Origin of the sequence: Cohnella sp. GbtcB17 (genome assembly GCF_019091135.1) — a bacterium.
Classification (GTDB): Bacteria; Bacillota; Bacilli; order Paenibacillales; family Paenibacillaceae; genus Cohnella.
The window spans coordinates 57,672-159,802 of sequence record NZ_JAGXJW010000010.1 but is presented as its reverse complement, the minus strand read 5'-3'; the positions used below and the strand labels follow the sequence as shown (position 1 = coordinate 159,802).

At 60.4% G+C, this 102,131-nt stretch carries 91 protein-coding genes, 3 pseudogenes and 3 riboswitches (1 of these 97 only partly in view); of the genes and pseudogenes, 69 read left to right on the top strand and 25 right to left on the bottom strand.

What is annotated here, in order from left to right; genetic code table 11:
* Positions 1 to 255, top strand: a pseudogene (gene purT / locus KVT38_RS07885) (phosphoribosylglycinamide formyltransferase 2); the annotation flags it as partial.
* A 90-nt stretch (positions 256 to 345) separates the two neighbouring features.
* On the opposite strand, the gene KVT38_RS07880 reads toward purT, so the two are convergent.
* From KVT38_RS07880 to KVT38_RS07865, 4 genes are read right to left on the bottom strand one after another with little or no spacing between them, the layout of a single operon-like run.
* Positions 346 to 1,503: a GerAB/ArcD/ProY family transporter gene (locus tag KVT38_RS07880; protein WP_217593136.1), complete on the bottom strand. Its 1,158-nt coding sequence runs from the start codon at positions 1,501 to 1,503 to the stop codon at positions 346 to 348.
* A 22-nt stretch (positions 1,504 to 1,525) separates the two neighbouring features.
* On the bottom strand, positions 1,526 to 1,741 hold the full coding sequence (locus KVT38_RS07875) for a hypothetical protein (RefSeq protein ID WP_217593135.1): 216 nt from the start codon (positions 1,739 to 1,741) through the stop codon (positions 1,526 to 1,528).
* On the bottom strand, positions 1,738 to 2,928 hold the full coding sequence (locus KVT38_RS07870; protein WP_217593134.1) for a Ger(x)C family spore germination protein: 1,191 nt from the start codon (positions 2,926 to 2,928) through the stop codon (positions 1,738 to 1,740). The genes KVT38_RS07875 and KVT38_RS07870 overlap by 4 nt, the downstream gene beginning before the upstream one ends.
* Positions 2,921 to 4,483 carry a spore germination protein gene (locus KVT38_RS07865; protein WP_217593133.1) on the bottom strand — a complete coding sequence of 521 codons (1,563 nt, stop codon included), beginning with the start codon at positions 4,481 to 4,483 and terminating at the stop codon, positions 2,921 to 2,923. The genes KVT38_RS07870 and KVT38_RS07865 overlap by 8 nt, the downstream gene beginning before the upstream one ends.
* Before the next feature lie 153 nt (positions 4,484 to 4,636).
* Between KVT38_RS07865 and KVT38_RS07860 the strand changes: the two genes are divergently transcribed.
* Positions 4,637 to 4,978, top strand: coding sequence for a winged helix-turn-helix transcriptional regulator (locus KVT38_RS07860; RefSeq protein ID WP_217593132.1), 342 nt, complete (start codon positions 4,637 to 4,639; stop codon positions 4,976 to 4,978).
* Between the two features lie 251 nt (positions 4,979 to 5,229).
* Complete coding sequence (locus KVT38_RS07855) at positions 5,230 to 5,889, top strand: YfbR-like 5'-deoxynucleotidase (RefSeq protein ID WP_217593131.1); 660 nt, start codon at positions 5,230 to 5,232, stop codon at positions 5,887 to 5,889.
* Positions 5,890 to 6,000: 111 nt separating this feature from the next.
* On the opposite strand, the gene KVT38_RS07850 is transcribed toward KVT38_RS07855, so the two are convergent.
* Positions 6,001 to 6,912: a DUF4097 family beta strand repeat-containing protein gene (locus KVT38_RS07850; RefSeq protein ID WP_217593130.1), complete on the bottom strand. Its 912-nt coding sequence runs from the start codon at positions 6,910 to 6,912 to the stop codon at positions 6,001 to 6,003.
* Entirely contained in the window at positions 6,912 to 7,241 is a 330-nt protein-coding gene (locus KVT38_RS07845; RefSeq protein ID WP_217593129.1) for an HAAS domain-containing protein, read from the bottom strand. Before KVT38_RS07845 ends, KVT38_RS07850 begins: the two co-directional genes overlap by 1 nt.
* A 344-nt stretch (positions 7,242 to 7,585) precedes the next feature.
* Here KVT38_RS07845 and KVT38_RS07840 point away from each other — a divergent pair, with 344 nt between their 5' ends.
* From KVT38_RS07840 to cyoD, 5 genes are all read left to right on the top strand, one after another.
* Positions 7,586 to 7,825 (top strand): hypothetical protein, encoded by a 240-nt coding sequence (locus KVT38_RS07840; protein ID WP_090116116.1) that lies wholly within the window; start codon positions 7,586 to 7,588, stop codon positions 7,823 to 7,825.
* Positions 7,826 to 8,088: 263 nt separating this feature from the next.
* Positions 8,089 to 9,087, top strand: a complete 999-nt coding sequence (gene cyoA, locus KVT38_RS07835) for a ubiquinol oxidase subunit II (protein ID WP_217593128.1) — start codon at positions 8,089 to 8,091, stop codon at positions 9,085 to 9,087.
* 13 nt (positions 9,088 to 9,100) lie between these two features.
* Entirely contained in the window at positions 9,101 to 11,059 is a 1,959-nt protein-coding gene (locus KVT38_RS07830; RefSeq protein ID WP_217593127.1) for a cbb3-type cytochrome c oxidase subunit I, read from the top strand.
* Positions 11,059 to 11,679: a cytochrome o ubiquinol oxidase subunit III gene (cyoC, locus tag KVT38_RS07825; RefSeq protein ID WP_217593126.1), complete on the top strand. Its 621-nt coding sequence runs from the start codon at positions 11,059 to 11,061 to the stop codon at positions 11,677 to 11,679. Before KVT38_RS07830 ends, cyoC begins: the two co-directional genes overlap by 1 nt.
* Position 11,680: 1 nt before the next feature.
* A complete protein-coding gene (gene cyoD, locus KVT38_RS07820; RefSeq protein WP_217593125.1) occupies positions 11,681 to 12,022 on the top strand; it encodes a cytochrome o ubiquinol oxidase subunit IV in 342 nt (113 codons plus the stop codon).
* A gap of 343 nt (positions 12,023 to 12,365) precedes the next feature.
* On the opposite strand, the gene KVT38_RS07815 is transcribed toward cyoD, so the two are convergent.
* Positions 12,366 to 13,259 (bottom strand): cation diffusion facilitator family transporter, encoded by an 894-nt coding sequence (locus KVT38_RS07815; protein WP_254639067.1) that lies wholly within the window; start codon positions 13,257 to 13,259, stop codon positions 12,366 to 12,368.
* Positions 13,260 to 13,747: 488 nt separating this feature from the next.
* On the opposite strand from KVT38_RS07815, the gene KVT38_RS07810 reads away from it, so the two are divergent.
* The 4 genes and pseudogenes from KVT38_RS07810 to KVT38_RS07795 all read left to right on the top strand — a co-directional run bounded on the left by KVT38_RS07810 (position 13,748) and on the right by KVT38_RS07795 (position 19,223).
* Positions 13,748 to 15,202: a circularly permuted type 2 ATP-grasp protein gene (locus KVT38_RS07810; RefSeq protein ID WP_217593123.1), complete on the top strand. Its 1,455-nt coding sequence runs from the start codon at positions 13,748 to 13,750 to the stop codon at positions 15,200 to 15,202.
* Between the two features lie 22 nt (positions 15,203 to 15,224).
* Positions 15,225 to 16,178: an alpha-E domain-containing protein gene (locus KVT38_RS07805; protein WP_217593122.1), complete on the top strand. Its 954-nt coding sequence runs from the start codon at positions 15,225 to 15,227 to the stop codon at positions 16,176 to 16,178.
* A complete protein-coding gene (locus KVT38_RS07800) occupies positions 16,175 to 17,041 on the top strand; it encodes a transglutaminase family protein (protein WP_217593121.1) in 867 nt (288 codons plus the stop codon). Before KVT38_RS07805 ends, KVT38_RS07800 begins: the two co-directional genes overlap by 4 nt.
* A gap of 544 nt (positions 17,042 to 17,585) precedes the next feature.
* Positions 17,586 to 17,685: riboswitch (purine riboswitch) on the top strand.
* A gap of 48 nt (positions 17,686 to 17,733) precedes the next feature.
* Positions 17,734 to 19,223, top strand: a pseudogene (locus tag KVT38_RS07795) (NAD(P)/FAD-dependent oxidoreductase).
* A 216-nt stretch (positions 19,224 to 19,439) separates the two neighbouring features.
* On the opposite strand, the gene KVT38_RS07790 reads toward KVT38_RS07795, so the two are convergent.
* The gene (locus KVT38_RS07790; protein WP_217593120.1) at positions 19,440 to 20,507 is read right to left on the bottom strand and encodes a YeiH family protein; all 1,068 of its coding nucleotides are present in this window, start codon (positions 20,505 to 20,507) and stop codon (positions 19,440 to 19,442) included.
* Between the two features lie 135 nt (positions 20,508 to 20,642).
* Here KVT38_RS07790 and KVT38_RS07785 point away from each other — a divergent pair, with 135 nt between their 5' ends.
* Entirely contained in the window at positions 20,643 to 21,575 is a 933-nt protein-coding gene (locus tag KVT38_RS07785; RefSeq protein WP_254639066.1) for a LysR family transcriptional regulator, read from the top strand.
* A gap of 70 nt (positions 21,576 to 21,645) precedes the next feature.
* Here the strand turns inward: KVT38_RS07785 and KVT38_RS07780 are convergent, their stop codons facing one another.
* The gene (locus KVT38_RS07780; RefSeq protein WP_217593119.1) at positions 21,646 to 22,287 is read right to left on the bottom strand and encodes a DsbA family oxidoreductase; all 642 of its coding nucleotides are present in this window, start codon (positions 22,285 to 22,287) and stop codon (positions 21,646 to 21,648) included.
* 151 nt (positions 22,288 to 22,438) lie between these two features.
* On the opposite strand from KVT38_RS07780, the gene KVT38_RS07775 reads away from it, so the two are divergent.
* From KVT38_RS07775 to trxA, 3 genes are all read left to right on the top strand, one after another.
* The gene (locus tag KVT38_RS07775) at positions 22,439 to 23,269 is read left to right on the top strand and encodes an aldo/keto reductase (RefSeq protein ID WP_217593118.1); all 831 of its coding nucleotides are present in this window, start codon (positions 22,439 to 22,441) and stop codon (positions 23,267 to 23,269) included.
* Positions 23,270 to 23,402: 133 nt separating this feature from the next.
* Complete coding sequence (locus tag KVT38_RS07770; RefSeq protein ID WP_217593117.1) at positions 23,403 to 23,828, top strand: RrF2 family transcriptional regulator; 426 nt, start codon at positions 23,403 to 23,405, stop codon at positions 23,826 to 23,828.
* 147 nt (positions 23,829 to 23,975) lie between these two features.
* Complete coding sequence (gene trxA, locus KVT38_RS07765; protein WP_090116128.1) at positions 23,976 to 24,287, top strand: thioredoxin; 312 nt, start codon at positions 23,976 to 23,978, stop codon at positions 24,285 to 24,287.
* A gap of 402 nt (positions 24,288 to 24,689) precedes the next feature.
* On the opposite strand, the gene KVT38_RS07760 is transcribed toward trxA, so the two are convergent.
* Positions 24,690 to 25,385: a hypothetical protein gene (locus KVT38_RS07760; RefSeq protein WP_217593116.1), complete on the bottom strand. Its 696-nt coding sequence runs from the start codon at positions 25,383 to 25,385 to the stop codon at positions 24,690 to 24,692.
* Between the two features lie 270 nt (positions 25,386 to 25,655).
* Here KVT38_RS07760 and KVT38_RS07755 point away from each other — a divergent pair, with 270 nt between their 5' ends.
* From KVT38_RS07755 to KVT38_RS07740, 4 genes are all read left to right on the top strand, one after another.
* Complete coding sequence (locus KVT38_RS07755; RefSeq protein WP_217593115.1) at positions 25,656 to 25,961, top strand: hypothetical protein; 306 nt, start codon at positions 25,656 to 25,658, stop codon at positions 25,959 to 25,961.
* Between the two features lie 63 nt (positions 25,962 to 26,024).
* Complete coding sequence (locus KVT38_RS07750; RefSeq protein WP_217593114.1) at positions 26,025 to 26,738, top strand: response regulator transcription factor; 714 nt, start codon at positions 26,025 to 26,027, stop codon at positions 26,736 to 26,738.
* Complete coding sequence (locus KVT38_RS07745; protein WP_217593113.1) at positions 26,735 to 27,841, top strand: sensor histidine kinase; 1,107 nt, start codon at positions 26,735 to 26,737, stop codon at positions 27,839 to 27,841. Before KVT38_RS07750 ends, KVT38_RS07745 begins: the two co-directional genes overlap by 4 nt.
* The gene (locus tag KVT38_RS07740; protein ID WP_217593112.1) at positions 27,828 to 29,099 is read left to right on the top strand and encodes a molybdopterin-dependent oxidoreductase; all 1,272 of its coding nucleotides are present in this window, start codon (positions 27,828 to 27,830) and stop codon (positions 29,097 to 29,099) included. The genes KVT38_RS07745 and KVT38_RS07740 overlap by 14 nt, the downstream gene beginning before the upstream one ends.
* 27 nt (positions 29,100 to 29,126) lie before the next feature.
* On the opposite strand, the gene KVT38_RS07735 is transcribed toward KVT38_RS07740, so the two are convergent.
* From KVT38_RS07735 to KVT38_RS07720, 4 genes are all read right to left on the bottom strand, one after another.
* A complete protein-coding gene (locus KVT38_RS07735) occupies positions 29,127 to 30,536 on the bottom strand; it encodes an ABC transporter substrate-binding protein (RefSeq protein ID WP_217593111.1) in 1,410 nt (469 codons plus the stop codon).
* A complete protein-coding gene (locus tag KVT38_RS07730) occupies positions 30,533 to 32,080 on the bottom strand; it encodes an extracellular solute-binding protein (protein WP_217593110.1) in 1,548 nt (515 codons plus the stop codon). The genes KVT38_RS07735 and KVT38_RS07730 overlap by 4 nt, the downstream gene beginning before the upstream one ends.
* Positions 32,077 to 32,703, bottom strand: coding sequence for an RNA polymerase sigma factor (locus KVT38_RS07725; RefSeq protein WP_254639065.1), 627 nt, complete (start codon positions 32,701 to 32,703; stop codon positions 32,077 to 32,079). The genes KVT38_RS07730 and KVT38_RS07725 overlap by 4 nt, the downstream gene beginning before the upstream one ends.
* Before the next feature lie 259 nt (positions 32,704 to 32,962).
* Positions 32,963 to 33,106 carry a hypothetical protein gene (locus KVT38_RS07720; RefSeq protein WP_217593109.1) on the bottom strand — a complete coding sequence of 48 codons (144 nt, stop codon included), beginning with the start codon at positions 33,104 to 33,106 and terminating at the stop codon, positions 32,963 to 32,965.
* A 110-nt stretch (positions 33,107 to 33,216) separates the two neighbouring features.
* Between KVT38_RS07720 and KVT38_RS07715 the strand changes: the two genes are divergently transcribed.
* Positions 33,217 to 34,194 carry a DUF6612 family protein gene (locus KVT38_RS07715; RefSeq protein WP_217593108.1) on the top strand — a complete coding sequence of 326 codons (978 nt, stop codon included), beginning with the start codon at positions 33,217 to 33,219 and terminating at the stop codon, positions 34,192 to 34,194.
* Positions 34,195 to 34,349: 155 nt separating this feature from the next.
* Positions 34,350 to 35,450: a redox-regulated ATPase YchF gene (gene ychF, locus KVT38_RS07710; protein ID WP_217593107.1), complete on the top strand. Its 1,101-nt coding sequence runs from the start codon at positions 34,350 to 34,352 to the stop codon at positions 35,448 to 35,450.
* Positions 35,451 to 35,897: 447 nt separating this feature from the next.
* Here ychF and KVT38_RS07705 read toward each other — a convergent pair whose 3' ends face one another.
* Positions 35,898 to 36,326 (bottom strand): MarR family winged helix-turn-helix transcriptional regulator, encoded by a 429-nt coding sequence (locus KVT38_RS07705; RefSeq protein WP_217593106.1) that lies wholly within the window; start codon positions 36,324 to 36,326, stop codon positions 35,898 to 35,900.
* A gap of 157 nt (positions 36,327 to 36,483) precedes the next feature.
* On the opposite strand from KVT38_RS07705, the gene KVT38_RS07700 reads away from it, so the two are divergent.
* The 4 genes from KVT38_RS07700 (at position 36,484) to KVT38_RS07685 (ending at position 41,232) form a co-directional block, all read left to right on the top strand.
* A complete protein-coding gene (locus KVT38_RS07700; RefSeq protein ID WP_090116139.1) occupies positions 36,484 to 36,939 on the top strand; it encodes a CBS domain-containing protein in 456 nt (151 codons plus the stop codon).
* A 49-nt stretch (positions 36,940 to 36,988) separates the two neighbouring features.
* Complete coding sequence (locus tag KVT38_RS07695) at positions 36,989 to 38,230, top strand: MFS transporter (protein WP_217593105.1); 1,242 nt, start codon at positions 36,989 to 36,991, stop codon at positions 38,228 to 38,230.
* A gap of 183 nt (positions 38,231 to 38,413) precedes the next feature.
* Entirely contained in the window at positions 38,414 to 39,256 is an 843-nt protein-coding gene (locus KVT38_RS07690; RefSeq protein WP_217593104.1) for a stalk domain-containing protein, read from the top strand.
* Between the two features lie 203 nt (positions 39,257 to 39,459).
* Positions 39,460 to 41,232 (top strand): ABC transporter ATP-binding protein, encoded by a 1,773-nt coding sequence (locus KVT38_RS07685; protein WP_217593103.1) that lies wholly within the window; start codon positions 39,460 to 39,462, stop codon positions 41,230 to 41,232.
* A gap of 736 nt (positions 41,233 to 41,968) precedes the next feature.
* On the opposite strand, the gene KVT38_RS07680 is transcribed toward KVT38_RS07685, so the two are convergent.
* From KVT38_RS07680 to KVT38_RS07670, 3 genes and pseudogenes are all read right to left on the bottom strand, one after another.
* On the bottom strand, positions 41,969 to 42,472 hold the full coding sequence (locus KVT38_RS07680; protein WP_217593102.1) for a DinB family protein: 504 nt from the start codon (positions 42,470 to 42,472) through the stop codon (positions 41,969 to 41,971).
* 78 nt (positions 42,473 to 42,550) lie between these two features.
* Positions 42,551 to 43,531: a helix-turn-helix transcriptional regulator gene (locus KVT38_RS07675; protein ID WP_217593101.1), complete on the bottom strand. Its 981-nt coding sequence runs from the start codon at positions 43,529 to 43,531 to the stop codon at positions 42,551 to 42,553.
* Positions 43,532 to 43,800: 269 nt separating this feature from the next.
* Positions 43,801 to 44,679 (bottom strand): annotated as a pseudogene (locus KVT38_RS07670) (LysR family transcriptional regulator); the annotation flags it as partial.
* A 129-nt stretch (positions 44,680 to 44,808) separates the two neighbouring features.
* Between KVT38_RS07670 and KVT38_RS07665 the strand changes: the two are divergent.
* The 3 genes from KVT38_RS07665 (at position 44,809) to KVT38_RS07655 (ending at position 47,465) form a co-directional block, all read left to right on the top strand.
* On the top strand, positions 44,809 to 45,690 hold the full coding sequence (locus tag KVT38_RS07665) for a DMT family transporter (RefSeq protein ID WP_217593099.1): 882 nt from the start codon (positions 44,809 to 44,811) through the stop codon (positions 45,688 to 45,690).
* A 77-nt stretch (positions 45,691 to 45,767) separates the two neighbouring features.
* Positions 45,768 to 46,850 carry a peptide chain release factor 1 gene (gene prfA / locus KVT38_RS07660; protein ID WP_217593098.1) on the top strand — a complete coding sequence of 361 codons (1,083 nt, stop codon included), beginning with the start codon at positions 45,768 to 45,770 and terminating at the stop codon, positions 46,848 to 46,850.
* A gap of 150 nt (positions 46,851 to 47,000) precedes the next feature.
* A complete protein-coding gene (locus tag KVT38_RS07655; RefSeq protein WP_217593097.1) occupies positions 47,001 to 47,465 on the top strand; it encodes a hypothetical protein in 465 nt (154 codons plus the stop codon).
* A gap of 74 nt (positions 47,466 to 47,539) precedes the next feature.
* On the opposite strand, the gene KVT38_RS07650 is transcribed toward KVT38_RS07655, so the two are convergent.
* Positions 47,540 to 48,409, bottom strand: a complete 870-nt coding sequence (locus KVT38_RS07650; protein WP_217593096.1) for a helix-turn-helix transcriptional regulator — start codon at positions 48,407 to 48,409, stop codon at positions 47,540 to 47,542.
* A 155-nt stretch (positions 48,410 to 48,564) separates the two neighbouring features.
* Between KVT38_RS07650 and KVT38_RS07645 the strand changes: the two genes are divergently transcribed.
* From KVT38_RS07645 to KVT38_RS07620, 6 genes are all read left to right on the top strand, one after another.
* Positions 48,565 to 49,968 (top strand): MFS transporter, encoded by a 1,404-nt coding sequence (locus tag KVT38_RS07645; RefSeq protein ID WP_217593095.1) that lies wholly within the window; start codon positions 48,565 to 48,567, stop codon positions 49,966 to 49,968.
* 203 nt (positions 49,969 to 50,171) lie between these two features.
* The gene (gene prmC, locus KVT38_RS07640; protein WP_217593094.1) at positions 50,172 to 51,083 is read left to right on the top strand and encodes a peptide chain release factor N(5)-glutamine methyltransferase; all 912 of its coding nucleotides are present in this window, start codon (positions 50,172 to 50,174) and stop codon (positions 51,081 to 51,083) included.
* 114 nt (positions 51,084 to 51,197) lie between these two features.
* On the top strand, positions 51,198 to 51,926 hold the full coding sequence (locus KVT38_RS07635) for a stage II sporulation protein R (protein WP_217593093.1): 729 nt from the start codon (positions 51,198 to 51,200) through the stop codon (positions 51,924 to 51,926).
* 48 nt (positions 51,927 to 51,974) lie between these two features.
* Positions 51,975 to 53,132, top strand: coding sequence for an L-threonylcarbamoyladenylate synthase (locus tag KVT38_RS07630; protein ID WP_217593092.1), 1,158 nt, complete (start codon positions 51,975 to 51,977; stop codon positions 53,130 to 53,132).
* Positions 53,133 to 53,368: 236 nt separating this feature from the next.
* A complete protein-coding gene (locus KVT38_RS07625) occupies positions 53,369 to 53,926 on the top strand; it encodes a manganese efflux pump MntP (RefSeq protein ID WP_217593091.1) in 558 nt (185 codons plus the stop codon).
* A 53-nt stretch (positions 53,927 to 53,979) separates the two neighbouring features.
* Positions 53,980 to 54,564, top strand: a complete 585-nt coding sequence (locus KVT38_RS07620) for a low molecular weight protein arginine phosphatase (protein WP_306795296.1) — start codon at positions 53,980 to 53,982, stop codon at positions 54,562 to 54,564.
* Between the two features lie 71 nt (positions 54,565 to 54,635).
* Here KVT38_RS07620 and KVT38_RS07615 read toward each other — a convergent pair whose 3' ends face one another.
* On the bottom strand, positions 54,636 to 55,523 hold the full coding sequence (locus KVT38_RS07615) for an Rpn family recombination-promoting nuclease/putative transposase (protein ID WP_217593090.1): 888 nt from the start codon (positions 55,521 to 55,523) through the stop codon (positions 54,636 to 54,638).
* A 135-nt stretch (positions 55,524 to 55,658) separates the two neighbouring features.
* Complete coding sequence (locus tag KVT38_RS07610) at positions 55,659 to 56,273, bottom strand: SLOG family protein (protein ID WP_217593089.1); 615 nt, start codon at positions 56,271 to 56,273, stop codon at positions 55,659 to 55,661.
* A gap of 102 nt (positions 56,274 to 56,375) precedes the next feature.
* Positions 56,376 to 56,457: riboswitch (ZMP/ZTP riboswitch) on the top strand.
* Between the two features lie 89 nt (positions 56,458 to 56,546).
* On the opposite strand from KVT38_RS07610, the gene rpiB reads away from it, so the two are divergent.
* From rpiB to KVT38_RS07565, 9 genes are all read left to right on the top strand, one after another.
* On the top strand, positions 56,547 to 57,005 hold the full coding sequence (gene rpiB, locus KVT38_RS07605; protein ID WP_217593088.1) for a ribose 5-phosphate isomerase B: 459 nt from the start codon (positions 56,547 to 56,549) through the stop codon (positions 57,003 to 57,005).
* 25 nt (positions 57,006 to 57,030) lie between these two features.
* The gene (locus KVT38_RS07600) at positions 57,031 to 57,624 is read left to right on the top strand and encodes a TIGR01440 family protein (protein ID WP_217593087.1); all 594 of its coding nucleotides are present in this window, start codon (positions 57,031 to 57,033) and stop codon (positions 57,622 to 57,624) included.
* A 153-nt stretch (positions 57,625 to 57,777) separates the two neighbouring features.
* Positions 57,778 to 59,028, top strand: coding sequence for a serine hydroxymethyltransferase (locus tag KVT38_RS07595; RefSeq protein ID WP_217593086.1), 1,251 nt, complete (start codon positions 57,778 to 57,780; stop codon positions 59,026 to 59,028).
* Positions 59,029 to 59,136: 108 nt separating this feature from the next.
* A riboswitch (cyclic di-AMP (ydaO/yuaA leader) is annotated at positions 59,137 to 59,282 on the top strand.
* 165 nt (positions 59,283 to 59,447) lie between these two features.
* A complete protein-coding gene (locus KVT38_RS07590; protein ID WP_483298164.1) occupies positions 59,448 to 60,521 on the top strand; it encodes a KamA family radical SAM protein in 1,074 nt (357 codons plus the stop codon).
* A gap of 183 nt (positions 60,522 to 60,704) precedes the next feature.
* Positions 60,705 to 61,373: a PspA/IM30 family protein gene (locus tag KVT38_RS07585; RefSeq protein ID WP_217593084.1), complete on the top strand. Its 669-nt coding sequence runs from the start codon at positions 60,705 to 60,707 to the stop codon at positions 61,371 to 61,373.
* A gap of 166 nt (positions 61,374 to 61,539) precedes the next feature.
* A complete protein-coding gene (locus tag KVT38_RS07580; protein ID WP_217593083.1) occupies positions 61,540 to 61,944 on the top strand; it encodes a DUF350 domain-containing protein in 405 nt (134 codons plus the stop codon).
* 24 nt (positions 61,945 to 61,968) lie between these two features.
* Positions 61,969 to 62,484, top strand: a complete 516-nt coding sequence (locus KVT38_RS07575; protein ID WP_217593082.1) for a DUF4178 domain-containing protein — start codon at positions 61,969 to 61,971, stop codon at positions 62,482 to 62,484.
* Positions 62,481 to 63,260: a DUF4247 domain-containing protein gene (locus tag KVT38_RS07570; RefSeq protein ID WP_217593081.1), complete on the top strand. Its 780-nt coding sequence runs from the start codon at positions 62,481 to 62,483 to the stop codon at positions 63,258 to 63,260. The genes KVT38_RS07575 and KVT38_RS07570 overlap by 4 nt, the downstream gene beginning before the upstream one ends.
* 349 nt (positions 63,261 to 63,609) lie before the next feature.
* Complete coding sequence (locus KVT38_RS07565; RefSeq protein ID WP_217593080.1) at positions 63,610 to 64,407, top strand: winged helix-turn-helix domain-containing protein; 798 nt, start codon at positions 63,610 to 63,612, stop codon at positions 64,405 to 64,407.
* Positions 64,408 to 64,872: 465 nt separating this feature from the next.
* Here KVT38_RS07565 and KVT38_RS07560 read toward each other — a convergent pair whose 3' ends face one another.
* The 4 genes from KVT38_RS07560 to KVT38_RS07545 form a co-directional block, all read right to left on the bottom strand.
* Entirely contained in the window at positions 64,873 to 65,910 is a 1,038-nt protein-coding gene (locus tag KVT38_RS07560) for an oxidoreductase (RefSeq protein ID WP_217593144.1), read from the bottom strand.
* 108 nt (positions 65,911 to 66,018) lie between these two features.
* On the bottom strand, positions 66,019 to 67,344 hold the full coding sequence (locus tag KVT38_RS07555; RefSeq protein ID WP_217593079.1) for an MFS transporter: 1,326 nt from the start codon (positions 67,342 to 67,344) through the stop codon (positions 66,019 to 66,021).
* Between the two features lie 133 nt (positions 67,345 to 67,477).
* A complete protein-coding gene (locus KVT38_RS07550) occupies positions 67,478 to 67,789 on the bottom strand; it encodes an LSm family protein (RefSeq protein ID WP_217593078.1) in 312 nt (103 codons plus the stop codon).
* 65 nt (positions 67,790 to 67,854) lie between these two features.
* Complete coding sequence (locus tag KVT38_RS07545; protein WP_217593077.1) at positions 67,855 to 68,538, bottom strand: S-layer homology domain-containing protein; 684 nt, start codon at positions 68,536 to 68,538, stop codon at positions 67,855 to 67,857.
* A gap of 175 nt (positions 68,539 to 68,713) precedes the next feature.
* Between KVT38_RS07545 and upp the strand changes: the two genes are divergently transcribed.
* From upp to KVT38_RS07420, 25 genes are all read left to right on the top strand, one after another.
* Complete coding sequence (gene upp, locus KVT38_RS07540; RefSeq protein ID WP_217593076.1) at positions 68,714 to 69,343, top strand: uracil phosphoribosyltransferase; 630 nt, start codon at positions 68,714 to 68,716, stop codon at positions 69,341 to 69,343.
* Positions 69,344 to 69,375: 32 nt separating this feature from the next.
* Positions 69,376 to 70,515 carry a non-hydrolyzing UDP-N-acetylglucosamine 2-epimerase gene (gene wecB, locus KVT38_RS07535; RefSeq protein WP_368859064.1) on the top strand — a complete coding sequence of 380 codons (1,140 nt, stop codon included), beginning with the start codon at positions 69,376 to 69,378 and terminating at the stop codon, positions 70,513 to 70,515.
* Between the two features lie 359 nt (positions 70,516 to 70,874).
* Positions 70,875 to 71,126, top strand: a complete 252-nt coding sequence (locus tag KVT38_RS07530; RefSeq protein WP_217593075.1) for an AtpZ/AtpI family protein — start codon at positions 70,875 to 70,877, stop codon at positions 71,124 to 71,126.
* Positions 71,123 to 71,533 carry an ATP synthase subunit I gene (locus tag KVT38_RS07525; protein WP_217593074.1) on the top strand — a complete coding sequence of 137 codons (411 nt, stop codon included), beginning with the start codon at positions 71,123 to 71,125 and terminating at the stop codon, positions 71,531 to 71,533. Before KVT38_RS07530 ends, KVT38_RS07525 begins: the two co-directional genes overlap by 4 nt.
* A gap of 1 nt (position 71,534) precedes the next feature.
* Positions 71,535 to 72,293: a F0F1 ATP synthase subunit A gene (atpB, locus tag KVT38_RS07520; protein ID WP_217593073.1), complete on the top strand. Its 759-nt coding sequence runs from the start codon at positions 71,535 to 71,537 to the stop codon at positions 72,291 to 72,293.
* Positions 72,294 to 72,327: 34 nt separating this feature from the next.
* The gene (atpE, locus tag KVT38_RS07515; protein ID WP_217593072.1) at positions 72,328 to 72,549 is read left to right on the top strand and encodes a F0F1 ATP synthase subunit C; all 222 of its coding nucleotides are present in this window, start codon (positions 72,328 to 72,330) and stop codon (positions 72,547 to 72,549) included.
* A 119-nt stretch (positions 72,550 to 72,668) separates the two neighbouring features.
* Positions 72,669 to 73,154: a F0F1 ATP synthase subunit B gene (gene atpF, locus KVT38_RS07510; RefSeq protein WP_217593142.1), complete on the top strand. Its 486-nt coding sequence runs from the start codon at positions 72,669 to 72,671 to the stop codon at positions 73,152 to 73,154.
* On the top strand, positions 73,151 to 73,696 hold the full coding sequence (locus KVT38_RS07505; RefSeq protein ID WP_217593071.1) for a F0F1 ATP synthase subunit delta: 546 nt from the start codon (positions 73,151 to 73,153) through the stop codon (positions 73,694 to 73,696). The genes atpF and KVT38_RS07505 overlap by 4 nt, the downstream gene beginning before the upstream one ends.
* A 43-nt stretch (positions 73,697 to 73,739) precedes the next feature.
* The gene (atpA, locus tag KVT38_RS07500) at positions 73,740 to 75,254 is read left to right on the top strand and encodes a F0F1 ATP synthase subunit alpha (protein WP_217593070.1); all 1,515 of its coding nucleotides are present in this window, start codon (positions 73,740 to 73,742) and stop codon (positions 75,252 to 75,254) included.
* 92 nt (positions 75,255 to 75,346) lie between these two features.
* Entirely contained in the window at positions 75,347 to 76,222 is an 876-nt protein-coding gene (gene atpG / locus KVT38_RS07495) for an ATP synthase F1 subunit gamma (protein WP_217593069.1), read from the top strand.
* Positions 76,223 to 76,299: 77 nt separating this feature from the next.
* Positions 76,300 to 77,706, top strand: coding sequence for a F0F1 ATP synthase subunit beta (gene atpD / locus KVT38_RS07490; protein WP_217593068.1), 1,407 nt, complete (start codon positions 76,300 to 76,302; stop codon positions 77,704 to 77,706).
* Positions 77,707 to 77,730: 24 nt separating this feature from the next.
* Entirely contained in the window at positions 77,731 to 78,132 is a 402-nt protein-coding gene (locus tag KVT38_RS07485) for a F0F1 ATP synthase subunit epsilon (RefSeq protein WP_217593067.1), read from the top strand.
* Between the two features lie 135 nt (positions 78,133 to 78,267).
* Positions 78,268 to 79,278, top strand: coding sequence for a YpdA family putative bacillithiol disulfide reductase (locus tag KVT38_RS07480; protein WP_217593066.1), 1,011 nt, complete (start codon positions 78,268 to 78,270; stop codon positions 79,276 to 79,278).
* Between the two features lie 97 nt (positions 79,279 to 79,375).
* Complete coding sequence (locus KVT38_RS07475) at positions 79,376 to 79,837, top strand: Dps family protein (RefSeq protein WP_217593065.1); 462 nt, start codon at positions 79,376 to 79,378, stop codon at positions 79,835 to 79,837.
* A 237-nt stretch (positions 79,838 to 80,074) separates the two neighbouring features.
* Positions 80,075 to 84,277 carry a cadherin-like beta sandwich domain-containing protein gene (locus tag KVT38_RS07470; protein ID WP_217593064.1) on the top strand — a complete coding sequence of 1,401 codons (4,203 nt, stop codon included), beginning with the start codon at positions 80,075 to 80,077 and terminating at the stop codon, positions 84,275 to 84,277.
* Between the two features lie 234 nt (positions 84,278 to 84,511).
* Positions 84,512 to 92,101, top strand: a complete 7,590-nt coding sequence (locus KVT38_RS07465) for a cadherin-like beta sandwich domain-containing protein (protein WP_217593063.1) — start codon at positions 84,512 to 84,514, stop codon at positions 92,099 to 92,101.
* A 461-nt stretch (positions 92,102 to 92,562) separates the two neighbouring features.
* On the top strand, positions 92,563 to 94,728 hold the full coding sequence (locus tag KVT38_RS07460) for a S8 family serine peptidase (protein WP_217593062.1): 2,166 nt from the start codon (positions 92,563 to 92,565) through the stop codon (positions 94,726 to 94,728).
* 41 nt (positions 94,729 to 94,769) lie between these two features.
* Positions 94,770 to 95,021 (top strand): DUF1146 family protein, encoded by a 252-nt coding sequence (locus KVT38_RS07455; protein WP_217593061.1) that lies wholly within the window; start codon positions 94,770 to 94,772, stop codon positions 95,019 to 95,021.
* 229 nt (positions 95,022 to 95,250) lie between these two features.
* Positions 95,251 to 96,654, top strand: coding sequence for a UDP-N-acetylglucosamine 1-carboxyvinyltransferase (gene murA, locus KVT38_RS07450; protein WP_217593060.1), 1,404 nt, complete (start codon positions 95,251 to 95,253; stop codon positions 96,652 to 96,654).
* Between the two features lie 174 nt (positions 96,655 to 96,828).
* The gene (spoIID, locus tag KVT38_RS07445; RefSeq protein WP_217593059.1) at positions 96,829 to 98,232 is read left to right on the top strand and encodes a stage II sporulation protein D; all 1,404 of its coding nucleotides are present in this window, start codon (positions 96,829 to 96,831) and stop codon (positions 98,230 to 98,232) included.
* A gap of 164 nt (positions 98,233 to 98,396) precedes the next feature.
* The gene (locus KVT38_RS07440; protein WP_217593058.1) at positions 98,397 to 99,137 is read left to right on the top strand and encodes a M23 family metallopeptidase; all 741 of its coding nucleotides are present in this window, start codon (positions 98,397 to 98,399) and stop codon (positions 99,135 to 99,137) included.
* 163 nt (positions 99,138 to 99,300) lie between these two features.
* Positions 99,301 to 100,443: an HD-GYP domain-containing protein gene (locus KVT38_RS07435; RefSeq protein WP_217593057.1), complete on the top strand. Its 1,143-nt coding sequence runs from the start codon at positions 99,301 to 99,303 to the stop codon at positions 100,441 to 100,443.
* A 220-nt stretch (positions 100,444 to 100,663) separates the two neighbouring features.
* A complete protein-coding gene (gene spoIIID, locus KVT38_RS07430) occupies positions 100,664 to 100,951 on the top strand; it encodes a sporulation transcriptional regulator SpoIIID (protein ID WP_090116189.1) in 288 nt (95 codons plus the stop codon).
* Between the two features lie 92 nt (positions 100,952 to 101,043).
* Positions 101,044 to 102,039 carry a rod shape-determining protein MreB gene (gene mreB / locus KVT38_RS07425; RefSeq protein ID WP_217593056.1) on the top strand — a complete coding sequence of 332 codons (996 nt, stop codon included), beginning with the start codon at positions 101,044 to 101,046 and terminating at the stop codon, positions 102,037 to 102,039.
* Positions 102,040 to 102,069: 30 nt separating this feature from the next.
* Positions 102,070 to 102,131 carry the beginning of a flagellar hook-basal body protein gene (locus tag KVT38_RS07420; RefSeq protein WP_217593055.1) on the top strand. 805 nt of this gene lie beyond the right edge of the window, so 62 of the gene's 867 nt are visible here — the first part of the coding sequence; it begins with the start codon at positions 102,070 to 102,072; its stop codon lies off the right edge, out of view.

Below are 102,131 nucleotides of genomic sequence, written 5' to 3'. Positions count from 1 at the left end.
CCGATCCCCGAGATCAAGCTGGCTTCGCCGGGCGCGAGCCGTCCGCTCAAGGCGCTGGAGGCTTGGGACGACTATCGCCTAGATGGCGTCGCGGAGGCGCTCGCCCTGCCGGACACGCAAGTGCGCGTCTTCGGCAAGCCGGTGACCAAGCCCGGCCGCCGCATGGCCGTGGCGCTGGCCGCCGCGGATACCGTGCTCGAGGCGCGCTCGCGGGCGACCGAGGCGCTGGGCAAATTAAAGCTCGACCGAGCTTGACGCGCTCGATCCGCCTAACCCACTCGCCTTGCACCGCCGACATAAAAGCCCCAGCCAAGCCGCAAGCATGCGGCCGGCTCGGGCTTTTTTTCACCCGTCGGCATTCCGGCTCGGCCCACTCTTCTCGCCTCGTCCTCCGCGTGTCCCGCTTCCCTCCGCATGTCCCGTCCCGAGCAGCCCTCTAAGTTTGGCGACCGTCCAATAAATCGTCGGCGTCAAAAAAACGAGCCAAGCGAAGATTTGAAACGACGGCATCATCGGCAATTTCTCGAATTCCGCGGGGAAGCGGGAGAACTGATAGGCGCAGGCGAAAACGAAAGCGGTCAAAGCGAAGGTGAGCGGCCGATGGGATCGGGTGCCAGCCCACCGCTTGACGATACGGCTTGCAATGAACAGCAGGACGGCCGTCTTAATGAGCAGGGTGGCGGACCAGATGCCGATCAGCAGCGGGTCGAGGTTTTCCAGGACTTCCCCGAAGGAGATGAAGCGGACCGCCTCGAGCAGCGGATAAGACATGTTGGCCGCGAGCCTCGGGCCGAACAGAAGCAGGCAGGAGAGCCAATAGGCGACCAATACGGCGACGATCAGCGTTTGCAGGGATGCAAGCTTGCGAAGAGGCTTCCGATCGACTTCGAAATAGGGCGCGAGCAGAAAGATCAGGGACAGATCGTTCAGCCAGCTGATGGCGAAAAACGTCGACGCGGCCAGCTTGGAGGCCGACCAGTGCGTAAACAGCGCGACGATCATGCTGTACTTCATTTTGAACAGCAGCACGAAAAGGACGGGCAGCATCGTCGCAAACACAGAGAGAAAGAAGCCGTCGCTGAGCAGCGCGATCGAGCGGATGCCGGAGCGGGCGGCCAGCGCCGCGCACAGCAGAAAGCATCCCAGCATGACGGGCGTCGGCGTCCCTTCCAGATATACCGAGATGAACAGGTCCGAATAGGCCGTCGCGCACAGCGTGGCTATCGTCAGGCAATAGAGCAACAGGAGCGCGGAAAAGAAGAAGTGAGGCCAGCGGCCGACAACGCTTCGGCCGTATTCGGTCCACTCCCGCCCTTTGAACGCTTGAGCGATGCGGATGGAGCAGAAGGCGAAGGCAAGGCTGGCGAAACCGCCGATAGGTATAGCGATCCAGCCTAGGTATCCGCCGAGCGCGTACATCGGGCTTAGCATGAAGACGATGGGCGCAGCGATCAGATGAAGCGCGTATATCCGCCATAGATGAACGAACTTCAGGGGTTTCATGCTTCGGTCGACTCCCAACTCCTCAATTAAAATGCAAGAGCGCGTCCGCCCAGCCGAACAATCCTCGAATGATCCAAGCCGGCAGCGGAAGCCATTCGGCGAATGCGGCAAATCCCGCGTAGCCAATGCTGAGCAGCCAGGCGGCCATCGTCGTTAAGCGTACCCGCCTGTCCTCCGAGCGAAGCCGGTAGAGCTGGAACGCCGCGATCCCCGCCATAATCAGCCATGCCGCCTTCATTTGGATTGATCCTCCAGAATCGTCCACATTGGTTTATGCTCCCCATTCAAATGGGTCACGCGAATGTTCGTCTTCACCTTGAATCGAACCTCCTTGCCGTATACCTGCGCCCACTTGTTTTTCAAACTCGCCCACAGGCGGGGATATCGCCATTCCAGCCGCGCGCCAAGCTCCATAATATCCGCGCCGGCCGATTGAGACTTTTCAAGCGCGCTTTGCAGACTCGCTGCGATGGCTTCGTTCATCTGACGTTCCAGCCGGTGCAGGGCGGCCGGATCGGATATGTCCTCGCCGCTCAATGCGGATTCGAGCGTAGCCTCTGCGCTGAGTTGAACCGTACAGACGATATCGCCGGCCGAAGAGACGACGGGAGACACCTTGCTTTTTAGACGGTTCAGCCTATAATCGAACTTCTCTTTACCTGTGAGCATGTCGTACATCGGCGCCGCGAGATTGCCCTCCGCCCAACTGACGGCTTTAGCTTCATCCATGTCCAACCGGCCTGTCATGCGCATATTCTGAATCATTGCCGTACCTGCGATCCCGGTCCAGGGGCTGACCTTATTGTTTTCGCTGATGAGCGGTCTTCGCCCGGTCCTAAGGAGCGGAACGGTCGTGCCGACGCCGGCGGCGCTGTCGACGGCCAGGTCCTTGATCGTCGCTTGACCGACGAACTTGCGGTTGCCGAACTTGCGCAGCACTTCGGCCGGGGCTCTCTCGTCGACGGGTGTCAGCTCCATGACTTCTTTGGCAGGGCCTTCGGACACGTACACGTAAGCCCGAAACGGAAAAAAGGGATTGCGAGAGGCCCATTCCAGCACGTCCTGCAGGCCCCTTTGCGCGGCGAAGTCCGCGCTGACGACGACGGCGCGGGTTTGTCCCCAGGTAAGCTTGCGACTCAGGTCGCTCTGAATCTTGTCGAGCGCGTCCGGTATCGTATGGCCGGACGCGGTATGGGAGGTGTACGACTTGCCCTGTTGAGGAGCCGTGTCGCTATTGCCGATCGAGCCCATCCGGTTGGGCAGCGGCGATCCTATGCTCAGCACGATCTCGCCCGGTCGTTCGCCCAAGTCGATGTAGGCGCTCGTGATGAAGATGCGGTCGTTCAGCTCGATTTTGGACCAACAGCCCGAGAGCGGCATGGCGAGCAGAACGGAGACGAGCAGGGCGAGCCGGCGCCTACTCATGGCCAGGCAGCCTTTCGGAGGCATCCAGGTGGCGATACGCTTCGGGGCGAAGCCTCATCCGCGTCCAGTTGATGCGGATGAACGTGTCCTTCCAATCCCGCACGGACAGCGGCGCGACGGGGTGCATATACGGCACGCCGAACGAGGAAAGCGACACCAGATGCCAGAAGAGGAGAAACAACCCCGTGACGAGTCCGGCCATGCCGAGCAGTCCGCCGAGCAGCAGCAGCGGAAACCGGAGCAGGCGGAACGCGAGACCCAGCTCGAAGTGCGGGATGACGAAGGAGGCGATGCCCGTAATCGACACGACGATGACGGTCGGGGCGGACACGATGCCGGCCTGCACGGTGGCTTGTCCGATGACGATCGCGCCGATGATCGATACGGTCTGCCCGAGTGGTCTCGGAATTCGGATACCGGCCTCCCGGAGCCCCTCGAAGATCAGCTCCATGATAAGCACCTCGGCCAGCGCGGGGAACGGGATGTTTTCTCTGGCGGCCGTAATCGTCTGCAGCAGGTTCGCGGGCACGATCTCCGGATGGAAGGTCGTGACCGCCACGTACACCGAAGGGACGAGAAAGGACATCGCGACGAAAAACAAGCGGATCCACCGAATCCAGGTCGATGCCATAAAGTTTTGGTAGTAATCCTCCGCCGACTGCATGAGCGAAAAAAAGGTGACGGGCACGATTATCGATTGCGGCGTGCCGTCGATCATCATGCCGATCCGTCCCTCCATCAGCGCGGCGGCAAGCGTATCGGGGCGCTCCGAGTACTGAACCGTCGGAAAGGGGGAAAAAGGCATATCCTGCATCTGTTCTGCGATATAGCTGGCGCCTAGCGCGCTGCTCATGTCCGTGGCGGCTAGCTTCCCCTTTACCTCGCGCAGCACGTCCCCGTTGCACACCCCTTCGATGTAAACGAGGAAACTGTCCGTTTTGGTGAACCGTCCGAACGTATATTTCTCTACTTTAAAATCGGGATGCTTCAGCTTATGGCGAACGAGCGCGAGATTGGTGCGCACGTTTTCCACGAACGCTTCCTGGGGCCCGACGATGACCGTCTCGTGCTGGGATTCCGAAACGGAACGGTCATTGTATTGCGTAACGGGAAAAAGGCAAATTCCTTTTTTTCCGGCCTCGATGAACAGCGCCGCCTGCCCTTCCAGCAGCGCCGCGACGGCCTCGTCCTCACCGCGGCAGCGGGCAGTCTGGACGGAGACGAGCGCGCCGCCGACCAAACCGTCCAGCAGCGCCTCGGCCGCGAGGTCGGACTGCTCCCGAAGCGGCCGGATCAGATGCGCGAACAGCGTGTTCTTGTCGACGATCGTCTCGAAGTACACGAGCGTGCAAGCTACGCCGCCTGCGGAGAGCGGCTGGCATACCAGATCCTCGGAACGCTCGAACGCCTTAAGGAGGGCGGACAGCGGATCTCCCGAAGCGGGGCGCGAACCGCCCTGCGCGGCCAATCGCCCGCCAAAGCCGCCCTCCGCAGGTTGGGGGGCGCGTCTTTGAAGCGAATGACGGAGCCAAGCTCTTATCAGACGTTTGAGCATGCGGGTATCGCCTCCTCCTTGTCCGCAGTCGCTGACAATAGTATGCAACGAACCCAATCTTCGCATCCGCCGGCTTTTTCAGAATTTGTTCAGTAACAAGTGATATAAAAAGAATATGTAAACGGCCGAGCACCGTAACAAGGAGGCACCTTTATGTTGCAAACTATTAAATTTGAAGCGAACGAAACGGCAACCAACCCCGTCGGCACGGCGATGAGCGTTATCGGAGGCAAGTGGAAGGGCGTCATTCTCTATCAGCTTATTCAACAGGAAGCGCGGTTCAATCAGCTGCGCCGGATGATTCCCGGCATTACGCAGCGCATGCTGGTGCTGCAGCTTCGCGATCTGGAGCGCGAGGGCCTCGTGCAGCGCGTCGTCTACCAGGAGACGCCGCCCAAGATCGGCTATCGGCTTACCGACTACGGCCGCACGTTAGTGCCCGTCATCTTGTTGCTGAAGGAATGGGGCGAGAGCCACCAATCCGCTACGCATTGACCGATGAAGCGCGTCCGTCGTCCCGTTGACGGGAGGACGCCTCATAATCGTATAAGCCTGCCGCGATATGCGCCGACGCATCGCGGTTTTTTTGTTTTTCTGCCGCTCCCTGCGCGCTCGTTCATAAACGAGCCGGCGTTTTAATACGCCGGTAATTCTGGCTTTACAATGTCAAGCTACAATAGAGCTGCGGCCCGACGTCATTTTACGCAAAAACCGGACAATCCCGATCAAAAAAAGGAGAGCCCGCCATGGGAATTCACGCCTACTTCAGATCGCTGGACGTGCTCGACCGGATCATTCGCTGCCCGGGCAAATTCAAATTCGAGGAACACAGCGTCGCCGCGCACTCCTGGAAGGTCGTTCAGTATGCGAAGACCTTCGCGGATATCGAGGAGCAGCAGGGCGCGGTCATCGATTGGAAAAAGCTGTACCGGATCACGAGCAGCCATGATTACGGAGAAATTTTTATCGGAGACATTAAAACGCCCGTCAAGCATTCCTCCATGCAGCTGCGCACGCTGCTGCAGCGCGTCGAGGAGGGCATGATCCATAATTTTATCGAGGAGCATATTCCGCGCGAGTTCAAGGCGATCTTTCAGGAGCAGCTGCGCGAAGGGAAGGATCAGTCGATCGAAGGGCTGATTCTGGAGGCGGCCGACAAGCTCGACCAGGTGTACGAGGCGTTCTCCGAGCTGCAGCGGGGCAACACGGAACAGGAATTCGTGTCGATGTACCGGTATGCGCTCCTTAAGATTCGCAGCATACCGCTCAAGTGCGTGGACTACTTCTTCGACTGCATCTTGCCCGACCTCGTGAGCGAGGAGTCGATGTCGCCGATCGATATCCGCAAGATTACCGAAGAAGCGCTGGCTTCCGCGCCGTCGCCGTCGCAACCGTATCCGGCATGAAGAAGCGATGAGGGTGGCGGAAGGACCCCATAAGCTTGCGCATCATTCGCAAAAAAAAGCTGCTCTTCTCGTCACTGTAGCGACGGAGAGCAGCTTATTTTCATTTGTGCGTTATTCGGCGGTTTGCACCCGGATGCTGCCGCTGTCCGTACGCACCTTGATCGTGTCGTTCGTGCTGCCGGGCGAGTCCGGCGAATGGATCGAGCCCGAGTCCGAGCGAAGATCGTAGCGACCGGCGAAGGCCGCGGGCACTTCGACGCGAACGCTGCCGGAGTCGGTGGAGACGTCGGCGGAGGACGTGTCCGTCTTGGACAGCCGGACGCTGCCGGAATCGGTCTTGATCGAAGCCGACCCGGTCAAGGAGGCGATCCGGACCGAACCGGAGGCGGACGAGGTCGTCGTGTCGGCCGTCACGCCGTCCGCTTGAATGCTGCCCGAGTCGGTCTTCACCTTCAACTGCTCCGCCTGAACGGCGCTGAGCTTCACCGAACCGGAGTCGGCCTTGAGCTCGACCATGCCCGCATCGATGTTGGACGCCCGCAGCGAGCCGGAGTCCGAGCGGATCTCGACCTTCTGCGCTTGAGGGCCATCCACGGTCACGGAACCCGAATCCGACTTGACCGTAACTTCGTCCAGCTTGCCGGAACCGCTCAGCGCGACGACGATCGTCTGCTTGTGGCTCGCGAAGTCGAAGTCCATGTTAAACCATCTTCCCTTCGCATCCAGATCGAGCTTGAGTTTGCCGTCCTGCACGGTCACGTCGGACAGCCTATCGATGACCTCTTTCTCTTCTTTGCCGTTCAGCGTGACCGTGTTGCTGCCGTCCGCGCTCTCGACGAAGCGGACGTCCAGACTTTTTGCATCTCCGTCTATCTCCAGTGTCCGAAGTTCTCCTTCATCGAACGTCCAGGTTTGCGAGTGCGCCGTCAGCGGATCGGAAAAATGGAATTTGTAATAGGCCGCGCCGCCCAAGCCGATGAGGATAAGTCCGATTGCGATCGTTACCCAGGATACTTTTCTCATTATAAAGCCCTTCCTTTCCGAATGCGGCCGGACCAAGCCAGTGCGCCGGCCGTCCAGCGAATGCCTGCCTTGAAAGCGGCGACCGTACCGAGCGCGGCGAGCATGCCAAGGCCCGTCGCCGCCAAGCTGGCGAACAAGGTTGCCGGGTATCGTTCTCCGCTGAGCGCCCAGTCCAGCAGGACCGCCGCCGGAGCGGCGATAAGCGCGATATTGGCCGCGGCCAGGGCGGACATTACGGCCCAAAGCGCGAGCGCGAGCGGAATGGCGAAGATGCCGAGCAGCGAGAGCAGCGCGCCCGCCGCCGGGTTAGCCGATCTGTTTTCGTTCAATTTCGTTCCCCATTTCTAAGCGGTAAGCGGCCTGCATAATTCCAAGCCTGCCGCTTCATTATAAATTGAAGTGGGGCGCCGGGGAACAGACGCCGGTTGGAAGGCGGCTCCGTCCGAAGTCCAGGAAGAGACGGGAAGCGGACCGCCAGCACGAATGGGTTCGTTTGGAAGCCTTTTCGGCCGGGTAAAGGGAAGGGCAAGCGTGAAGCGGCAGCTTGAAAGTTGAATCGAAGCCGTCCTGCGCAGGAGAAAATTTAAAATAGGCGGTTTTTGACTATATTTTGTCACAATTTTGTGATAGAATGTTCACAGATAGCGTTTCCAGTGAAGGGAGCTGTTCACGAATGAGAAAAGACATGACGATCGCGTTAAAATGGACGGCGGCGGTTATTATTGCATTCGGCGTCATTTGCAGCGCATTGAATATGAACGAATTTAACGACGGCAACCTTGGATTGATGATCGGCATCGGCTTCCTCGTAGGCGGCCTGCAGATTCTGCTGTTCGGCGTCGCCGCGCCGCTGATGATGAAGAAGTCGGATCTTGAGCCGGAAGGCCTCGACAAGGTCGAAGACCTCGCCTGATTGGCGCCGCCGGAAGCGCCCGATTCGCCAAAGACTGCCTGCGCAGAGAGACTTCTCCGCGCGAGGCAGTTTTTTTGTTGCATTTGTTTGAACAAAGGTCGAATTGGTGAACAATTTATTGCTAAATATCAAACAAACATTGACGCATTTGTTAACAGCAGCGCCGTGGCCGCCGGATTTTGATATGTTAATGACATAGCGCGGAGCTCTGACGAGAGCAGCCGCAGGCCCGGCGCCAAGCCGCAATCAAGGAGTGTGAGCAAATGAAGTACAAAGGGTGGTTCCTGCGGGCGGCAGCCTTCCTGCCGCTGGCGCTGATGACGTTCCTGCTGTCGGGCTGCGCCGACGTCGTCGTCCTTGATCCCAAGGGGGAGATCGGCAAGCATCAGCTTGATCTCATCTATATTACGACGGGGCTATGCCTCATTATTATCGTGCCCGTCCTTATTCTGACGTTCTGGATCGCCTGGAAGTACCGGGCGAAGAGCAAAAAGAAGGAAGCTTACCAGCCGGAATGGGATCACAGCACGAAGCTTGAGACCATCTGGTGGGGCATCCCGATCCTGATCATCCTGCTGATCGCGATCGTCACCGTGCAATACAGCTACAAGCTGGAGCCGTCCAAGGCGATCGCTTCGGACAACAAGCCGATCACGATCCAGGTCGTGGCGCTGGATTGGAAGTGGCTCTTCCTTTATCCGGAGCAAGGCATCGCTACGGTCAACTACGTGCAGTTCCCGGAGAAGGTTCCAGTTCAATTCCAACTGACGGCCGACGCGCCGATGAACTCGTTCTGGATCCCGCAGCTCGGCGGACAGATCTATACGATGTCGGGCATGGCGATGAAGCTGCATCTGATCGCGGACGAGCCGGGCGATTACTTCGGTACGGGCGCGAACTTCAGCGGCGAATACTTCGGCAAGATGACCTTCAACGCGAAGGCGACGTCGCAAGCCGACTTCGACAAGTGGGTGCAGGACGTCAAGCAGTCGTACCCGGCGATGAGCCAGGACGGCTACAACGAGCTCGCGCAGCCGGAGACTTCGCTGGTGCGTTCGTTCTCCGCCTTCCCGAACGGCCTGTTCGACAATATCGTCAACAAGTATGTCGTGGACGGCTCGGGCCATCATCACGGCGGAGGCGAAGCGGCTCCGCTCAAAGACAGTGCGGCCGCAAGCGGCCAGGCTGCGAACGGCGAGCCGGACATGAGCGGCATGGATATGTCCGACACGGACGTTAGCGGCGCCGCGCATCAACATTAAGGAGGGGACCCGATTGAAGATTACCAAGCTATCCGATTTCTTCGTGACGGGGGACCCGCTCATCTACGGCGCCGACGTCGCGATCGGACTGACGATGGTCGCCATCGTCGTCGCGCTCACCGCGTTCAAGCGCTGGGGTTGGCTGTGGCGCGAATGGCTGACGACCGTCGATCACAAGCGGATCGGCATCATGTACGTCATCGCCTCGCTACTCATGCTGTTCCGCGGGGGCGTCGACGCCTTGCTCATGCGGACGCAGCTGGCGCTGCCAGACAGCATGGAGTTTCTGAAGCCCGATCACTATAACGATATTTTCACCACGCACGGCGTCATCATGATTCTGTTCATGGCAATGCCACTCATGTTCGGCCTGTTTAACCTGACCGTGCCGCTACAGATCGGCGCACGCGACGTCGCGTTTCCGCTGCTGAACTCCCTCAGCTTCTGGCTGTTTTTTATGGGCGCGATGCTGTTCAACGTCTCGTTCGTCATCGGCGGCTCGCCGGAGGCCGGATGGCTGGCTTATCCGCCGCTCTCCGAGAAGATGTTCAGTCCGGGCGTCGGTCAGGACTTCTATATCTGGGGCATTCAGATCTCGGGTATCGGCTCGCTGATGACCGGCATCAACTTTATCGTCACGATTCTGAAGATGCGCGCGCCGGGCATGAAGCTCATGAAGATGCCGATGTTCACCTGGTCGGTCCTCTCGAGCTGTCTGACGATCATCCTGGCGTTCCCGATTCTGACGGTGACGCTGGCGCTCCTTTTCATCGACCGTTACTTCGGCGCCCACTTCTTCACGCTCGACATGGGCGGCAATCCGATGATGTATATCAACCTCATCTGGATGTGGGGGCACCCTGAAGTTTACATCGTCGTGCTGCCGGCATTCGGCATATTCTCCGAGATCGTGGCCACCTTCTCCAAGAAGCGGCTGTTCGGCTACGGCTCGATGGTGTTCGCGCTGATGAGCATCAGCATCTTCTCGTTCTTCACCTGGGCTCACCACTTCTTCACGATGGGCTCCGGTGCCAACGTCAACGCGTTTTTCGCCGTCACCACGATGATCATCGCGATACCGACGGGGGTCAAGGTGTTCAACTGGCTGTTTACGATGTACAAGGGGAAAATTACGTTCGAGCTGCCGATGCTCTGGACGATGGCCTTCATTCCTTGCTTCGTCGTAGGCGGTATGACCGGCGTCATGCTGTCGGTCGCGCCGGCCGACTTCCAGTTCCACAACAGCTACTTCCTGATTGCGCACTTCCACCAGGTGCTCATCGGGGGCGTCGTGTTCGGCTACTTCGCGGGTCTGTATTATTGGTGGCCGAAGGTGTTCGGCTTCAAGCTGAACGACAAGCTTGGAAAATGGGCGTTCTGGCTGTGGAACATCGGCTTCTACGTTTGCTTCATGCCGCAGTACGTGCTCGGCCTCATGGGCATGACGCGCCGCGTCAGCTCGTACAGCTGGGACACCGGCTGGTGGAGCTGGAACTTCGTCTCCACGATCGGCGGCTTCCTCATGGGGATCGGCTTCCTGTTCCAGGTATGGCAGATTCTGCACAGCATCAAGTTCATGGAGCGCGTCAAGGGCGATCCGTGGGGCGGACGCACGCTCGAATGGTCGATTCCTTCGCCGGCGCCGTTCTACAACTTCGCGATCACGCCGAAGGTCGAAGGCAGAGACGACTGGTGGCGCCGCAAAGAGCTGGCCGCCAAGGGCGTTCAGGATCCGCCGCCGAAGTACGAGCCGATTCACATGCCGAAGAACTCTGGCACGCCGATCGTCATGTCGCTCTTCTGGTTCATCCTCGGCTTCGGGTTCGTCTTCGACTGGCTGTGGCTGATCGTGCCGGGCGCGATCGGCATCGCGGCTACGATGCTGTATCACTCGTTTAACTACGACACGGATTATTACGTAACGGTCGACGAGATTAAGAAGACCGAAGCGAAAGCGGGGAGGGTTGTCTAATGGCGAATGTCGCGGCTAATCATTCATCGCACGACCACGATCACGGCCATGACGGCCATCACGACCTCGAAGCGCTTCGGACGATGGGCTTCTGGATTTTCATCATTACCGACTGTATTATCTTCGGCACGCTGTTCGCGACGTATGCCGTGCTCATGAACAACACGGCGGGCGGTCCGACCGGCGCCGAGCTGTTCGAGATGCCGGGCGTCATCGCCGAGACGTTTATCCTGCTGACCAGCAGCTTCACCAGCGGTCTGGCCGTGTTGTCCATGAACCGGGGCGACAAGAAGGGCCTGATCGGCTGGCTGATCGTCACCGCGCTGCTGGGCGCATCGTTTATCACGCTCGAAGTGACCGAGTTCCTCAAGATGATCGACGAGGGCGCCAAGATCTCGACCAGCGCCTTCCTGTCCGCCTTCTATACGCTTGTCGGCACGCACGGCATCCACGTCTCCATCGGCCTCATCTGGATGGTCGCGCTCATGCTGCAAGTGGCGAAGCGCGGCATTACGCCGGTGACCAAGCGCAAGATCGGCAACATCAGCTTGTACTCACACTTTCTCGACGTCCGCTGCATCTTCCGCTTCACCATCGTGTACATGATGGGGGTGAGGTAAGATGGCGCAGCATCATGACACGCACGCTTCGCACGGCGCCGACGCGCACGAGTCTCACGGCTCGCTCAAATCCTACGTGCTCGGCTTCGTTCTGTCGCTCATTCTGACGGCGATCCCGCTGATCCTCGTGCTGAACGACATCGTAACCGGCAACGCCGCCGACGTCGTCCTGCTCGTGACGGCCGTCCTGCAGTTCGTCGTGCAGCTGTTCTTCTTCATGCACTTGAAGGAAGAGAAAAAGCCGCGCTACAACCTGATGACGCTGCTGCTCGGTCTCGTCATCGTCCTGACGATCGTCGCCGGCTCCATCTGGATCATGAAGTACAATATGGTGGCACATTGATTTTTCCGCGGAATATGCGGTGTGTTGAATGAAACGAGAGAGCAGCCCGACGGGCTGCTCTCTTTTTTGAATTGATCAGAAAGGGGGAGCGTGCTGTAAGCGAGAAATGCGCGGTTGCAACAGCGCCGCGGGCGGCGGAGCGTGCTGCAAGCGAGAAAAGCACGGTTGCAGGAGCAGGCCGCTGCTGTAAGCGAGAAAAGCAACGTTACAGGGGCGCCGTGGGCGGCGGAGCGTGCTGCAAGCGGGAAAAGCGCGGTTGCAGGAGCGGGGCCCGACCGTCAGGGTGGCCTGATGCCCAATGTGCCTTCTACAGGAACGTACTTTTTCGCTCATAAGCCTCTTCTTATTCGCCTTCGTTCCACGGGTTCATATGCACGAGCACCTCGACGACGTCGGGGTCGCTGTCCATGATGCAGCGCTTGAGCGCCCGACCGATGTCGTGGCCTTGCTGGATTGTATAGTGACTCGGTATGCCGACGCGAACGTCGACGATGATGTAGTGGCCGTGCTCGCGGGCGCGAACTCGGTCGATGCGCTTGATCTCGGGCTCGCCGGCGATCAGCTTCTCGTACTGCGCGAGCTTGACTGGCGATACGTTGCGCTCCATCAGGATGTCGATGGCGTCGGTGCCCATCTCGTAGGCCAGCTTAAGCACGAGCAGCGATACGACGATGCCCGCTACGGGGTCGCCGTAGGCGGCCCAGGACCAGTCGAGACGCTCGCCGATATAAGCGAGACCGATCCCGATTACCGCGGCTAACGAGGCATAAACATCGGCCAGATGATCGTAGGCGGTGGCGAGCACGCTCTTGCTGTTGACGGCCCGGCCGACCCGGATCGTGTATAGGTACAGAGCTTGTTTCCAGACGAGCGATACGACGGCGGCGGCGAGCGGCAGCAGGCTCTCGCTCGCCGGCGGCTCGCGGAGCGTCAGGACCGCATGATAACCGATCCAGAGCGCGGCGATCGCCAGGATGATGGCGACGAGCGCGGAGGCGACGACTTCGGCTTTGCCGTGGCCGTAAGGGTGCTCGTCGTCCGCCGGCTTCTTGGACACCATGGACGAGGTCAGCGCGGCTATGGTGGCGATGATGTCTCCGGCGTTGTGAATGCCGTCGGCCACGAGCACCGGACTCGCGAAGAGCAGGCCGACGACGATCTTTAGAATGGTGAGCGCGATGTTGCTGACAAGGCTGATCCAGATGGACCGCAGCCCTGCGTTTGCTTTAGAGGTCAAAGGTGGTGGCTCCTTTTGCCAATCATTGTTCCGATATTCTATCATAGCGCCGAGCGGGATGCCTAATTCGGAAAATGAAGCTGATATCGGAGGGGAGCGAGCGAATCCGATGAGAAAAAGAAAGAGCCGCAGCTGCGCGCAGTAGGTGAGATCTTCGACTGGCAGTCTTTTTAAATATGTTCGTGTCAGGTTTGCGTTATATGAAACGAATAAGTGCATATATTGTTCGGGTTTTGATTCGTGAGTTTGCACTTTGAGTCCCTTTAGTTGTATAAAATCCCCTCATTTATGACGTTTTGAGATATATACGCGTCATATTATTCGTTAAAATTGTTTCTTTTATGTAAAAAATATTGACATGTCATACGCGCGGGCATATGATTCTTGTAACAATGGTTGCCGACAGGCAGCACGCCTATCGCCGGACCCCGCCCGAAGGGAGGAATGGCTCTTCTCCTCCGCGTTCCGCGCGGAGAGGAGCCGCAGTCATGGAATTATGGAACGCGATCACCTCGCTGTCGCCTCCGGCCTCCAAGTTTTACGACGAGATGTTCGAAGGAACGCAGGTCAGGGCCCATTACGAAAAAGTTCAAGCCATTCTCTCGCGCCTCAGCATCGACGAGCGTGCGGCCAGGCAGCGACAGATGAACCGCCGGCTGCTGGAGGAGGGCATCACCTTCACCTTGTCGCAGCCCGGCCAGTCCGAGGCGCTGGAGCGCACGATTCCGTTCGATCTCGTGCCCCGCATCATTCCGGGCGCCGAGTGGGAGACGATCGAGCGCGGCGTCTCGCAGCGCGTGCGCGCGCTGAACGCGTTCGTCAAGGACGTCTACCACGAGCAGCATATTTTCCAGGACGGACTGATTCCCAGGCGCATGGTGCTCGGCAACCGCTACTTCAGAGGCGAGATGATGCGTCTGTCCGTGCCGGGCGGCGCTTACGTAACGGCTTCGGGCATCGACCTGATCCGCGACGAGAAGGGCGATTACTTCGTGCTGGAGGACAATTTACGCTCGCCTTCGGGGTTCTCTTACATTTTCAAGGGCCGATCGATTATGACCCACGACTTCCCGGAGCTGTACTTCTCGCACGCCGTCCGCGGCATCGACCGTACGCTCGACGCCTTCCGGTCCTCCCTGCGGGCCATGGCCCAGACCGACAAGAGCGATCCCGTCATCGCGCTGCTGACGCCAGGCAGCTTCAACTCGGCGTATTTCGAGCATGCGTTTCTGGCGCAGCAGATGGGCACCGAGCTGGTGGAAGGGCGCGACCTCGTGTGCGAGGACCACAAGATTTATATCCGCAGCTCGCGCCGCAAGAGACGGGTGGACGTCCTGTACCGGCGAATTGACGACGACTTTCTAGACCCGCTCGCCTTCCGGCCGGATTCGATGCTCGGCGTCGCCGGCTTGATGAACGCTTACCGCTTCGGCAACATCGCGATCGCGAACGCGCCTGGCACGGGCGTGGCCGACGACAAGGCGATCTATACCTTCGTGCCGGACATGATTCGCTATTATCTGAACGAGACGCCGATCCTTTCCAACGTACCAACGTACCTCATGAGTCGCCCTGAGGAAAGGGAATACGTGCTGCAGCGGCTGGACGAGATGGTCGTCAAGGAGACGTCGCTGTCGGGCGGCTACGGCATGCTGATCGGTCCCTCGTCCACCGAGGGAGAGCGCGCGGCGTTCGCGCAGAAGATTATAGCCGATCCCGACAACTATATCGCGCAGCCGACGATCAAGCTGTCCACCGCGCCGGTCTGCGTGGACGGACGCCTCGTATCGCGGCATATCGATCTTCGCGTATTCGCGCTCATGAACGGCCAGCGCGTGCATGTGCTGCCCGGCGGGCTTACCCGTGTCGCCATGAAGGAAGGTTCGCTGGTCGTCAATTCGTCCCAGGGGGGCGGCTGCAAGGATACTTGGGTATTAGCTTGATCGTTGACGAGGAGGGAACGCTATGCTGGACCGCATCGCGGAATCGTTGTTCTGGATCGGACGCTATACGGAGAGGGCGGAAAACCACGCGCGGCTCATCGACGTGTACTACCATCTCCGGGAGGATGAGCAGGGGCCGGATGAGCAGGTGTGGCGCCGAATCGTAGGCGCGATCGGAGATATCTCGGCTTACGAGGAAAAGCACGCCGCCTACGGAGAGCGCGACGTCATCCACTTCCTGACGCTGGACGCGACGCAAGCCAACTCGCTCGTCGTCTGCGTCGCCCAGGCGCGGGACAACCTGAGGAAGATTCGGGATCGGCTCCCGTCCGAGCTGTGGAATCTGTTGAACGGCTTCTACCTGTGGCTGAAAAGCTGCGATACGGCCGAGGTGTTGGGCGATTCGCCTCACCGGTTCTACCAGCGCATCAAGGAGGGCCTGGCGGCGTTCCAGGGGACGGCGGTGTCGATCGCGCTGCGCGACGACGCGTACAGCATGATGGAGAGCGGCAGGCACCTGGAACGCTCCGAAAATATCGTTCGGCTGCTTCAATCCGTCCTGAGGTATACCGCCGAGACGGGAAGCTCCTCCTACGCCTACCTGATGGCCGTGCTCAAGTCGGTCGGCGGATACGAAGCCTTCCGCAGGCTGGGCATCGAGGAGCTGAGCATGGAGGAGGTGGCGGCGTTTCTGCTGGCGCAAGAGCAGTTCCCGCGCTCGGTCCACTATGCGCTCGCGAGCTTCTCGGATCACCTCAAGACGCTCCGGGCCGGCGCGAGCCGTTCGGGCTCCGGTCTGGACCGGATCGTCCGGACCGCCGACAAGGCGCGCTCCGAGCTGGGCTGGCTCGAGCGTCCGGACATTAACGCCGAATCGCTGGACGCCGTTCTGCAGCAGCTGCTCGCTACGAACAGGCAGCTCGGAGAAGCGATGGCGAAGGTGTTTTTTTCCCCCGGACGGGAGGTCACGGCATGAAGTTGGACATTACCCACGTCACGACCTACCGGTACGGCTCGCCGGTGACGGACAGTGTCAATGAGCTGCGTCTCGCCCCTCGGACCGACGAGCGCCAGGCCTGCTACCAGCACCGCCTGATCATCGAGCCCAACGTCTCGTTGATGTCGTACGAGGATTACTTCGGCAATCGCGTGCACGCCTTCACGGCCAACCATCCGCACCGGGAGCTCGTCATCACCTCCCAGTCGACGGTCGTTACCCGCGATTCGGAGATGAAGCGCAAGCCCGAGACCGAGCCGTCCGAGTCTTGGGCGCGTCTGCGAACTGACTCATTCCGCGATGCCAACGCGGAGTACCTGCTGCCGACGCCGTTCGCAACCTTTCATCCGACGGTCGCCGGCTATGCGAAGGACGCGTCATGCGAAGCCGGGAAGGTCGGCGTGTTCGACTTCGTCCAGTGCGCGTCTGCCCGCATCTTCGGCGACTTCGATTACAAGCCGCTGTCGACGGCGGTCCACACGACGGCGGACGAGATGATCGCGATAGGCTCGGGCGTCTGCCAGGACTTCGCGCATCTGCTGCTCGCGATCTGCCGCATGCGGGGCGTGCCCGCGCGGTACGTGAGCGGGTATCACTTCGTCGGCGACCTCCAGGGGCGCAATGCGGACTTCGAGCAGGCATCCCACGCTTGGGTCGAGGTGTACGTGCCCGGCATGGGCTGGCAGGGCTTCGACCCGACCAACAACGGACTCGTCGACTGGCGGTACGTCAAGCTGGCGCACGGCCGCGACTACCTGGACATCGTGCCGGTCAAAGGCGTGTACCGGGGCACCGGCGAGCAGACGCTGACGGTGAGCGTGGACGTGCAGTTGGCGGGATAGCGCGGACGAAGTCTTGTATGTGAGGAAACGGCAAGTTTGAGATGAGCGGATTGAGCATGACGAAGCGAAAAGTTGTCCGGAAGTCGCGGGAGTTGCGGCGGAGGGGCAGCTTTTTTGCTGCGAGAGTGGATCGCTTGTTGAATAGCAGGGGATGGAGCCGGGGGCGGGCTGTGGGGTCGGATCGCCTGTAGGATAGCAGGCGATGGAGCCGGGGGCGGGTTGTGGGGTCGGATCGCCTGCTGGATAGCAGGGGATGGAGCCGGGGGCGGGCTGTGGGGTCGGATCGCTTGCTGAATAGCAGGGGATGAGGCGAATAGCCATTGTTTTGATTTTTAATGTTCGGTTTTGGTTGCGTTTTAAATATAGATTATTATAAAATAACATAAAAAATCGCTTTTTAACGTACAATACGGGAGATTCCGATTGACATGTACGCCTAGGGTGAGTAAACTAACTGACGGGGTGCGGGAACGCTCTAGCGGCTAAACGGCTGCAGCTCCGCTCGCCCGATCCGCAAGACAACGCAAATACCTAACCGCCAACAGGCATCCACAATACGCGCATTCGTATATCTCCGGCGATAAGGGCCGGTGGTCTCTACCGGGAACCGTGAATTCCCGACTACGAAGGAGCGGAGGCAACTCCGTATCTTTTGGCGGTCGGGAATTTTTCATTTTCGGGAGGCGGAAAAAATGACGAACATCTATGACGTCATCGTCGTCGGCGCAGGACCGGCGGGTATATTCGCGTGCTACGAGCTCTATCGCAAGTCCCCGCATCTCAAGGTGCTGCTGCTGGATAAAGGCCACGAGATCCATCGCCGCCGCTGCCCCATTCTCGAGGAGAAGATCCAGCTCTGCCCTCCGCCCGCCGGGAAAAAAGAATTCGCCGGCTGCCTGCCGGCCTGCTCGATCACGGCGGGCTTCGGCGGCGCGGGCGCGTACAGCGACGGCAAATTCAACATTACGACCGAGTTCGGGGGGGGCTGACGGATTATTTGCCGGCGTCGCAGGTGCTCGGCCTCATCAAGTACGTAGACGAAGTCAACCTCGCGCACGGCGCGACGCATACGATCACCGATCCGACGACGGACGTCGTCAAGAGCATCGAACAGCGCGCTTATGCCGCGGGACTCAAGCTGCTGCGCGCGCAGGTTAGGCATCTCGGCACCGAGCAGAATCTGGAGATTCTCAAGTCGATCGCAGTTTATTTGTCTGACAAAATCGAGATGCGATTCAAGACGGAGGTTGCGGACCTGATCACCGTGAAGGAGGGCGGGGGACACCGGGTGACGGGCGTCTCCCTCAAAGGCGGCGAAGAGCTGGCGGCGGACACGGTCGTGATCGCTCCGGGTCGGGACGGATCCGCCTGGCTGACGGAGGTGCTGAAGAAGCGGCGCATCAAGATGCATAGCAACCAGGTCGATGTCGGCGTACGCGTCGAGACATCGGACGTGGTCATGCGCGAGATCAACGAGCATCTGTATGAGGGGAAATTCGTATACAACACCTCGGTGGGCACGCGCGTCCGCACGTTCTGCAGCAATCCATCGGGTCACGTCGTCGTCGAAAACCACAGCGGCGTCATGGCCGCCAACGGCCACGCCTATAAGGATCCCGCCCTGGGCTCGTCCAATACGAACTTCGCGCTGCTCGTTTCGCACAAGTTCACCGAACCGTTCGACAAGCCGAACGAATACGCGCGCGAGATTTGCGAGCGGGCGAACGATCTGTCCGGCGGCGGCGTCATCGTGCAGAAGTACGGAGACATTTTGCGGGGGCGTCGCTCGACGGCTGCGCGGATCAAGGAGGGCTTCCTGGAGCCGACGCTGAAGGAGGCCGTGCCGGGAGATTTGGGCCTCGTGCTGCCTTACAACACGATGAAAAGCCTGATCGAGATGGTAGAGGCGCTGGATAAGGTCACGCCGGGTCTCGCGTCCGAGCACACCTTGTTCTACGGCGTCGAGGCGAAGTTCTACTCCGCGCGTCCGCAGCTGACGGACCGGCTCGAGACCGAGATATCCGGCTTGTACTGCGGCGGCGACGGCGCGGGCATCACGCGTGGGCTCGCGCAAGCCGGCGCGGCAGGGGTGTGGATCGCACGGGCGGTCGCACAACGACTGGGCGGCAAACGAGGTGCGGCTGTCGGACCGGCATTAGAGGGTATTGGGGCTGAAGTGTGAACGACGATCGATAGTTGGCGGGATGCGCGGTCGAGGGCGGCTGAAGTATGAACGACGATCGATAGTTGGTGGGATGTGCTGCCGAGAGCGGTTGAAGTATGAACGACGATCGATAGTTGAATTGGTGTGCTGCCGAGAATAGCTGAAGTGTGAACGACGATCGACAGTTGGCGGGATGTGCGGCTGAAAGCTGCTGCCGGTGGGTCCGGCTATCCCTTAAAGCAGGGTCAGGAGTGTCAAGCCCGACAGGAGCGCGGATACGATCAGCAGGACGGCGATCGGGCGCACGGCGTGCCGGAGCGCGAGAACATTCACGTTAAGACCCATGCCGGCCATCGCGATCGTCAGCAGGATGGTCGTCAGCGTCGAAATGCCGGCCATTGCACGGGGAGGAAGCGGCCATCCGGCTGCTGCCAGGCCCGAACCGAGCAGGCTCATGACCAGGAAGCCAATTAAAAACCAGGGGAACGAAGCTGCGGCGCCCGCCGCAGCTTCTTTTTCGCTCGCCGGCTGACGCCGGGCGAGGCGGCTGTTGCGCCAGTGAAGCGCCAGGCAGAGCGGCACCAGCAGAAACACGCGGGCGAGCTTCGCCAGCATGCCGCTCTCGAGCGCGTCGGGGCCGCCTGCCGATGCGGCCATGGCGACATGTGCGATCTCGTGCAGCGTCAAGCCGGTCCACAGGCCGTAGGCAGGCCCGCTCAGCGGCAGGACGTCCGCCAACAGCATTGAGGCGATCGCAGCCGCCGTGCCAACGATCGCGATCAATCCCGCTGCGGTTGCGGTGCGATCTTCCCTGGCCGCGACCAGCGGCGACACGGCGGCGATCGCGGCCGCGCCGCAAATGCCCGTGCCTACGGCCAGGAGCAGCGTCAATTGCCGGTCGGCCTTCAGCACGCGGCCCAGCGCGAGCCCGGCTGCCATCGAGAAGGCCAGCGTGCCGACGCTTCTCGTCAGGAGCGGCAAGCCTTGTTGAAGCACGGCGTCCAGCGGCAGCTTCAAGCCGAACAAAACAATCGCTGCGCGGAGCACCTTGGTCGTGCCGAAGCGTACGCCGGGCGCCCATGCCTGCGAATAGCCGAACAGCCGGCGAAAAGCGACCGCTGCCAGCAGCGTGCAGGCCATCGGGCCGAACAGGCCGAGGCCGGGGATGCGCGCGAGCTGCCAGCCGAGCAGAGCCAACGCCGCAGCGAGAGCAAGGCCAGGCGCGTATCCGGCAAAACGCGTCATGCGCGTGCGCAAGAGGTGCCCGGGCCGCTGTAATGGTCGTATTGGAGCGATGTTCATGCGAGTCATCTCCTCATCGTCTCTCGTCTCTTGCTCGAACTGTTTTTGTTAGTGCAAGCATAGCTCGCTTTATTCTATAAGTGAAATGAATTATTCTTATTCTAAGAATAAGTAATTACTTATGGAAAGCGGAGGATGAATCGCTTGGATATTGCGCTGCAGGTATTCGTCGTCGCTGCCGAGTTGAGGAATTTTTCCCGCGCGGCCGAGCGTCTCCACATGACCCAGCCCGCCGTTAGCCAGCACATCCGCGCGCTCGAGACCGCGCTGGGCGCCCGCCTGCTGGATCGCAGCAGCAAATCGGTCTCGCTAACGCGCGCGGGCGAGATCGTGCTCGGGCACGCTAGGGAGATCGGCATGCTGTACGAGCGGATGCAGGAGATGGTCGACGAGCTCTCGGGCAGCGTACGCGGCCCGCTGGCGATCGGCGCCAGCTATACGTTCGGCGAGTATGTGCTGCCCCGTATATTGGGCGATTTGATGCGGGTCTATCCCGACATCAAGCCGTCCATTGCGATTGCGAACACGGCGGAGATCGCGGAGCGTCTGCGTAGGCGGGAGCTCGACGTCTGCGTCGTCGAAGGCGAAGAGATCGGGCCTGGTCTTGAGAGCAGGCGGATCGCGGGAGATGAGATGGTGCTGGTCGCGGGAGCTGATCATGAGTTGGCGGGGCGGGCTGCAGTAGAGGCGGGAAGGCTGCAAGAGGAAGTCTGGCTCGTAAGAGAGCGGGGCTCGGGGACGCGGGCGGCGACCGAGCAGATGTTCGAGGCGTGGGGCATTCGCCCGCCACAAATGATGGAGCTGGGCAGTACGCAGTTGGTCAAGGAAATGGCGGAGGCTGGGCTCGGCGTGACGCTGCAGTCTCGCTGGTCGCTGCGCAAGGAGCTGGAGAGCGGCGCGCTGAAGACGATTCCGGCGCCGGGCTTGCCTTTTAAAAGAAGCTTCTACGTCCTGCTGCGGAAGGGAGAAGTGCGGACGCGCACGCTGGAGGCTTTTCTGGCGCAGTTGGAGGAGACGACGCGGCGGCTAATGGAGCGGAACGGGATCGACGCGCGAGACCTCGGCTGATCGGCGGATCGGATGGGCGTTAAGGGGCCCTTGGCCGCCGCTTGCTTCGGTCTCGCGCGAACGGCGCGACTTATTTCCCGCTCTGCTCCGCGATTTTCCCGAACGCCTTGACGAATTCGGCGGCCGGATAGGCGCCGGACAAGCCGTACTTGCCGTTCAGCACAAAGAAGGGAACGCCCGAGATGCCCATGGCAGAGGCGCGTTCCAGATCCTCTTGGACCTCCTCGGCGCCGCGTCCTTCGTCCAGCGCGGTCTCAAGCGGGAAGGTCTCGAGGCCCAGATCCGCCGCGATCTCGAGCAGCACTTCGCGCTTCGCGATATCTCTGCCGTATTCGAAGTAAGCCATCATCACGGCGTCGATCCACGCTTCCTGCCGGTCTGCGGGCAAGATCGCGGTCAGGCGATGCGCCAGCACCGTATTCGGCATCCGCGTCACCCGGTCGAACCGGAACGGCACGCCGACTGCCGCGCCGGCGTCGGTGACGCGCTGCAGCATCTCCTCGATGCGGTGCTCGCCGCCCATCTTGTGCGCCATCGAAGCGCGGAAGGGCAGCCCTTCGGGAGGCAGCGAATGATCCAGAAGAAAGGCATGATAGCTGACCGTGACGTCCTCTCCGGACTCTGCGACCCACTGTTCGATCGCGTCGGTCACGTTCTTTTTGCCGATTCTGCACCACGGGCAGACCATGTCTGAGTAAATGTCGATATGCATGAGCGTAAGCTCCTCGTCTCTATGATGTTGGGCGGGCGCAAGGCTTCGCCGACACTTTGAGTATGCCAGATCGAACGGTCGCGATCAACGTGCGGCTCTTGCTCATCCATGGTAACATGGCTTAAGATCGGCGCGAAAAGGAGTGACGGAAATGGGCTGGACGAAGGCATCGGCCGTGGAGCTGCTGAACGGCGAACGGATGCCCCGGCTGGGGCTGGGCGTATGGCGGGCCAAGTCGGGCACGGAGACGGAAAACGCGGTAAAGGCCGCGCTGGGGGCGGGGTACCGCGCGATCGATACCGCGTCGCTGTACGGCAACGAAGCGGACGTAGGCCGGGCGATCCGCGATTCGGGCATCGCGAGGGACAAGCTGTTCGTCACGTCCAAGGTATGGAACGACGAGCAGGGCTACGACGAGACGCTGCGCGCCTTTTACAGGAGCAAGGATCGGCTCGGGATCGGCGCGGTCGATCTTTATCTGGTGCATTGGCCCGTTCCCGGCAAATACAAGGATACGTACAGGGCGCTGGAGCGGTTGTACGATGAAGGCGAAGTGCGCGCCATCGGCGTCAGCAACTTCAAGATCCATCATCTCGAGGATCTGATGGGCGTCTGCCGGATCAAGCCGATGGTCAACCAGGTGGTGCTGCACCCGCTGTTGACGCAGAAGCCCTTGCTTGCCTTTCTGCGGCGCGAAGGCATTCAGCCGGAGGCGTGGCGACCGCTCATGCAAGGACGGCTGGACCTCCCGCTGCTCGCCGAGCTGGCGGGCAAGTACGGCAAGACACCGGCGCAAATCGTCATTCGCTGGCATCTGCAGCAGGAGATCGTCGTCATTCCCAAATCGGTGCAGACGCGCCGGATCGAGGAGAACGCTGACGTGTTCGACTTCGCGCTGACCGATGAAGATATGGCTCGGATCGACGGACTGAACGAGGATCGCCGCTTCGGCATGGATCCGGATCTGGTCGGCGGCGCTTGAAGGCGAACAACGCCCGGAATAGGGCGAGTGCGCGGGCGGCATGCTAAGCCTTAATCGTATTGCCGTGCCCCTTGACAGCTTCAACTGTAACTGTTAATATTACAGTAACCCGCCGGGAAAGGGGGCGCCGCATTTGAACAGCGAATTTATTATCGCCGTGCACAGTCTGGTCCTGCTCGCGCACAAGCCGGACGGCATGGCGTCGAGCGAAGAGATCGCGGCCAACGTCTGCACGCATCCGGCGAGGGTGCGGAAGGTGCTCGGTTTCTTGCGTAAAAGCGGCTATGTAACGACGCGCGAAGGCTCGGGCGGCGGTTACAGGCTCTGCATCGACCCTTCGGACATGACGCTGGCGGATATTTACCGCACGATGGCGGCCGGCGCGATCAAGCCGAACTGGTGCAGCGGCAATCCGGACATGGACTGCATGGTCGGCTCCAATATGCAGGAAGTAATGAACGACGTGTTCTGCGGCGCCGAGAGGCAGCTCGAGAACTACTTCCAGGGCATCACGATCGGCCAGATGCTGTCGCGCATCAAGGCGTGTCAGAAGACGTAGCCGGGGGTAAGGTTCGTTGTGCGCTCCGCGCGCGGGGAAGGCAGCAGTCGCAGGATGGAGCGGACCGGAGCGATCGCGCTTCGCCGTCCGATCATCATATAGGAACGATATACCCTTTTCATTAAACCTTTGAAGGAGTGGATTACGATGGCCGTAGTCGTAACGAAAGACAACTTTAACGAGACCGTCAGCGAAGGCGTGTCTCTGCTTGATTTCTGGGCGCCGTGGTGCGGACCTTGCAAAATGCAGCTCCCGATCGTCGAAGAGCTGTCGTCCGAGCTTCAAGGCACGGCGACGATCGCCAAGGTGAACGTCGACGAGCAGCCTGAGCTGGCTTCCCAATTCGGCGTCATGAGCATCCCGACCCTGATCCTGTTCAAGGACGGCCAACCGGTCGACAAGCTGGTCGGTCTGCAAAGCAAGGATTCCCTGAAGGCCAAGATTCAAAACCAGCTCTAATCGAGCTGCTGCACGAACAAGCACCGCGTCCGAGGACGCGGTGCTTTGTTTTTTACCGAATCAGACAGAAAATCGACGATAGGCGGGAAGGCAAGCGGATGGGTGCAAAATAGGAACTGCGGGCAGCCGTTGCATGCAAGTCTCACAGAGGTCACGGTGAACGGGCGCCGGGTATCGGACTCGGGGGACGCTATTTCGTAAAAATCGGTCCGGATGGCGAGCGTTGCGGACTGACGGGACGTTATTTACTCGGATCAAGGCTAAACAAAGCCAGCAAACCCGCAATAACGGCCCCTGGGTCCGCGGACGGGCTGCAAATAGGGATTGGAGCAACAATAACGGCTCCTCAGTCCGTCAACTTGCCCGGCGCATGAGTTAGAAGGGCCGGAGCTGCACGGATGATCAAATCGTCCACTGCGCATGCGTCAGGGCGACGAGCCGCCAATCGCTGCCGTCTTGCACGAACGTCAGGATCAAGCTTTCCCAATCCATGCCGTCCGCGGAATCGTCGAAGCCCGGGAAGTGGAACTCCACGAAGGACGAGCCGGGGTACTTATCCTGTCCGTTGTAAACGGTGTTGCCTTGGCCGACAAGCTTGTTCGCGGAGATCGACGGGGCGGTATCGAAGTCCTTGTCGTACACGAACTTGTCGAAGTAATCGCGGAACGACAGCTCGATCGGGTCGCCGCTGCCGTCTGCGGTGCCCCATTTGATCTTGTCCTGGCTCTTGAAGGAAGGCAGGGCGTCCGGCTTGAAAATTTGATCTGCTTCCGTCATCGCGGCGTAAGGAGAGAAGCGCAGGCCGAGCTTCGGGTCGATCCACGAGGAGAGCCGCTTCAAGTCGCGATCTCGGAGCGCCTCCACGACGTCCTTGGCCGCGGCGGACAGCGCCTTTTGGGAATCGGTCGGCGCGGCTGAGACGGTGGAAGGGGCTGTCGCCGAGGCGCTCTCCGGCGGTGTCGAGTCGGTATGGGTAGCGACTGCAGTGACGGTAGCCGGCGGCGTTGCGGCGTTGCGATCTTCGTTGCCGCCGCCGCATCCGGCTAGCAGCGCAACCGCGAGCAGCGCGGCCAAGTATGGGAGCATCCTGGGTTTCATGATGTAACAACCTCCTAGAAGAGTGGCGGAATTTAGCTCTTTTTTAACTTTCGAAAAGGTTAGACGCAAAATGTCGCCGGATGTTCCGGTGCGCCGAAAAGGATTCTGAGAAATGGCGCGCGCGCAAGCAGGCACATCCAGGGAGGTTGGCGGCTTGACCGTCGTAAGACTTCTGTAATTATCTTTTAATGGTTTATTCGAAAATCGGTTAGCGGTTCGTTAGTCCTGGACGGTACCTTGAGACTATAACGTGTCAGGGAGGGATTTATCGTGAAACCATCGGGGCTGCGAAAATCGGGAAAGGCGTTCGGCCTGCTGCTGTCGGCCGTCGCGCTGTCGGCCGCTTTGGCGGGATGCGGAACGGACAAGGCGAACGACAATCCGCCTATGCCGTCGGCGAGCATGAAGGACGGCGGCACGATGTCGCCGGAGGCGAGCATGAAGGACGGCGGCACGATGTCGCCGGAGGCGAGCATGAAGGACGGCGGCACGATGTCGCCGGAGGCAAGCATGAAGGACGGCGGCATGATGTCGCCGGAGGCAAGCATGAAGAACGGGGACATGGGAGAGAAGTAAGCGCAACAATTGAACCGCCCGGCTGTGCTATAATTTGGGTATTCGGATGAAGGGGAGATCGGGATGGCTGCAACGGTGCTGGTCGCGGACGATGAGCGGGATATTACCGACGTCTGCCGAAGATACCTGGAGCGCGAAGGGTTCGAGGTGCTCGTCGCGGACGACGGCGATCAGGCGCTGCGCCTCTGGCGATCGGAGCGTCCCGACCTGCACGTGCTCGATCTGATGATGCCGGGCGTATCGGGCTGGGACGTCTGCACCGCCGTTCGCGACGAAGAGGACGTGCCGATCATCATGCTGACCGCCAGAGGCGAGGAGAGCGATCGGCTGCTCGGCTTGACGCTTGGCGCGGACGACTACCTGACCAGGCCGTTCAGCCCTCGGGAGTTTGATGACTGCGTTCGCAATATTTTGCGCAGGGCTGCGTCTTCCGCCACACCCGCAGACAAGCCGGCGCAGCCGGAAGCGGGCCTTCATTTCGAAGGCCTTTCCCTTTATCCGGCCCAGCGTAAGGTGAAAGCGGGCGGTCGGGACGTGGAGCTCACGGCCACCGAGTTCGATCTTCTGGAATGGTTCGCGCGCCATCCGGGCCAGGTTTTTTCGAGAAGCCAGCTGCTGAGCCGGGTGTGGGACATCGCCTTCGAAGGCGATTCGACCACGGTCACCGTGCACATGCGCAGGCTGAGGGAGAAGATCGAGCCGAACCCGTCCAAGCCGACATGGCTCAAAACGGTTTGGGGCATCGGCTACCGGTTCGAAGGACAGCCCGCCGAATGAGAGGCCGGACGGTAAGGCTGCGCACCTATCTTCTTTTATCCAATGCCGTCAGTTTGATCGTTATTTTGGCCGTCTTGTTCTATTGCTATAGCCGCATGCTGCTCAGCGCGCCGACGTTCGTCTGGCTGGGCGGCGCCACGCTGCTGGCCGGCGGCTTGTCGTTCGTCCTTCACTTCGTGCTGGTCATGCCGCTTGCCCGCGCGGCGAACCGGATCGGCGAGGCGTCCGGCAAGATCGCTTCGGGAGAGCTCGGCACGGAGGTGCCTATCGTGGGACCCGCCGAGTTCCGACTGTTGGCGGAGCGATTCAACGCGATGAGCCGTCAGCTTAAGACCAGCTTTGAAAATGTGACGAGGTCCGAGTCCTCGCGCAGGGAGCTCGTGGCGAACGTCGCGCACGACCTGCGCACGCCGCTCGCGCTGCTGCAGTCTCACTCCGAGGCGCTGCTGGACGGGGTCGTCGAGGACGAGACCGCGCGCGGCGATTACCTGCAAGTGATCCGCAAGGAATCGATACGGCTCGGGCGCCTGGTTCAGGATCTGTTCGACCTGTCGAAGCTGGATGCCGGCGCGGATCCTTTCGAGCCTCGGCCGGCGGCGCTTGAAGACGTGCTGATCGACACGTTAAACGTATACAGGCCGAAGCTGGAGGAGAAAAATCTGGAGGTTGTCGTCAAGCTTCCCGAACCGTCCCCGGTCGTGTGGGGCGTCGAAAGCGAGCTGCGCCGGATCGCGGCTAACCTGCTCGACAACGCGATTCGGCATTCTCCGAACGGAGGATGCATCGAATGGCGGGCTGCGATTGAGGACGGCGGCATGGTGTCGATCTCGCTCAGGGATGAAGGGGACGGCGTGCCGGAGGGCGAGCGGGAACGGATTTTCGAGCGGTTTTACCGGTCGGATCGGAGCAGGCGGCGAGAGGGAGGCGGCGCCGGCCTCGGGCTCTCGATCGCCAAGTCGCTGATGGAGCGGCACGGCGGCGAGATCGGCGTGACGCCGGTGGGAGAGGGAGGAAGCGAATTCCGGTTTACGCTGAGGTTGGCCGCCGTCGGAAGCGGCGCGGCTGTCGGACGGAGGAGGGACGCAGAAGATGAAGGATCGTAAACGGGCGGGCTTCGGCAAGCAGCTGGCGGAGCTGCACCGCTGGAATGCATGGCTGGTCGTCGCGCTGGCGGTCAGCGGGTTGCTCTTGTCCTGGGGCGCGGCGAGAGGATGGCTTGGCGAAGGGCGCGTGTGGATCAAGCAATTGCACATCTACATCGGTCTCATTACCGGCATCGTGCTCGTTCTGTATGCGCCGCTGCTCAAGCGGCATCTCAAGCAGCTCCGGGGCAGACCGGGACAGCGAGGCAATCTGGCGTTCGTCGTCTTCCTGCTGCTCGGCTGGCTGGCGTCGGGCATCGTGCTATGGCAGCTCCGCCATCTGCCGCCGCGCTGGGCGACAAACGCGCTCGTCGTTCACGATCTGCTGACGTGGGTGGGCTTGCCGTATGCCGCTTATCATTCGATCACCCGGATGCGTTGGGCCAAAAAGCCGCAGCGGCGAGCCGTTCGCACGGACGATGGCGCGGGAACCGCAGGCGGAACGAGCGCGCATCGCCCGTCCCCCGGCGGACTGCATCCGGCCGCGAGTCCACAGCCCTGGATGACGCGCCGGCAGTTCATTCGGAGCGCCGTCGGCGTGGCGCTGGCCGCCGCGGTGCTGCCGTCCTTTTTCCGCTGGATGGGCAGCAGTCTGAGTCTGAACTCCGGCACGGGCAACATCGCCGCGGACGAGACGGACGCGAACCGCATGCTCCCGGCGCCCCAGCCGCTGCCGGACTCGGCCAACGTCATCGGCGGCGGCGCCAAGGGCAGCTTCCGCCTTTATACGGTGACACCGCTCCCGCACTTCGACTCGGACAGCTGGCGCTTTACGATCGACGGTCTGGTCGACAAGCCCGCGACTTGGACGTGGGAGCAGTTTCTGGCGATCAAGCGCAAGGTGCAGGTTAGCGACTTCCACTGCGTCACCGGCTGGTCGGTGTACGGCAACACGTGGGAAGGCATCCCGCTCGCGCAGCTGCTGGATGCCGCGGGCGTGCGGACGAACGCGCAGTTCGTGAAGTTCTACTCTGGAGACGGCGTATACACCGACGCGTTGTCCCTTGAGCAAGCGCGGATGAAGGACGTCCTGGTCGCCGTGCTCCACGACGGCAAGCCGATCCACCGCGACTACGGCGGTCCGGTCCGTCTGATCGTGCCGGGCATGTACGCGTACAAGTCGGTCAAATGGCTGGACCGGATCGAACTGATCGACCGCCCTCACATCGGATACTGGGAGGAGCGGGGCTACGACAACGACGCATGGGTGAAGGCCTGACGGCCCTCACCCTGTTCGTTTCCCGCTTTATTCGGTTGTGCTTGCCTTGTTTGCTTCGTTCGCGCCGTCGGCTTGAACCTCCGACTGCACTTTTTTCATGAGCGTCTCCGCTTCGGATTGAATCGCCTTGTAGGCCGCGTCTTCCGTTTCCTTTCCGTCGACAATGCTTCGGATATGCCCGTTCACCGATTCGGCGAACGATTCGTCGAAGCTGCCGGGACCTTGCGGCTCGCCGAAGTAGTAGCGATCAATCGAATTGGTCGGACGGAGTGCGTAAAAAGGTTTGTAATCCGGGTCCTGCTTCCACTCGGGATAATCAGTCAAAACGGACAGATCCATGCCGCCGACCATGCCGCCGATCGCGGCCTTCGCCTTGCCGACCGACGCGGACATGAAGTAGGAGAGCACTTCCCAAGCCTCCTCGGCATGCGATGCGGCGGCGGGAATGGCGAATATCTCGTACATCTGCACTTCTCCACCGACGGCGGGATCGGAGCTGCGGGCGGGCACCGTGACCACGCCCCAGTCGAACTTCGGCTTGCCCGATTTCAGATTCGCCATCAGGTTGTCGTCGTCGATCGTGATCGCGGCTTTGCCTTGCTTGAACAGGTCGACAGCCTCCATCGCCGCTTGATCGATGTACGATTTGCCGTCGGTCTCCCGGGCTTGCGGCCAGGAGGGGACGAACGTGCCGCGTTTATAAGCGGCGGCGACCTGCTTGAACAGGCGTTCCCATGCCGGCGAGTCGAAGGTGACCGCGCCCGTCTTGGCATTCGCATAAGTCAGCCCTTCGGTGCCGGCGATGCGCTGCAGCAGGTCGAACGGACCGCGGAGCCAAGGGATATGCAGTCCGACCTCGTCTTTTTGCAGGCGCTTGTCCTGCATGACGCGATCGGCCAGCGCGATCGTCTGCTCCCAGTTCATGCCGTCCGTCGGGTAGGGAATGCCAAGCCTGTCGAACATGTCTTTGTTGTAATACATTGCGCTGGCGTGGAAGCCCGGACCGATTCCGTAGAGCGGACCGCCGTCCTCGCCGCGAAGGAAGTCCAGCGCGCCGGGCGTCACGCCGTCGGTCAGCTTTGTTTTCTTCTGCGCGGACCATTCCTCCAGGTTCCGGAGCTTGTCCGCCTTGCGCAGCAGCCGGTAGTCGGGAATGCTCAGGATAAGCAAGTCGGGCTTCTCCTTGTCCATAAAGGCGGCCATCGTCTTGTCGTCGTAAACTTTGTAGTCGTTCTCCGGCTGCATCGGCACGAAGCGGACGTCCCAGTCGGGGAAGCGGGCTTCGATAAAATCCCTGAATTTCATGTCGTACATAGAGGTCTGGCAGCAGGCGACGGTCAGCGTCCGGGGACCGTCCGAAATTTGCCCCCCGTTCGTGCATCCTGACGCGACCGTGAGCAGCAGGACGAGCGCCATCAGCGCGATGAGCCGCCTCATCGCCTCGCCTCCGACTTCGCCTGCGCGTCGCGAATCGTTTGCTCGGCTTTGGCTTGCAGCGCCTTGAGGAGCTCCGGCACGTCAAGAGCGCCATCCGGCAAGCTCTGCGTCCTGTCGTTGGATTCGGTCCAGATGGCGCTCGCGACACGCTGGTAGGACGGATCGGCGTTGCGCACGGCGGCGTCGATCACGCGCGACGGATCGACTGCCGCTCGGTAGAACACGGCGGAGCGGCTGTCGGCTGCCGCCGCGTCCGCCGCCACCGTCGGCAAGACGTCTCCATGCGGGAACCGGATCAGCCGGTTGGCTTGGGACGGACTCATGATGTACTTCAGCAGCTCCCAGGCGGCATCCGCGTGAGGAGCTTTTTCGGGAATGGCGAACACGAACGGAATCTCGAAAGCGCCGTCGGTTCCGCGCGACCCTTCGTCCGTCGGCGGAGACAAGACGCCCCAATCGTCCTCGCCAAGTCCCATTTGGGAGCCGGCCTGAGAGATATTGCGGAGGTACGAGCTTGAGGCATACGTCAACGCCGAGCGGCCGTTCAGGAACGGATCGTGCGCGTAAAGATCCTTCATCTCGACGTTGCCTTCCCACTTGAGCGGGGGCTCGTTGCTGATCCAGCCTTCCCCGTGGCCCTCGGCCAGCTTGGTCCAGATGGCCGTCCAGGCCGGTGTGTCTATCGTCGCGGCGCCCAGTTCGGCATCGGCGAAGCGCAGTCCCTGACTGGTGCCGATCGAATAGGCTTCGGCCCAGATCGCGGAGTTATAGCCGAAGCTGAGACCGTACACCGGCTTCCCGTTTTTTTTGAGCCCCTGGAACCGCGCGGCGGCGTTCATGACTTCGTCCCATGTCATGCCGTCCGTCGGCTCGGGAACGCCGTTTTCCCGGAACAGCTTGCGGTTGTAATACAGCGCGTAGCCCGTAAATTCGGGGGCGAACCCGTACAGCCCGCCGCCGCCGGCTTCGCGTACGGTTTGCTTGACGGCCGTCTGCCAACTGTCGTCGGTGATCCCGTCCCGCTTCATCCACGCGTCCAGCGGCTTCAGCAGCCCTGCGTCAGTCAGCTCGGGCAAGTAGGCGAGCGGAATCTGCACGAGATCGGCCGGACTGTTTTCCAACTGCTTCTTGAAGGTATCGATGCCGGGCGTCAAGCTGTATAGATTGGCGTTCTTGCCCGGGTATTCCGAATATTCGAATCTGACCGAGGGATGCCGGATAATAAAAGGCTGTCCGTACAAAGACATGAAGCCGCTGCTGTCCCAATACATAATGTTCAGCGTCGTCGTCTCGTTCTCGCTGATCACCGGCTTCGCCGCTTCTTCGTGCGTCAAGAGCTCGGCCAGTTCGCCCCGGAAGACTACCGCTCCTGCGATCAGCAGTGCGACGACGGATGCCGCCGCTGCCTGTCTTCTGCGCCTGGCTCGTCGTTCGAGCATTTTGATGCGCTCCTTCACTTTTTTGATCGTCGGGGTGCCGAAGCCGCCGGAGCCGAGCGGCAGGTCCGACAGCGTGCGTTCCCAGCGGTCGCGATCGTCCGTCATGCTCGTCCGCTCCCTTCTTCGTCGTCTTCTTGCCCTCGCTCGAATCTCTTGTTCATGGCGGCCCTCGCTCTGTGAATGCGCGATTTGACCGTTCCCTCCGACACCTGGAGCAGCTCGGCGATCTCGGCCATGCTCAGGCCGTGGTGCGCCTGAAGCAGCAGGCTCTCCCGCAGCTTGCGCGGCAGCGCCATAACCGTTCGCCAGATCTCCCGCTGCCGATACGAGCCGAGCCATTCGTTCTCGGCCGACATCTGCGACTCGCGCGTCGGCAGAACAACCGGCAGGCGAATGCGGCGATACCAGGCCGACTTGAAGTAATCCAGCGCCGTATTGCGCGTAATCTTCAACAGCCAGGCGCGGGCGCCCGATTCACCGCGAAGCGTGTGCAGGCTTTGATATGCCTTGATAAATACGTCCTGCGCGATATCTTCGGCCGTCTCCCGCTTGCCGGTCATAAAAAAGGCGTAGTTCCATACGTCCCTGCCGTAGGTGAGCATGAGCTCCTCCAGAACGGCATCGCGGTCGATGCCTTCGGTCATATGCTTCAAATAGTCGTGATTCAACGCGTCCACCTCTTCTCCGTCGACGGCCGCAGCCGCTGCGGAGCCCCTGTACATTCTCATTTTCATAGTAGCCTTCCGGCGCCGTCCGGGGAAGACCGCTTCGCATTCTCCTTTGCCCGATGATCGTGCGGCCGGCACATCTAAGGAACGAGCGATGGCGGTAAAAGTTCCCTGCTCGCTTCATTGATTTTATTGCGTGTTCGATCGTTGTGGGCGAAGGCGGGGGTATGGTAGGGTAGAGAGACTTGTACGGGTACGGCAAAAAGAGCGGCATGGAAGCCGCTCCGCGGAGATTGCTATCGAAAAGAACCGCGCCGGGTCAGTCGGTCTTTTTCTTTTTCTGCGGCGTCGGGGCGACGGACTTCGTATTCTCCAACGTGTCGTTGACGAACGCCATATCCTGATTTTTGGCCGCCATCGCCGTCGTTCCTTTATAATTGCCTTTGCGGCTTTCGTTTTCCATGCGAATCCTCCTTAGGCTCTTATGCGCGTAGGCGAAGGATTGGCTGCCGGCACCGGCCGCAACGCCTCGCGCTGCATAGCTTAACCGAATTGAAGGGGCTGTTATCCATCATGTCACGCACATCCAAGGGACGTACGTTTTTCGTTTTTATGGTCGTGTTCGCGGCGGCGCTCGTGCTGACGGCGTGCCGGGGCGAAGCGCCTGCGGAGCCGGTCGCGGCTTCGTCTTCGGCCGCGGAGCCGTCGGAGGCTGCGGGAGCGACGCCTTCCGGCTCGGCTGGTGCCGGCGACGCCGCCGCATTGATCGAGCAAGCCGAAGCGGCCATGGCGGGCGTCGGACGTTACGCCTTTACGCTGCATCTCGTCCAGAAGCTGAGCGGCGGGGCCGCGGCCGATTCGGTATTCGAGGTGACCAACGCCGGCAAGGTCGAGCGTTCGCCGCTCAAGCTCGATCAGACGGTCGACAGCGTTCAGGACGGGGAAAAGTCCTCGCTGCGAGCGATCCTCGTGCCGGGCGCCTACTACGTGTACGATCCGTCCTTCGAAGAATGGGGCAAGCTGTCGGACGAGCAGGCAGCGGATATCGCGCGGACGCTGTCCGATTATCAGATCGACCCGGCGGCGGCATTGTCTTCTGCCGCTTCGCTCGGCGCCGAACTTTCGCTCGCCGGCGAGGCGGGGCGGGACGTGGTCCGCTACGAAGGAAAAGGGCCCGAGGCGCTTACGTTTCTGAAGCACATCCTGGAAGGCACGCTCGACCTCGGCAGCCTGGACGAAGCGGCGCGGGAGAGCATCGCGCTGAAGTCGCTGTCCGCCAGCTTTACGCTGGACGCGGCGACGCATTTGCCGCTCGCCTACCGCGTTCAGTCCGAGATGACGATCGAATACGAGCCAGGCGCGCCGTCCGAGCTGAACCAACTGTTCGAAGGCACTTATACCAAGCATGATGCGACCGAGGCCATCGTCGTTCCGCAGGCTGCGCTTGCGGCGCCGGAGCTCGATCCGCCGATCGACGATCCGGAAGCGACGGAGGGGGATCTTGGGACATTAGACGATCTGGGCGAGCTGGAAGGAATGGACTCGTATTGAGGAGGGTTCGGAACATCAGCTTGGAAGGCTGAGGTTGCCGGTTAGGTGGACGCAGGTCCCGGCCTTCCGTTATAATGTCTGAAGTATAATTGAACCGTGAACGGCCGTCCGGCGCTACTCCGCGAGGGCCGCGCGAAGTCAGGAGTGTTTAGCGAATGCCACTGTCCTGTGGTATCGTCGGCCTGCCCAACGTCGGCAAGTCGACTTTATTCAATGCCATCACCCAAGCGGGTGCCGAGATGGCCAACTATCCGTTCTGCACGATCGACCCGAACGTCGGCGTCGTCGAAGTGCCGGACGAGCGTCTGCAGAAGCTCGCCGATATCGTCACGCCCAACCGGATCGTGCCGACCGCCTTTGAATTTGTCGACATCGCAGGCCTGGTTAAGGGCGCGAGCCGCGGCGAAGGCCTAGGCAACAAGTTCCTGGCCAACATCCGCGAAGTCGACGCCATCGTGCACGTCGTGCGCTGCTTCGTCGACGAGAATATCACTCACGTATCGGGCAAGATCGATCCGATCAACGATATCGAGGTCATCAACCTGGAGCTGATTCTGGCGGACATCGATTCGGTCGAGAAGCGCATGGAGCGCTCCCGCAAGAACATGAAGGGCGGAGACAAGAAGTACGCCCAAGAGGTCGAAGTGCTGGAGCGCATCCACGCCGCACTGCTCGAAGAGAAGCCCGTCCGCAGCGTCGAGCTGTCGGACGAAGAGCGCCTGCTCGTGCGCGACCTGCATCTGCTCACGATCAAGCCGGTGCTGTACGCGGCCAACGTGAGCGAGAGCGAGGCGGCGAACGCCGACGGCAACGAGTACGTGCAGCGCGTCCGCGAATTCGCGGCGGCCGAAGGCTCCGAGGTCGTGCCGATCAGCGCGCGCGTCGAATCCGAGATCGCCGAGCTCGAGGGCGAGGACCGGGAGATGTTCCTCGAGGAGCTCGGACTGAGCGAATCCGGGCTTGACCGCTTGATCCGTGCAGCCTACAAGCTGCTCGGCCTTTACACGTACTTCACGGCCGGCGTGCAGGAAGTGCGCGCCTGGACGATCCGCAAGGGGACGAAGGCGCCGCAGGCCGCCGCCGTCATCCACACCGACTTCGAGCGCGGCTTCATCCGGGCCGAGGTCGTGTCGTACGAAGACCTGGTGAGCGCAGGCTCCATGAACGCGGCCAAGGAGAAGGGCCAGCTTCGCCTCGAAGGCAAGGAGTACGTCGTCGCCGACGGCGACGTCATGCATTTCCGGTTTAACGTATAAGCGAGCTGCGCCGCTAAGCGCAAGGAAAAGCCCGGGCGGGATGCCCGGGCTTTTTGCGTTGAGTTATGCGATGCCGCCGCACAACTCCGCTCCGGAGCCGCCTGAGCCCACGAGTTATGCGATCCCACCGCACAACTCGGCTCCGCAGCGGGCCAAGCCCGCGAGTTATGCGATGCCGCCGCACAACTCGGCTCCGCAGCCGACGGTGCCCGCGAGTTATGCGATCCCGTCGCACAAATCCGCCCCGCAAGCGGCCAAGTCCGCGAGTTATGCGATCCCGCCGCACAATTCGATCCCGAAGCCGATTAAGTCCGCGAGTTATGCGATCCCGTCGCACAATTCCGCCCCGCACACTTTCACAAACTAACCATCCTCTTCCCCGCGAAACCTCCTACACAAGGCGGCCGCCCAATAACTTGGGAAGCTTTTGAATACAATAAGAGCAGACTAATCGTCCAGGTAGGTTCGATTAAACTTGGCGAGCAGCTCGCCGAAGCGGGTCCGCTCGTCCTCGGTCCAGTCCTTCAGCAGCTCGTCGATCCGTTCGGTGCGCTGCGCCCGCGTTTCCAACAGCATGCGGCGCCCTTCGTCGGTAAGTCGGTAAAAGTAGGCCCTGCCGTCTTCCGGATCGGGCATTTTGTAGACGTAGCCTTTTTGCTCGAGCGCGGACGTCTGCCTGCTGACGGTGGAGATGTCGAGGCGGAACTCCTCCGCGAGCGCCTTGACGCCGGCGGAGCCGTGCGACTCGATCTGGCCGAGCAGCAAATAGGCGGAGCGATCGAGCGATCCGAACTTGCGGCTGGTCGAGATGGAAGTGAGACGGCGAATCAGAAGGGCGATCTCGAGCTCGATGCTGGTATTCGTTTCGTAACTCACGGACTCACCACCTTGCTGCTTTTCTGTTCCCCATCGTACCACATGCCGCACGCATTTCAAGCATCGGAAGCGGCATGGGGATTGACTTTTCGCAAAGTAGTTGTATAATACACTTAAATGTTTAGTTTGGCAATACAACTAAATGGAGGGGCTGCGCATGCTGGCTCAAGACATTATGATCAAGCAGGTGTACAAGGTCAAAGAAAGCGACACCGTGCGCCGCGTAATTGAACGGTTCATCGAGCACGGGATCAGCGGGCTGCCGGTCGTCAACGATCGCAACGAGATCGTCGGATACGTCAGTGACGGCGATGTCATGCGGTACATCGGCAAGCACGAGGACCGGTACGTCGACTTTTTTTATGCTTCCATCCTGATTCAAGGGGATAACGAGCAGTTCGAGGAACGTGCGCGCAGGCTGCTGGACCTGAACGTCATGTCGATCGCCAAGACGAAGGTGGTCAAGGCCATGTGGGATGACGAGGTCGAGAATATCGCGGCTATGCTGGGCAAAAAACAAATCAAAAAGGTGCCAGTAGAACGGGACGGCGTGCTCGTCGGCATCATCAGCCGCGGCAATGTCGTTCGCCATGCGTTTGAAAATCTGCTTTAACATAAATCGCCGCCGCATCCACACTTCCTATCAAAGGAGCTAACGCATTATGTCATCCACAACCAACGCTGCTCCTGCGTCGCCGCTCGCGCCGGAGGGCAGCTTGCTCAAGCAGCCGCGCGCCGTATGGGCGGTCGGCTTTGCGTGCGTCATCGCGTTCATGGGCAACGGTCTGGTCGATCCGATCCTGCCCGCCATCGCCAAACAACTGGAAGCCTCGCCAAGCGAAGTTTCCTTGCTTTTCACCAGCTACAATGCGGTCATGGCCGTCATGATGCTCATCACCGGCGTCATTCAGTCCCGTCTCGGGATGAAAGGAACGCTGCTCGCGGGCATCGTGATTATCGCCGTATTCGCCGCCCTGGGAGGCGCTTCGGACGGGATCTGGGCGCTGATCGGTTTGCGCGGCGGCTGGGGTCTTGGCAACTCGCTGTTCGTCGCGACCTCGCTGACGGCGATCGTCTCGCTCTCGACGGGCAGCGTCGCCCGTGCGATCATCCTGTACGAGGCCGCGATCGGTCTCGGCATCTCGGTCGGACCGCTCATCGGCGGCGAGCTCGGATCGATCTCGTGGCGGGGCCCGTTCTTCGGGGTGGCCGTGCTGATGGTCATCGCCTTTATCTCGCTGGCATTCACGATGCCTAAAGCGAAGAAGCCGGCCGTATCGGCCGGACGCCCCAAGGCGTCGCTCGCCGATCCGTTCCGCGCGTTAAAACACCGTTCGCTCCTCGTCTTCGGCCTCGGCGCATGCCTGTACAACTTCGGCTTCTTCACCTTGCTGGCTTATGCGCCGCTCGTGCTGGATCACTACTTCGGCTATGACGCGCATGGCCTGGGCTACATTTTCCTCGGCTGGGGCGTTCTGCTTGCCATTACCTCCGTGTTCATGGCGCCGGTGCTTCAGCGCAAATTCGGCACGCTCAAGTCGATGTATGCCATGCTGACCTTGTTCGGCCTCGTGCTGTTCGCGATGGGCGTCTGGACGACGACCGAGTGGGTCGTCGTAGGCGCCATCGTATTCGCCGGCGCGCTGCTGGGCAACAACAACACGCTCATCACCACTGCGGTCATGAACGCGGCGCCTGTCGAGCGTCCGACCGCTTCCGCGGCCTACAGCTTCCTGCGGTTCATCGGCGGCGCCATCGCGCCATACTTCGCCGGCAAGCTCGCCGAATGGTACAACCCGCACGTGCCGTTCGTCGTGGGCGGCGCTTTTGTGCTGGCAGCCGTCGTCGTCATCCTGCTGAACCAACGTCACCTGCTGCACGTCGACAAAGTGGGCGCGCACTGATCTGTCGTCGACCGCGGCCGTTCCCCTGCTCTCGGGAGACGGCCGTTTTTACGTCCGTGCAACCTTTGGGATCGAGAGCTCGTCTTGGGGAATATGCGGAATTTTGCATAACATGCCTTTATCGCAAGCGCGAACGGAGCAGCTTAGTGTCAAGGCAACGCAACCTAGAGAGGAGCATCACACATGAATCTTAAAAAGAAATCCGTTATTCTGCTGACCGCCGCCGGCATTCTCGGCGCTTCTGCGGTCGCCGGCGCCGCAGGTCTCACCCAGAAGGTCAGCGGCCTCCTGCGCGGCGATATCCACGTATCCGTCAATGGAGCGGCCTACGGCTCGATCCAGCCTGTTTACATCGACGGCAAAGCCTACGTGCCGCTGCGCGACACCGCAGGCGCTCTCGGCTACGATATCACCTGGAATCAGCAAGCCAGACAGTTCGACTTGACGCCAAAGAAAGAGGAGCAGGCGCCCGTGGACGCTTATCTCGTGAATACCGGCGTCGTGACCGACGTGCAGACGGCTGGCGGACTGACGAGCTTGAACGTTATGGGCAAGGGCTCTGCCGGCACATTCGACTGGATCGTCGCCAAGGTAGACAAGGACACGGTCATCGTGGACGAGTCCGGCGCGGTCAAGACGGTCGCCGACCTTAAAGCCGGTTCGCGCGTTGCTGTCGAATACGGCCCGATGGTCGCGCTCAGCTTCCCGGCCCAATCGCATGCGGCCAAGGTGACGCTGCTCGGCGAGCGGCTGATCAAGGAGGATAAAGTCGGCGCCGTCAACAAGACGGACAGCGGCTGGCAGATTCAGCTCGGGTCGGGCACGGGCGATGCAGCCATCTCCAATCTGGTGCTGAACGTTGGCGCGGATACGCTGATCGTGACGTCGATGGGCGAGCCGGTCAAAGCCGAGGATATCAAGATAGGCGACAAGTTGCGTGCATACTACGGTCCGGCGACGACGCGCAGCATTCCGCCGCAGAGCGCGGCGGATACGATCGTCGTGCTGCCGGCGAACGCGCAATAACGCGAGCGGGGTTCGGAGTAGTAATTTTAGCAGCATCGTTTGATAGTATAGGCAGAACGGAGCGGTCCCGAGAGGGGCCGTTCTTTTTTATAAGGACGGGCATGTCTTCGCGTCGGCCGGGCGGATGTGAGGCGGCGCCGATCTTGCTATAATCGAGCTAACAGGCATTTATCACGGACCTCATCGGAAAGAAGCTAAGCCATATGCGAAGACTAAGCGAAAATCATCAGGCAGGCGCAAAACTGTCGGACGTCAAGCTGTCCCGGGTCTTGCTATTGTTCAGGCCGTACGTCGGCCAATTGACATTTATATTACTGCTTTCTCTTGCGGCGACCCTTGCAGGGCTGGCTGCTCCGCTTGCGACCAAAGAGCTCGTCGACCAGGCGATTCCGAAGAAGGATGCAGGTCTTCTGCTGCTGTTCGCAGGTCTGATGGCTGCGAGTCCGCTCGCCAAGGGCGTCTTGAACGTCTGGCAGACGCACCTGAACAACAAGGTCGGACAGAGCGTCATGCGGGATCTGAACGACCGGCTGTTCCGCAATTTGCAGCGGCAGTCGATGTCGTTCTTCACCAGGTCGCGGACGGGAGAGATCGTCCAGCGCATCTCGGGCGATGTGCAGGCCGTGCAGGGCGCCATCACGGGCACGATCGTCAACGCGATCACGCAGGCCGTCACCCTCGTCGCGACTGTGGTCATTCTGCTTCGGCTCGATTGGAGGCTGGCGCTCGTCTCGATGGTCGTCATCCCGGTGCTGCTGCTGCCCGCCAGACGGATCGGAGCGTTGCGCAAGTCGCTTCGGCTGCGCGTACAAACGCTGCGAGGCGAGATGTCCTCGCATCTGTCGGAGACGTTCGGCGTGTCGGGCGCGCTGCTGACCCGTATCTACGGGCGGGAGGAAGCCCAGGTCCGCAAGTTCGGCGAGATGAACGACACGGTGAAAAGCATGGAGCTGCGGCTCGGCCTCATCGGGAGATGGTACGGGATGGCGGCGGGCGTATCCAATCCGGTGGCGACTGCGATCGTTTATTTGTACGGCGGCTGGCTCGTGATTCACGGCGGTTTGTCCATCGGTTCGGTCATCGCGTTCGCCGCGTTGACCGGCCGTATGTACGAGCCGGTGTCCGGCTTGCTCGGCATGCATCTTGACTTGTCCGCCGCGATGGGGATCTTTCAGCGCATCTTCGAATATCTCGATCTGAAGCCCGAGGTCGAGGACGCGCCGGATGCCCGGCCGCTTCAGCCAGGGAGCGGGCTGGTCGAGTTCGAAGGCGTCTCGTTCGGGTATGCTGCGGGCGGAGCGGCTGTACTGAGGGAGATTAACTTGACTGCGCGGCCGGGACAGTTGCTCGCGCTGGTCGGGCCGAGCGGTGCCGGCAAAACGACGCTGGCGGGCCTGGTCGGCCGGCTGTACGACCCGACACGGGGGACCGTGCGTATCGACGGGGAGGACATTCGCGGCGTGACAACGGCTTCGCTGCGCGAGCAGATCGGCTATGTGACGCAGGAGCCGTTTTTATTTTACGGCACGATCGCAGACAATCTTCGGTTTGCCAAAGAAGACGCCACGATGGCGGAAATGGAAGCCGCGTGCCGGCAGGCCTACATTCATGACGTGATCGCGGGACTGCCGCAGGGCTACGATACGAAGGTAGGGGAGCGGGGACATCGTCTGTCGGGCGGCGAACGCCAGCGGATCGCGATCGCGCGGGCCATTTTGAAAAATCCGCGGATTCTTGTACTCGACGAGGCGACCTCGCATCTGGACTCGCGTTCCGAGGCATACGTGCAGGAGGCGCTCGACAGCCTGATGGCCGGCCGCACGACGATCGCGATCGCGCCCCGCCTGTCCACCGTCCGCGCCGCCGACGCCATCGCGGTGATGGACCGGGGGCGCATTGTCGAATTGGGCACCCATGAGGAGCTGCTCTCGCGGGACGGTCTGTACGCCAAGCTGTACCGCACGCAGTTCGCGTAGACGCCGGCCGGCGCGGGGGAGTAGTTTGTAACACTGCACAGGGGGGCGGCAGCGAAGAGAATCAGGGGAAGGCATCACAGGGCGGCAGAGTTAGTGCCCGTATGCGCTTATCGGCGCCTTATCGAGCGAGTTGGTGGCAGAGTTAGTGCCCGTATGCGCTTATCGGTGCCTTATCGAGCGAGTTGGCGGTGGAGTTAGTGCCCGTGTGCACTTATCGGCGCCTTATCGAGCGAGTTGGCGGTGGAGTTAGTGCCCGTATGCGCTTATCGGCGCCTTATCGAGCGAGTTGGTGGCAGAGTTAGTGCCTGAATGCGCTTATCGGCGCCTATTGGAGCGGGTTGGCGGTGGAGATAGTGCCCATATGCGCTTATCGGCGCCTTTTCGAGCGTGTTGGTGACGGAGTTAGTGCCTGAATGCGCTTATCGGCGCCTATTGGAGCGGGTTGGCGGTGGAGATAGTGCCCATATGCGCTTATCGGCGCCTTTTCGAGCGTGTTGGTGACGGAGTTAGTGCCTGAATGCGCTTATCGGAGCCTTTCAGAGCGCCTTCGAAGTTGATAGGGATGATATAGCCGGATGCGAGGTTAATGAGGCTGAGTAAGCCGGAACAACCGGCTAACGGAGCCGGGTAAGAAGTTGGCGAGGCCGAGATAGCCGGAAAAATCGGTTAACGGAGCCGGGTGCGGGGGGGAGAGAAAGGAGATAGCCGGAAAAACCGGCTATCTCGCCCTGCCGCATCAGACGACCGGCGGCTCCATGCCCATGGCGGCCCATTCCTCGCGCGCCGGTCCGTATACGCCCGGCACCGACAATCCCGCCTGGCGCATCAGCACGGTCATCTGGCCCCGGTGATGCACCTCATGCTGGATGACGGCGCGCAGCGTCAGGCCGTTCGGCCACTGCTCGCCGTACATATCGCTCATCGCTGCCAGTTCGGCGTCCGTCCATTGGCCGCGCACGGCGTCGGCGACCTCGCGCGCGGTCCGCGCATAGGCGGCCGCGATCTCCGCAGCCGCTGCCGGCACGACATGCTCGTCGCCGGGCGCGGGCAGCGAGAGTCCCGTGCGGACCAGCATCTCTTGCGGGCTGCAGGTCAAATGCCAGGCGAGCCGCCCGAGCGTTCGGAAGCCTTCGGCCACGCTTTGGGACAGCGATGCGTCGGTCAGCGTTTCCAGCAGCCGACGCGTGCGTGCGGATTCGTTTTCCCACTCCTGAATGAAGCTCTCGATACTCATGAACATAAGGATCATCCTCCCTGGGATCAAAGACTGCGAGCTGTCCGTGCGGACGGCCGCGCTGTACGTTGCCAGCCCAGCATATCAGCGGACCACTGACAACTGCGTGTCAGCGGCCGGATAAAGCCGCAGCACTTCCTCGGCGCGTTCGCGAACGGCGGCGGCCAATTCGGGCGGCGATACGACGTAAGCGCTCGTGCCGAAGCCCAGCAGCCACAGGTGCAGCCAAGGCTCGTCCGGCTGCGTCGCGCGCACGAGCAGGGAGCCGTCGGGCAGATCTTCCATGACCTGCGCGCTGTCGAGCGATCCGAAATAATCCTCCGCCCGCGTCCGCGCGATCGGCGCGAACCGAACGACGATCTCCGTGACGCGGGCGCATGCCTCGTTCGGCATGCTGCTCCATGTGAGCGGCCTCGCCTCGGGCTCCTCCCGGCGTTCGAACGACTCGTCGGTCCGCGTCAGATCCCTGACGCGCGACAGCCGAAACAACCGGAAGTCCTCCCGGATCAGACAGTATCCGTACACATACCAGACAAGCCCCTTGAGTACCAAACGTACCGGCTCGCAGCGGCGTTCGGATCGCTCGCCGGACATGCCCGTGTAGGCGAAACGTACGATGCGCCGGTCTCTGATCGCTTCCCGGAGCAGAGCGACCTTCGCCTTGTCCCGCGAGCCGCCGCCCCAGGGATTGATGTCGATGACCATCTGCTCCGAAGCGTTCGGCAAACCATGCTCCGTCCCGGACAGCATCGCGCCGACTTTGTCCAGCAGCCTGCCGATCTCCCGCTCCTCCATCGTCGGGCTGATACCCTTCAATGCGATGACCATCGCCTGCAGCTCCTCGAGCGTGAGGAACTGGCGCTCCAGCCGATATCGCTCCATAATCTCATACCCGCCGCCTTCGCCCGCGTACGAAACGATAGGAATGCCCGCCTGGCAGAGCGTCTCCATGTCGCGGTAAACGGTCCGAAGCGATACTTCGAACCGGTCGGCCAGCTCCTTGGCTCCGATCCGGCGCTTGCCGAGCATGAGCATCGTGATGGCCAACAGCCGATCCAGCTTCATGCGGTGATCTCTCCTTTGCGTTTGCCGCGGCGTGCAGCCTTGGTTTGTCCGGCTCCCTGCGTTTGTCCGAGCTCCTGCATCCAGTCTCGATCCGCGTCGCCATCCGAAGCCCGCTCACGTCCCCCTGCCGGCGCTTCGTCGGCGTTCCTTCCCGCGCTGCTATCAGCCGTCGACGTCGGCAGTTTCTCTTTGCTCCAGCCTGCCGCGCTACCCGGGTCCTCGTCTGCCGGTCCGCCTTCACCCCGGCCCGCCGAATCGCCAGACCCTTCGCTCGCCGCATCGTCCGCGGCCTCCCGCGCATCCGCCAGCTCATCCAAAAACAACGAGAGCGGTCTGCTCACGTAAGCGTCCTTGCGGATGACGAAGTAAGTGCGGATCCGATTGTACGGCTTCGGCAGCGAATGCACGCGCAGCAAGCCCTCCTCCGCTGCCTTGGCGACGACGCTGAGCGGGAGCAGCGAAATGCCGAGCCCGGCCGACACGCCGCCGACGATCGCCTCCAGCGTGCCGAACTCCATGATTCGCGGCTGCGACCAGGCGCGATCCCTGGTCCAGCGCTCCAGCACGGACCGATAGTAGCAGCCGTCCGTGAATACGAGCAACGGCACACCGGCCAGCGCGTCCGTCCGGGTATGCTCGGTCGCGGACACTAGGACGATCTCCTCGTCGAACGCGGGAACGGCATGAACCTCGTCCTCCGGCCACGGTCCCGCCAGAAATCCGCCGTCCGCTTCGTATCGCAGCACTTTTTCCAGCACCGCGGACGAATGTCCCGTCGAGAGCGACAGCTCGACATCCGGATACTGACGGTGATAGCCGGCGAGCAGCCTCGGCAGCCGTACGGCTGCGCAGCTCTGCGTGGAGGCGATGGCGAGCGGTCCGAGCGGTCCTTCGAGCGACGATACGGCTTTGGCCGCCTCGTCCAGCAGTCCGACGATCCGTCCGGCGTAGTCCAGCAGGAGCTTGCCGTCGGCCGTCAGCGTCATGCCCCGGTTGTGACGATGGAACAAAGGCTTGCCCAGATCGGTCTCCAGCTGGCGAATGCGCGCCGTTACGTTCGATTGCACGTAACCGAGCTTGGCCGCGGCCGCCGTCACCGTCCCCGCAAGCGCCACCGCCCGAAATACGCGCAAGTCTCCGCTCTCCATTCCCCTCATCCTCCTTTGTTGCTATCACTTTCAGTGATGTCAGACATGATTTATTTCTATTTTATTTGAACGCGAGCGAGGAATACAATCATTTTTATCAAAAGCAATCCGCGAAGGGGAGAATACTAGATGAATCCCAAAGTTTACGCTTCACTGATTTTCGTCACCATGCTGTCCATGGGGCTCGCGTTTCCGGTCGGCCGGATCGGGCTCGATTATGCGCCGCCTTTTCTGCTCATGTGCATACGATTCGTCGTTGCCGGCCTGCTCATGGCTGCGTTCACGGCGCGCCGGACCAAGCCGAAGGACGTCTGGTCCTGGCTGCGCATCGCGCTGATCGGCACGCTGAACTCCGCGGGCATCATGGGATGCAGCTATTACAGCATGCGGTGGATCTCGTCCGGCGAGTCGGCGATCCTCATTTTCGTGAACCCGCTGCTCGTCATCTTGTTCGGCGCCTTGTTCTTGAAGGCCAGGTACAGAGTCGTCCAATGGGTTGGCGTAGCGCTCGGCTTCGCCGGCGTCTTCTGCACGATGGGCGCGCATTTTTCGATGAACCCTGGGACGCTTATCTCGCTGCTCGGCGCCTGCTGCTTCGCGGCCTCGACGCTGCTCATCAAACGGTGGGGACAAGAGATCGATACCTGGGTGCTGACCGCCTACCAGATGCTGCTCGGCGGCATCGTGCTCGGCCTGCTGAGCGCGTTGTTCGAGCGTCCGCACATCGAGCTCGGCGGCGGATTTTATTTCTCGCTCGTCTGGCTCGTGCTCGTCAATTCGATCTTGCAGTTTACCGGCTGGTCCTATCTGCTGAAGCGGGGCGATCCGGCTAAAACTAACGCGTTCCTGTTCCTGGCCCCATTCTTCGGCGTCATCGGCGGGGCGGTGCTGCTCGGCGAGCCGCTTCATGCATACGTGGCCGTTGGAGGCGCGATGATCTGCACGGGCATCTTCCTCGTTAACTGGCGAAGCGCGGCGCCGCGTAGCATCGCGACGGCCGAGCGGGCTTGAAGCCGTCGCGCGCCGGCACTTGCAAGGGTATGATATAATGAGGAGACTACGATTACGATTACCGGAGGTTGGTTGAAGTGCTGGATCGACTGCAGGCACTGGCGGACCGATACGAGAAGCTGAGCGAGTTATTGTGCGACCCGGACGTGATGAACGATTCGGCCCGGCTGCGCGCGTATGCGAAGGAACAATCGGATCTGCAAGAGCCGTATCAGGCTTACGTGGAATATAAGCAAGTGTCGGAGCAGCTGGCCGACGCCAAGGCGATGCTCGAAGACAAGCTGGACGACGAGATGAAGGCCATGGTCAAAATGGAGATCGAGGAGCTCGCCGCCCGCAAAGAGGAACTGGAGGAGCTGGTGCGCGTCCTGCTGCTGCCCAAGGATCCCAACGACGACAAGAACGTCATCGTCGAGATCCGTGGCGCGGCCGGCGGCGAAGAGGCGAACTTGTTCGCCGCGGAGCTGTACCGGATGTACGCCAAGTACGCCGACAGCCAAGGCTGGCGCACGGAGCTGCTCGAAGCGAGCGTGAGCGACCTCGGCGGCTTCAAGGAAGTTATTTTCACCATCAACGGACAAGGCGCCTATAGCAAGATGAAGTTCGAGAGCGGCGCCCACCGCGTGCAGCGGGTGCCCGAGACCGAGTCCGGCGGCCGGATCCATACGTCGACATCGACCGTTGTCGTCATGCCGGAGGCTGAAGAGCTGGACATCGAGATTCTGGACAAAGACATTCGCGTGGACACGTTCTGCTCGAGCGGCGCGGGCGGCCAGTCGGTCAATACGACCAAGTCCGCCGTGCGCGTGACGCATATCCCGACCGGCATCATCGCCACCTGTCAGGACGGCAAGTCCCAGAACGACAACAAGGCGAAGGCGCTCCAGGTGCTCCGTACGCGCATTATGGACATCAAGATTCAGGAAGAGAACGCCAAGTACGCGGGCGAGCGCCGCGAGAAGGTCGGCACGGGCGACCGCAGCGAGCGCATCCGGACGTACAACTTCCCGCAGAGCCGCGTCACCGATCACCGCATCGGCCTGACGCTGCACAAGCTCGACTCCGTGCTGAACGGCGAGATGAACGAGATCGTGCAGGCGCTGTCGATCGCCGAGCAGGCTGAGCTGCTGGAGAAGGAAGGCATGGCTGCGAGCCATTAAAATGAATCTGAAGACATCAAGCCTCGATGGGGCGGGTGTCTTCTTTTTTTGGCACAACAACTGCCGTTTCTTGGAAAGAAAAATGGGGTAGGAATTGGAAATGCCAGTGTCAATGAGGCTATATATTCCGAACAGGGTAGGAGTGTAAGCATGATGATTCGTATCGCTCGCGGGGCGGCATTGCTTCTTCTGGGAAGCGTACTGCTCGGCGCATGCGCCGACAAGGAACCGGCTGCGGTGAATTCGCCGTCCGGCGGCAGTGCGGCCGAGAATGCGGTGGATTCAGGTTCTACCGAGCGTCCGTCGTTCTTGCCCGACCGGTTTCCGCTGCCCGAAGATGCCGATATTCGTACGTCCCACCAGGAAACGACGGACGGCAAACGTTCGGTGCTGCTCATTTTCGCAACCAAGAAAAACATGAACGAAGTTTCGGCCTTATACAAGGATTACTTCGACGCCGAACTGGGCGAGAATGCCGTCCAGACAGTCGACGACAAGAACCTGATCATACAGGGGAACGGTAAAAGCAAAAAAGAAGCATGGTCGCTGATCGGCGGCCCGCTGGCGGCCGAAGAGGGCGTCGTGGAGCTCACGTTGACCTGGACGGAAGTGTAGCCGCCGCAGCGGCTGAAAAACAAAAAGGCTCTTGCGGTTAACGCTGCAGGAGTCTTTTTTGTTTGAGAATAACTTTAGTCGGCGAGTTCGGCTGTGGTGAGGCGGGGTTCGTTCACCAGACGTTCCAGCCTGGCCGCCGTGTCGCCATCCGGCGAAGGCATGTTGACGATCGCCGTCAGATGCGGCGCGTTCGACACGGTGAAGGCGGCTTGCTCGAAGACGAGCAGCCCCGCCGAAGGATGATAGTTGTGCTTCGTGCCCTCGGGACCGTTCAGCACGTCGTGCGCCGGCCACCACTCGCGGAATTCGATGCTCACGCGGGTCAGCTCTTCGATCATCCCCAGCCACCAGGGATCGCCGGCGAATCTGGCGTAACCGGCGCGAAACTGAGCCAAACGGTGGCGCGCATGCGGCTCCCAGCCTTCCCGAAGCAGCTCGCGTATGTAAGGCGAGGTAAATGTCCGCCATACAGTATTGCGATCACGCTGAGACATTGCCCCATAGTCGCCATAAATCAGGCAAGCCGGCCGGTTCCAGGCGACGACGTCCATCCGCTGATCGGTTGCGATAGCCGGGCAGGGCGCTTGCAGCTCGAGAAACCGCCACAGCGTTCGCGGCACGGCCCCGTCGTCAGGCTGCGGATCGGCCGGGAGCTGCTGCAGTGCGAGCAGATATAGATGCCTTCTCTCGGTCGCGTCGAGCCGGAGAGCTGCCGCGATGCTGTCCAGCACCTGGGCGGATGCCTGGATATCGCGCGCCTGCTCCAGCCACGTATACCAATCCGCGCTGACGCCGGCCAGCAGCGCCACTTCCTCGCGCCGCAATCCGGGCGTTCGCCTTCTGCCGCCCGGGGGCAAGCCGACTTGCTCCGGGGAAAGCCTGGCTCGGCGAGACCTCAAAAATTGCGCGAGCTCTCGCTGCCGCTGGCCGTTTGCAGGTTCCATGAGGGACTTCACTTCCTTTTTTGATAAGCGCGGTTATACAGGGAGCGCCGCTCCCGGGATAAACCCTCCGCTTACGCATGCGTCAGTACCATTATAAACTGACCGGGACGCGGATGGCGACCGACGCCATCCGAACAACGGGAGGGAATAGAACAATGGAAATGGAGATGGAAACAGCCGCTCGAACAGAGGGATGGCGCCGAACCGGACAAGGCAGAGCCGCGCTGCTGATCGGTCTGTCGCTCGGTTACTTTATGGTGCTGTTGGATACGACGGCGCTCGGGGTGGCGCTGCCGGCGATCCGCGCCGACCTGGGCGGAGGCCTGTCTGGCTTGCAGTGGGTGGCCAACGCGTACACGATTGTGTTCGCTGGCTTGCTCCTGTCCATGGGCGCGCTGGCCGACCGGCTCGGCGCCAAGCGCGTTTATGCGGCCGGACTGGCCGTCTTTCTCGCTGCGTCGGCGCTTTGCGCCGCTTCGCCAACGCTTGGCGCGCTGATCGGGTTTCGCGCCGTGCTGGGCGTCGGCGGGGCCGCTCTGCTGCCCGCTTCGCTGGCGCTGCTGGCGCAGTCGTATCCGGAGCGGGCAGCGCGGGCGCGGGCGCTCGGCATTTGGGCGGCGACAACGGGGGCCGCAACGGCGCTCGGCCCGGTTGTCGGCGGCTTGTTCGCGGACGGCTTGGGCTGGAGGAGCATCTTTCTGATCAACGTGCCGCTCGCCGCCGTAAGCCTGATCGTCGTCGGGCGTCTGGCTGGCCCCGACGGCGTTGGGCGCAGCCGGCGCAGTCTCGATCCGGCCGGACAAGCGACCTGCATCGCGGCGATCGCTTCGCTCGCCTATGCGCTGACCGAAGGACAGACGCGCGGATGGACGTCGCCCGTCGTGCTGGGCGCATTCGGCTTGTTTGCCCTCGCATTGGCGGGGTTTGCAGCTGCGGAGTCACGGGGCCGGTCGCCGCTGCTGCCGCTTCGTCTGGTCGCGTCGCCGACCGTGTCGGCCGGCATGCTGGCCGGACTGCTCGTCAATGTCGGCTTGTCCGGCGTTCTGTTCGCGCTGCCAATCTATTTCCAACAGGCGCGGGGATATGAGGCGCACGCGGCGGGCCTCGCTCTGCTGCCGATGACGATCCCGCTGGCGTTCAACCCGATATTGACGGGGCGAATCGTCGGCCGTCTCGGCCCGAGACTCCCCATGACCGCGGGCTTCGCGCTGTGCGCGGCGGGCGTGCTGACCATAGCCGCAGCGACGGGGGAGTCTGGCTACGGCGCCTATTTGATCGGCCTGCTCTTTGTCGGCTTCGGCATCTCTCTCGCCATACCGTCGCTCATGGCCGCCGTGATGGCCGCTTCGCCGCCCGAATGGACGGGAGCCGCCTCCGGCGCGCTAAACGCCTCGCGCCAGCTCGGCGCAACGCTCGGCGTCGTGCTGACGGGCGCTTTCCTTGGGCATGCCGGTTCGACGGATGCCGGTATTCGGCAGGGCTTCGTAGCGCTGGGGCTTGTCCTGGCGGCGGGCACGATCCTGGTATGGACGAGGATCGGGCGGGAGCGGCGGCGTTAGGCATGCCATCGAGCAGATAACGGTCCTGCGTATCGCATCGTGCGCGAAGTGCCGGCCCCGGAGCAAATAACGGCCGCGAGTGCCGCTATCGCTCGTCTTATAATCTGTGTCTCCTCGAATAAGTGAAGGTGCTTGTGTTACGATGGCGTTATCGTTATATCGAAGTCCGGAACGAAAAGCAGATTGGGTAAAGGGAGAGCGGCATGGAACGAGGACAAACCTATGGCGAAGTGTGGAAGGCAGGAGTGCGGCGATTGGCGGAGGCGGGCATCGAGGAAGCGGAGGCCGAGTCGGGGGCGGAGCTGCTGATTCTGCACCTTCTCGGGATTGGCAAGGCCGAGCTGCTGAGGGATTTGCGGGAGCCGTTTCCGGAGGCGAAGCGGGATGAGTGGGAGGCGATGCTGGCGCGTAGAGCGGCGGGAGAGCCGGCGCAATATGTGACCGGCGAGCAATATTTCTACGGTCGCAAGTTCGCCGTGACGCCGGCGGTGCTGATCCCGAGGCCCGAGACGGAGCTTCTGGCCGAGGCGGTACTCGAAGGGGCGGATAAGATCGTAGCGACGCGCAAGGCGCGGGGAGACGAGGGACAGCTGCGCGTGCTGGACGTCGGCACGGGCAGCGGCGCGTTAGCGGTTACGCTGAAGCTGGAGCGGCCCGATTGGCAGGTGACCGCCAGCGATCTATCACCGGAAGCGCTCGAAGTGGCTGCGGGCAATGCGGCGGCGCTCGGCGCGAGCGTGCGCTTCGTGCAAGGCGATTTGCTGGCGCCGTTTAGGGAAGGGCGCGCGCATGCCGGCGAGCGGATCGATATTCTCGTATCGAATCCGCCGTATATCCCGTCCTCGGACTTGCCCGGCTTGCAGGCGGAAGTGCGGGACCACGAGCCTCGCCTCGCGTTGGACGGCGGACCGGACGGGCTCGCGCCGTACCGCCGGATGGCGGAGCAGCTGAGCGGCGGGCTGGCGGAGCTGCCGGCGATAGTCGCCTGGGAGGTCGGCATCCATCAGGCGGAGCAGGCGGCCGCGCTTTTGCGCGAGGTCGCCGACTGGGACGAGATCCGCATCGTCCGCGATTACGGCGGCATCGACCGCCACGTGCTCGCGCTTCGTTTCTAAAAAAACTAAATATAAACTGCTAGGTTTACAGATTCGAGAGAAGGACATAATGAGGACTAAGCCGTTCCGGAACGCATCGGCCGCACCGACGGGTGCGCACAAGGAGCGAGAACGATGCGTGGTCTTCGTCATTATGGTCCTTTTCTTTTTCTTCTTCTTATCGGTCTGTCGGGCTTTTCCACATTGGCAGTGAACCGCGCCTCGGCGGACGCCGAAGGCGACGATACGATACCGAACCAGGCGATCCGCATCCGGATCATCGCCAATTCGGACAGCGATCGCGATCAAGCGATCAAGCGCGGGGTGCGGGACGACGTTTCCGCGTTGATCGAGTCCTGGGGCGAGATGCCGGGCACGATTGAAGAAGCGCGCGCGCTCATTCGTTCGCGGCTCGCGGACGTCGAGGCGGCGGCGAACAAGTCGCTGAAGAATGCCAAGGCCGGTTACGGCGAAAAAACGGAGCTTGCGGTCGTGGACTTTCCGGCGAAAACGTTCGAGGGCAAGACGTATCCGGCGGGTCAGTACGAAGCGCTTCGGATTACGCTCGGCAAGGGCGGCGGCGCCAATTGGTGGTGCGTGCTGTTCCCGCCGCTGTGCCTGGCCGCCTCGGTTAAAGCGGACGAGCCGGCCGTCTCGGACGACAAGACTTCTGCCAAGCAGACGGCAGCCGCGCAAAAAAACGACCCAAGCCACGCTGCCAAGATCAAGCAAGCGTCCGCGAACGCGGCGCAGGAAGACGGCGTCATCGCCGCGGCCGTGCCCGCGGAGAAGCCGAAGGCCGAGTTTTTCCTGCTCGTGCTGCTTAAGAAGCTGTTCAGCTTCATCGGATCGTTGTTCTCCTGAAACGCTGTGATATAATCGTCCTAACTTGAAGAAACGCGAGGGACGGACATGCATACGAAGACGAAATACTGGACGCCGGCCGACGGAGATGCCGGCCTGAACGAAGCCGCCGCGGCGCTTGCCGCAGGCGGCGTCGTGGCGTTTCCGACCGAGACGGTGTACGGGCTCGGGGCGGACGCGCGGAGCGAAGCCGCGGCGGAGCGGATCTTCGCGGCCAAGGGCAGGCCTTCGGACAATCCGCTGATCGTGCATCTGGCGGATGCGGCGGACGTGGATGCGCTGGCCGCCGAGGTGTCGCCGCTGGAGCGGGCGCTTATGGCCGCCTTCTGGCCGGGGCCGCTCACGCTGGTGCTGCCCGTGCGGCCCGGGGCGGTCGCCGCCCGCGTGACGGCGGGCCTCGACACGGTCGCCGTGCGCGTGCCGGCGCACGACATCGCGCGGCGGCTGATCGCGGCCGCGGGCTGCCCGGTCGCGGCGCCCAGCGCCAACCGCTCGGGCCGGCCGAGCCCGACGCTCGCGAGCCATGTGCGCGACGATCTCGACGGGCGCATCGACGGCGTGCTCGACGGCGGTCCGACCGGCGTCGGCGTGGAGTCGACCGTCGTCCGTGTGCTCGGGGGCGACGTGCACATTTTGCGGCCGGGCGGCGTGACGGCCGAGCAGTTGCAGGCGGCGGCGGGCGAGGCGGCCCGCATCGTGGCGCCCAGCGCGGGCGGGGAGACCGCGGCTGGCGACGGCGAGGCCGCAGCCTCGGGCTCGGCTGACGCCCCCGGCGCCGCCAGCGCGATGGATGCCGTCGGGGCCGATGCGGCGCCAGCAGCGGGGGCCGCGGGCGCGCCGCGCTCGCCCGGCGTGAAGTACGCCCATTACGCCCCGCAGGGCGTAATGGCGATCGCGAGCGGCGCGCCTGCGGCCGTGCGCGCCGCGGTGCAGGCCGCCGTCGACGACGCGCGGCGGCGGGGCGAGCCTGCGGGCGTGCTGTGCTGCGACGAGCACGCCGGGTTTTATAGCGCGGACGCCGTCCTCGCGCTGGGTCCGCGCGCGGCGCCGGCCGCCGCCGCGCAGGCGCTGTACGCGGCGCTGCGCGAATGCGACGCGCGCGGCCTGCGGTTCATCGCGGCCGAGGCCTTCCCGGAGGAAGGCATCGGGGCCGCGCTCATGAACCGCATGCGCAAGGCGGCCGGCGGCCGCGCGCTGCCGGTCTGATCGGCGCCGTCAAAGGGCGCCGCAACTCAATTTTGGCTCGCCGCCAGACGCGAGCCTGAACGCTCCCGCTCGCAGCGTCACTCTCCCGCGTCCACCCGTACTAAGCTCGCAGCCTCGACATGCGCATGGCTCTCCTTCTGGCACAAACCGCTTTACCTGCCTTTCGTCGGGTCATGTTCGCCGCCTTGTCCGCATATGCTCCCTATATCGGGCTAGCTGGACAAGGGGGCTATAGCATGGAATGGTCTGCGGCAGCAGGGCATTTGATTACGATCGGCATTATGGCGGTCGCGCTCGGGATGGATGCCTTCTCGCTCGGCATCGGGATCGGGCTGAAGGGCGTCCGCAAGCTGGACGTGCTCAAGCTGAGCGCCTTGATCGCTTTGTTCCACGTACTGATGCCGCTCGGCGGCATGCTGACCGGGCATTACGTGAGCGGACTATTGGGCGGCGTCGCCACGTCGGCAGCAGGCGCGCTTTTGCTGCTCCTTGGCGGACATATGGTGTACAGCGCGATTCGCGGGGAAGCGGTCTCGTCGTTCAGCCATCGGACATTTTGGGGGATGCTCGTGTTCGCGCTTAGCGTGAGCATCGACGCTTTTTCGGTCGGCGTTTCGCTCGGCATGTTTTCCGCGCATATGATGTTCACGGTGCTCATGTTCGGATTCGTCGGCGGAGCGATGAGCGTGCTGGGGCTGCTGCTGGGAACACGCGTGAGCCAGTCGCTCGGCGGATACGGAGAGGCGTTCGGCGGGGTCATTTTGTTTGCATTCGGCCTGCTCTTTTTGATATAACTAGTTCACTATAAAGCGACGAGGCGAAGAACCGTCCGAAAGAGGAGGCTAGGATGATGCGGCGTATATTGATGGTTTGTACCGGGAATACCTGTCGGAGTCCGATGGCCGAAGCGCTGCTGCGCGATTGGGCGGCACGGACGGGTACCGAGATGGAAGTGCGATCCGCAGGGGTGGCCGCCCAATCGGGCATGCCGATCTCAACGAATGCGGCGGAGACGCTGAGACGCACCCGCGTTGCGCTGCCCGGCGCTTCGACAAGGCTTGACCGAGCGGATGTAGAGTGGGCGGACCTTATCTTGACGATGACTGTCTCTCATAAGCGCGCGATCGCGGAGCGGTATCCGCATGCGGCGTCCAAGACCTATACGCTCAAGGAATATGCGCGTCAGAGCGAAGCGCTGCTGCCGGATTTGCAGGAGATGGACCGTCTTCATGCGGAATTTCAGGTAGCATTGGCGCTGGGCAAGCCGTTCCCCGAGCGGGACAAGCAACGCCTGACCGAGCTGTCGCGCCGCGCGCCCGATCTGGACATCGCGGATCCGTACGGCGGGCCGCTTGCGGTGTACGAGGCTTGCGCGCGGGAGATTCGCGAGGCGATCGAACGGGCCTTTGGCGGGCGGCAGGCTGCAGATTAGAGGAATGCCGAAGCGTCAGTATCGAACGGCAAAGCGCCGCGTGCTCCACATTAGGGGCGCGCGGCGCTATTTTAATGCGAATCTCGCAGCTTCGCGATCTCTTCCTGCGGCAGGTCGAGCAGGTCTGCGATCTGTCCCGGCGTAAAGCCCTTGGCCAGCAGCTTGCGCACGCTCTCGGCGCGGCCGGCTTCAATGCCTTTTTCCAGCCCTTCCTCCAAGCCTTCCTCATACCCCCAGCGCTTCCATGCGGGCATCAATTCCATGACGCGTTCGGCCTCCTTCGGATCGCGGGCATGCAGCTCGCGCAAAATGGACCGGTCCTCCTCGGCTTCGGGCCGGTAATAGAGGTCCGCGATCGACATGACAAGCGCCAGTTTGGCGTCGTCCAGCTTCGGTTGAATTCTCGCCAACATCTTCAGGTAGGCCAAGCGAAGCTCGCGCCTGTCTCTTTGATTATAAACCATCCGCGACAACAGCGCAGCGGCTACGGGATTATCCGACTTGGCGAAGCGCCGCCAATCCAGGCGAGCCAGTTCAAGCTTGCGGTAGCGGAATTCGACGATGCTCTCCTCCTCGAAGCGCATCGTATATCCGCCCGGCTCGTCTCTGGCGCGGCTTCCGGTGAAGACGGCTACGGGGAGGATTACCTTATACGTTTTGCGGTACCGTTCGAGCAACCTTGCGAAGTACAGGAACATCCGCTCTCCGAAATCCGCCTGCGCATAAGATTGAGGCTCCAGATGAATGAGGATGAAGACGTTTCTGCCATGCAAGCGCACTTCGACCAGCAAATCCACCGTGCGCCTCTCGCCTCCGACGACGTCGACCAGCAGCTCCTGCATGAGAAAGCGGGTATGGGTGAAGTCGATCAGTCGATGAAGCTCGGGAAAAAACAAGGCTATGAATTCGGCGAAAAAAGCTTGCAGCAGCTTTTTGAAGGCTTCGTCGTGCGGCGCCATCTCGGATCGTCACGCTCCTCGGAAAATAGAAAAGCGCCGCAAGCTCTCGGATGAGAACTGGCGGCGCATGCTTTGCGACCGTATTTGTGACACCAGTTTAACAGGGCTTCGGCGACGAAGCAACCCGGGCTCCAATCAAATCTCGTCATTCCAGTCGCCGCTTCGCTCCTCGAGGTTTTCCGCTTCGCCGATCCCGTCCGTCATGTCGTACTGCTCCTCGTTGGCCGCGCTTTGAATGTCCTCCGAGCTGACGGAGAGATAGAGGTAACCGTCCTCCCGGTTTTTGCGCAGCGCCTTTTCCTTCATGAACTTCGGGCTGGCGTCTCCGGCTTCCTCGTCATAGACGAGGATGATGCCTTCCGTTTTGCGCAGAAGCAGGTCGTCCCGCGCCGCAAACTGCCAGGGACCGCTGTAGGGCTGCTTGCTCACGGCGCCGTAATAGTCCACATCCTTCAGAATGCCGCGGTAATATTCCTGCTTGTCCTCGCTCCACTTCTCCTCCTGGCCTTCGAATGCCGTCAGAATCGACAGCCGCAGCTGCGGATAATCCTTTTTTAATGCGATGACCGATTCGCAGGCCCACAGATCGACTCCGTACTGTCCGGGGGTGATGACCCATTCCAGACCTTCTTCCAATAAGGGGACGAGCTTGTTCTCGATGGCCTTGCGAATATAAGGAATGCCCTTGTGTTTCTGTCCGAAAATGCCGAGCTCGTGCGCGCGGTATCCGGTAATCAGCAAATTGTTCATGCTCGCTCCTTACTGAACCGTCGTAAGCTTTGATAAGGTTGATTATAGTCTATTTTCGATTGACTTCGGCATTTTCCTTCGTTATGATGTAGCTACAAGTTGCAGTTCCGGTGTAACTGGCGACACAAGTGGGATTAACCACAGTGGAGCACCGGAATGTCGGCCGGTCGCCTGGGCAGAGAGCAGCGTGCTTTGAGCACGTGTGCTCTTTTTCGTCTTTTTGCGGCAAATTCGGTATAATACATCTGACAATCAAGGGAGGTAGGTACAGTCATGATCATCGCTATCGGCGCCGACCACGCGGGTTACCGTTTGAAGGACGTCATCGTCCCGTTCCTGGAAGCGCAGGGTTACCGGATTATCGATCTTGGATGCGATTGCGCGGATTCGGTGGATTATCCGGATTATGCCGTGCCCGTATGCGACAAAGTCGTCAGCGGAGAAGCGGACAGGGGAATTCTGATCTGCGGCACCGGGATCGGCATGTCGATCGCGGCGAACAAGACGCCGGGCATCCGCTGCGCGCTCGTGCACGATCTGTTTTCGGCCAAGGCTACGCGCGAGCATAACGACACCAACGTGCTTGCGATGGGCGAGCGCGTCATCGGTCCCGGCGTCGCCGAGGAGATCGTGCGCGTCTGGCTGGACACGCCCTTCTCCGAAGGTCCGCGCCATGTCGGCCGGCTGAACAAGGTCAAGGCGATCGAAGAGCAGCAGGCACTTCATCCTTGAACGGACAGGGAGGCGCGAAGCGACGATGACTGATCAAGACCAAGCGTTGACCGTGTCGGGCCAAGTGGAAAAAGCGCTGTCCGAGCTGGCCGAAGCCGCGGCTTTGGGCGCGGGACAGATCGTCGTGCTGGGCGTCAGCACGAGCGAGGTGCAGGGCCGCCGGATCGGTACGTCCGGAGCGCCGGCCGTCGCCCGCGAGATCTACGAGGGCGTGCGGCGCGTGCGCGATCGGCTGGGCTTCGAGACGGTGTGGCAATGCTGCGAGCATCTGAATCGCGCGCTCGTGACCGAGCGAAGCTTGGCCAAGGCCCGGGGCTGGACGATCGTATCGGCCGTGCCGGTACCCAAGGCCGGCGGCTCCATGGCGGCCTATGCTTACAGTCAGTTGGCGGATCCTTGCCTCGTCGAAGCGGTCTCCGTCGACGCCGGACTCGATATCGGCGAAACGATGATCGGCATGCACCTGCGACCCGTCGCCGTGCCGGTAAGGCCTTCCGGCCGCTGGATCGGCGAGGCGCGGGTGACGATGGCCTACGCGCGGCCGAAGTTGATCGGCGGCGAGCGCGCGGTGTACGCGCCTCCTGCGACGCAGGCGCCACCGTCGGGCACCTGCGACTGAGTCGCCGACGAGCCGCTATGGCCTCTATTCCGGCGAGATAGCCGATAAATTCGGCTAACGGCGCGCCGAACAGCCGCCGCCATGCGAACGCTTTTTCAACAACCATCCCTTACCATAAATCAACTTTTTCTTATAACCTAAGGAGGACCAACCATGACCGCCAATCTGCGCAAGCAAGATCCCGAGATCGTCAAAGCCCTTAACCTCGAGCTCGGCCGCCAACGCGACAACCTCGAGCTGATCGCGTCCGAAAACATCGTGAGCGAGGCCGTCCTCGAAGCGATGGGCACCGTGCTCACCAACAAGTATGCCGAAGGCTACCCGGGCAAGCGTTACTACGGCGGCTGCGAATACGTCGACATTCCCGAAGAAATCGCCCGCAACCGCGCGAAGGAACTGTTCGGCGCCGAGCATGCCAACGTGCAGCCGCACTCCGGCGCGCAGGCGAACCTCGCCGTATACCTTGCGGCGCTTCAGCCCGGCGATACCGTGCTCGGCATGAACCTCGCGCACGGGGGTCACCTGACGCACGGCAGCCCGGTCAACGCTTCGGGCATCCTGTACAACTTCGTCGCTTACGGCGTCGACGAGTCGACGTTCACGATCAACTACGATGAAGTCCGCAAAGCGGCGTTCAAGCACCGCCCGCGCATGATTGTCGCCGGCGCGAGCGCTTATCCGCGCATCATCGACTTCGAAGCGCTCGGCCAGATCGCCAATGACGTAGGCGCCCTGTTCATGGTCGACATGGCGCATATCGCCGGCCTCGTGGCAGGCGGCCAGCACCCGAGCCCGGTGCCGCATGCGCACTTCGTGACGACGACGACGCACAAGACGCTGCGCGGTCCGCGCGGCGGCCTGATTCTGTGCACCAAGCCTTGGGCGGCCGCGATCGACAAAGCGGTATTCCCCGGCACGCAGGGCGGTCCGCTCATGCATACGATCGCGGCCAAGGCCGTCGCGCTCGGCGAAGCGCTGCAGCCGTCCTTCAAGGACTACGCGGCTAACGTCGTGACCAACGCCAAGGCGCTTGCCGAGTCGCTCATCGCAGAAGGCATCAACCTGGTCTCGGGCGGCACGGACAACCACCTGATGCTCGTTGACACTCGCAACCTGAACATTACGGGCAAGGATGCGGAGCACGTGCTCGACTCCGTCGGCATTACCGTCAACAAAAACGCAATCCCGTTCGATCCGACGAGCCCGTTCATCACGAGCGGCATCCGCATCGGAACGCCGGCCGTCACTTCGCGCGGCATGGATGCAGCGGCGATGAAAAAGATCGGCCAAGCGATCGCCATCACGCTGAAGAACGCCAAGGACGAGACCAAGCTGGAAGAGGCGCGCAAGCTCGTGCGCGAGCTCGCCGCGCAATATCCGCTTTACCAAGGTCTTGAATACTAAGATTTATCCCGGCCAAACCGCCTAAAAACAGGTACAGGCGCCCGATTTTGACCTTTCAAGGCGGAATTGGGCGCCCTTTTGTTTGACGATTCGGGACATTCGGTATAAACTAAGTGTACGCTTAATTCCCGGTATCGGCCGGGAAACGGGGGAACCAAATCTTTACGGGGCGAATTGAAGCCTTTATCCGCTTCATAGGGTACCATCTTACCCGAGTCCGTCAGCTAACCTCGTAGGCAGTGGATGGGTCACATCTAACATTATTGAAGCTTGAATGACCCTCGCCGGGTCTTTTGGCGTCTCTACAAGACCCCTCTGTCTGGCTAAGCGTATTGCGCGCGCCTGCTGCAGAAGGGTCTTTTCTGTCCTTCGGGGCGTGTCGACTTTACACCCGGGAGAAGGAGGAATTCACGTTGGCCATGCCGGAATTCGCCAGAAACATGGACCTAGACGCTGCCGCTCCTGTTTGCACGTCCGCGAATGCATATTATCATAGCCTCATCGATTGGGGCGACGCGAACGATCCGCTCCGCAAGCTGCTGTCTCCATCCCTGCCGGCGGCCGGCGGCAAGGGTATCTGGGGCGCATCGGACGACGAAGCCGATTATTTGGCCCAAGGCTATCGCCACAAGTTTCGGACATCCGCTTTCCTGATGCTTCCCGAGGCGGAGGCTGAAGAGGGCGTTTCGCCTGCGCTTGAATACGTAGCGGCCCACCCGGAGATCCGTCAGGTGATCCTGGCCGGCGGCGACTGCTTCAAGCTGCCTACGCTTAAGCTGCGCAAGCTGCTTCAGAGCCTGCGGGCTATCCCGCACGTCGGCATTATTCGGCTCAGCACGCGTATGCCGGTCATGGACCCGATGCGCATATCGGACGACCTCGGCTTGCTGCGGCTGATACGCGAATACTCCACCCCGTCGAAGCCGCTTTATCTGATGGCCCACATCCATCATCCGCGAGAGATGACAGACCAGGCGATTCGCGCGTTTCGCTCGCTTGGCGACGCCGGAGCCGTCATCGTGAACCGGACGCCGATCCTGGGCGGGATCAACGACGCGCCGGAGCTGCTGGGCGAGCTGCTTGAACGGCTCGAGCTGGCAGGCGTGACGCCGTATTACTTTTTCGTCGACCGGCCGACCGAGGAGAGCGGCGAATTCGCGGTGCCGCTGTCCAGGGCATATCGTCTGGTCGAAGAAGCCAAGCTGACGACGGCGGGGCTTGGGCGACGGGCGCGGCTTGCGGTCAATCACGACGCGGGCTTCATCGAGGTGTTGGCCGTCGAAGGCGGCAAGGCTTACCTGAAGTTCCACGCGTCCCCCGACGACGACGCAGGCAAGTTTATCACGGCCGATTGTCCAGACGATGCGCTGTGGCTGAGCGAGCTGCCGGGCAGCGAATCCAAGATCGGGTCGCTGCGGATCGATTGGACGGATTCCGAGGATTACGGTCTCCGCACCTCTTACGTCAAACGGCCGTACCAAATCGGAGACTGACGATACGCGCGGATGCTCGCGGTTCGCGCCATACATCCGGCTTTGCCTTCCGGGGCGGGCCGGATGTATATTTATTTGGAAGGATATTCGCTGGTCACCATGGAAATGTTGAAACGGTCGGCCTGCATCCGCGTACTACAATACATAGCCGCGAACACGCGGACAAGAGGAGGATTCGTGTAAATGTCTATATTCAAACGGTTGCGCGATCTCACGCTGTCGAACGTATATGCCCTGATCGAAAAGGCGGAAGACCCGGTCAAAATGACCGATCAATATTTGCGCGACATGGCGGAGGATCTCGAGGACGCCGAGAAGGCGGTCGCCGCCCAGATCGCGATCGAGAAGCGATTCAAGCAGCTGTACGAAGAGCAAGCCGCACTCGTCGCCAAGCGCGAGGAACAGGCGAACATTGCGGCGCAGGCGAAGAACATCGACCTGGCCCGCCGCGCGCTCGAGGAGAAGAAAGCGGCCGACACGAAGGCGAATGAGTACAAGGCCAGCTACGAGCAGAACAAGCAGGCCGCCGACAATCTGCGCCTGAAGCTCGACGAGATGCGCAAACAGTTCACCGATCTCAAGAATCGTCGCGAGACGCTCGTCGCCCGCGCCAACGCCGCCAAGGCGCAGGCCGGCATCAACAAAGCGATGGCGGGCTTCGGCACCGATACCGCGATGTCCGGACTCAGCCGGATGGAAGAGAAGGTCCGGCAGATGGAAGCTCATGCGGAAGCGACCGAGGAGCTCAGCCAGTCCAAGGGCAAGTCGTTGGACGACGAGTTCGCGGCGCTGGGCAAGGATAAGGCGGTCGAGGACGAACTCGCCGCTCTGATGAAGAAGTACGAGAGCTAAGGCGATCCAAGAGGACTCCCCCGCGGGGTCCTTTTTTCAAATGCCCATCTAGGCTAGAATAAGGTTAGACTTGAAGGGCGCATGCGAAACGGAGCGCTTCGGGCGGCTCGTTCCCGCGGGGAATGGGGAACCGCCCGGTTTATCCGCGGGAGGAGAGACGTTAACAGTGACGATTGAAAATGTAATCGGCACGCTGCTGTGGACGGCGGCGGGCGCGGTGCTGCTGTTCGTGCTTATGGGCATCGACGCTTATTTTACGAAGTACAAGGATATGGCCGAGATGAAGAAGGGCAATACGGCCGTCACCGTTCGGTTCGTGCTGAAGCTGGTCGCGCAGGGTTACATCCTGTCCCGCTCGATCGTGACTTCCGACGACTTGGGCGAAGCGCTGCTCGTCTCGTTTATTTCGTTCGTCATCCTGTTCGTGCTGGAGTGGATCGTCGAATTCGCGTTCAGGCGCATCGGAGATTTGCGTTTGGACGAGGGCGTGCGGGACGGCATCGTAGGGCATGGCCTGATCGCGGGCTCCCTGCATCTGGTCGGCGCGATGATCATCGGCTCTTGCCTGTAGGGCTGCGGGAGAGGAGGACAACAGATGAGCCTGTTCAAACGGGTTAAAAATATTTTGAAAAAAGCCGAGCCGCTTCCGCAAGAGCGGAGCGTGCTGACGATGGGGCCGGGGGACGTATGCGAGGTGTCTCTCGTCACTTATCAGGTGACCGGCCGCACAAAGCCGACCGCGCGCAACGAAGTATGGCTGACGCTGCGCGACGGCGCGGATGTACGTTACTTGAACATTGAGCAGCGGCTCGATCTGTCGTATTCGTTATTTAGCACGATCGACGGACGACTTGATTCGATGGACGAGGTACCGGCGCATATCGAACTGGACGGCATCGATTATCATTTGGAGGACCAGTACAGCACCCGAATCGTCGAGGCGGGCAGCACGCCCTTTGCTTCGGCCGGGGGAGAGGTTTACGTCTGGCGTTTCCAGTCGGACGGGCGCAAGCTGCTCCGGATCGAGTGGCAGGACGGTCGCTTCATGCTGTATGAAGGCGAGAGCGTGCTGCCCGGCGACGTCGAGTGGTTAAAAGGGAGCGGACGATGAGCCGTCCGTGGCGTCGGCGATCCGGCCGCGGTTGGCTGCGTTCTTCGATCCACCTGACCGTGATGCTGGCGCTGGTCGCGACGCTGCTGTCCGCTTGCGGTTCGAGCCCGAACGTGAAAGAGACGTATCCGCTCGAATCGGTGAGCGGCAGCGGCAGCCAGACTTCGTACGTATACCGCGCGGCGGGCGAGACGGTCCAGGAGGTCGCCGCGGCGCTCGAGGCCAAGAAGAAGCCGGAGCAGGTGTCCAAGGACGACCCGGATCATATGTTCCTCGTCTATTCGGATCAGATCATTCACGTGCAAAAAGATCCGAACAAGCCCGAGGACAGCCTCGTCGAGGTCGACTCCAAGGAGTACGTGCGGCAGAATTACAGTCCTTCCTTTTTGGAGGGCTACCTGCTCGCGAGCTTGATCGGCAACCTGTTCGATTCGTCGCGGGGCGGTTATTACGGCGACTACCGCGGCTACGGCAGCCAGAAGTCGTATCCGCCGACCACCGGCTCTTACCGGACGCCGACGGTGAGCGATCAGAAGGTCGCGCCGCCGCTCACGGTGGACAAGAAGGGCTCGATCTTCAAGCGGGGCGGCAAGTCCGACTCCGGCAGCAGCGTAGGGTCTGACGGACTGTTCGGCAAAAAGAAGCCGACGACGGGCAGCATCACGCGCGACGGCACGAGCGGCTCCAAGGGCAAATCCGGCTCAAGCTTCAAGCCGCGCAAGACGACGAAGCCGCGAACGAGCTTCGGCGGCTCGGGACGAATTAGGCGACGATGACGTTAATTTGTTAGACCCAGCGTGAATTTGGCTGGGTCTTTTTGTTGCGTACAACTCGCGTTTCAACCTTTAAATTAACGCTGTGTAAACTCCTGTTTCCTTAATATCCCTCTAATGCTCCTCTAATCGGTCTCGCACATAAGGCTTGTAAGCTTGTGCTTATGGGCTTGTTCAAGGCCGGTAGCGCCCAGGTATCTAGAACGCCGTATTGCCGATTGCGCAAGAATGCGATATGTTAAGAGAAATCATAATTGGGCGTGAAGCACGCGCCGTCCGTTCCTTAATCTTCGGATGAGGGGAGCGGGCGGCGTTTTGCTTTTGCGGACATCCGGAAGGAGAGATGAGGTAGATGAAGCCAGCCGATAAAGTCGTGGAGAATCGGGCTTCAATGTATGGCCGATTCGAGGGGGCGGCAACAGGATTAAATCTGGAGAAATTTAAAAATGACTACCTGTACAAGCAAGGCGATCCGGAGGTTAACTTGCAGTTCGAAAGGGCGTTCGCGCCTTGGTGGTCCGCGACGCTTCGGGCAGCCAAGGGGGCGCGCCTTAAGAGGCTCAAGGCAGGCTTGACATACGCATCCATGTACTTTTTGCGCTTTACGTGGTTCGCCGCTTTTGGAAGCCTAAAGGGGCTTGTGCCCGAGTATGAAGTGAGAGATTACAAGGATGGGTTCAGGTACATAGACTTCGCATTTTTTACGAATGCTCACCGCATAGCGATAGAGGTGGACGGACGCTTCTCTCATCGTCTCAACGTCACGCCGGCCGAGTACGAAGACGAGCTCATGCGCCAGAATCATCTCGTCCTCGACGGTTGGTCCGTGATCAGGCTGGCATTTCAATCGATTCGAGACAAGCCCAAGCAATGTCAGCAGGTGCTGCAGCAGATGCTGGGAAAATGGAGAACGGACGATGAGGGGGCAAAATGGCCTCTCGCAGCCTCCAACATTATGGCGTACATATCCCGCGCTCCGAACCCCGTGTCGCCGACAGAATTGAGCCGAGCGCTGAATTTGCATCGCAACACCATTTTGAGGCATCTCGCTCGCCTTGTCGAATCGGGGCAAGTCGTTCCGGCGAAGACGGCAAGGAAGAGAAATACCCATTATCGGTTGCCGAACGCTAACTTGAAATATATGGGCTAATGTTTGTGATTGATGCTTGTTCGCGGCGGTGGAGGCAGGAACGCCTCAAGTGTGATCGCATTGAAAGAGTGCGATTGTACAGAGTGCTGGTGAGCTTGGCGGCGAGCGGGTGGCGAGACCGCACCGTATTGGTGCTATTACGCAGGAGTGTCAATGGTGGGGATGTGGAGCGGGAGCGTGAACGCACCAAAGTGGTGCGATTGCGCAGGTGGTGGTGAGCTTGGTTGTGAGAGGGTGGCGTGACCGCACCGTATTAGTGCTATTACGCGAGAGTGTCAATGGTGGGGATGTAGAGCGGGAGCGTGAATGCACCAAAATGGTGCGAAGGTGCAGGCGTTGATGGGCTTGGCGGCGAGCGGGTGGCGAGAGCGCACCATATTGGTGCGGAGAAGTGCCAGAAATTCATATAGGCAGAATCATAGCACCAATACAGTGCTATGATTCTGCCTATAGAACGGCACAAAGTCAGCGTTGCCCGGGGTAGCCTCGTTCGTACGCCGTTGCGACGAGGTCGGTTTTGCCGTCGAGACGGCGCAGCGCGTCGATCGCCCAGTACGGATTGCGCAGCATGGCACGGCCGATCATGGCGAGGTCGGCGTCGCCGGATGCGACGACGTGCTCGGCGAGCTCGGCATCGTCGAGCATGCCGACGGCGCTGACAGGGACCCCAAGCGCGTCCTTCAGGGCGCGCGCGAATGGAACCTGGTAGCCCGGGTAGTTGCCGGGCTTGCCCTTGACCGCCGGACCGCCTTCGCCCCCGGTCGAGACGTCGAACATGTCGACGCCGGCGTCGAGATAGCCGCGGGCAATCTCCAGCATATGGTCGAGTCCGTAGGCATACTCGGCGTACTCGATCGCGGATACGCGCATGAGCAGCGGCATGCCGGGCGGTAGAACGGCCTTGACCGCCTTGATCACCTCGACGCCGAATTTGGCTTTGTCGCGGCCGAACTCGTCGTCGCGCTTGTTGATGCCCGGCGAGTGGAATTGATGGATCAGGTTGCCGTGCGCGCCGTGCAGCTGGATCGTGTCGAAGCCGGCTTTGACTGCGCGGGCCGCAGCATCGGCGAATTTGCCGACCATTGCCCAAGCTTCTTCGGTCGTGAGCGCGCGGGGCTGCTTCGCTTTGTCGTCGAACGGCTCGTTCCACGGGCCGACCGGCGGTTCGGCGTCCAGCGCTTTGCGTCCCGCATGCGCGAGCTGGATACCGATCTTGGCGCCATGCTTGTGGACTTCGTCCACGATGCGCCGGTAAGCGGGAATCTGCTCGTCCGACCACAGGCCGAGATCCCGGTTGGAGATGCGTCCGTCGGGCTCGACGTCGGTCATCTCGACGAGGATAAGTCCGGCGCCGCCGACGGCGCGGGAGATGTAGTGAACAAAGTGCCAATCGTTAGGCGCCCCGTCCTCGGCTTCGACGGAATATTGGCACATCGGGCTCATGGCGATGCGATTGCGGAGCGTTAATCCTTTTAGTGTAAAGGAGGATCCAAGCTGGCTCATCTTATTCACTCGCTTTCCTCTAAACTGTATACGATAAAGTATCAGTTAACATTGTACCCGCATAAAAATAGTTATGCAACCCGGTAACTCGGATAAACGGAACCCGCCCTATGGTTCCGCCTTCGCCCCCGCGATCGCCGCTTGCCGAAGACGCTTGCGGAGCAGCGCCCATACGAGCAGCGGAGAGCTGCCGAATACGAGCAGGAGCACGCGGATGAGCGCAGGATTGGCGCTGACGGAGACGCAAACGATAAAGGTCAGGGCGCCTACGAAGCGTCCGGCATTCAGCGCCAGCTCGCGAAGGATGACGCGTTCCTCGCGCCGCTTGACGTCCGCTTCGTTTCCCCCGATCTGGTCGAAGACGACCGACACGGAAGGGATGGAGAAGAGCGGCGCGAAAACGGCTGTGCCCAAGCCGAAAATAAGCAGCTTGGAATAGCCCGTCCCCCACAAGAGCGGCACGATAAACAAGGTCATCATGACAGCGCCGATGAGCACGCCCCAGAATCGTCGACTCGTCTTCAGCAGCCTGCCGGCGATCCAGAAGCTGAGGAAGGCGGCGGCGGACGTGTAGAGCGAGAAGCTCCCGAGCTTCATTTCGCTGCCGGTCGACGTATAGACGAGCAGGGCGATGACGAATCCGAAAATGCCTTCCCGCAGTCCCTGCGCGACCATGGCGCCGGTGATGGCGCGCCAGGGGTTGCCTTTCCGCAGCAGCCCGCCAAGCCCGATCCGCCAGTCGTAACGTCCGGACGGCTCCCGCTTATGGAGTCCGAAAGTGAGCGCAGCGCCCGCAACAAAGATGGCCAGTGAGATCCCGAAGATGAGACGGTAGCCCGCATTGCCGCCGCTGCTTGCGATGAGCAGGCCGGACAGCCAGGGCGCCAGCATCCCGGACAGCGAGCCGAGCAGCCCGGCCCAGCCGTTGAAGCGGTCGCGATTGTCCGGGCCGGTGATCTCGAAGTAGACGACGTTAAACGACAGCCAGAAAAGTCCGGAGGATACGCCCTGAACGAGTCCCAGGATGGGCACTGCGTCTGCCGCACGCGTTCCGAAAGCGAGCACCAGGCCGTAAAAGGCCGCCGCCGCGATGACGCCGCCGCGCAACGCGTTCATCTTGTTGCCTTCTTTGACCCATTTACCGGCCAGCCAGAAGGTGAGGGACATCGCGAGTTGATGCACGACCGCGAACCAGCCGAGCAGCGCATAGTCGTGTTTGATTTTCCAAATGTAAATGTTGACGAAAGTGGCGGACAACGCATTGCCGCAGGTGAACAACGCATTCACGGCGAGCAGCAGCACGGCTTGGCGGTCGAGCTTGGCCTTTCCGGTCGCCCGCGGCTCGTCCTGCACGCGCCCGACATCTGTAAAATCGCGTTCCCGCTCGCGTCCCACCGGCGGGAAAAGAGAGGTTTTTGATGAAGTACCCGGCATGCCGACCTCCTGATGTCGCGCTGGAATTCAATGCCCGAACCGGGCGCAGTCTGATTAGGATGGTCGCGGCGCGGGAAAATCATGAATGAAAAAAATCCCGTCCCTCTTGGCGAGGGCGGGATCGTAGCGTCGATCAGATAAGCAGCGTAATGACGAGCAGTTCGTACAGCACGAGCGTCAAGATCGCATTCGAGGCGAACGGGCCGAAAAAGCGGGCGTCCATCGCGCTCGGCGCCACGGCCAGATGAAGGTGGCAGCCGTCGACGCCGACGACCGTTCCTTCGTAGGTGTGGCCGTCGATCGTCTTCACGCGTACGCCCCGGTTGCGGTGGGCGCCGCAGACGTCGGACAGCTTCTGCCGGAGCTGCTTAGCGCCTGCGACCCAATCCTGATCGGCCTCGTAAATCGGCGCATTGGCGTCCAGGGCTTTGTTTTTCGAAGTCATGGTCGAATCCTCCCAGTGCTTGGTGATATCAGCCTATGCGGAGGAAGACCCGGGGGTGACGAACATTACGGCGCGGTGCCGCTCTCTTTTTTGTTGTAGACGCCTTTGCCTACGCCTTCCTTCAGCTTGTCGTAAATCGTCTTGCCGTCCTCGTCCTTCACTTTACCGAACGCGGTGTTCGCGTACGTGAAGACGATCTCGCGGGTGGCGGGCTTCGTTTTGCTAATCCCTTTGGCCGCGTTGGCGTCCAGGATGCCTTTTTCCAAGGCGGCCTTGACATAAGCGGCAGCCCAATCGCTCGTAGACGAATCGGGCTTGATGTCCAGAAATTTGCACAGCAAAGCGACCGCTTCGGCGGATGTGATGTTGCCGTTCGGATTGAACTTGCCGTTGCCTGTACCGAGTGTATAGCCGTTATCTTCGATCAGGCCTTTGGCAGCCGCTATATAGCCGCTGTACCAGGAGCCCGGCGCAACGTCCGTAAAGGTTGCTGTCTGAACAGGCGGTTTGGCCTCGCCTTCCAACCCGAACGCCCGAACCATGATAACGGCGAGCTGAGCTCTCGTAATATTGTCGCCGAGATTGAGATTGCCCTTCTGATCGCCAGCGATGATGCCTGCGTCGATCAGCGCCTTCAGCTTGGCTTCGGCCGACAAATCCGCCGCCCGCGCGCCTCCGCCGCCGGCCAGCGCAGCCAGCAAAACCGCACCCGCCGCCAGCGCCGACAATGCCTGCTTTGTCTTTTTCAAAATCAACACGCCTCCCTTGTCGTTTCTGATATTAATATCGGCGCGCCGCGGCGATCGTTGCAGAGGAATCTGCGCGGGCGGGGCTTGTCGGAAGCGATGGCAGCGCATGGATGCGCCGCGGGGGAGACAATGATATAATGGACGGGCATCTGAACGGGCAAAGGAGAGGAACACCATGGGGCGATTGCAAGTATGCGACCACCCGCTGATCCAGCATAAAGTTACTTTTTTACGGGATAAAAAGACGGAAACCAAACAGTTCCGGGAGCTCGTGGACGAGATCTCCACGCTCATGGCGTACGAGGCCACGCGCGATTTCCCGCTCACGACGGCGAAGGTACAGACCCCGGTCGTCGAAGCAGAGGGCAAGGTCATCGCAGGCCGCATGGTCGGCCTGATCCCGATTCTGCGCGCCGGCCTCGGCATGGTCGACGGCGTCCTGAAGCTGCTGCCATCCGCGCGCGTCGGCCATATCGGGCTGTACCGGGACGAGGAGACGCTGCAGCCGGTCGAGTATTACGTCAGCTTGCCGACGGACGTGACGGAGCGTGAGCTCATCGTGCTCGATCCGATGCTCGCGACGGGCGGATCGGCCAATGCGGCGATCTCGATCCTGAAGCAGCGCGGCTGCAAGCCGACGAAGCTGATGTGCCTGATCGCGGCGCCCGAGGGCGTCAAGGCTGTCCAGGAGGCGCATCCCGAGATCGATATTTTCGTCGCGGCTTTAGATTCGCACCTCAACGAACACGGATACATAGTGCCGGGGCTCGGCGACGCCGGCGACCGGCTGTACGGAACCAAATAAAGACGAGCGAGGCTTGTGGGAGGAACGGACTTGTGAAACCGATTAAAATCATGTCGATCTTCGGCGTGCGCCCCGAAGCGATCAAGATGGCGCCGCTCGTGCTGGAGCTGCAAAAATACCCCGGACTGATCGAATCGACCGTCTGCGTGACCGCGCAGCACCGGCAGATGCTCGATCAGGTGCTGGACATTTTCGATATCCGGCCGGACTACGATATGAACGTCATGCAGGTCGGACAGACGCTGAACGAGATCACGATTCGCGTCCTGCAAGGGCTGGAGCCTATTCTGGCCGAAGCGAAGCCCGATATGGTGCTCGTGCACGGCGATACGCTGACCAGCTTCCTGGCCAGCTATGCGGCGTTCCTGCAACAGATCCAGATCGGCCACGTCGAAGCGGGCCTGCGCACCTGGAACAAGCTCTCCCCGTATCCGGAGGAGATGAACAGGCAATTGACCGGCGTGCTCGCCGACGCGCACTTCGCGCCGACCCAGTGGTCGGCGGGCAACCTGCGCAAGGAAAGCAAGCCGGAAGAGCGAATCTACGTGACGGGCAATACGGTGACGGACGTATTCCAATATACGGTGAAGCCTGACTTCGCGCATCCGGTGCTCGATTGGGCTGCGGGCAAGCGCCTTGTGCTGATGACCGCGCATCGCCGCGAGAACCAGGGCGAGCCGCATCGTCAGATTTTCCGCGCCGTCCGCAAGCTCGCGGAGACGCACGAGGATATCGCCGTCGTTTACCCCGTGCATCCGAACCCGGCCGTCAAGGGACCGGCCGAGGAGATTTTGGGCGATCACCCGCGCATTCGGCTGATCGATCCGCTCGACGTCGTCGAGCTGCACAATTTTTACAAGCACACGCACCTGATTTTGACCGATTCGGGCGGCCTTCAGGAAGAGGCGCCGTCGTACGGCGTACCCGTGCTCGTGCTGCGGGACACGACGGAGCGTCCGGAGGGCGTCGGCGCCGGCACGCTGGAGCTCGTCGGCACGGACGAGCATCTGATCTTCGACAGGGCGAGCGCCCTGCTCTCCGATCCGGCGCTGTACGAGCGGATGAGCCGCGCTGCCAATCCTTACGGGGACGGGCAGGCTTCGAAGCGGATCGCGCAAGCGATCTTGCATCATTTCGGCAGGGGAGAGCGGCCGTCGGCCTTCGAAGGCTGACGGGGTGGGCGACGGTCCGGCGCATGGGATTCGATGCCCCCAGGCTGACCGTCGCCTTTTCCGCATGGGCGAGCCGCCATCAAATGACGGCGTATTTCTCGCAGGATGGCGAATCCGCCCGCGCGGGCGGCGGAACGAAGCTGGAATTGTCTACAGCATACAGCGCAACTGTATGGTTTAAAAAGCGGAAGAATCCAGATTTATCAAGGGTTTGACGGGCTTGCGTTCACATAATGTTTGAATTTATGCGAATTGACAAATCCCATCGGCCAAGGATACAATATTACCTGAACCATTAGGAAGAAAGGGCTTACTTTTAGTCGAATTTCTTGCTCTTGGGATCGAAGGAGCGGATGTCCATGCCCGAATCCGAACGCAAACCGCCTCTGCCGCCGGATGAGAATCCATGGCGCGCAGCCGGGCTCGTGACCGCTATCGGCGCCGAACTGGCCGTGTGCGTAGGCTTGGGCTGGTGGATCGGATCCGTCGTTGACGGCAACCGCGGCACCTCAACTTGGTATCTGGTCGGACTTGTCGTCGGCCTCGTCGCCGGCATCGGGTCGGCCGTGGGCCTCATTCGGAAGTTCGCCGTCAAGGGAAGGGGCAAATGATGGACGATTTGCCTGCTTTGATGAAGAAGGTTTCCCGCATTACGTTCTTTTTTTTGTCCATGGGATGTCTGGGGTGGGCGGTACTGCCTGCTTACAAGACTGTCTTCGGAGGGTTCCTGATCGGCGCGATCGGCAGCTTGCTCGTCGCGTGGCATCTGGCTTGGAAGACCGTTCGGATCGGCGACGCCGCATCCGGCGGCAGAAGACCCCGTTCGGGGTTCGGCTTCCTCTCCCGCGCCGCGCTGGCCGTGCTCGCCGCATTCGTGTCGGTTCGCCTGCTCGAGTTCAATCTCCCGGCTACCGTAGCGGGATTAATTGCGGCGCCGTTGGCAACACTCCTACTGGGTATCTTGTCCAGACGCCGCCAAGGCGGCCACGCCACCGATGAAAGGGGTGAAAAGCACTAACATGGATCACTTAGCGCCAATCGTCATTCTCGGCGGTGTGAAGTTTGACCTTGCGGCCATTTTCATGATCGTTCTGACCAGCATCATCGCCTTCGTTCTCGCGCGCCTGTCCGTTCGCAACCTGTCCGTGGACAATCCCGGCAAGCTGCAGAACTTCATGGAGTGGGTCGTCGAGTTCGTCAGCAACATCATCGGAATGGCGACGGACTTCAAACGGGGTCGCGTCTACCTGAGCCTCGGTCTTACGCTGATCATCTACATTTTCATCGGCAACATGCTCGGTCTTCCGTTCAACTTCATCACCGAAGCGCATCACGGTCACGCGACGTTCCTCGGCATGGATTTGTTCATGGACGGCGAAGAGGAAGCTCACTTTGCATGGTGGAAATCTCCTACGGCAGACGCCGCTATGACGATGGCACTCGCCCTTACCGTCATCGGCATCTCGCATATCCAGGGGATTCGCCACAACCGCAAGCATTATCTCAAGCATTATTTCGAGCCGTGGCCGTTCTTCCTTCCGATCAACCTGATCGAGACGGTGGCCAAACCGCTGACGCTGGGTCTCCGGCTATTCGGCAACATCTACGCCGGCGAAGTCATGATCGGCGTTATCCTTGGCATGGGCTGGGTCGGTATTCCGGCGTTGCTCGTCTGGCAGGGCTTCAGTATATTCGTAGGCGCCATCCAAGCGTTCGTATTCACGATGCTGACCATGGTTTATATCGGCCAGGCCAGCATTCACGAAGAAGATCATTAATCCTAAGTACCCAATTTGAGGAGGATATTCACAAATGGAAATTTACGGTCTGTTAGCAGCTGCAATCGTGTTCGGCCTTGGCGCGCTCGGCGCCGGTATCGGTAACGGTCTGATCTTCTCCAAGACGGTCGAAGGCATCTCCCGCCAGCCTGAGCTGCGCGGCGCGCTGCAAACAACGGCGTTCATCGGCGTAGGTCTGGTAGAAGCACTGCCGATCATCTCCCTCGTCCTCGCGTTCATCTTCATGGCTCAATAAAGCAATTTCATCTATAACGTTAGGCGCGGAGAGCCACCTGCCTCCACGCCTTCCTTATGCAAGAGGACGCAATTCGCAATTGATCGACAGCTTTTGGGTGAAAGGAGTGGCTATCGTTGATTAGCTTTAACTGGACCAGCTTTGTAATCCAAATCCTCGCATTCGGCATCCTGTATCTGCTGCTGTCGAAGTATGCCTTCGGTCCGCTGTTCGGCATTATGGAAAAGCGCCGTCAGCTCGTCAAAGAGCAGATCGACACGGCCGAGCGCAATCGCACCGAGAGCGAGCGCTTCCTCGAAGAGCAGAAGCAATCGCTGCAGCAAGCGCGCAAGGAAGCCTATGATATTATCGAGCAAGCGAAGTCGACCGGCTCCAAGCAAGCCGACGACATCATCGCCGCGGCGCGCGGCGAATCGAGCCGCCTGAAGGAAGAGGCGGTACGCGACATCGAAGCCGAGAAGAACAAGGCGATCGCGTCGCTCAAGTCCGAAGTCGGCGGCCTGTCCGTTCAGATCGCCAGCAAGATCCTCGAGAAGCAGGTCGATGCGGGCGCCCAAGGCGAACTGGTCGATCAATATCTCAAAGACGTAGGTAAGAAGTCATGAGCCGCGGCACGGTCGTAGCCAAACGATACGCCAGGGCGCTCTTCGATCTGGCGCGCGAGCAAGACGCCGTAGCCAGTACGGAGAACGAGCTGAAGCTGATCGCTGACGCGATCGAGGCGAACGCAGACGTACGCGTCTTCCTGTCGGCTCCGAACATCACGCTGGACAAGAAAATCGCGCTGCTGCGCGGCACGTTCGGCGACAAAGTGTCGCCAATCGTGCTGAACACGGTCAGCCTGCTGGTCGAACGCGGTCGCGAGACCGAGATCCCCGCTGTGCTGGATGCTTATATGTCGGTCGCCGGCGGCGTCCTCGGACGCGCCGACGCGCTGGTCACCTCGGCCAAGGCGCTTACGCCCGAGCAGGCCGAAGAGATCGCGACGCGCTTCAAGGCCGTCATCGGCAAAAACGTGCGCGTCATCGGTCAGGTCGACGAGTCGCTGATCGGCGGCATGACCGTCCGCATCGGCGATACGCTATACGACGGCAGCCTGCGCGGCAAGCTGAACCGTCTATCCAAGGAACTTCAAGCGAGTCTGTAATATACGCATGTATCTTGTAAGTAGGAGACAGGGGTGAACGAATTTGAGTATCCGTCCTGAAGAAATCAGCACGCTGATCAAGCAGCAGATTCAGAACTATCAATCCGATATCCAAGTCGTTGACGTCGGTACCGTCATCACGGTCGGCGACGGCGTCGCTCGCGTCCACGGATTGGAAAAAGCGATGGCCGGCGAGCTGCTTGAATTCTCGAACGGCGTCGTGGGCATGGCCCTCAACCTCGAAGAAGACAACGTCGGCGTCGTCATCCTGGGCCCGTACACCGGCATCCGCGAAGGCGATCAGGTCAAGCGTACCGGCCGCATCATGGAAGTGCCGGTCGGCGAAGCGATGCTCGGCCGCGTAGTCAACGCGCTGGGCCAGCCGGTCGACGGCAACGGTCCGATCGCGACGACGAAGTTCCGCCCGATCGAATCCCCGGCTCCGGGCGTCATGGCCCGTAAGTCCGTATTCGAGCCGATGCAGACCGGCATCAAGGCGATCGACGCGATGATCCCGATCGGCCGCGGCCAACGGGAGCTCATCATCGGCGACCGCCAGACCGGCAAGACGACGATCGCGATCGACACGATCGTCAACCAAAAGGGCAATGGCGTTATCTGTATCTACGTCGCCATCGGCCAGAAGCAATCGACCGTTCGTACGGTCGTTGAGTCCCTCCGCCGCCAAGGCGCGCTGGACTACACGATCGTCGTCACGGCGAGCGCGTCCGAGCCGTCCCCGCTGCTCTACATCGCGCCGTACACCGGCTGCGCCATGGGCGAAGAATTCATGTACAACGGCAAGCACGTCCTGATCATCTATGATGACTTGACCAAGCAAGCCGCCGCATACCGCGAGCTGTCTCTGTTGCTCCGCCGTCCTCCGGGCCGCGAAGCTTATCCGGGCGACGTATTCTACCTGCACTCCCGTCTGCTGGAGCGCGCAGCCAAGCTGAACGACGAGCTCGGCGGCGGTTCGCTCACCGCGCTGCCGTTCATCGAGACGCAAGCCGGCGACATCTCGGCTTACATCCCGACGAACGTCATCTCGATCACCGACGGTCAGATCTTCCTCGAGTCCGACCTGTTCTACTCCGGTCAGCGTCCGGCGGTCAACGTCGGTAACTCCGTATCCCGGGTAGGCTCGTCCGCGCAGACGAAGGCGATGAAGAAGGTCGCGGGCACGCTCAAGACCGACCTCGCCCAATACCGCGAGCTGGCTGCGTTCGCCGCGTTCGGCTCCGACCTCGACAAGGTCACGCAAGCCCGTCTCGACCGCGGTATCCGCACCCTCGAGATTTTGAAGCAAGGCATCAACGTACCGATGCCGCTCGAGCGCCAAGTCGTCTCCCTGTACCTGGTCACCAAGGGCCATGCGGACAGCGTGCCGGTACAAGACGTGCGCCGCTTCGAATCCGAATTCCTGAGCTATCTGGATGCGCAGCGCCCCGAGATTCTGGCGTCCATCCGCGATACGAAGGACATTTTGCCCGACAACGACAAGGCGCTCGTCGAAGCGATCGGCGCCTTCAAGAAGAGCTTCGCTACGACGGCTTAAGTCTTAGACAGCGAAGGCTTCGGCCATAGAAGCTTCCGCGCCGGCGCGCGGCCGAGAGGCCGCCCCGCGCGGACAATAAGGTGGTGACATGAATGGCAAAAGGGATGCGCGAGATTAAGCGTCAGATCAAGAGCACGCAGAACATGAAGCAGATCACCAAGGCGATGGAGCTCGTCGCGGCGGCAAACCTGAAGCGCGCGCAGAACGCGGCGCTCGCGGGCCGGCCGTATGCCGACAAGCTCAAGGAAGTCGTCTCGAGCATCGCCGGCGGCGGTGGCAGCGTCAAGCACCCGATGCTCCAAACCCGCGAGGTGAAAAAGACGGCTTATATCGTCTTCACGTCCGACCGCGGTCTGGCCGGCGGCCTCAACAGCGGTCTGCTGAAGAAGTTCGTGGACACGCTGAAGAGCAAGCACAAGTCCAAGGCGGAGTACGATCTGTTCGTCATCGGACGCAAAGGCCGCGACTATCTGAGACGCCGCGAATACGCAATCGTCCAGGATATCATCGGCGTGCCCGACTCGCCGAAGTTCGCGGACGTCAAAGCGATCGCTTCTGCGGCCGTAGGCGGATTCGAGCAAGGAACGTACGACGAGGTCCATCTCGTCTACAACCGGTTCATCAACGCGCTCTCGCAGCTGCCGACGGTCAAGCAACTGCTGCCGCTCGACGCTTCCGCGCTTGGCGCGACGAAGCAAGCAGGCCCGAGCGCGGGCTACGAGTACGAGCCGTCTCCGGAAGCGGTGCTGGACGTCCTGCTGCCGAAGTATGCGGAGACCTTGGTTTACAGCGCGCTGCTGGAAAACAAGGCGAGCGAGTTCGGTTCGCGGATGACCGCAATGAGCAACGCAACCAAGAACGCCACCAAACGGATCAACGAGCTGACCCTGACGTACAACCGCGCGCGTCAAGCGGCCATCACGCAGGAGATCGCGGAGATCGACGGCGGCGCCAACGCATTGAGCTAAACCTTCGCACGCGGCGGCTCGTCCGCCCTGCGAGGCGAAAGATACGGATATAGACTGAAGTTACAGGAGGGACACGAATGAGCAAGGGGCGCATTGTCCAGGTCACGGGCCCGGTCGTCGACATCGAGTTCGACAACGGCCATCTGCCGGACATCCTCAACGCAATCCAAATTCATCAGACAGGCGAACGCGAAGTCAAGCTGACGGTCGAAGTCGCGCAGCATCTGGGCGACAACATGGTCCGCACGGTCGCCATGTCTTCGACGGACGGCCTTATCCGCGGCACCGAAGCCGTCGATACCGGCGCGCCGATCACCGTACCGGTCGGACCGGCTACGCTGGGCCGCGTATTTAACGTACTTGGCGATCCGATCGACAACAACGGGGCGGTTGACCGTGCCGTTGCGAATCCGATCCACCGTCAAGCGCCTGCGTTCGAAGAGCTCTCCACCTCGCAAGAGATTCTGGAGACGGGCATCAAGGTTATCGACCTGATGGCACCTTACGCCAAGGGCGGTAAGGTCGGCCTGTTCGGCGGCGCCGGCGTCGGCAAGACGGTTACGATGCAAGAGCTCATCCACAACATCGCGCAGGAGCACGGCGGTATTTCCGTATTCGCCGGCGTAGGCGAGCGTACCCGCGAAGGTAACGACTTGTACCACGAAATGAGCGACTCCGGCGTTATCGCAAAGACGGCGATGGTGTTCGGCCAAATGAACGAGCCTCCGGGCGCGCGTCTGCGTGTCGCGCTGACGGGTCTGACGATGGCCGAGTACTTCCGCGACGAAGAAGGACGCGACGTTCTGTTGTTCGTCGACAACATCTTCCGCTTCACGCAAGCCGGCTCCGAAGTATCCGCCCTCCTCGGCCGGATGCCGTCCGCGGTAGGTTACCAGCCGACGCTGGCAACCGAAATGGGTCAACTGCAAGAGCGGATCACCTCGACGAAGAAGGGTTCCGTCACCTCGATCCAAGCGATCTACGTACCGGCGGACGATTATACCGACCCGGCTCCGGCTACGGCGTTCGCTCACTTGGACTCGACGACGAACCTCGAGCGGAACATCGCGGCAATGGGTATCTTCCCGGCCGTCGACCCGCTGGCATCGTCCTCCCGCGTTCTGGCGCCAGAAGTCGTCGGCGAAGAGCACTACGCCGTCGCGCAAGGCGTCAAGAAGCTGCTCCAGCGCTACAAGGAACTGCTCGATATTATCGCCATCCTCGGTATGGACGAACTGTCCGAGGACGACAAGCTCGTCGTTCTGCGCGCTCGTCGCGTTCAACTGTTCCTGTCCCAGCCGCTGCACGTCGCCGAAGCCTTCAACGGCATGCCTGGCGTATACGTGCCGGTTAAAGATACCGTTCGCAGCTTCAAAGAGATCCTTGAAGGGAAGCATGACGATCTTCCGGAACCGGCGTTCCACAACGTCGGCTCGATTGAAGACGCAGTCGAGAAGGCGAAGAAGCTCGCTCAAGGGCTCTAATCCGCTTTTGATGGAGGTATCGATATGAGCACCTTACGTTTGGAGATCGTCACCCCCGAGCGGACCGTCTACGACAAGGACGTCAACATGGTCGTCGCCCGCGGCGTAGACGGGGATCTGGGCATCATGCCGCATCACATCCCGCTTGTGACGCCGCTCAAGATCGCGCCCATCAAGGCGAAGATCGGGAACAACGATGAGTATATCGCGGTTCACGGCGGCTTCATGGAGGTACGCAAGGATAAGGTCGTTATCCTCGCGGAATCCGCCGAGCTCGGTTCGGACATCGACGTCCACCGCGCCCAGCAAGCCAAGGAACGTGCGCAGGATCGCCTGAACCACAAGCAAACCGAAGTCGATCACAAACGGGCAGAAGCCGCGCTTCAACGCGCGCTCACCCGGATTCGGGTCGGCGGCGGAGAATAAGCTTTACCTTTATCGCCGGGAGGCGGCACCTGTTCGCAGGAAGCCGCCTCCCGGCGATTTTGCGTTTTTTTACACCGGGCGTCACTCGGCGTATACTAAGCGTAGCTATCCAGAGGAAAGGCGGAAGACAGTACTATGGAAGATATCGTCATCGTAGGCGCGGGCCCTTGCGGGCTGTCGGCAGCGGCCGAGCTGCAGGACCGGGGCTTCAATCCTTTACTATTCGAAAAAGAAAACGTCGGGTATTCGATCTCCCGTTACCCGGTTAATATGCAGTTTTTCAGCACGGCGCCGAATCTCGAGATTGCAGGCATTCCGTTTATTACGCCGAACGACAAGCCGTCCAGACTGGAGGCTTTGAACTACTACCGCATCGTGTCCGAGCGCCGCGAGCTGCGGATTCGCCGCTACGAAGCGGTCACGGCCGTCGAAAAGGACGGCGACGTCTTTCGCGTCACGTCGGTCGGCAGGTCCGGCCAACAGACCGTGACGTTGTCCCGCAAGATCGTCATCGCGACCGGGTACTTCGACCATCCGAACCGCATCGGTATCCCGGGCGAGGATCATGCGCACGTCAGCCACTTTTTCACCGAAGCGCATCCGTACGCGGGCACGCGCGTCGTGGTCATCGGCGGCAGCAACTCCGCTGTCGACGCGGCGCTTGAGATGGAACGCGTAGGCGCGAAAGTGACGGTGGTGTACCGGGGCGAGTCGGTATCGGCCAACATCAAGCCGTGGGTACGCCCGATTTTCGACAGCTATGCGGAGAAAGGACGTATCGATCTGCGGCTGCGAAGCAGAGTCGTGGAGATCGGCTACGACCAGGTCACGGTGGAAAGCATGGCGGGAGGGGAAGCGTCCGGCGGGCAGATTGAGGCGGTCAAGGAGAAGCTGCCTGCGGACTTCGTGCTGGCACTTACAGGATTTAGGCCGGATCGTGCCTTCCTGCGTGCCATGGGCATCGAGGCGCCGGACGGCATCATCCCGCCGACGCACGATCCGGAGACGATGGAGACGAACGTGCCGGGACTTTACCTGGCCGGCGTCGTCTCTACAGGGCGGGATGCCAACGAAATTTTTATCGAGAGCGGGCGTTACCACGGCCGCAAGATCGCTGCGCATCTGGCCGGGCTGCGGACGGTTTAACAGGCACAATGGCCGGCGGGCTGTGGAGGGGCTGCTTGAATGGCGCCTTTCCCGGGTAAATTAGGAGAGCAAGCTTATCCAATCGGGAGGGATTCACATGCCTAAGATCCAGAACAATCTCAATCAAAATCTGGCGGACTGGAGCGTCATCTACTTCAAGCTGCACCATTTTCACTGGTACGTGAAGGGGCCGCATTTCCAGACGCTTCATTTGAAGTTCGAGGAGCTGTACAACTTCGCGGCGCTGTCGCTGGACGAAGTGGCGGAGCGGATCCTCGCGATCGGCGGCAAGCCGGCATCCACGATGAAGGAATATTTGTCGCTTACGAAAGTGAAGGAAGGCGGCGACGAGACGAAGGACGTCGACATGGTCAAGGCCGTCATCGACGACTTCATCCTGCTGACCAACGGCTTGAACGAAACGCTGGAGATGGCCGAGGAAGCTGGCGACGCACCGACGGCGGACCTGCTCACCAAGCAGGTCGAAGCGCTGCAAAAGCATGTCTGGATGCTGAGCGCGACCGCAGGCATCAACGTACCGACCAAGGTAAAAGCATAAGCGTTAACTTACTTTAAATTAAGAAATCCCGTTCATCGGACTTCCGGTCCGAATGAGCGGGATTTTTTGATTTATGTGGCGCTTATTACAGAACCGATGACCGACTAAGGCGATAATTGTGAAAGAAGTCGCATATATTCGCTATTTTTCTAATTTATAATTGTGAGTGCGGCATCTTTACATCGTCGAATGATCGTGCAAAAGCACTTATTTTGGATACGGATTAGGAGTGGAGTTATGATTCGCAAATACGGTTTAGCGCTGCTGGCGGCGCTGCTCATGCTGCTGCCGGTATCGGCTGCGATCGGCGGGAAGGCGAACGCGGCCTCTTCGTCGCGGATCGCGGTCATCAAGCAGCTGAGCGGAGACGTGGAGGTGCAGAAGGCCGGGGGCTCAAAGCAGTTCAAGGCGTTCGCGAAGCTGAGCCTGAACCAGGGGGACAAGCTGATCACGGGGAGCAAGGGCTCGGCGGTGCTGCAGTTCGCGAACGGGACGTCTGAGGACGACAAGTTCACGGTGGGGGAAAACGCGACGCTGACATTCTCGAAGCTGTCGGACAAAAAGGGCACGGTGACGAAGGTCAGCATGCTCAAAGGCACGGCCTGGGTGGACGTGAAGTCGATCAAGAGCAAGGATGACGACTTCAAGCTGGAGACGCCGACGGCGATTATGGGCGTGCGCGGCACGGCGTTTTTCGCGCGAGTCAATCCGGCGACGGGCGGAACGAACACGGCGGTCATGTCGGGCGTCGTCCGGTTCACGTCCGAGAATGTAGAGAATATGGGAAGCGGTAGCGGAGAGAGCGCGGGCGGGACCGGTTCCTCCGGCAGCTCGAAGACGATCGACCTGTACCCGACGCAGCAGATCTCGCTCGAGCCGACGAGCGGCGACGATCTGAGAGAGAAGACGACGCTCGTGGACATCGAGGAGATCGTCAAGAACGCGCCGCCGGAAGTCATCGAGGCGATTCTGCGCAGCAAAGAGAAGATCGACGAGGAAAACCGGCAGACGGTCGATAAGTTCAAGCAGACCGGCGTGCCCGCCGAGCTGCAGCAGAGTCTGGACAAGTTTGCCCAGAACATTGAGGAGCTGCTGGGCGTCATTGCCAAGCAGGCGATCGAGCAGAAGAAGATCGACCAGCAGCAAGTGAAGAAGATCGAGGAGCAGGAGAAGACGTCGTTTAATCTGACGAAGGATCGCTTGGAATTGACGGACCTGCAAAAGCAAAAGCAACAAGCGGTCAGGCAAAAGCAAGAGGAAGCCGCCAAAAAGAAAGCCGCGGAGGATGCGGCCAAGAAGCAGGAGCTGGAAGAGCGGCTCGCCGGACAGATGCAAGCGATCGAAGCGGCCAAGCTGGCACAGACCGAAGCGAACCGCAAAGCGGCGGCCGAAGCTGCAGCGAAAGCGGAAACGGCGCTGCTTGGCTCCATGACGCCCATTCAGAAGCAGCAGTACAACAAAGATAAAGCTAACAATTATGGATCGCCTGCGCCTGCGCAGACGGCGGCACCGACACCGACACCGACCGCAGGGTCTCAGCCGACGCCGACGCCTCCCTCGGACGATGTGCGTTTGAACGGTCTGTCGCTCCCCTCCGGGATCGAGCTAAGCCCGGCGTTCGCGCCTGAAGTTTTGAATTATACGATTAACGTTGGCAGCGCAGTCTCATCGATTGCCGTCACGCCTGCGCTGCATGACCCGGGAGCGAAGCTGACCGTCAACGACAGAGGGTGGACGGGGGGATCGGTCACGATCCCGCTCGCCTATGGGAACAACACCATCGTATTGGCGGTGACGGCGGCCAATGGCAAGGCAACACGGTCGTACACGATAACGGCCGTTCGGCACCTGCTGAATAGCGCGGACATCGATATGGGCAGCGGCACGCCGCTCCACATCGATTTTACCGCCGCTTTTCCAATGACGACCTTTGACGTGCCGCAAGATACGAGCGTGCTGACCCTGAAGCTGCCGCTCGTCGATGCGCCATCCGTGACCGTGAACGGCGAACCGGTCTCGCCAGTCGGCGCAAGGATCGCTTCGCTTGCCTTTGTCGCAGAAGATAAGGCTTGGACTTATACCTTCCTGCTAAAGCCTGGCGCGAATACAATCGAGATCAAGGCGGCAGTCGAAGGGGCGACCAAAACCTATACGCTTATTGCCAACAAGACGGCGGCGCTGACCGCGCTTCCCGATTTCCTGGAGACGACAGTCAATACGCCTGTCTCTGGTGCGCTCAAGAGTTATGGCGGCAACGGAGCGGCAAGCTATGAAATTATCGAGAACGGCGAATCCGGCGAAGTAACATTGGACTCGGCAGCGTCCGGCGCGTTCACCTACACGCCAGGCGAGGACTTCACAGGCATGGACAGCTTCCAGTTCAAGGCGATTGCCGGCGGGGAGGAGTCGGAGTCGGCGACCGTGCTGATTTGGGTCAAGCCCGCGGACTTTGAATTGAAGGGGCTGACGTCTGTATCGATCGTTTGGGGCGGAGTGCCGGCCGTCCCGATGTACCTGTCTGGCTATCAGGACGGCTCGTACAAGAGCAAGGATTACGGGGTGTTCGTGTCGGACGAGGAAGATGAGAATGTGGAAATGCAGTTTGCGTTCGATCCGGCCGCGGTGTCCGATGCCCGGCTCGTTTTCGGAGAAGAAATCATCGATCAGGAGGCGGACGGCTCGCTGCACGGCAGTTTTCCGATTGAAGGTCAGGGCCGCAGCGTGACGCTGTATTATTCCGTGACGGAAAACGACAGAACGGTTTACTACCAGGTGAACTACGTCTTTGTTAAACAGCAGCTGTGGTCCGCCTACCTGCCGACGGGCGGCAAAGCGCAAGTACACTTGGTGCCTGTCGGCGGTGGAGACTATACGGTATCGGTGCAAAATAAGGATGAAGAGCTGCTCCTTCACAGCAGCAGCTACGACGCCACGACGGAATCGGACGTGTGGGTATATGTGAAAGACAAGGACGATCCCTCTGCGCCGCCCAAGCGAGAAAAGGCGAACAGGAATGGCGAAGGCGATTACAAGGTGCCGCTGTCGCCTGGGTGGAACGTCGCGGAAATTCGGACGTATTATCCCGGCTACGAAGGAAGCGCCAAGGAAGGCGTCGTTCACATCTGGAAAGGAGACGGACTGCCGGATGGGTACGAGATGGCGAGCGTGAGAGGGACGCCGGTCCAATATCCTGCGGAAGCTTCGGCTGCGCCCAGGGAATTTATCCGGGACGCGTCCTGGCAGAGCGTCTATCGTGTCGCGATGCCTTCCGATACCGTAGCCATGGACGTCAAGCCCGTGGCGGGCCCCGGCGTGAAGGTCGATGCTGTCTATCAGGGAGGCTACACCTCCTTCGTTCGCGTCGGCGAGGCGCCTGTCGGCTCGGGGCGATATCAGGTGCAACTGTACGGCGACTGGCAAAATTTCGGATTCGTTGTCGTCAGCCCGGTATCGGGCGAAGGGCCTCCGCTGGCGTATACGTTGGATATGGAACTGGAACAGGCGGTGAACATCGAGGCTAATCTGGTCTATGAGCAGGATGGCATATCGCGGGAAGTTCAGCTTAATTCCTTTGCCGGAAGCGATCAAGGCTTGCTGAACGAAGCTGCAGGGCAAAGCGGCTTCAAACTGCTTTTGACCGGCGTTGATCCTCGCTCTGACGTTCGCATCAACGGTGTCGCTGTGCCTTACGATGCAAGCGGTCTGCGCTTCGCTTATCCGTTTACGCCTCAAGAAGGAGACCAGACTTTCCTGGTCGAAGCGACGGACCCGTACGGTAACTATGGGAGCTTGGACATTCGCTTTTCTTATGGAACGCATGGATTGACGCCTGTAGGACTTGATTCCTGGAGCGCGCAAAGCTCGGACGGCGAGGCCCCGGCCAGCGAGGTGCCGTGGATTTATGCAGGCATGAACACGTTCCGCCTGACCGTGCCGGACAATCAGAGCCAATTGAATCTGCAATGGGCGGCTGGCGCGGGAACGGCCCAGGTAACCTTGCTGGCACCATTGGGTGCCGCCTATGAGGGGAGCTATGCCGGGGACTTGCCTATGGGACGAAGCGACTATATGCTCATTTTAAAAGATGAGGACGGGAGCCGGATCGAATACGAGCTTTACGTATATAGAGGAGCGCCGGTTGCTCCAAGTCTAATATTGCCCGCTTTCGGAGGTACCGTTCCTTTCGAATACAACGCTTCGAACGGAAGTTATGAAGCGAGCGTCGAAGCATGGCCGGAGAAGTTCTGGATCAATCTCGGCATGCCTGCAGGCTCATCCGCCGATATGACAGCGAACGATATCCATTATTCGCCGAACGGCGACGGCTTGTACGAGCTAGAGCCGGACTCGGAGAGAGACGAGATTATCTTAAATGTAACGGGTATTCTCGACGGCGTGGCCTGGTATTGCGACTTGGCGATCAAACGCGCGACGGATTAAAATCATAATCGCGATCTATCGAAACTCTCCCGCTCTCATCTCTGGATGAACGGGAGAGTTTTTTACACAAAATCAGCCTATTTTTTACGAAGTTATCGTCACTCAATCGACAAAAAACGTCTTTTTTAAGATATAATCAAAGAGCCCATTCCATTGATTTCTTATATTGGCAGTTCGATAGATCGCTAGACGCTGGACAAGTGTAAAAGTACATATCAAGTAGGAGTGAAGTTCATGTATCGAAAGTTAGGCATGTACCTGCTGGCGGCGCTGCTCATGCTGCTGCCGGTAGCGGCTGCGATCGGCGGGAAGGCGAACGCGGCCTCTTCGTCGCGGATCGCGGTCATCAAGCAGCTGAGCGGAGACGTGCAGGTGCAGAAGGCCGGGGGCTCGAAGCAGTTCAAGGCGTTCGCGAAGCTGAGCCTGAACCAGGGGGACAAGCTGATCACGGGGAGCAAGGGCTCGGCGGTGCTGCAGTTCGCGAACGGGACGTCTGAGGACGACAAGTTCACGGTGGGGGAAAACGCGACGCTGACATTCTCGAAGCTGTCGGACAAAAAGGGCACGGTGACGAAGGTCAGCATGCTCAAAGGAACGGCCTGGGTGGACGTGAAGTCGATCAAGAGCAAGGATGACGACTTCAAGCTGGAGACGCCGACGGCGATTATGGGCGTGCGCGGCACGGCGTTTTTCGCGCGAGTCAATCCGGCGACGGGCGGAACGAACACGGCGGTCATGTCGGGCGTCGTCCGGTTCACGTCCGAGAATGTAGAGAATATGGGCAGCGGAAGCGGCGAGAGCGCGGGCGGGACCGGTTCCTCCGGCAGCTCGAAGACGATCGACCTGTACCCGACGCAGCAGATCTCGCTCGAGCCGACGAGCGGCGACGATCTGAGAGAGAAGACGACGCTCGTGGACATCGAGGAGATCGTCAAGAACGCGCCGCCGGAAGTCATCGAGGCGATTCTGCGCAGCAAAGAGAAGATCGACGAGGAAAACCGGCAGACGGTCGATAAGTTCAAGCAGACCGGCGTGCCCGCCGAGCTGGAGCAGAGTCTGGACAAGTTTGCCCAGAACATTGAGGAGCTGCTGGGCGTCATTGCCAAGCAGGCGATCGAGCAGAAGAAGATCGACCAGCAGCAATTGAAGAAGATCGAGGAGCAGGAGAAGACGTCGTTCGATCTCGACAAGGATCGGCTGAGCCAGTTGAACGAGAAGGAAAAGGCCAAGCAAGAGAAGGCCAAACTTCTGGCCGAAGAGGCCGCGAAGAGAAAGGCGGCCGAGGAAGCGGCGAAGCTTAAAGAGCTGGCCGACAAAATTAACGCAGCAGCGCTCAAGGCGATCGAGGCGGCCAAGCAAGCGCAGGACGCAGCGAATCGGCAGGCAGCCGAGGCGGCGAAGCGCAAGGCCGAAGAAGAGCTGCTGAAAAAGCTGAACGAGCAGCAGAAGCAGCAATACCAGACGGACAAGACGAACAACCAGGGCGGAACGACCGTCACGCCCGGCACGAATACGAGCAACCTGTCGTCCAACGCGAATCTCGGCTCGCTGAGCATCGAAGGAGTGACGCTTAGCCCGTCGTTCAACGCCGCCGTCGCCGAATACCGGGCGAGCGTGGCCAGCAACAAAACGAGTATCGTCGTCGGGGCGAGCGTGCAGGACAGCGGAGCTTCGTTCACGATTAACGGACAAGCGCCGAGCGGCGGACAGCGAACGGTGAGCCTGGCATACGGCGACAACGAGATCGCCGTCCTCGTAACGGCGCAGAACGGCGCGACCAAGTCCTATAAGCTGACGGTTACCCGTCAGCTGCTGAACAACGTCAGCGTCGTTTTCCCGGGGCAAAATGGCATCGACATCGACTTCAACTCGACGAGTGCGCCGGCGCCGCTGTCCATTCCGAGCGGCTCAAGCAATCTGACGCTGGTGGTACCCGTTACCGGGCCGGAGCTTGACATCGCGGTTAACGGCCAGAACGTCGAGCCGGAGCCGATGTTCATGGCGGCTCGCACGATCCTGCCGGACCAGATCTCATGGCGATACATCATTCCGCTCGTGCAAGCGTCCAATGAGATTGAGATCAAAGCGACGATCGACGGCGTCGTCAAGTCGTACAAGCTGCTGGCGAACCGGTCGATGCCAAGCGATGCGGCGGTTCAAAGTGTCTCGGCTAAGAGCGCAGACGGTACAGCTTCATACGAAGTCAGCGCCTCCGGCGGCAACGCTTGGACGGTGAAGGTGCCAGCCGATGTCACGACGATCAAGTTGAAGATCAATGCGATCAACGAAGCGGCAAAAATCCTGCTGGGCACGAACGAGTATGCGTCCGGCGCGGAAATTTCGTATACGATTATCAACACGACCGTTCAATTTAAGGTGCGTGCTGCGGATGGAACTGTGCCCGAACTTTTTAATTCCATCTCGATAGCTCGCCTGCCGTCGTCGGACGCGACGTTAAGCGATCTGACGTTGTCGGACGGTACGCTGTCTCCTGCATTCACGCGCGCGACGACGAGCTATACGGCCAGCGTCGGCCATGCGGTCGACAGCATTACGGTGACGCCCACCGCCTCGAACGGCAATGCGGCCATCCTCGTTAGTGACGGTATAACGACGAGCGGCAAGCCGAGCAAACCGATTTCGCTGAGCGTTGGAACCAATCAGATTACGGTCGAGGTGACCGCGCAGAACGGCGCGAGACAAAAGTATACGATCATTGTGACGCGCGAAACGACTGCACTTGCGGCGCCGGCGTTTAACCCGTCTTCCGGCGAGGTCGCATTAGGTACGCAGATCGAGATCTCATCGGAAGCCGCAGAGCACATCTACTATACGATGGATGGCAGCGATCCGGCGACTTCGGTCGGGGGCGCAACCAAGGAATATACGAAAGAGAGTAAGCCGACGGTTGAAGCTGCCGTCACGATCAAAGCGATCGCGACGCGCGCGGGTTCTCAGCGCAGCCCGATCAGCAGCGCTACCTTCACGCAAGCGGCGAGCGCGGATCTGACGGGTCTGGCGCTGAGCGGATCGGTTAGCGGGTTTTCGTTCGCGAGCGGCACTTATGAATACGAAAATGTAATCGTATCGAGCGATACATCCAATATTACAGTAAAGGCTCAAGGAATTGGATCGATCACTGTGAACGGAGAGGGGGTAGCGAGCGGCGAGAACTCGCAGGCTATAAATCTCGTCGTCGGCGAGCCTCGAACCATTACGGTTGTTGCCACCGAGGTCGGCAAGACACCTAAGACGTATGTTATCGTTGTAACACGCGCTTCCAATGCCAATGCGAATTTGGCGTCGTTATCGATCTCCTCGGGAACGTTATCTCCTATCTTCGAGAGCGGCATAACAGAATACACGACGAGCGTTCCATATACGGTTAGTTCTATCAGAGTGACGCCGACCGTTGCTGTCGGAACGTCGACGGTAGAGGTGAACGGTCTTGCCACGCTTAGCGGGAATGAGAGCGAAAACCTGCCGCTGAACGTGGGTGGAAATACGGTTACCGTAAATGTCCGATCACAAAGCGGCTTTACTCGAAGCTATGCGATTAACGTAACGCGTCAAGCGGCTTCGCAGGATTCGACGCTCAGCAGTCTATCGATTCCCGATTCGGCGTTGAATCCTGCGTTTGATTCCTTTACGAAGAAATACAAACTCTCCGTACCTTATGCGACAAACGGTTTGTTTGTTTACGCGACTGCTAGTTCGCCCTTTGCGACTGTGATCGGCACCGGCCCTCACGCGCTGGACGTAGGCGAAAATGTAATAAAAGTTATCGTAACGGCGCAGGACGGAGCGACCGTATCCGAATACAACATAACGATCACCCGTGCGCAGCCTCCTTCATCGGATACGAAGTTGCAGTCTTTGTCGGTCAGCGAAGGCATTCTCGAACCCGAGTTCAGCCCGAGCCAGCACAATTACACGGTTGTCGTGCCGCATGAGACCGACAGTATCGGAATCACGGCAGTGTCGAACTCGCCCGCAGCCTCAGTAGAAGGGGGCGGTCAGCATGCGCTCCATGTGGGGAGCAACAATCTGCCCGTGACGGTAACCGCCGAAGATGACACTACTGCTACGTATCTGATCGTCGTGGAGCGGGAAGCTGACCCGATTCTATCCTCAATCGCAGGCATAACCTCTTGGAACGATACGCGAAGCGACGATCAGGACTTAACATGGCACTTAGGAAGGGACTACAGGTACGAAGATATCCTTTACGCGGAAGTTCCTGATGCAACGGTATCGGTAAGTTCCAGCATTACCTTCGATGAGAACGTAACGTCCGCTTCGCTGAGAAAACAGTATAGTGAAGAGCTGATTGGCCGTTACGAAGCGAACGGGTCCCAGACGATGGACATTGATTACGGCGCACTGGAGAGCGGAGACAATGTCTTCGTGCTTTCGATCGAAGAGGGAGAAGCAGGGTCGAACGACTACGTGATCGATCTTAAAGCCGGTCAGTCACGGCAGGCTCTATCGATGATTTCCGCTCGTCTGGAACAGGGAGAAGGATCGTTGGCGGTAAGTCATAACGATACCTATAGTTTCACTCTGATCATGCCAAGCCGAAATGCCAGCTTCTATCTCTCGCTTTATCCGGAGAACGTGACCGGGGATCTTGACATCGAGGGCTATGGTGTCGAAGGTGGATTTTTGTTCGTTGGGGCGAGCTCGTTGAACGATGGCTGGAACGAATTTACCGTTCGAATGAAGGATATTGCCGGTAACGCTGGAGTTGAGGATACGGTAATCAGCGTATGGCGTCCTTCGGGAGAAGATGAACCGGGTCCGGAGTCGCTAAGCCTCGCGCTAGACGCGTTTGCGTTCGAAAACGACGGACAGATCTTCTATCCGGAAAGCGTCGATCTATTCGGTTATTACAACGTGGCTGCGCAAGGGACAAATGCGGACTTTTCATTTATTCCGTCGTTGGCAGACTCGACTTCCCTGGTGGAATCGGTTTATATCGTTAACAACGAAGATGCGCATACCGAGCTGTCACCTGATGGGGAAGGCAAATACAGTTTCGGCATGAACCTTGGCGACAACGTCGAGATTGCGGTAAGAGATTCGCAAGGGCACCGATTCACACATCGAATTCACATCAACCATACCCTGCAGGAATCTAATCTTCCGGTAGGTGTGTTGGCTTGGAGCGTGCAGGACGTTGAGGTTAGCAAGGGCACTTACGTACACGACAATTACTACTATGCTTCGCTGTCCGAAACGATAGGCGATGTATCGATGAATTTGGTGCTCGATCCGATGGTATATGCGGGCGCTGCCCTGTACCCCGGTACTGGTGTTATGGCGAGATCTAACGATCCGGTCGCTTCCTGGGACGAAACGGAAGATGCAGACCAGCTTGTAAGTGGCGTGGGATCTGGCTACAACAGCTACACGATCGAATTGTATCCGGTAGATGAAGAAGAGGGGACGACAACCTATGCGGTAACGATCGGGAATGGCCCGGCGTCCATCTACGGCATGTCGCTCTGGGAAACGTTCAATGGCGGAGACTTCTCGGCCGATGCAGGATGGGCGAATACTGGAACCGAAAGCTCCCCCATCTATCAAGGCTATATCTACAGCTCTTTAGGATACCTGCGTTTCGATATGAACTTTGATGAAAACTTCGTGTCTAACGTCTCGCTAGAAGAGATCGAATCCTCTTCCCCAGTAGAGGTCGAGAAGTCTAAAAACAGCGGTAACTACAGTTTTGTGATGAACGACGTACCTGACGGTCTCCGCCATTTGAAGCTGACTGTCACGGAACTCGATGGAGCCACGACGCACGAATACGATCTCTTTGTGCACTTTGATCCCCAAGATAACGGCGTGGCCCGAGTAACGTCGGATATCACAGGCATGCCGGTCGCTTGGACAAGGGCCGAGGGCGTCGAAGAAGAGACCAACGAAGGCTACGTTCAGCGCCATTACGCTATTGTGGCTGCTGACAAAGTGGGTTCAGCCCTGGATTGGAGCATCGCCCTTCAATCAGAATCTTGGATGGAACTCCAATACGAGATTGTAGAAGCCTCTATTGACGGAGACGCGGAACTCGTTGATGTTGATGAATTTGGTCTGCAAGCGCGAGGCGGACTTGCCTTGACGCATGGTTATCATGATATCAGGCTGAAGTACAAATCGTTTTCGCCGATGTCGGAGGAGATCGCGCATTACTACATCAAGGAATGGATCGTTTTTGTCGGCGATTCCTCGCAGATGGCTAACGCGCCGGAAGCCGGGCTCGATGGAGAACGCGTATCGCTGACGAAGGACGAAGCGCATGAATACGCACCTATCTCGATGGAATGGGAGGGGCTCAGCCTAACGGCGAATGTCGACAATAGTACAGAAGGCGCCATTTTGGAAGCCGGGGGCTACTCTCCCTACAGTCAAGTTGAAATCGAGTATTTAAACGAGCGGCCAAACGAAATAACCGAAGGTCATTATTATTTGTCCAATTTAAATGAGGGTCCGAATGAAGTGACCATTAAGGTCATAGATCCAACAGGAACGGTTGAACAAAGTTACACGCTGGTGATCTACAGAGCCGAGAAGGGCGGCGAGGTGCCGCCCGCACCTCCGGCCCGGTTGAGCAGTCTGCGTATCGGGAGCGAATTGGTACCTATCGCCGAAGGACAGTATGAATATACTGTTTATCTTCCATACGGAGCTCCCGCTTCGATGCAGGTGCATGCAGTTGCCTTGGATCAAGATCGCGTAGAGTTGGCCGTTAATGACCAGCCGTGGGCTTGGGACGACGACGATGAAGAGCATGTACTGGCACCGAATGAAGCTGGGGAATATGAATTGGAAGTCAGTTCTGCTGACGGTTCCTACGCGACTAGCATCTATCATATTCTGGTCGAACGATTGCTGACAGATGATACCCGAATTGATGGAGACGTGCCGGTCTCCTGGAGCTCGGGCGGCCAAGATACGTGGACTTCTGAAGCATTAGAGCTGGAAGAGGGCGACTGGCTCAGCATGAATTTCGAAACACCTGCCGGTTATCATTTATACTTCAGGACGGACGGTACCGAATTCAGCGCAGAGAATCAACGTTGGTACCTAAAAAGCGGCATAAACTGGCTGCAGGTCGAAGTTAAAAAAGACGGCGAGAGTGACATTATTGCAGCCTACCAATTTAATGCGTATAACTGGAACTCTGTACTGGTCACCAATAAAACGGACGGAACCGATCCGGACCGCGTCCAGGCCATCAAGTGGAACGGCGTTTATTATGCTGCGCTGCCGACTTATTGGTTCGATAACGAAGCGCAGCCTTTTGTGGGAATAAAGACGCTTCATGGCCTTGATGAAATGAGCACGGTTGGCTGGGACTTCAAGGAATCCACCTATGAAGGTACACTCACGCATGAAGACCCGGCTGGACACTCGATCGTTCGAAGGGTTAGCGTGTTTGCTCCAGCGCACATGCCCGCGTTCGAGGCCCAGTTTCAAGGCGGAAGCTTTGGTTGGTACTATGAGTCATACCCGCGCTTTTTCTACGGAAACGATGAAAGGCCCGGTGCCTACTTCTGGACAAACGACAATACGATGATTCCGACTGGCGTTAACCTGCGGGTATCGCAATCGGAGGGAGATATCAACATTTATGCGATGGATAACGACGAACAGCCGTTTGAACGCAACCAGTTGGACGGCAAGTGGAATTGGAGTCTGCCGCTAAACTGGCTCGAATCGGACGGAGATGTTCAGACCTACAAGGTCGTCGTTGAGAACAACGGCCAGACCACCGTTTATTTATTAAGCTTTGGAATCGGAGACTCAGGAACGGCGTGATCAAATAACGATGGCCCGGCAAGAGGTGTTTTTTCCTCCAGCCGGGTTATTTCTTTTTTTCACCCGTGACCTAAGTACTCTTTTTATCCTATAAGAAGGAAAATGGTGTCGAAAAATAGAATATAAGAAGGATACGAAAGCGGCACGGTCTTGCTATGGGGGGACAGTGGCGGGAATGGGGGGGCTAACCGATGCGACGGACGGTCCAATTATGAGAAAAAGATGAGACCGCGCGCATCAAGCATTAAATATTATTAACTTGATAGGGCATGCGAATGCATGAATAATGAATGAGCGATATATATTAGGCTGGATTCGCGAAGTCAGGGTACTGCTCGGCCTTATGTCCCGCCCACGGATACGAGATACATATGTCGAATGACGGATAAGTGTTGGTTGAGCGCCAATATGTGGGTATATACTCATAGCTTCACTTACTGAATGGCAAGGGCGTGGCATTAATGGCAGCAGAACGAAAAGGGAAACGGCGTACGGTTCGTACGGCGGCAGCCGTGTTTCTAAGCACGGCTCTGGCTGCGACCGGCTCCCTGGATTCGCGATTGACGGCAGAGGGCGGGCCGGTCGCGGCAGCCGAGGCGGCGAAACTCGGCGCAGTCGCCGTTCCAACGGCGGCGAAACAGCCCGACCGCTTGAACAAAGCCGCTCGAACCTCCGCTGCCCGTAAGCCGGTCGCGATTTCCGCGCTGTCCGACGCTTCGTTTCTACAAGAAACGGGGATCGCGGCCGCTTGGAAGCTGCTGCGCCGCGACGTGACGGGGACGATCGCCATTGTGGACACGGGGATCGATCTGAAGAACGCGGCGCTACAGCCGTATCTGATCGAGGGCGTCAATCTGCTGGACGATGCCAAGCCGCCGCAGGACGACAACGGACACGGTACGGCGGTGGCGGGCGTCATCGTTGCCGCAGCCGAGGCTGCGAAGGGCGCGAATGCAGATGCGGCATGGAAAATGAAGCTGATGCCGGTCAAAGCGCTGGACGAGAATGGCGAAAGCGACGAGGCGCATCTGTCGGGCGGCATCCGGTACGCCATCGAGCATGGCGCGGACATCGTCGTGCTGTCTCTCGGACTTCGCAGAGACGCGCCCGGCATGCGCAGCGTCATTGAGCTGGCCGAGGCAAAGGGCGTGCTGCTCGTCGCCGCAACCGGCAACGATGCAGCCGACTTTGGCGAGCGTGCGGCCGTCCAGTATCCGGCCGCTTATCCGACCGTGATCGCTGTCGCAGGCGCGGAGGCCGGCCAGGGGCAGATCAACTCGACGGGAGGACCCGAGGTAGATCTGTCCGCATCGTGGCAGGTCGACACGCTCGCGTTGGGCGGCGGCCGCCTTGCGATGGAAGGTACGTCGATGGCTGCGCCGCAGGTCGCGGCCGCTGTGGCTATGCTGCGGGCTGCTCATCCCGACTGGAAACCCGCTTTCCTGCGGGAGACGCTGCGCCGGACGGCCGAGGATATCGGCGCCAAGGGCCGGGACGACGCGACGGGCTATGGCCTCGTTCGTGCGGATCGCGCCTTGTCGGCCGCATTCGCGGCAGACTGGCGCGAGCCAAATGGCGCACAGCAGTCCGCTTCGCCTTTTCCACCGGGCACGGAGGTTTATTCGGCATGGAGCGGCAGTCTCGATACGGACTGGTATGCGGTCGATGCGCATGAAGACGGCATCTTGTCCGTGCGGATGCAGACGAACCTGTTTGACATCGGACCTGCTGCGGTTAAATTGTCGCTATACCGCCCCGGTGCTTCCGGTCCGATTGCGGCCGGCGGCACGAACGGCGGTGCGACGACTTGGAAAGTATCCAAAGGCAGATACTACTTGCGGGCGGACGGCTCGTCGCGATCGTCGCCGCTGCCCTACAGGCTCACCTCGGGATTCAGGATGCTGCCCGACCGGACGGAGCCTGGCTCGAACCAAGCTTCGGCTTATGCGATCGAGCCTCGAACGCAGACCTGGACCGGTACGTTCGATCGCGAGGATGACGAAGATTGGACGACGGTCAAGCTGCCTCAGGCCGGCTCGTTGAAGGTGACCGTCGAGACGGACACGACGCGCATCGATCCTGCGATCACGCTTCAGCGGGACGGGCAGGCCGAGGTACGGACGGATACGAACGGCGACGGATTGCCGGAGACGGCTACGCTGAAGCAAGCGCCGGCGGGCAGATATTACATAGGGGTCAGCAATGCGGCCGCCGACGGTGCTCCGCCCGTGACAGGGACCTATACGGTCCGACTCGAATACATTACTACGTACGCGGATTTGGGAGAACCGAACGGCGGTCCGCTGACGTCCGCAGCGCTCGTTCCCGGAACGGCAGGCATCTTAAAAGGGCTGATCTCGTCCAAAGACGACGAGGATTGGTTCCGGTTCAAGACCGCGGGCGGGCGCTACGAATGGAAGCTGGACGGCATACCGGACGGCTCGACGTTTAAGCTGACGGTATACAGCAAGGAGTTGAAGCTCCTCGGACAGTGGTCGAGCAAGGCGAAGGGCGCTTCCCTGAACGTGCCGCAGAAGCTGGCCGCCGGGACTTATTATGCCCGAATCACGGCCGATCGCGCGGATCGCTCCGCGTATTATCGCTTCGGCGTGATGAACGCCGATTGAACCGTTTGGGAATTGCGGCCATAAGGAGCGTTAATCTGCGAATGGATTCGATTTATTATTCGATGGGCTGGAACAGCTTGTTCTCCATTTTTATCACCCTGGGCTTCATCGCCGTATGCTGGGTCGTGCTCCAGGAGATCAAGTGGGAGCAATTTTTCCGCCACCCCAAAAGTTCGAGAGCGCGCCTCGCGCAGCTCTTTCTGGCCATCATCGCAGGACGGCTGTTAGCTGGATTCGTGCTGGATTATTGGAACTGGGCCTCTGCCCTGAAAAATCTGTTCAATTCGTCGTAGCGGCAACATTTCCGCATAACGCCGAATCAAAATGATCACAATGGGTAATAAAGCAGAAGCGAGTCGTCTGAAGTCGAAACTTGACGGCGGATCGTTTCGAATTTGTCAAAAGATGCCGCTTGTGCCGAGCCGACGGACGGTGGTATGATGAAATTTGGGTTTTCTGAAGCCGGCATCGGTGAAAGCACGGTCTTCGGAAATGATTCTACACCCGCGGAGGGAACCACCCATGAGCAAAATCATCGTCCGCGGCGGCCGTCCCTTGAAAGGGACTGTCCGCGTGCACGGCGCCAAAAATTCCGTCCTGCCCATCCTTGCCGCCACACTGCTGGCGGAAGAAGGGTCTTGCGTCATCGATGACGTACCCGCCTTGGACGATGTGTACAACATTCTGGAAGTTCTGTCGGCCCTCGGCGTTCAAGCGCTTCGCCACGAATCTCGGGTGACGCTGCGCGCGCATCGGCTCATCTCGCACGAGGCGCCTTACGAGCTCGTCCGCAAGATGAGGGCGTCCTTTCTTGTGATGGGACCGCTGCTCGCCCGAGAGGGCCAAGTCAAGATCTCGCTGCCCGGCGGCTGCGCGATCGGAACGCGGCCGATCGACCAGCATCTGAAGGGCTTCGAGGCGATGGGTGCCGAGATCGGCTTCGGTCAAGGCTCGGTCGAGGCGAAGGTCGACGGCCGGCTGCGCGGCGCGCGCATCTATCTGGACGTCGCGAGCGTAGGCGCAACCGAGAACATCATGATGGCCGCCGCGACCGCCGACGGCGTCACGACGATCGAGAACGCCGCCAAGGAGCCGGAGATCGTCGATCTCGCGAACTTCCTGAATGCCATGGGCGCGAAGGTGCGCGGCGCGGGTACGGGTATCATCCGCATCGAGGGCGTAGAACGTCTTAAAGGTGTCCGCCATACCGTGATCCCGGATCGGGTTGAGGCGGGCACTTACATGATCGCGGCCGCGATATCGGGCGGCGACGTCTATATCGAAGGCGCGATTCGCGATCATCTGGGTCCGGTCGTCGCCAAGCTGGAAGAAATGGGCGTCGGCATCGAGGCGGACGACGGCGGCATTCGCGTCTTCGCGAATCGTCCGCTCAAGGCCGTAGACGTCAAGACACTGCCGTATCCGGGCTTCCCGACCGACATGCAGGCCCAGTTCATGGCGCTGCTGCTGGCGAGTCCGGGCACGAGCATCGTGACGGAGACGGTGTTCGAGAACCGCTTTATGCATGTCGAAGAGATGGCGAAGATGGGGGCCGACATTAAGATTGAAGGCCGCGCAGCAGTCATCTCCGGTGGCAAGCCGTTGTCGGGTGCGCCGGTATGCGCGACGGACCTTCGTGCGGGAGCCGCGCTCATCTGCGCTGGCCTCGCAGCCGAAGGCGTTACCGAAGTGACGGGCACCCACCACATCGATCGCGGCTACATGGACATCGTCGGCAAATTGGCCGCGCTCGGTGCGGACATCAGCCGCCTCGGCGATGGGGAAGAGATTCCCGCGCCGGCAGCGGCGGCTGCAGTTCAAGCTCCCGTGCCGGCAGCGGCGCGTCGGCCGCTTCAGTCGGCGTCCGAAGAGCGCATCGCCTCGGACAGCGTGGCCATGCTGCGCGTTCAGCCGACACTGGCCTGATTTCTTCAACCGCACTTATTATCCCGCGCCTTCGCGCCCAGGACCGAGCCTTTTCTCCGGTCCTGGGCGCGAAGGCTTTTTTGCGCGCTCTCTTCATGTTGTTCTAGCGACTCGCAGCCATTCATAGATTAGTAGCGTGCGAGGAAAAGACAACGGAGAGAGGAAGTTGGAGGCATGCGGAAACGGAAGGGGCAAGCGGGCGAAAACGAAGGGATACATAAGAGGCGTCGCAAAGGGGGAGGCAGCAGCCGATACGCCGGATTCAAGCGCGACGGAAGAAGAGGCAGGCCGTCGCTTAGCCAGTGGCTCGTTCTGGCCTTCGGCGCGGGCGTATTGGTCGCGAGCTGGTCGTGGGCGGACAAGCATGCCAGCGAGAGAAGTGCCGCGTCGTACATCGAAGAAAGAACGACGGCTGTGGCGGATGGCTCAAAAGCGGTAAAAGGAGAGTCGGATCGCGGCGGTGGACAGGTGGATGCTTCCGGCAAAACAGGCACGGGAACCGGCCAAAAGGCCGGCGATAAGGCTGGCGGGACGAACGATAAGGCGGACGACCAAGCGGACGACCAGACGAAAGATAAAGCAAACGATAAAGCGAATGACAAAACGAGCGGGGCGTCAAGCGCATCCGGCCGGAAGGCCGGCGCCCTGTCCGCGGCAGACGCCGCGCGGGGACTTCAGGCGGAGCCAAAAGACAGCTCCCTCGTCGTTCGAATCTATCTGACTGGGGACAAGCGCATCGAACGCGCCGGATTGGAGACGTACGTGAAGGGCGTCGTGGCGGCGGAGATGCCCACGGATTTCGCGCCGGCCGCGCTGGAGGCGCAGGCGATCGCGGCGCGCACTTATTTGATTCGCCGCCTGTGGAACGAGGACCGGTCGGGCGTCCCCGTTCGCGGCGCGGACGTGACGGATACGGTGACGCATCAAGTCTATCGGTCCAAGACCGAGATGAACGAGCTTAAGGAGTCGGATCCGAAGGCATGGGCGGCCGTGGACGAGGCGGTGCGGCGGACGCGGGGCATCGTCATGGTCTACGGCGACGCGCCTATCGAATCGCTCTATTTTGCCAGCAGCAACGGGTATACGGAAAACGCCAAGGATGTATTTAACGCCGATCTGCCTTATCTGGTATCGGTGAACAGCCCGTGGGATCGTGAAGACTCGCCGCGCGCCGAGGAAACCGTAGAGATGAAGCTAAGCGAATTTTACCGCAAGCTTGGCGTCAAGTCGCTGGCGGCGTTGACGGGACTTGGCAAGCGGCCTGCGGCCGTTATTAACGGCCGTACCGACGGGAAACGCGTGAGCACGGTGACCGTCGGCGGCAAGACGCTGTCCGGCACCGAGATTCGCAAATTGCTGGGGCTGCGGTCGGCCGCCTTCGACTGGACGTTCGAGAAGGGGAAAGTGAAAATAACGACTTACGGCAGCGGGCACGGCGTCGGCATGAGCCAGTGGGGCGCGGAAGGCATGGCGAAGACCGGCGCGACCGCGGCCGATATCGTGCTCCACTATTATACGGGCATACAATTGAAAACATTGTCCGCGCTTGCGGTCGGCCGGCGAGGGGAAGAGAGCTGAGTTGGCGGACGGTGGTCGAGCGGCAGCCGCAAGGCCGGCGCGCCTGGCGCCTATCGCGGGAATTTGCGCGCTCCGAGACTGCTAAGCTATAAATCCATTAATCTTGCAAAAGGCATGTTTAAAAAACTATCACCTGGCAACACTCTGTTACTGAGGTGATAAAAATGAATGATTCAAACAAACCAAACGGCAAGATCGAACCAAGCAGTACGCGAAATGTCGTCAGCTCGTCGTCCAGGCCTTCGGCAACGAAAAGGTTTTTCGCCAAGCGGTGGGTATTTCCTGCCATGTACATGGCCGCAGCGGCAATCATCGTAACGATCCTCTGGCTGAACGCCAGCTCGGGAACGAGCGGCAAGCCGAAGGACGAAGCGAGCTCCGCGGGCGTCCAGCAGGATATCGGGGCGGGCGGTCAAACCGCAGAAGAGCCGGATGCGCTGCCCGTCGCGGCAAGCGGCGAGAAGCTCGCATGGCCGGTAACCAACCGGGATGCGATGGCGGTGGCAATGCCGTTCTTCAACGAGAACGGCACGGAGGACGAACAGGCGGCGGCCATGGTTAAGGACGGCAACAAGTTCATGCCGCATACGGCGATCGACCTTGCGAGCAAGGACGGCAAGCCGTTCGACGTCAAGGCGGCGATGAGCGGCGAAGTGACGGTGGCGGAGCAGACGCCGCAGAACGGTTACGAGATTCAGATCAAGCATCCGAACGGTCTCGTCACCGTCTACCAAAGCCTGGCCGAGATGAAGGTCAAAGCGGGAGATTCGGTCAAGCAAGGCGACGTGCTCGGCACGGCAGGCGTCAGCGAGCTGGAGAAGGACGAAGGCATTCACGTTCACTTCTCGGTGAAGAGCAACAGCCAGGCCGTCGATCCGGCTTCGCTGATCGAAGATCAACAGTAATTCGGTACCTTAGACAGGGTTGTCCGGGCGTGCGGCGGCGCGCAAGGGCAACTTTGTCTATTTTTGCAATTTTATAGCTGACCAAATGATGGCAACTGTGTTACTATGGTACCATAAATGATACTTCGGAGGATCTATCGACTTCAGAGAGGACGCGTGATAGATGAAGCTCGTGACTGTAGACGAACTTCACCCCGGCGACGTGTTGGACAGGCCGGTTTACGGCAAGAACGGATTGGTCATGCTCGAAGCCGGCACGGAGCTGACCGCCCAATACATAGACCGTTTGCAACTGCTCGGATTCCAGTCGGTCGCCCTCGGCAAGCGCGGCGCGGCTGCCGAGGCGCTGCTGGCCTCCCGCATGAAGGTTCGGCCCGACGACAAGGTCCGCGACATCGCGGAGATCGACCTGCTGCGCGCCGACCCGGTTCAGCTTCAGGAGACGCATCACAGCTTGATCCGCTTTTTGGAGACCGAAGAAAACTACAGCAGGCTCGCGCTGTCGATCGCCGAGCTTGCGGACTTCAAGCGAGGGTACCGGGAGCGGCTCCTCTCGGCGGTCAGCCATCGGGCGGTGGCCGAGGAACTTAGCGTGCTCAGACAGACCGACCAGTCGTTGTTCGACCATACGCTCCAGGTGTCGCTGATGTCCGGACTGATCGGGGCTGCAAGCGGCATGGATGCGAACGCTCAATATGAGCTGGCCGTCGGGGCGCTGCTGTTCGATGTCGGCATGACGCGGATCTCGCCCGAGCTGCTTCGAGCCAGGCGCAAGCTGACGGACGCGGAGATGGCGGCGGTCAAGCAGCATACGACGCTCGGCTACCATGCGCTCGGACGCATCCGGGAGGTTCCCGACGCGGCGGCCAAGTGCGCGCTGCTCCACCACGAACGATATCGGGGAGAAGGCTATCCGTACGGGATCGCACAGGACAAAATTCCGGACATGGCGCAGATCGTCGGGCTCTCCGACGTGTTCGACGCGCTGCTCTCGCCGCGCCATCACCGCGATCCTTACCCGCCAAGCGAGGCGATGGAGTATATGTTCGCCGCCGGCAATTACGAATTCGGCATCGGCATCGTACGTTCCTTTCTCAAAAATCTTACGATTTTCCCGACGGGCATGGCCGTGGTCCTCAGCAGCGGAGAGACTGCGATCGTCAAGGATACGGCAAACCGGCCTGCGCACAAGCCGGTCGTGCTGGTCGTACGGGAAGCCGACGGCCGCGTGCCGTCCCCGTATGAGATCGATCTGAACGAAAACGCTCGCATTTACGTATCCCGCGCCGTGGCGATCAAGGGGTGAAGGGGCGGCGGCCGCTGGCTGGCGGTCAAAAATATCATAATCGCCGGGCGGGCCTTTGGGCTCGTCTTTTTTTGCGTTTATTAGGACGCACTAGAAGTCCGTTCGAACCATAAGCCCCGCCCTTCGCGGACTTTATAGGCTTGTCAGGCTTGGTTACAAAGAATAAGTGAACGTCCCCCTCATATACTGTACCAATCAATCAGAGCAGGGAGGCGGGAGCGTGCACGATTACATCAAAGAACGGACCATCAAGATCGGCCGCAGCATCGTGGAGACGCGCAATACGGTTCGAACCATCGCCAAGGAATTCGGCGTCTCCAAGAGCACGGTGCACAAGGATCTGACCGAGCGACTGCCGGAGATCAATCCGGATCTGGCCGATCAGGTGAAGCACATCCTCGAGTACCACAAGTCGATCCGGCACCTGCGGGGCGGCGAGGCGACCAAGATCAAGTACAAGAAGACGACGATCAAGAAGCGGGAAGTATTCGCGGTCGCAAAAGCGTAAATTTTGTCATATCCTTAGAAAAGTTAAAGGATTTTTAGAAATCATGGCGAATACTTAAAGGAATATCTATGCGTTGGAGGCCTGTTTTTCATATGTTCAGCAAAGACATCGGAATCGACTTGGGCACGGCGAACGTCTCCATCCACATTAAAGGCAAGGGCGTCGTGCTCGACGAGCCTTCCGTTGTCGCGATAGAGAACGACACCCGCAGGGTGCTGGCCGTCGGGGAAGATGCGCGCCGGATGGTCGGCCGCACCCCCGGCAATATCATCGCGATCCGCCCGCTGAAGGACGGCATCATCGCCGACTTCGAAGTTACGGACATGATGCTGAAGGCATTCATTCAGCGGGTCGGAGGCCGCAGCTGGTACGGGCGTCCGCGAATCCTGATCTGCGCGCCTACCAATATCACTTCGGTCGAGCAAAAGGCGATTCGCGAGGCCGCGGAACGAAGCGGAGCGAAGGAAGTTTTTCTGGAGGAAGAGCCCAAGGCGGCCGCGATCGGCGCCGGCATGGACATTTTCCAGCCCAGCGGCAATATGGTTGTGGACATCGGCGGCGGGACGACCGACGTCGCGGTGCTGTCCATGGGAGACATCGTCACCGCCTCGTCGCTCAAGGTAGCGGGAGACAAGTTCGATGCCGCTATCATGCGGTATATCAAAAATAAATACAAGCTGCTCATCGGCGAGCGGACGAGCGAAGATATCAAGATCAAGATCGGCACCGTCTATACGGGCGGCCGGAAGGACGAGATGGATATTCGGGGCCGCGACATGGTATCCGGATTGCCGCTCACCGTGACGATCTACGCGGACGAGGTCCGCGAGGCGCTGTGGGAGCCGGTATCGTCCATTGTCGCGTCGGCCAAGGCCGTACTGGAGCGGACGCCGCCGGAGCTGTCGGCCGACATCATCGACCGCGGCGTCATCCTGACGGGCGGAGGCGCGCTGCTCGACGGTCTCGACGCCCTGCTGGCGGACGAGCTCAAGGTGCCCGTGCTGATCGCCGAAGATCCGATGCACTGCGTCGTCAAGGGAACGGGCATCATGCTCGACCACCTTGACAAGATGGCGCGCCGCAAGTAGCTTTCTCACAACGGGAGGGAATCTCGCAACATGATCAGAGGATTGTATACGGCGGCTGCCGGCATGATCGCGGAGCAACGCAGGCACGATAC

Excerpts from the sequence above, each read along its gene's own strand:
- KVT38_RS07880 (WP_217593136.1), bottom strand. The coding sequence starts at position 1,503 with ATGAAACCCCTGAAGTTCGTTCATCTATGGCGGATATACGCGCTTCAT.
- KVT38_RS07875 (WP_217593135.1), bottom strand. The coding sequence starts at position 1,741 with ATGAAGGCGGCATGGCTGATTATGGCGGGGATCGCGGCGTTCCAGCTC.
- KVT38_RS07870 (WP_217593134.1), bottom strand. The coding sequence starts at position 2,928 with ATGAGTAGGCGCCGGCTCGCCCTGCTCGTCTCCGTTCTGCTCGCCATG.
- KVT38_RS07865 (WP_217593133.1), bottom strand. The coding sequence starts at position 4,483 with ATGCTCAAACGTCTGATAAGAGCTTGGCTCCGTCATTCGCTTCAAAGA.
- KVT38_RS07860 (WP_217593132.1), top strand. The coding sequence starts at position 4,637 with ATGTTGCAAACTATTAAATTTGAAGCGAACGAAACGGCAACCAACCCC.
- KVT38_RS07855 (WP_217593131.1), top strand. The coding sequence starts at position 5,230 with ATGGGAATTCACGCCTACTTCAGATCGCTGGACGTGCTCGACCGGATC.
- KVT38_RS07850 (WP_217593130.1), bottom strand. The coding sequence starts at position 6,912 with ATGAGAAAAGTATCCTGGGTAACGATCGCAATCGGACTTATCCTCATC.
- KVT38_RS07840 (WP_090116116.1), top strand. The coding sequence starts at position 7,586 with ATGAGAAAAGACATGACGATCGCGTTAAAATGGACGGCGGCGGTTATT.
- cyoA (WP_217593128.1), top strand. The coding sequence starts at position 8,089 with ATGAAGTACAAAGGGTGGTTCCTGCGGGCGGCAGCCTTCCTGCCGCTG.
- cyoC (WP_217593126.1), top strand. The coding sequence starts at position 11,059 with ATGGCGAATGTCGCGGCTAATCATTCATCGCACGACCACGATCACGGC.
- cyoD (WP_217593125.1), top strand. The coding sequence starts at position 11,681 with ATGGCGCAGCATCATGACACGCACGCTTCGCACGGCGCCGACGCGCAC.
- KVT38_RS07810 (WP_217593123.1), top strand. The coding sequence starts at position 13,748 with ATGGAATTATGGAACGCGATCACCTCGCTGTCGCCTCCGGCCTCCAAG.
- KVT38_RS07805 (WP_217593122.1), top strand. The coding sequence starts at position 15,225 with ATGCTGGACCGCATCGCGGAATCGTTGTTCTGGATCGGACGCTATACG.
- KVT38_RS07800 (WP_217593121.1), top strand. The coding sequence starts at position 16,175 with ATGAAGTTGGACATTACCCACGTCACGACCTACCGGTACGGCTCGCCG.
- KVT38_RS07790 (WP_217593120.1), bottom strand. The coding sequence starts at position 20,507 with ATGAACATCGCTCCAATACGACCATTACAGCGGCCCGGGCACCTCTTG.
- KVT38_RS07785 (WP_254639066.1), top strand. The coding sequence starts at position 20,643 with ATGAATCGCTTGGATATTGCGCTGCAGGTATTCGTCGTCGCTGCCGAG.
- KVT38_RS07780 (WP_217593119.1), bottom strand. The coding sequence starts at position 22,287 with ATGCATATCGACATTTACTCAGACATGGTCTGCCCGTGGTGCAGAATC.
- KVT38_RS07775 (WP_217593118.1), top strand. The coding sequence starts at position 22,439 with ATGGGCTGGACGAAGGCATCGGCCGTGGAGCTGCTGAACGGCGAACGG.
- trxA (WP_090116128.1), top strand. The coding sequence starts at position 23,976 with ATGGCCGTAGTCGTAACGAAAGACAACTTTAACGAGACCGTCAGCGAA.
- KVT38_RS07760 (WP_217593116.1), bottom strand. The coding sequence starts at position 25,385 with ATGAAACCCAGGATGCTCCCATACTTGGCCGCGCTGCTCGCGGTTGCG.
- KVT38_RS07750 (WP_217593114.1), top strand. The coding sequence starts at position 26,025 with ATGGCTGCAACGGTGCTGGTCGCGGACGATGAGCGGGATATTACCGAC.
- KVT38_RS07745 (WP_217593113.1), top strand. The coding sequence starts at position 26,735 with ATGAGAGGCCGGACGGTAAGGCTGCGCACCTATCTTCTTTTATCCAAT.
- KVT38_RS07740 (WP_217593112.1), top strand. The coding sequence starts at position 27,828 with ATGAAGGATCGTAAACGGGCGGGCTTCGGCAAGCAGCTGGCGGAGCTG.
- KVT38_RS07735 (WP_217593111.1), bottom strand. The coding sequence starts at position 30,536 with ATGAGGCGGCTCATCGCGCTGATGGCGCTCGTCCTGCTGCTCACGGTC.
- KVT38_RS07730 (WP_217593110.1), bottom strand. The coding sequence starts at position 32,080 with ATGACGGACGATCGCGACCGCTGGGAACGCACGCTGTCGGACCTGCCG.
- KVT38_RS07725 (WP_254639065.1), bottom strand. The coding sequence starts at position 32,703 with ATGAGAATGTACAGGGGCTCCGCAGCGGCTGCGGCCGTCGACGGAGAA.
- KVT38_RS07720 (WP_217593109.1), bottom strand. The coding sequence starts at position 33,106 with ATGGAAAACGAAAGCCGCAAAGGCAATTATAAAGGAACGACGGCGATG.
- KVT38_RS07715 (WP_217593108.1), top strand. The coding sequence starts at position 33,217 with ATGTCACGCACATCCAAGGGACGTACGTTTTTCGTTTTTATGGTCGTG.
- ychF (WP_217593107.1), top strand. The coding sequence starts at position 34,350 with ATGCCACTGTCCTGTGGTATCGTCGGCCTGCCCAACGTCGGCAAGTCG.
- KVT38_RS07700 (WP_090116139.1), top strand. The coding sequence starts at position 36,484 with ATGCTGGCTCAAGACATTATGATCAAGCAGGTGTACAAGGTCAAAGAA.
- KVT38_RS07695 (WP_217593105.1), top strand. The coding sequence starts at position 36,989 with ATGTCATCCACAACCAACGCTGCTCCTGCGTCGCCGCTCGCGCCGGAG.
- KVT38_RS07690 (WP_217593104.1), top strand. The coding sequence starts at position 38,414 with ATGAATCTTAAAAAGAAATCCGTTATTCTGCTGACCGCCGCCGGCATT.
- KVT38_RS07685 (WP_217593103.1), top strand. The coding sequence starts at position 39,460 with ATGCGAAGACTAAGCGAAAATCATCAGGCAGGCGCAAAACTGTCGGAC.
- KVT38_RS07680 (WP_217593102.1), bottom strand. The coding sequence starts at position 42,472 with ATGTTCATGAGTATCGAGAGCTTCATTCAGGAGTGGGAAAACGAATCC.
- KVT38_RS07675 (WP_217593101.1), bottom strand. The coding sequence starts at position 43,531 with ATGAAGCTGGATCGGCTGTTGGCCATCACGATGCTCATGCTCGGCAAG.
- KVT38_RS07665 (WP_217593099.1), top strand. The coding sequence starts at position 44,809 with ATGAATCCCAAAGTTTACGCTTCACTGATTTTCGTCACCATGCTGTCC.
- KVT38_RS07655 (WP_217593097.1), top strand. The coding sequence starts at position 47,001 with ATGATGATTCGTATCGCTCGCGGGGCGGCATTGCTTCTTCTGGGAAGC.
- KVT38_RS07650 (WP_217593096.1), bottom strand. The coding sequence starts at position 48,409 with ATGGAACCTGCAAACGGCCAGCGGCAGCGAGAGCTCGCGCAATTTTTG.
- KVT38_RS07645 (WP_217593095.1), top strand. The coding sequence starts at position 48,565 with ATGGAAATGGAGATGGAAACAGCCGCTCGAACAGAGGGATGGCGCCGA.
- prmC (WP_217593094.1), top strand. The coding sequence starts at position 50,172 with ATGGAACGAGGACAAACCTATGGCGAAGTGTGGAAGGCAGGAGTGCGG.
- KVT38_RS07635 (WP_217593093.1), top strand. The coding sequence starts at position 51,198 with ATGCGTGGTCTTCGTCATTATGGTCCTTTTCTTTTTCTTCTTCTTATC.
- KVT38_RS07630 (WP_217593092.1), top strand. The coding sequence starts at position 51,975 with ATGCATACGAAGACGAAATACTGGACGCCGGCCGACGGAGATGCCGGC.
- KVT38_RS07625 (WP_217593091.1), top strand. The coding sequence starts at position 53,369 with ATGGAATGGTCTGCGGCAGCAGGGCATTTGATTACGATCGGCATTATG.
- KVT38_RS07620 (WP_306795296.1), top strand. The coding sequence starts at position 53,980 with ATGATGCGGCGTATATTGATGGTTTGTACCGGGAATACCTGTCGGAGT.
- KVT38_RS07615 (WP_217593090.1), bottom strand. The coding sequence starts at position 55,523 with ATGGCGCCGCACGACGAAGCCTTCAAAAAGCTGCTGCAAGCTTTTTTC.
- KVT38_RS07610 (WP_217593089.1), bottom strand. The coding sequence starts at position 56,273 with ATGAACAATTTGCTGATTACCGGATACCGCGCGCACGAGCTCGGCATT.
- rpiB (WP_217593088.1), top strand. The coding sequence starts at position 56,547 with ATGATCATCGCTATCGGCGCCGACCACGCGGGTTACCGTTTGAAGGAC.
- KVT38_RS07600 (WP_217593087.1), top strand. The coding sequence starts at position 57,031 with ATGACTGATCAAGACCAAGCGTTGACCGTGTCGGGCCAAGTGGAAAAA.
- KVT38_RS07595 (WP_217593086.1), top strand. The coding sequence starts at position 57,778 with ATGACCGCCAATCTGCGCAAGCAAGATCCCGAGATCGTCAAAGCCCTT.
- KVT38_RS07590 (WP_483298164.1), top strand. The coding sequence starts at position 59,448 with ATGCCGGAATTCGCCAGAAACATGGACCTAGACGCTGCCGCTCCTGTT.
- KVT38_RS07585 (WP_217593084.1), top strand. The coding sequence starts at position 60,705 with ATGTCTATATTCAAACGGTTGCGCGATCTCACGCTGTCGAACGTATAT.
- KVT38_RS07575 (WP_217593082.1), top strand. The coding sequence starts at position 61,969 with ATGAGCCTGTTCAAACGGGTTAAAAATATTTTGAAAAAAGCCGAGCCG.
- KVT38_RS07570 (WP_217593081.1), top strand. The coding sequence starts at position 62,481 with ATGAGCCGTCCGTGGCGTCGGCGATCCGGCCGCGGTTGGCTGCGTTCT.
- KVT38_RS07565 (WP_217593080.1), top strand. The coding sequence starts at position 63,610 with ATGAAGCCAGCCGATAAAGTCGTGGAGAATCGGGCTTCAATGTATGGC.
- KVT38_RS07560 (WP_217593144.1), bottom strand. The coding sequence starts at position 65,910 with ATGAGCCAGCTTGGATCCTCCTTTACACTAAAAGGATTAACGCTCCGC.
- KVT38_RS07555 (WP_217593079.1), bottom strand. The coding sequence starts at position 67,344 with ATGCCGGGTACTTCATCAAAAACCTCTCTTTTCCCGCCGGTGGGACGC.
- KVT38_RS07550 (WP_217593078.1), bottom strand. The coding sequence starts at position 67,789 with ATGACTTCGAAAAACAAAGCCCTGGACGCCAATGCGCCGATTTACGAG.
- upp (WP_217593076.1), top strand. The coding sequence starts at position 68,714 with ATGGGGCGATTGCAAGTATGCGACCACCCGCTGATCCAGCATAAAGTT.
- KVT38_RS07530 (WP_217593075.1), top strand. The coding sequence starts at position 70,875 with ATGCCCGAATCCGAACGCAAACCGCCTCTGCCGCCGGATGAGAATCCA.
- KVT38_RS07525 (WP_217593074.1), top strand. The coding sequence starts at position 71,123 with ATGATGGACGATTTGCCTGCTTTGATGAAGAAGGTTTCCCGCATTACG.
- atpB (WP_217593073.1), top strand. The coding sequence starts at position 71,535 with ATGGATCACTTAGCGCCAATCGTCATTCTCGGCGGTGTGAAGTTTGAC.
- atpE (WP_217593072.1), top strand. The coding sequence starts at position 72,328 with ATGGAAATTTACGGTCTGTTAGCAGCTGCAATCGTGTTCGGCCTTGGC.
- KVT38_RS07505 (WP_217593071.1), top strand. The coding sequence starts at position 73,151 with ATGAGCCGCGGCACGGTCGTAGCCAAACGATACGCCAGGGCGCTCTTC.
- atpG (WP_217593069.1), top strand. The coding sequence starts at position 75,347 with ATGGCAAAAGGGATGCGCGAGATTAAGCGTCAGATCAAGAGCACGCAG.
- atpD (WP_217593068.1), top strand. The coding sequence starts at position 76,300 with ATGAGCAAGGGGCGCATTGTCCAGGTCACGGGCCCGGTCGTCGACATC.
- KVT38_RS07485 (WP_217593067.1), top strand. The coding sequence starts at position 77,731 with ATGAGCACCTTACGTTTGGAGATCGTCACCCCCGAGCGGACCGTCTAC.
- KVT38_RS07480 (WP_217593066.1), top strand. The coding sequence starts at position 78,268 with ATGGAAGATATCGTCATCGTAGGCGCGGGCCCTTGCGGGCTGTCGGCA.
- KVT38_RS07475 (WP_217593065.1), top strand. The coding sequence starts at position 79,376 with ATGCCTAAGATCCAGAACAATCTCAATCAAAATCTGGCGGACTGGAGC.
- KVT38_RS07470 (WP_217593064.1), top strand. The coding sequence starts at position 80,075 with ATGATTCGCAAATACGGTTTAGCGCTGCTGGCGGCGCTGCTCATGCTG.
- KVT38_RS07465 (WP_217593063.1), top strand. The coding sequence starts at position 84,512 with ATGTATCGAAAGTTAGGCATGTACCTGCTGGCGGCGCTGCTCATGCTG.
- KVT38_RS07460 (WP_217593062.1), top strand. The coding sequence starts at position 92,563 with ATGGCAGCAGAACGAAAAGGGAAACGGCGTACGGTTCGTACGGCGGCA.
- KVT38_RS07455 (WP_217593061.1), top strand. The coding sequence starts at position 94,770 with ATGGATTCGATTTATTATTCGATGGGCTGGAACAGCTTGTTCTCCATT.
- murA (WP_217593060.1), top strand. The coding sequence starts at position 95,251 with ATGAGCAAAATCATCGTCCGCGGCGGCCGTCCCTTGAAAGGGACTGTC.
- spoIID (WP_217593059.1), top strand. The coding sequence starts at position 96,829 with ATGCGGAAACGGAAGGGGCAAGCGGGCGAAAACGAAGGGATACATAAG.
- KVT38_RS07440 (WP_217593058.1), top strand. The coding sequence starts at position 98,397 with ATGAATGATTCAAACAAACCAAACGGCAAGATCGAACCAAGCAGTACG.
- KVT38_RS07435 (WP_217593057.1), top strand. The coding sequence starts at position 99,301 with ATGAAGCTCGTGACTGTAGACGAACTTCACCCCGGCGACGTGTTGGAC.
- mreB (WP_217593056.1), top strand. The coding sequence starts at position 101,044 with ATGTTCAGCAAAGACATCGGAATCGACTTGGGCACGGCGAACGTCTCC.